This window comes from Tenacibaculum amylolyticum, assembly GCF_964511145.1.
Lineage (GTDB): Bacteria > Bacteroidota > Bacteroidia > Flavobacteriales > Flavobacteriaceae > Polaribacter > Polaribacter amylolyticum.
Window position 1 is genome coordinate 1 of record NZ_CAZEFZ010000038.1, and the last position, 86,738, is coordinate 86,738.

71 protein-coding genes and 3 tRNA genes are annotated in these 86,738 nt (G+C 31.4%); 44 read left to right on the forward strand and 30 right to left on the reverse strand.

Annotated features, from left to right (window positions below):
• The first annotated feature begins 71 nt into the window (after positions 1-71).
• The 21 genes from ACKTTC_RS12045 to ACKTTC_RS12145 all read left to right on the forward strand — a co-directional run bounded on the left by ACKTTC_RS12045 (position 72) and on the right by ACKTTC_RS12145 (position 20,140).
• Positions 72-144: transfer RNA gene (locus ACKTTC_RS12045), tRNA-Thr, on the forward strand.
• Between the two features lie 69 nt (positions 145-213).
• Entirely contained in the window at positions 214-1,401 is a 1,188-nt protein-coding gene (gene tuf / locus ACKTTC_RS12050) for an elongation factor Tu (RefSeq protein ID WP_408040085.1), read from the forward strand.
• A gap of 57 nt (positions 1,402-1,458) precedes the next feature.
• A tRNA-Trp gene (locus ACKTTC_RS12055) sits at positions 1,459-1,531 on the forward strand.
• Positions 1,532-1,546: 15 nt separating this feature from the next.
• Positions 1,547-1,738, forward strand: coding sequence for a preprotein translocase subunit SecE (secE, locus tag ACKTTC_RS12060; RefSeq protein ID WP_408040086.1), 192 nt, complete (start codon positions 1,547-1,549; stop codon positions 1,736-1,738).
• A gap of 2 nt (positions 1,739-1,740) precedes the next feature.
• Entirely contained in the window at positions 1,741-2,289 is a 549-nt protein-coding gene (gene nusG, locus ACKTTC_RS12065; RefSeq protein ID WP_408040087.1) for a transcription termination/antitermination protein NusG, read from the forward strand.
• A 70-nt stretch (positions 2,290-2,359) separates the two neighbouring features.
• Positions 2,360-2,797, forward strand: coding sequence for a 50S ribosomal protein L11 (rplK, locus tag ACKTTC_RS12070; protein ID WP_408040088.1), 438 nt, complete (start codon positions 2,360-2,362; stop codon positions 2,795-2,797).
• A 17-nt stretch (positions 2,798-2,814) separates the two neighbouring features.
• Complete coding sequence (gene rplA, locus ACKTTC_RS12075; protein WP_408040089.1) at positions 2,815-3,507, forward strand: 50S ribosomal protein L1; 693 nt, start codon at positions 2,815-2,817, stop codon at positions 3,505-3,507.
• A gap of 21 nt (positions 3,508-3,528) precedes the next feature.
• Complete coding sequence (gene rplJ / locus ACKTTC_RS12080; protein WP_408040090.1) at positions 3,529-4,047, forward strand: 50S ribosomal protein L10; 519 nt, start codon at positions 3,529-3,531, stop codon at positions 4,045-4,047.
• A gap of 47 nt (positions 4,048-4,094) precedes the next feature.
• Entirely contained in the window at positions 4,095-4,472 is a 378-nt protein-coding gene (rplL, locus tag ACKTTC_RS12085) for a 50S ribosomal protein L7/L12 (RefSeq protein WP_408040091.1), read from the forward strand.
• Positions 4,473-4,719: 247 nt separating this feature from the next.
• Entirely contained in the window at positions 4,720-8,529 is a 3,810-nt protein-coding gene (gene rpoB / locus ACKTTC_RS12090) for a DNA-directed RNA polymerase subunit beta (protein ID WP_408040092.1), read from the forward strand.
• A 101-nt stretch (positions 8,530-8,630) separates the two neighbouring features.
• Positions 8,631-12,902 carry a DNA-directed RNA polymerase subunit beta' gene (gene rpoC, locus ACKTTC_RS12095; RefSeq protein WP_408040093.1) on the forward strand — a complete coding sequence of 1,424 codons (4,272 nt, stop codon included), beginning with the start codon at positions 8,631-8,633 and terminating at the stop codon, positions 12,900-12,902.
• Positions 12,903-12,960: 58 nt separating this feature from the next.
• Complete coding sequence (locus ACKTTC_RS12100) at positions 12,961-13,269, forward strand: DUF3467 domain-containing protein (protein WP_408040094.1); 309 nt, start codon at positions 12,961-12,963, stop codon at positions 13,267-13,269.
• Between the two features lie 108 nt (positions 13,270-13,377).
• Positions 13,378-15,192, forward strand: coding sequence for a DUF885 domain-containing protein (locus tag ACKTTC_RS12105; protein ID WP_408040095.1), 1,815 nt, complete (start codon positions 13,378-13,380; stop codon positions 15,190-15,192).
• Positions 15,193-15,287: 95 nt separating this feature from the next.
• Entirely contained in the window at positions 15,288-15,767 is a 480-nt protein-coding gene (locus tag ACKTTC_RS12110; RefSeq protein WP_408040096.1) for a hypothetical protein, read from the forward strand.
• 117 nt (positions 15,768-15,884) lie between these two features.
• Positions 15,885-16,181: a DUF1493 family protein gene (locus tag ACKTTC_RS12115; protein ID WP_408040097.1), complete on the forward strand. Its 297-nt coding sequence runs from the start codon at positions 15,885-15,887 to the stop codon at positions 16,179-16,181.
• 117 nt (positions 16,182-16,298) lie between these two features.
• Positions 16,299-18,059: a helix-turn-helix domain-containing protein gene (locus ACKTTC_RS12120; protein WP_408040098.1), complete on the forward strand. Its 1,761-nt coding sequence runs from the start codon at positions 16,299-16,301 to the stop codon at positions 18,057-18,059.
• 105 nt (positions 18,060-18,164) lie between these two features.
• On the forward strand, positions 18,165-19,040 hold the full coding sequence (locus ACKTTC_RS12125; protein ID WP_408040099.1) for a T9SS type A sorting domain-containing protein: 876 nt from the start codon (positions 18,165-18,167) through the stop codon (positions 19,038-19,040).
• A 316-nt stretch (positions 19,041-19,356) separates the two neighbouring features.
• Entirely contained in the window at positions 19,357-19,497 is a 141-nt protein-coding gene (locus tag ACKTTC_RS12130) for a hypothetical protein (protein ID WP_408040100.1), read from the forward strand.
• Between the two features lie 35 nt (positions 19,498-19,532).
• A complete protein-coding gene (locus ACKTTC_RS12135) occupies positions 19,533-19,706 on the forward strand; it encodes a hypothetical protein (protein ID WP_408040101.1) in 174 nt (57 codons plus the stop codon).
• A gap of 40 nt (positions 19,707-19,746) precedes the next feature.
• The gene (locus tag ACKTTC_RS12140; RefSeq protein WP_408040102.1) at positions 19,747-19,905 is read left to right on the forward strand and encodes a hypothetical protein; all 159 of its coding nucleotides are present in this window, start codon (positions 19,747-19,749) and stop codon (positions 19,903-19,905) included.
• A gap of 79 nt (positions 19,906-19,984) precedes the next feature.
• Entirely contained in the window at positions 19,985-20,140 is a 156-nt protein-coding gene (locus ACKTTC_RS12145) for a hypothetical protein (protein ID WP_408040103.1), read from the forward strand.
• 68 nt (positions 20,141-20,208) lie between these two features.
• Here the strand turns inward: ACKTTC_RS12145 and ACKTTC_RS12150 are convergent, their stop codons facing one another.
• The 9 genes from ACKTTC_RS12150 to ACKTTC_RS12190 form a co-directional block, all read right to left on the reverse strand.
• Positions 20,209-20,919: a DUF4369 domain-containing protein gene (locus tag ACKTTC_RS12150; RefSeq protein WP_408040104.1), complete on the reverse strand. Its 711-nt coding sequence runs from the start codon at positions 20,917-20,919 to the stop codon at positions 20,209-20,211.
• 36 nt (positions 20,920-20,955) lie between these two features.
• Positions 20,956-22,224, reverse strand: a complete 1,269-nt coding sequence (locus tag ACKTTC_RS12155; RefSeq protein ID WP_408040105.1) for a DUF819 family protein — start codon at positions 22,222-22,224, stop codon at positions 20,956-20,958.
• A gap of 30 nt (positions 22,225-22,254) precedes the next feature.
• Positions 22,255-22,914: a DUF2490 domain-containing protein gene (locus ACKTTC_RS12160; protein ID WP_408040106.1), complete on the reverse strand. Its 660-nt coding sequence runs from the start codon at positions 22,912-22,914 to the stop codon at positions 22,255-22,257.
• A 173-nt stretch (positions 22,915-23,087) separates the two neighbouring features.
• On the reverse strand, positions 23,088-26,789 hold the full coding sequence (locus ACKTTC_RS12165; RefSeq protein ID WP_408040107.1) for a DUF7619 domain-containing protein: 3,702 nt from the start codon (positions 26,787-26,789) through the stop codon (positions 23,088-23,090).
• A gap of 99 nt (positions 26,790-26,888) precedes the next feature.
• Entirely contained in the window at positions 26,889-30,092 is a 3,204-nt protein-coding gene (locus ACKTTC_RS12170) for a WD40/YVTN/BNR-like repeat-containing protein (protein ID WP_408040108.1), read from the reverse strand.
• Positions 30,093-30,252: 160 nt separating this feature from the next.
• Positions 30,253-30,423 carry an Arc family DNA-binding protein gene (locus ACKTTC_RS12175; protein ID WP_408040109.1) on the reverse strand — a complete coding sequence of 57 codons (171 nt, stop codon included), beginning with the start codon at positions 30,421-30,423 and terminating at the stop codon, positions 30,253-30,255.
• Between the two features lie 5 nt (positions 30,424-30,428).
• Entirely contained in the window at positions 30,429-31,352 is a 924-nt protein-coding gene (locus ACKTTC_RS12180) for an alpha/beta hydrolase (RefSeq protein ID WP_408040110.1), read from the reverse strand.
• Complete coding sequence (locus tag ACKTTC_RS12185; RefSeq protein WP_408040111.1) at positions 31,345-31,845, reverse strand: hypothetical protein; 501 nt, start codon at positions 31,843-31,845, stop codon at positions 31,345-31,347. The genes ACKTTC_RS12180 and ACKTTC_RS12185 overlap by 8 nt, the downstream gene beginning before the upstream one ends.
• 109 nt (positions 31,846-31,954) lie before the next feature.
• A complete protein-coding gene (locus ACKTTC_RS12190; protein ID WP_408040112.1) occupies positions 31,955-32,815 on the reverse strand; it encodes an SPFH domain-containing protein in 861 nt (286 codons plus the stop codon).
• Positions 32,816-32,930: 115 nt separating this feature from the next.
• Between ACKTTC_RS12190 and ACKTTC_RS12195 the strand changes: the two genes are divergently transcribed.
• The 3 genes from ACKTTC_RS12195 to ACKTTC_RS12205 all read left to right on the forward strand — a co-directional run bounded on the left by ACKTTC_RS12195 (position 32,931) and on the right by ACKTTC_RS12205 (position 34,978).
• The gene (locus ACKTTC_RS12195; RefSeq protein WP_408040113.1) at positions 32,931-33,710 is read left to right on the forward strand and encodes a S1/P1 nuclease; all 780 of its coding nucleotides are present in this window, start codon (positions 32,931-32,933) and stop codon (positions 33,708-33,710) included.
• 101 nt (positions 33,711-33,811) lie between these two features.
• Positions 33,812-34,354 carry a TlpA family protein disulfide reductase gene (locus ACKTTC_RS12200; protein WP_408040114.1) on the forward strand — a complete coding sequence of 181 codons (543 nt, stop codon included), beginning with the start codon at positions 33,812-33,814 and terminating at the stop codon, positions 34,352-34,354.
• 6 nt (positions 34,355-34,360) lie between these two features.
• Positions 34,361-34,978, forward strand: coding sequence for a thioredoxin family protein (locus tag ACKTTC_RS12205; protein WP_408040115.1), 618 nt, complete (start codon positions 34,361-34,363; stop codon positions 34,976-34,978).
• A 61-nt stretch (positions 34,979-35,039) separates the two neighbouring features.
• Here ACKTTC_RS12205 and tsaD read toward each other — a convergent pair whose 3' ends face one another.
• Positions 35,040-36,068 carry a tRNA (adenosine(37)-N6)-threonylcarbamoyltransferase complex transferase subunit TsaD gene (tsaD, locus tag ACKTTC_RS12210; RefSeq protein ID WP_408040116.1) on the reverse strand — a complete coding sequence of 343 codons (1,029 nt, stop codon included), beginning with the start codon at positions 36,066-36,068 and terminating at the stop codon, positions 35,040-35,042.
• Between the two features lie 170 nt (positions 36,069-36,238).
• Here tsaD and ACKTTC_RS12215 point away from each other — a divergent pair, with 170 nt between their 5' ends.
• From ACKTTC_RS12215 to ACKTTC_RS12235, 5 genes are all read left to right on the forward strand, one after another.
• Entirely contained in the window at positions 36,239-40,672 is a 4,434-nt protein-coding gene (locus ACKTTC_RS12215; RefSeq protein WP_408040117.1) for a translocation/assembly module TamB domain-containing protein, read from the forward strand.
• Positions 40,656-41,576, forward strand: a complete 921-nt coding sequence (locus ACKTTC_RS12220) for a DUF368 domain-containing protein (protein WP_408040118.1) — start codon at positions 40,656-40,658, stop codon at positions 41,574-41,576. The genes ACKTTC_RS12215 and ACKTTC_RS12220 overlap by 17 nt, the downstream gene beginning before the upstream one ends.
• Positions 41,577-41,596: 20 nt before the next feature.
• Entirely contained in the window at positions 41,597-42,607 is a 1,011-nt protein-coding gene (locus ACKTTC_RS12225) for a DUF368 domain-containing protein (RefSeq protein WP_408040119.1), read from the forward strand.
• On the forward strand, positions 42,588-43,346 hold the full coding sequence (locus tag ACKTTC_RS12230; protein WP_408040120.1) for a shikimate dehydrogenase family protein: 759 nt from the start codon (positions 42,588-42,590) through the stop codon (positions 43,344-43,346). The genes ACKTTC_RS12225 and ACKTTC_RS12230 overlap by 20 nt, the downstream gene beginning before the upstream one ends.
• Positions 43,347-43,474: 128 nt before the next feature.
• Entirely contained in the window at positions 43,475-45,331 is a 1,857-nt protein-coding gene (locus ACKTTC_RS12235; RefSeq protein ID WP_408040121.1) for a DUF349 domain-containing protein, read from the forward strand.
• Between the two features lie 146 nt (positions 45,332-45,477).
• Here the strand turns inward: ACKTTC_RS12235 and ACKTTC_RS12240 are convergent, their stop codons facing one another.
• The 4 genes from ACKTTC_RS12240 to mtaB are packed head-to-tail and all read right to left on the reverse strand — an operon-like array spanning position 45,478 to position 49,228.
• Entirely contained in the window at positions 45,478-46,428 is a 951-nt protein-coding gene (locus ACKTTC_RS12240) for a lytic transglycosylase domain-containing protein (RefSeq protein ID WP_408040122.1), read from the reverse strand.
• A gap of 34 nt (positions 46,429-46,462) precedes the next feature.
• Positions 46,463-47,119 carry an alpha/beta hydrolase family protein gene (locus tag ACKTTC_RS12245; protein WP_408040123.1) on the reverse strand — a complete coding sequence of 219 codons (657 nt, stop codon included), beginning with the start codon at positions 47,117-47,119 and terminating at the stop codon, positions 46,463-46,465.
• A 7-nt stretch (positions 47,120-47,126) separates the two neighbouring features.
• Positions 47,127-47,849, reverse strand: coding sequence for a DUF6438 domain-containing protein (locus ACKTTC_RS12250; RefSeq protein ID WP_408040124.1), 723 nt, complete (start codon positions 47,847-47,849; stop codon positions 47,127-47,129).
• A 44-nt stretch (positions 47,850-47,893) separates the two neighbouring features.
• The gene (gene mtaB / locus ACKTTC_RS12255) at positions 47,894-49,228 is read right to left on the reverse strand and encodes a tRNA (N(6)-L-threonylcarbamoyladenosine(37)-C(2))-methylthiotransferase MtaB (RefSeq protein ID WP_408040125.1); all 1,335 of its coding nucleotides are present in this window, start codon (positions 49,226-49,228) and stop codon (positions 47,894-47,896) included.
• Between the two features lie 40 nt (positions 49,229-49,268).
• Here mtaB and ACKTTC_RS12260 point away from each other — a divergent pair, with 40 nt between their 5' ends.
• Positions 49,269-49,769 carry a GNAT family N-acetyltransferase gene (locus ACKTTC_RS12260; protein WP_408040126.1) on the forward strand — a complete coding sequence of 167 codons (501 nt, stop codon included), beginning with the start codon at positions 49,269-49,271 and terminating at the stop codon, positions 49,767-49,769.
• A gap of 112 nt (positions 49,770-49,881) precedes the next feature.
• Here ACKTTC_RS12260 and ACKTTC_RS12265 read toward each other — a convergent pair whose 3' ends face one another.
• Positions 49,882-51,150 (reverse strand): S8 family serine peptidase, encoded by a 1,269-nt coding sequence (locus ACKTTC_RS12265; RefSeq protein ID WP_408040127.1) that lies wholly within the window; start codon positions 51,148-51,150, stop codon positions 49,882-49,884.
• 578 nt (positions 51,151-51,728) lie between these two features.
• Here ACKTTC_RS12265 and ACKTTC_RS12270 point away from each other — a divergent pair.
• The 3 genes from ACKTTC_RS12270 (at position 51,729) to ACKTTC_RS12280 (ending at position 57,362) form a co-directional block, all read left to right on the forward strand.
• Entirely contained in the window at positions 51,729-53,372 is a 1,644-nt protein-coding gene (locus tag ACKTTC_RS12270; RefSeq protein WP_408040128.1) for an ABC transporter substrate-binding protein, read from the forward strand.
• A 172-nt stretch (positions 53,373-53,544) separates the two neighbouring features.
• Complete coding sequence (locus tag ACKTTC_RS12275) at positions 53,545-56,787, forward strand: M36 family metallopeptidase (RefSeq protein ID WP_408040129.1); 3,243 nt, start codon at positions 53,545-53,547, stop codon at positions 56,785-56,787.
• A gap of 206 nt (positions 56,788-56,993) precedes the next feature.
• Complete coding sequence (locus ACKTTC_RS12280; RefSeq protein ID WP_408040130.1) at positions 56,994-57,362, forward strand: hypothetical protein; 369 nt, start codon at positions 56,994-56,996, stop codon at positions 57,360-57,362.
• Between the two features lie 45 nt (positions 57,363-57,407).
• Here the strand turns inward: ACKTTC_RS12280 and ACKTTC_RS12285 are convergent, their stop codons facing one another.
• The 8 genes from ACKTTC_RS12285 to ACKTTC_RS12320 form a co-directional block, all read right to left on the reverse strand.
• Positions 57,408-58,547 carry a geranylgeranyl reductase family protein gene (locus ACKTTC_RS12285; protein WP_408040131.1) on the reverse strand — a complete coding sequence of 380 codons (1,140 nt, stop codon included), beginning with the start codon at positions 58,545-58,547 and terminating at the stop codon, positions 57,408-57,410.
• Positions 58,548-58,599: 52 nt separating this feature from the next.
• Complete coding sequence (locus ACKTTC_RS12290) at positions 58,600-59,625, reverse strand: endonuclease/exonuclease/phosphatase family protein (protein ID WP_408040132.1); 1,026 nt, start codon at positions 59,623-59,625, stop codon at positions 58,600-58,602.
• A 2-nt stretch (positions 59,626-59,627) separates the two neighbouring features.
• Entirely contained in the window at positions 59,628-60,491 is an 864-nt protein-coding gene (locus ACKTTC_RS12295) for a rhomboid family intramembrane serine protease (protein ID WP_408040133.1), read from the reverse strand.
• Entirely contained in the window at positions 60,492-61,199 is a 708-nt protein-coding gene (locus tag ACKTTC_RS12300; RefSeq protein WP_408040134.1) for a rhomboid family intramembrane serine protease, read from the reverse strand. It lies immediately after the preceding gene.
• Positions 61,200-61,202: 3 nt separating this feature from the next.
• A complete protein-coding gene (gene mutL / locus ACKTTC_RS12305; RefSeq protein WP_408040135.1) occupies positions 61,203-63,083 on the reverse strand; it encodes a DNA mismatch repair endonuclease MutL in 1,881 nt (626 codons plus the stop codon).
• Between the two features lie 8 nt (positions 63,084-63,091).
• Positions 63,092-63,367 (reverse strand): riboflavin synthase subunit beta, encoded by a 276-nt coding sequence (locus tag ACKTTC_RS12310; RefSeq protein WP_408040136.1) that lies wholly within the window; start codon positions 63,365-63,367, stop codon positions 63,092-63,094.
• Positions 63,368-63,532: 165 nt separating this feature from the next.
• Entirely contained in the window at positions 63,533-64,039 is a 507-nt protein-coding gene (gene ribH, locus ACKTTC_RS12315) for a 6,7-dimethyl-8-ribityllumazine synthase (RefSeq protein WP_408040137.1), read from the reverse strand.
• 40 nt (positions 64,040-64,079) lie between these two features.
• Positions 64,080-64,865, reverse strand: coding sequence for a tetratricopeptide repeat protein (locus tag ACKTTC_RS12320; RefSeq protein WP_408040138.1), 786 nt, complete (start codon positions 64,863-64,865; stop codon positions 64,080-64,082).
• Between the two features lie 101 nt (positions 64,866-64,966).
• Here ACKTTC_RS12320 and recF point away from each other — a divergent pair, with 101 nt between their 5' ends.
• Both recF and ACKTTC_RS12330 read left to right on the forward strand, forming a co-directional pair.
• The gene (recF, locus tag ACKTTC_RS12325) at positions 64,967-66,067 is read left to right on the forward strand and encodes a DNA replication/repair protein RecF (protein WP_408040139.1); all 1,101 of its coding nucleotides are present in this window, start codon (positions 64,967-64,969) and stop codon (positions 66,065-66,067) included.
• 14 nt (positions 66,068-66,081) lie between these two features.
• Entirely contained in the window at positions 66,082-66,378 is a 297-nt protein-coding gene (locus ACKTTC_RS12330; RefSeq protein ID WP_408040140.1) for a DUF721 domain-containing protein, read from the forward strand.
• Between the two features lie 83 nt (positions 66,379-66,461).
• On the opposite strand, the gene ACKTTC_RS12335 is transcribed toward ACKTTC_RS12330, so the two are convergent.
• Positions 66,462-66,881: a nucleoside-diphosphate kinase gene (locus ACKTTC_RS12335; protein ID WP_408040141.1), complete on the reverse strand. Its 420-nt coding sequence runs from the start codon at positions 66,879-66,881 to the stop codon at positions 66,462-66,464.
• 344 nt (positions 66,882-67,225) lie between these two features.
• Here ACKTTC_RS12335 and ACKTTC_RS12340 point away from each other — a divergent pair, with 344 nt between their 5' ends.
• From ACKTTC_RS12340 to ACKTTC_RS12360, 5 genes are read left to right on the forward strand one after another with little or no spacing between them, the layout of a single operon-like run.
• Positions 67,226-68,254 (forward strand): DHH family phosphoesterase, encoded by a 1,029-nt coding sequence (locus ACKTTC_RS12340; protein ID WP_408040142.1) that lies wholly within the window; start codon positions 67,226-67,228, stop codon positions 68,252-68,254.
• Complete coding sequence (gldI, locus tag ACKTTC_RS12345; protein WP_408040143.1) at positions 68,244-68,789, forward strand: gliding motility-associated peptidyl-prolyl isomerase GldI; 546 nt, start codon at positions 68,244-68,246, stop codon at positions 68,787-68,789. The genes ACKTTC_RS12340 and gldI overlap by 11 nt, the downstream gene beginning before the upstream one ends.
• A complete protein-coding gene (locus ACKTTC_RS12350) occupies positions 68,776-69,537 on the forward strand; it encodes an FKBP-type peptidyl-prolyl cis-trans isomerase (RefSeq protein ID WP_408040144.1) in 762 nt (253 codons plus the stop codon). The genes gldI and ACKTTC_RS12350 overlap by 14 nt, the downstream gene beginning before the upstream one ends.
• Positions 69,538-69,597: 60 nt before the next feature.
• On the forward strand, positions 69,598-70,647 hold the full coding sequence (locus ACKTTC_RS12355; protein WP_408040145.1) for a peptidylprolyl isomerase: 1,050 nt from the start codon (positions 69,598-69,600) through the stop codon (positions 70,645-70,647).
• Complete coding sequence (locus tag ACKTTC_RS12360) at positions 70,637-71,224, forward strand: phosphatase PAP2 family protein (RefSeq protein WP_408040146.1); 588 nt, start codon at positions 70,637-70,639, stop codon at positions 71,222-71,224. The genes ACKTTC_RS12355 and ACKTTC_RS12360 overlap by 11 nt, the downstream gene beginning before the upstream one ends.
• Here ACKTTC_RS12360 and ACKTTC_RS12365 read toward each other — a convergent pair.
• From ACKTTC_RS12365 to ACKTTC_RS12380, 4 genes are all read right to left on the reverse strand, one after another.
• Complete coding sequence (locus ACKTTC_RS12365; protein WP_408040147.1) at positions 71,216-72,859, reverse strand: ArnT family glycosyltransferase; 1,644 nt, start codon at positions 72,857-72,859, stop codon at positions 71,216-71,218. The two genes, ACKTTC_RS12360 and ACKTTC_RS12365, sit on opposite strands and share 9 nt — an antisense overlap.
• A complete protein-coding gene (locus ACKTTC_RS12370) occupies positions 72,852-74,507 on the reverse strand; it encodes an ArnT family glycosyltransferase (RefSeq protein WP_408040148.1) in 1,656 nt (551 codons plus the stop codon). Before ACKTTC_RS12370 ends, ACKTTC_RS12365 begins: the two co-directional genes overlap by 8 nt.
• Before the next feature lie 79 nt (positions 74,508-74,586).
• Entirely contained in the window at positions 74,587-75,537 is a 951-nt protein-coding gene (locus ACKTTC_RS12375; protein WP_408040149.1) for a septum formation inhibitor Maf, read from the reverse strand.
• Between the two features lie 90 nt (positions 75,538-75,627).
• Positions 75,628-78,192: an ATP-dependent Clp protease ATP-binding subunit gene (locus ACKTTC_RS12380; RefSeq protein ID WP_408040150.1), complete on the reverse strand. Its 2,565-nt coding sequence runs from the start codon at positions 78,190-78,192 to the stop codon at positions 75,628-75,630.
• 298 nt (positions 78,193-78,490) lie between these two features.
• Here ACKTTC_RS12380 and gyrA point away from each other — a divergent pair, with 298 nt between their 5' ends.
• On the forward strand, positions 78,491-80,980 hold the full coding sequence (gyrA, locus tag ACKTTC_RS12385) for a DNA gyrase subunit A (protein WP_408040151.1): 2,490 nt from the start codon (positions 78,491-78,493) through the stop codon (positions 80,978-80,980).
• 32 nt (positions 80,981-81,012) lie between these two features.
• Positions 81,013-82,257, forward strand: a complete 1,245-nt coding sequence (locus tag ACKTTC_RS12390) for a tetratricopeptide repeat protein (protein WP_408040152.1) — start codon at positions 81,013-81,015, stop codon at positions 82,255-82,257.
• A 74-nt stretch (positions 82,258-82,331) separates the two neighbouring features.
• Here the strand turns inward: ACKTTC_RS12390 and ACKTTC_RS12395 are convergent, their stop codons facing one another.
• A complete protein-coding gene (locus tag ACKTTC_RS12395) occupies positions 82,332-83,099 on the reverse strand; it encodes a C40 family peptidase (protein WP_408040153.1) in 768 nt (255 codons plus the stop codon).
• A gap of 21 nt (positions 83,100-83,120) precedes the next feature.
• Positions 83,121-84,296 carry an acetyl-CoA C-acyltransferase gene (locus tag ACKTTC_RS12400; protein WP_408040154.1) on the reverse strand — a complete coding sequence of 392 codons (1,176 nt, stop codon included), beginning with the start codon at positions 84,294-84,296 and terminating at the stop codon, positions 83,121-83,123.
• Positions 84,297-84,399: 103 nt separating this feature from the next.
• On the opposite strand from ACKTTC_RS12400, the gene ACKTTC_RS12405 reads away from it, so the two are divergent.
• Both ACKTTC_RS12405 and ACKTTC_RS12410 read left to right on the forward strand, forming a co-directional pair.
• Positions 84,400-86,460, forward strand: a complete 2,061-nt coding sequence (locus ACKTTC_RS12405) for an HD family phosphohydrolase (protein WP_408040155.1) — start codon at positions 84,400-84,402, stop codon at positions 86,458-86,460.
• A 106-nt stretch (positions 86,461-86,566) separates the two neighbouring features.
• Positions 86,567-86,648, forward strand: a tRNA-Ser gene (locus ACKTTC_RS12410).
• The last annotated feature ends 90 nt before the right edge of the window (positions 86,649-86,738 follow it).

Consider the following 86,738-nt stretch of genomic DNA (forward strand, 5'->3'; position numbering starts at 1 on the left):
TCAGTTGGTAGAGCGTCAGCCTTCCAAGCTGAATGTCGCCGGTTCGAACCCGGTCTCCCGCTCAAATCCACGCCGGTGTAGCTCAGTTGGTAGAGCGCATCCTTGGTAGGGATGAGGTCACGGGTTCAAATCCCGTCATTGGCTCTAGAAATTGAAAAAATAGAGTTTACGATAACACTAAATATATTTAACTAAGAATTAAAATTAATAATCATGGCAAAAGGAACTTACGATCGTTCGAAACCGCACTTAAACGTAGGTACTATCGGTCACGTAGATCACGGTAAGACTACATTAACTGCTGCAATTACTAAAGTATTAGCAGATGCAGGATATTCTGAGCAAAGAGCATTTGATCAAATCGATAACGCTCCAGAAGAAAAAGAAAGAGGTATTACAATTAACTCTTCTCACGTAGAGTATGCTACAGCAAACCGTCACTACGCACACGTTGACTGTCCAGGTCACGCCGATTATGTAAAGAACATGGTAACTGGTGCTGCACAAATGGATGGTGCTATCTTAGTAGTAGCTGCTACAGATGGTCCTATGCCACAAACTCGTGAGCACATCTTATTAGGTCGTCAGGTTGGTATTCCACGTATCGTTGTTTTCTTAAACAAAGTTGATATGGTTGATGATGAGGAGTTATTAGAGTTAGTTGAAATGGAAGTTAGAGAGTTATTATCTTTCTACGAGTACGATGGAGATAATAGTCCAGTAATCCAAGGATCTGCTTTAGGAGCTTTAAATGGAGAAGAGAAGTGGGTAAATACAGTTTTAGAATTAATGGAAGCTGTTGATACTTGGATTGAAGAGCCACCAAGAGATACTGAAAAAGATTTCTTAATGCCAATCGAGGATGTATTCTCAATTACTGGTCGTGGTACTGTTGCAACTGGTCGTATCGAAACTGGTATCATCAATTCTGGAGATCCTGTAGAGATCATCGGTATGGGGTCTGAGAAGTTAACTTCTACAGTAACTGGTATCGAAATGTTCCGTCAAATCTTAGATAGAGGAGAAGCTGGAGATAACGCTGGTATCTTATTAAGAGGTATTGATAAGAATGATATCAAGAGAGGAATGGTAATCGTTAAGCCTGGTTCTGTAACTCCACACGCTAAGTTCAAAGCTGAGGTATATATCTTAAAGAAAGAAGAAGGTGGTCGTCACACTCCTTTCCACAATAACTACCGTCCACAATTCTACGTACGTACAACTGACGTAACTGGTAACATTGGTTTACCTGATGGAGTTGAAATGGTAATGCCTGGTGATAACTTAACAATTACTGTTGAGTTAATCCAACCAATCGCATTAAGCGTAGGTTTACAGTTCGCAATCCGTGAAGGAGGTAGAACAGTAGGAGCTGGTCAGGTAACTGAAATTTTAGACTAATAGAATAGTTTATAGATAAAACAAGGAGTCTCTTTTAAAGAGAGACTCCTTTCAAATACGGGTTTAGCTCAGTTGGTAGAGCACTGGTCTCCAAAACCAGGTGTCGGGAGTTCGAGCCTCTCAACCCGTGCAAATTTTTATAAGAATGAACAACTTTATACAATACATTAAGGATTCTTTCGAAGAGTTAAATACTAATATGACATGGATTTCTCGTGAAGAAGCACAAAAGTCAACATTAGTAGTTGCAGTTTTTACTATCGTTTTTGCATTAGCTGTAGCTGTAATCGATAAAGTTTTTCAAACAGGTTTAGATAACTTCTTTAAATTATTCTAGTAATGGCTGATTCGGTGATGAAATGGTATGTAGTGAGAGCTATTGGTGGACAGGAGAATAAAGTAAAGACTTATATAGAAACAGAAATTGCAAGACATGGTCTTTCAGATTATGTAAGTCAAGTTATTGTGCCTACAGAAAAAGTTGTTCAAATACGTAACGGGAAAAAAATAAACAGAGAACGTGTTTATTTTCCAGGTTACATTATGGTAGAAGCAAATCTTGCAGGTGAAGTTCCTCACGTTATCAAAGCAGTTACTGGAGTTATTGGATTTTTAGGTGAAACCAAAGGTGGTGATCCTGTTCCAATGCGTAAATCAGAAGTAAATAGAATGCTTGGTAAGGTTGATGAACTTTCTGTGAATGAAGAAAGTGTTGCAATACCTTATACAGTTGGAGAAACTGTAAAAGTAGTAGATGGACCATTCAACGGATTCGATGGAATTGTTGAAAAGGTAAATGAAGAGAAACGTAAGCTTGAAGTAATGGTGAAGATTTTTGGAAGAAAAACGCCATTAGAATTAAGTTACATGCAAGTAGAGAAAATATAACTGTTACACAAATATATTTTAAGTGTATTTGAAGCTTCCAGACGATAATACACTATTAAACACTTAAACAATGGCAAAAGAAGTAAGTAAATTAGTTAAACTACAAGTTAGGGGAGGTGCTGCGAATCCATCGCCACCAGTTGGACCCGCTTTAGGTGCTGCCGGAGTTAATATCATGGAGTTCTGTAAGCAGTTTAATGCTCGTACACAGGACAAGCAAGGTAAAGTATTACCTGTTGTGATTACAGTTTATACAGACAAATCGTTCGAATTTGTTGTAAAAACTCCTCCAGCTGCAGTGCAATTACTAGAAGCGGCCAAAATTAAGAAAGGTTCGGGAGAGCCAAATAGAAACAAAGTAGCTAGCGTTACTTGGGATCAAGTAAGAACTATTGCAGAAGATAAGATGGCAGATTTAAATGCTTTCGAAATCGAATCAGCAATGAGAATGATCGCAGGAACTGCTCGCTCTATGGGATTAACAGTAACAGGTGATGCACCTGCTTAAACTAAAAGAGATTTAAAATGGCAAGATTGACAAGAAAGCAAAAAGAAGCTCGTGCTAAGATTGACAGCTCTAAGGTTTATGACTTAAATGAGGCATCAGCATTAGTTAAAGAAATTACAAATGTAAAATTTGATGCATCTGTAGATTTAGCAGTACGTTTAGGAGTAGATCCACGTAAAGCTAATCAAATGGTTCGTGGTGTTGTAACATTACCTCACGGAACTGGTAAAGATGTTAAAGTTTTAGCATTAGTTACTCCAGATAAAGAAGCTGAAGCTCAAGCAGCTGGTGCTGATTATGTTGGATTAGATGAATACCTTCAAAAAATTAAAGGAGGGTGGACAGACGTAGACGTTATTATTACTATGCCTAGTGTTATGGGTAAATTAGGTCCTTTAGGTCGTATTTTAGGACCAAGAGGTTTAATGCCTAACCCTAAGACAGGTACAGTTACTATGGATGTTGCTAAAGCAGTTAAAGAAGTTAAGGCTGGTAAAATCGACTTTAAAGTTGATAAAACTGGTATTGTACATGCTGCTATCGGTAAAGCATCATTTGATGCAACTAAAATTGCCGAAAACGCAAATGAATTAGTTCAAACACTTATAAAATTAAAGCCAACAGCAGCAAAAGGAACTTATATCAAGAGTATCTTTATGTCTTCGACAATGAGTCCTAGTGTTTCTGTAGATGTGAAATCTGTTTCATAAGGCAGTTAAAATCTATATATCATGACTAGAGAGGAAAAATCACAAGTAATACAAGATTTAACAGCACAATTAGCAGATACTAATACAATCTATTTAGCAGATATTTCTGGTTTAGATGCTATTACTACATCTAACTTACGTAGAGCTTGTTTTAAAGCTAACGTTAAATTGGCTGTTGTTAAGAACACATTGCTAGAGAAAGCAATGGAAGCTTCAGATAAAGACTTTGGAGAGTTACCAACTGTGTTAAGCGGTAATACTTCAATGTTAATTGCAGAAGCAGCAAATGCACCTGCAAAAGTAATTAAAGAGTTTAGAAAAAAATCAAAGGATAGACCTTTATTAAAAGGTGCTTTCGTTGAAGAGGCTGTTTATATTGGAGATGATCAATTAGATGCTCTTGTAAACATCAAATCTCGTGAAGAACTTATTGGAGATATCGTTATGTTATTACAATCACCAGCGAAGAATGTTATTTCTGGTTTAAAATCAGGAGGTGGTAAATTAGCAGGTATCTTAAAAACTTTATCTGAAAAATAATTAAGCGCACTAATACACTAATAATAAAAAATTAAAAACAATTTAAAATGGCAGATTTAAAAGATTTCGCAGAACAATTAGTTAACTTAACAGTAAAAGAAGTTAATGAATTAGCAGATATTTTAAAAGAAGAGTACGGAATTGAGCCTGCAGCAGCAGCTGTAGCAGTAGCAGGACCAGCTGGTGGAGCTGGAGGAGATGCAGCTGAGGAGAAAACTGAATTCGACGTAATCTTAAAAGCAGCAGGAGGTTCTAAATTAGCAGTAGTAAAATTAGTTAAGGAATTAACTGGTTTAGGATTAAAAGAAGCTAAAGGAATCGTAGATAGCGCTCCAGCACCAGTAAAAGAAGGAGTATCTAAAGATGAGGCAGAAGGTCTTAAGAAGTCTTTAGAAGAAGCAGGAGCTGAAGTAGAGTTAAAGTAATATAACTCCCCACACAAAAAGTGGGATAACAAAATAGAGGTTTAGGCGCTAAAACATAAGAAATGTTTTAGCCCTAAACCATTTTGTGTATATATTTGTTATTTTTTAAATTACACAAAACAATTTGTGTGTTTTTAAACACTTAAGTTGATTATCTAAATCGTTAATTTTTATTTAAGTAGTAAAAATTGCAAAAAACCGATAAGGTTTTTAATAAAATATTTTTAATTAAAAAATAAATACTCTTTTGGCAACGATAAACACTTCTAAAAGAATCAACTTCGCATCATCTAAAATTGGAGCAGATTATCCAGACTTCTTGGATATTCAAATTAAATCTTTCCAAGATTTTTTCCAATTACAAACTAAAGCAGAAGAGCGAGGTGAAGAAGGTTTGTATAAAACCTTCATGGATAATTTCCCAATCACTGATACTAGAAACCAATTCGTATTAGAATTTTTAGATTACTTTGTAGATCCTCCTAGATATAGCATTCAAGAATGTATCGAAAGAGGATTAACTTATAGTGTTCCATTAAAAGCTAGACTTAAGCTATACTGTACAGATCCTGAACATGAAGATTTCGAAACCATTGTTCAAGATGTGTATTTAGGTACAATACCTTATATGTCTGGTTCAGGAACATTTATTATTAATGGAGCAGAAAGAGTTGTAGTATCTCAGTTACATCGTTCACCAGGTGTATTCTTTGGACAATCTTTCCATGCAAATGGAACAAAATTATATTCTGCAAGAGTAATACCTTTTAAAGGTTCTTGGATTGAATTCGCTACGGATATCAATCAGGTAATGTATGCTTATATCGATAGAAAGAAAAAGTTACCTGTAACAACGTTATTCCGTGCTATCGGGTTTGAGAGAGATAAGGATATCTTAGAGATTTTTGATTTAGCTGAAGAAATTAAAGTTTCAAAAGCTGGATTGAAAAAAGTATTAGGAAGAAAATTAGCTGCGAGAGTATTAAAAACATGGCATGAAGATTTCGTAGATGAAGATACTGGAGAAGTAGTATCTATCGAGCGTAATGAAATCATTTTTGACCGTGATACCATTTTAGAAAAAGAACATGTAGATGAAATTATAGATTCAGGTGCCAAAACTATCTTACTTCATAAAGAAGATAATGATATGGCTGATTATGCTATAATTCATAATACATTACAAAAAGATCCGACAAACTCAGAGAAAGAAGCTGTTGAGCATATCTATCGTCAATTACGTAATGCTGAACCGCCAGATGAGGAAACTGCAAGAGGAATTATTGAAAAGTTATTCTTCTCTGAGCAACGATATAATTTAGGAGAAGTAGGGCGTTTTAGAATGAACACCAAACTTCAATTAAATGAAGACATTGATCAAAAAGTATTAACCAAGAACGATATTATTACAATTGTAAAATATTTAATTGAGTTAATCAATTCAAAAGCAGAAGTAGATGATATTGATCACTTATCTAACCGTCGTGTACGTACAGTAGGTGAGCAATTAGCAGGTCAGTTTGGTGTAGGTTTAGCGCGTATGGCTCGTACTATTCGTGAAAGAATGAATGTTCGTGATAACGAGGTGTTTACTCCAATTGACTTAATTAATGCAAAAACATTATCTTCTGTAATTAACTCATTCTTTGGAACGAACCAGTTATCTCAATTTATGGACCAAACAAATCCATTAGCAGAGATTACTCATAAGCGTCGTCTTTCGGCATTAGGGCCTGGTGGTTTATCTAGAGAAAGAGCAGGTTTCGAGGTTCGTGACGTTCACTATACACACTATGGTCGTTTATGTCCAATTGAAACACCTGAAGGACCAAACATTGGTCTGATATCTTCTTTAGCAGTATATGCCAAAGTAAATAATATGGGATTCATTGAAACTCCATATAAGAAAGTAGAAGAAGGACAAGTATTATCTGAAGAGCCAATCTATTTGAGTGCAGAGGAGGAAGAAGGAATGAAGTTTGCGCAGTCGAATATTGAGGTAAAAGAAGATGGTACAATCGATAGAGAGAAAGTAATTGCAAGAGAGGAAGGTGACTTCCCAGTAGTAACTCCAAATGTTGTAAACTACATGGACGTTGCTCCTAACCAAATTGCATCTATTTCTGCATCGTTAATTCCTTTCTTAGAGCATGATGATGCCAACCGTGCCTTAATGGGATCTAACATGATGCGTCAGGCAGTACCATTATTAAGACCTGAATCGCCGATTGTTGGAACTGGATTAGAACGTAGAGTAGCAAAAGATTCTCGTATCTTAATTAATGCAGAAGGAAGCGGTGTTGTTGAGTACGTAGATGCAAATACAATTACAATTAAGTATGATAGATCAGATGATGAAAGACTAGTAAGTTTTGATCCAGATGAAAAGTCATACAACTTAATTAAGTTTAGAAAAACAAACCAAGGTACGAATATCAACTTAAAACCTATCGTAAGAAAAGGTGATAGAGTAGAAGAAGGACAAGTACTTTGTGAAGGATATGCAACTCAGCAAGGAGAATTAGCTTTAGGTAGAAACATGAAAGTAGCCTTCATGCCTTGGAAAGGTTATAACTTCGAGGATGCGATTGTGATTTCTGAAAAAGTAGTTCGTGAAGATATCTTTACTTCTATTCATATCGATGAATATTCATTAGATGTTCGTGATACAAAATTAGGAGCAGAAGAATTAACAAACGATATTCCTAACGTTTCTGAAGAGGCTACTAAAGACCTTGACGAAAATGGAATGATTCGTATTGGAGCTGAAGTTAAGCCTGGAGATATTTTAATTGGTAAGATTACTCCAAAAGGAGAATCAGATCCAACTCCAGAAGAAAAATTATTAAGAGCGATCTTCGGAGATAAAGCTGGTGATGTAAAAGATGCTTCATTAAAAGCATCGCCATCTTTAAAAGGAGTGGTAATTGATAAGAAATTATTTAGAAGAGCTGTTAAAGATAAGAACAAAAGAGCTAGAGATAAAGAAGCAGTAGCTACTTTAGAAGCATCTTTTGTATCTAAATTCGAAGATTTAAAAGATCGTTTAATCGATAAGTTATTCGGGTTAATTAGCGGTAAAACATCTCAAGGAATCTATAATGATTTAGGAGAGGAAGTATTACCAAAAGGTAAGAAGTTCACTCAAAAGATGTTAAATTCTGTAGACGATTTTACACATTTAAGTGGAACATGGACTACAGATAAAGATTTAAACAAGTTAGTTGGAGAATTAATCCACAACTATAAAATTAAGGTTAACGATCTTCAAGGAGTTTTACGTCGTGAAAAATTCACGATTTCTGTAGGAGATGAATTACCAGCAGGTATTTTAAAGTTAGCTAAAATCTACATCGCTAAGAAGCGTAAGTTAAAAGTAGGAGATAAGATGGCAGGACGTCACGGAAACAAAGGTATTGTTGCTAGAATCGTACGTCAAGAAGATATGCCATTCTTAGAAGATGGAACACCAGTAGATATTGTATTAAATCCATTAGGGGTACCATCGCGTATGAACATTGGTCAGATTTATGAAACTGTTCTTGGATGGGCAGGTTTAAAATTAGGTCAGAAGTATGCTACACCTATTTTTGATGGAGCATCTTTAAATGAAATTAATGAATTAACAGACGAAGCTGCTATTCCAAGATTTGGTCATACTTACTTATATGATGGAGGTACAGGTCAACGTTTTGATCAACCTGCAACAGTTGGAGTAATTTATATGATTAAGTTAGGACACATGATTGAAGATAAGATGCACGCGCGTTCTATCGGTCCTTACTCATTAATTACACAACAACCATTAGGAGGTAAAGCACAATTTGGAGGTCAACGTTTCGGAGAAATGGAGGTTTGGGCACTTGAAGCTTATGGTGCATCTAGTATTTTACGTGAAATCTTAACGATAAAGTCTGATGATGTATTAGGTAGAGCTAAAGCGTACGAAAGTATCGTAAAAGGAGAGCCAATGCCAGAGCCTGGTTTACCAGAATCATTTAATGTACTAATGCACGAACTGAAAGGTTTAGGATTAGACGTTAAATTAGAAGAGTAAAAAAGATAATCAAGATTGCTTTTAAAGAGCAATCTTGATTTCAGTGTTTATACAATTTATATAATTTAAGCCTAGCAGCTTAAAGCATTTTGCAAAATATTATGGCAAGAAAGAACGAAAAATACACTGTTAAGAAGTTTAACAAAATTTCAATTGGTTTAGCATCTCCTGAATCTATTTTAGAAGCATCTAAAGGAGAGGTTTTAAAACCAGAAACAATAAACTACCGTACGCACAAACCAGAGAGAGATGGACTTTTCTGTGAAAGAATTTTTGGTCCTGTAAAAGATTACGAGTGTGCTTGTGGTAAATATAAAAGAATCCGATACAAAGGAATCGTTTGTGACCGATGTGGAGTTGAAGTTACTGAGAAAAAAGTACGTAGAGATAGAGTAGGTCATATTAATTTAGTAGTTCCTGTAGCACATATTTGGTATTTTAGATCGTTACCTAACAAGATGGGATATCTTTTAGGATTACCTTCTAAGAAATTAGATATGATTATCTATTATGAGCGTTATGTAGTAATCCAACCAGGTATTGCTAAAAACGCAGAAGGAGAACCATTACAAAAATTAGACTTCTTAACGGAAGAAGAATACTTAGATATTTTAGACACATTACCGCAAGAAAACTTATACTTAGAGGATACAGATCCAAATAAGTTTATTGCAAAAATGGGAGCTGAGTGTTTAATTGATTTATTAGGTCGTATCAATTTAGATGAATTATCTTATCAATTAAGACATAAAGCAAATACAGAAACATCTAAGCAACGTAAAAATGAAGCGCTTAAGAGATTAAATGTTGTTGAAGCATTTAGAGAGTCTCAAAAGAATAGAGAAAACAAACCAGAATGGATGATTATGAAAGTAGTTCCGGTAATTCCACCAGAATTACGTCCATTAGTTCCATTAGATGGTGGTCGTTTTGCAACTTCAGATTTAAATGATTTATATCGTCGTGTAATTATCCGTAACAATCGTTTAAAGAGATTAATGGAGATCAAAGCTCCTGAAGTAATCTTACGTAACGAGAAACGTATGTTACAAGAATCTGTAGATTCATTATTTGATAACACACGTAAAGCTTCAGCAGTAAAAACAGAATCAAACAGACCATTAAAGTCGTTATCTGATAGTTTAAAAGGTAAGCAAGGACGTTTCCGTCAAAACTTATTAGGTAAGCGTGTAGATTACTCTGCTCGTTCTGTAATTGTTGTAGGACCAGAATTAAAATTATACGAATGTGGATTGCCAAAAGATATGGCAGCTGAATTATACAAACCTTTTGTAATTCGTAAGTTAATCGAAAGAGGTATTGTAAAAACAGTAAAATCTGCAAAGAAAATAATAGACAGAAAAGAGCCTGTTGTTTGGGATATTTTAGAAAACGTAATTAAAGGACATCCAGTGTTATTAAACCGTGCTCCTACATTACACCGTTTAGGTATTCAAGCATTCCAACCAAAATTAATAGAAGGTAAAGCAATTCGCTTACACCCATTAGTATGTACGGCATTCAACGCCGATTTCGATGGGGATCAAATGGCGGTACACTTACCTTTAGGGCCAGAAGCTATTCTTGAAGCACAGTTATTAATGTTAGCTTCTCATAATATCTTAAACCCTGCAAATGGTGCTCCTATTACAGTACCTTCTCAGGATATGGTATTAGGTCTGTACTATATGACAAAAGAGCGTAAATCTACTCCTGAATTAGTTATTAAAGGAGAAGGATTAACATTCTATTCACCAGAAGAAGTTACTATTGCTTTTAATGAAGGAAGAGTAGACTTAAATGCTGGAATTAAAGTTCGTACGAAAGATGTAGAAGATGGAGAGGTAGTAACGAAAATTATTCAAACTACTGTAGGTAGAGTATTATTTAATGAAGTAGTACCAGAAGCAGCAGGATACATCAACGAAGTATTAACTAAGAAATCGTTAAGAGGAATTATTGGTGGAATTTTAAAAGTAACTGATATTCCTTCTGTAGGAGAATTCTTAGACCAGATTAAAAATATGGGATATAAATTTGCCTTCCAAGGTGGTTTATCATTCTCATTAGGAGATATCATTATCCCAGAAGAAAAGCACGCCATGATTGCTGAAGCTAACAAAGAAGTGGATGGAATTGTGATGAACTATAACATGGGTATGTTAACTCAAAAAGAACGTTATAATCAGGTAATTGATGTTTGGGGTTCTACAAACAACCGATTAACAGAATTATCGATGAAGCGTTTACGTGAAGATCAGCAAGGATTTAACTCGGTATTTATGATGTTAGATTCTGGAGCCCGTGGTTCTAAAGAGCAGATTCGTCAGTTAACAGGTATGCGTGGATTAATGGCGAAGCCGAAAAAATCTACAGCAGGTGGTGGAGAAATTATTGAAAACCCGATTCTTTCGAACTTTAAAGAAGGACTTTCAATTTTAGAATACTTTATCTCTACACACGGTGCTCGTAAAGGATTAGCCGATACCGCATTAAAAACTGCCGATGCAGGATATTTAACACGTCGTTTAGTCGATGTATCTCAGGATGTAATTGTAAATGAAGTTGATTGTGGTACATTACGTGGATTAGAAATAATGCCATTAAAGAAGAATGACGAGATTGTTGAGTCTTTAGCAGATAGAATTGAAGGACGTGTATCTTTACATGATGTATATCACCCAACTTCAGATGAAGTTTTATTAAAAGCAGGAGAATTAATTACATTCAAATCAGCTTCTGTAGTACAAGAGGCAGGTATAGATAGAGTTGAAGTACGTTCGCCATTAACTTGTGAATCTAAACGAGGAATTTGTGCACAATGTTACGGTAAGAGTTTATCTACTGCTAAGAAAGTTCAAAGAGGTGAAGCTGTTGGTGTAATTGCTGCACAATCTATTGGAGAGCCAGGTACACAGTTAACATTACGTACATTCCACGTTGGAGGGGTTGCAGGAAACATTTCAGAAGACAACAAGTTAATTGCTAAGTTTGATGGTAATGTTAGAATTGAAGATTTACGTACAGTTAGAGGTAAAGATACAAACGGAGAAGAAGTAGACATCGTAATTTCTCGTACAGCAGAGATTAAGATTGTAGATAAGAAAACTGGAATTACATTAAGTACAAACAATATTCCTTATGGTTCTATTATCTTTGAAAAAGATAGAAAATCGATCAAAAAAGGAGATGCAGTTTGTCAATGGGATCCATTTAATGGAGTTATCGTATCTGAATTTGGAGGTACTGTGAAGTTTGACAACTTAGAGCAAGGAATTAATTACTCTGTAGAAGTTGATGAACAAACAGGATTCCAAGAGAAAGTAATTACAGACTCTAAGAATAAAAAGATCATCCCATCTATTATTATAGAAGATGCAGACGGAAATGCATTACGTTCGTACAGTTTACCTGTAGGGGCACATTTAATGATAGAAAATGGAGATAAAGTAGAAGAAGGTAAAACATTAGTTAAGATTCCTCGTAAGTCTGGTAAAGCAGGAGATATTACAGGAGGTTTACCACGTGTAACAGAATTATTTGAAGCACGTAACCCTTCTAATCCAGCTGTAGTAGCTGAGATTGATGGTGTAGTTGCCTTTGGTAAGATTAAGCGTGGTAACCGTGAAATTATTGTAGAATCTAAGACAGGTGAGATTAAGAAATACTTAGTTAAGTTATCGAACCAAATCTTAGTACAGGAGAATGATTTCATTAAAGCAGGTATGCCATTATCTGATGGAGCTACAACGCCAGCTGATATCTTAAGAATTAAAGGACCTTCTGCAGTACAAGAGTACTTAGTAAATGAAATCCAAGAAGTATATCGTTTACAAGGGGTAAAAATTAACGATAAGCACTTTGAGGTAGTAGTACGTCAAATGATGCGTAAAGTTAAGATTATTGACTCTGGAGATACGTTATTCTTAGAGAACCAATTGATTCATAAAAATGACTTCATAGAACAAAATGATAGTATTTATGGAATGAAGGTTGTTGAAGATGCTGGAGACTCTGAGAATTTAAGACCAGGTCAGTTAGTTACTGCAAGAGAATTAAGAGATGAAAACTCAATTTTACGTAGAGCAGACAAGAATTTAGTAGTAGCAAGAGAAGCACAACCTGCAACAGCAGAACAAATACTGCAAGGTATTACAAGAGCTTCGTTACAAACAAAATCATTTATCTCTGCAGCTTCTTTCCAGGAAACTACGAAAGTATTAAATGAAGCAGCTGTAAACGGTAAGATTGATACACTTGAAGGATTAAAAGAAAATGTAATCGTTGGTAAACGTATACCTGCTGGTACAGGTATTAGAGCCTATGAGAACATTATTGTAGGTCCTAAAGACGAGATCGAGAAAAGTTTATAAATTATACTAATAAAAAGACCTCATTAAGAGGTCTTTTTATTTTAATAATATTTTAAAAATGGAAGACAAAAAAGAACCACAAATTAATATAGAGTTAGATCAGGAAATTGCAGAAGGAACCTATAGTAATTTAGCTATCATAAATCATTCAGTTTCAGAATTTATTGTAGATTTTATCAATATCATGCCAGGAGTTCCAAAGGCTAAAGTAAAATCTAGAATTATTTTAACGCCTCAGCATGCAAAAAGATTAACTAAAGCATTAGCAGATAATGTACGAAAGTTTGAACAAGCACATGGTGAAATTAAAGATTATGAGCAACCACCAATCCCAATGAATTTTGGAGGAACTACAGGTGAAGCATAAAAATAATTAGAAACCGAAACAAATTTGTTTCGGTTTTTTTTATACTATCTTAGGGCATTTATTACACAAAAACCATTATAAATGTACCTAAAAAACACTACAAAATATATGCTAGCAAGTTTTCTTTTTATAGGAATTGCTTGTAAAACAGCACCTCAAAAAGCTACAGAACCTACAGCAGAAGAAATAGAAAAAGAGTCTGCTAAAGTAAATGCTTTTTTTCAACAACAATTTGAAGAAAGTATGAATATGCATCCAATGTATCAAACATACTTAGGAATAAATAAAGATGCCGATAAATGGGATGATATTTCAGATGCATTTTTAGATAAAGAGTTAGCCTTAACTAAAAAAGTATTAGAATGGTTACATGATTCTGTAAACGTATCTGCCTTAGATGAAACTACCAAATTAAGCTATGATTTATTTAAAAAGTCATTAGAAAACACAATTGAAGATGATACTTACCGATTGTACACATATCCAGTAAATCAAATGCACGGAGCCCAAGCAGAAATTCCTGCATTTTTAATTAATATGCATCAAATTAAAACTGAAAAAGATGCAGAAAATTATATCAGCAGATTACAAGGTATTAAACCAATGTTTGCTCAATTAGCTGAAAATTTAAAGAAAAGACAAGAGGCTGGTATAATGATTCCAAAGTTTGTATTTGCAAAAGTATTAGACGACGCTAAAAACATTATCAAAGGAAAACCATTTGATGATAGCAGTAAAAATAGCACACTGTTACAAGACTTTGAAACGAAAGTAGCTAAACTACCTATAGACGAAGCAAAAAAGGAAACTTTAATAACTAAAGCTAAAAAAGCATTAATAGAAGGAGTTTTAGCTGGATACACTAACTTAATAACTACCCTTGAAGAACAAGAAAAAGTAGCTTCTACAGATGATGGAGCATGGAAATTTCCTAACGGAGAAGCATTTTATAATAATGCTTTAAAACGTACAACAACTACCGATTTAACTGCAGAGGAAATTCATGAGATTGGATTAAAAGAAGTAGCAAGGATTCATGATGAAATGAGAAAGATTATGAAGAAAGTTGGATTTAAAGGAAGCTTACAAGACTTCTTTAAATTTATGAAAACCGATGCACAATTTTATTATAGTGCAGATGCTAAAGGGAAAAAAGAATATATGGAGAAAGCGGAATTCATTATTGATAGCATGAAAACTCGTTTAAATGAACTATTCATAACAAAACCAAAAGCAGATTTACAAGTAAAAGCGGTAGAAGGTTTTAGAGAAAAGTCTGCTGGAAAGGCGTTTTATCAACAACCTGCATTAGACGGATCTCGCCCAGGAACTTATTACGCTAATATGTATGATATGGCAAGTATGCCATCGTACCAAATGGAAGCTTTAGCATATCATGAAGGAATTCCAGGACACCATATGCAAATAGCCATTGCGCAAGAGTTAAAAGATTTACCGATGTTTAGGAAGTTAGGGCGTTATACAGCATATGTAGAAGGTTGGGGACTGTATTCGGAATTTATCCCTAAAGAAATGGGCTTTTATTCTGACCCGTATTCAGATTTTGGACGCTTGGCGATGGAATTATGGAGAGCTTGTCGTTTAGTAGTAGATACAGGTATTCATGCTAAAAAATGGACTAGAGAAGAAGGAATAAAATATTATACTGATAATACTCCAAATGCTGAAGCAGATGCTGTAAAAATGGTAGAAAGACATATTGTAATGCCTAGTCAGGCAACTGCATATAAAATAGGAATGTTAAAAATTATTGAATTAAGAGAAAAAGCTAAAAAAGCTTTAGGAGATAAATTCGATATTCGTAAGTTCCATGATGTTGTATTAACTAACGGACCATTACCTTTGGATGTTTTGGAAAATTTAGTTGATAAATATATTACTTCAGGGAGTTCATCAATTTAACAATAAAGTATCAAGATTTTTATACGCAGTAAAGAATTTAGTACTCAAGTCATTCAAAAAAACGCAGTATAAGAACAATTTTAGTAAGCCTTTTATTGGTTTTTACCAGTTGTAATTTTATTGATAGTGAAAAGAAAGATAAAAATTCAGAAACTATTTCAGTAAATATAAAAGACAAATCAAAGGAAACTAAAAGTAAAAAAACTTTTTCTAGAAAATGCTCTAAGAACTTCAAGTCTTTTTTTAGTGATTTTGGTAGAGATAGCCTATTTCAAAAAGAAAGAATAAAGTTTCCATTAAAGTATTTAATAAGTGATTTTGATTATGAGTTAGATAAAGACACTTTTGGTATAGATTTGGTCAAAAAAGAAAATTATGAATACATTGATTTTTCTATTGATGAAAAGGCAATGGATAAAAAATATGGTAAGTATACTGTAGAGACCATAATAGTTAATGATACTTTAATATTATACAATCACATTGGTTATGATAATGGAATTAAGGTATCATATAAGTTTAATTTAATTAAAGACTGTTGGTACCTAATTGAAGTAATTGATGAGTCTAGTTAAAAAAAATCATTTATAAATTAAAATTTATTGTAATTTAGATAGAACCACATTATTTAACGTAATGTGGTTTTTTAATGAGTAAAATTTCTATATTAAAATTATATTTAATCATTAACAATGGAAACAATCACAAATATTGAGTTCATAAAATTTATAGAAAGCTTTTCTGGTAATTATAATTTTGTTTTTACTAGATCTACTTTATTAGAAAATGATTTAGGAATTACAGGAGATGATGGTTGTGACTTTATTAAAGAGTATGCCATAGTATTTTCTGTGGATATTTCTGAATTTTTACCTTCAAAATACTTTTACCCAGAACCAAGTTTATGGAGAAGTTTTAGAAACATAAAAATACAACCATTAACTTTAGGAGATCTTGAAAATGGAATTATTCAAGGTTATTTAAAATAAAAAATAGTACTAACCGTAACAATTAGTAAAAAATAGCAGTCTTTTTAATAGATACCCCTGAAAATGATAATTGTTTAATAGAGAACCAAATACTAATTAGATTCAATACGAACTACAATGCCCACTAACCTGTTTTTAATATATAAGTTACGTTTACAGCTCCTTTTATTTATTTTCTGTTTTTCTATTGCGTTGTCATCACAGGAAAAATTACAAGAAGATACTTTAGTTGTTTCAGACCACTTGAAAACTTTTGTAAGAACCTCTAAGAAAACTAAAAAAATTAAAAAACTAATTAGAAATGCACTTTTCAAAGAAAAGGATACAATGAAATCGCTAGCATTGGCAAAATTGTTTTTAGAGAGAGGAATTAAAGAAAGAGATGATACAATTCAATATTTTTCAGCATATCAAATAGGCTTTATTACATACAATACTTCCAACCATTTAGAAGTAATAAATCACTTACAACAAGCATTAACAGCAGCATATAATTTAAAGGATACAACTCGTATAATTCATAGCAATCTTTTAATAGGGAGCTCTTATTATCTTTTAGGAGCCTATTATGCTTCTACTCGGCATTATTTAGAAGCCAAGAATCTATCTAAACAAATAAAAAACAACCCACTTCAACTAGTGAGTTTAACAAACCTGGCCAATAATCGTTTAAAATTAAACCGTATTGTAGACGCATTACTTAGTTTTAATGAAACTATTGAACTTTTAGAAAGTAGTACAGATAAAGAATCTGTAGCGTATAAAAAAACCTTACTAAGTGCTATGTTGGGAAAAGGAAAATGTTTAGCTGAATTAGGAAACGAAGTTGAAGCGTTAGAAGTATTAAATAGATTGGTAAAAAGAGCAGAAGAGGAAGGTGATAACGTGATGAAAGGCTATGCTTATATTAATATTGGGGATCTATTTTATAAGAAAAAAGAATATCATAAAGCTTTAGGCTTTTTACATGAAGCAAAAGAAATTCTATTAAATAATACAGAAGCTCAAAAAACAAATCTCTACTTAGCAAACTACTACGTTGCTAAGTGTTATGCAAAGCAGCAACAATATGGAAAAGCATTAAGTCTTTTAAAGACCAATTTTTCTTTAATAGAAAATAAAACCGATATAGATAAAATAGAGGAAATGTATGAATTGGCAATTGCAATAGCTAGAGATATAGGAGATCAAACAAAACAAATTTATTATTACGATCAATTACAAGATATTGTAAAACTAAAAGCTGAAAAGCAATTAGCAGCTCGAGATCTGTTATTTGAAAATGATCTTAAAGATGTTGAAGAAGAGAATGAAATACTCAAAAAAGCAAAAGAAACTTCTGTACTTAGAAGGAATATTATACTAGTAGTATCTTTAGTAATTATACTTGTTCTGTTAGGAGTTTTCTTTAAGTACAGAAAACAAACAAAACATAATGAACAGCAATTTTTAACATTAATTAATGAGTTAGAAAATAAAAAGACAATAAAAAAACAGAAAGTTGTTTCTCTAAACCAACAGGAAATTAAAGATGAAAAAGCTGAAAAAATTCTTAGAGAATTACAAGAGTTAGAAAAAACAAACTTTTACTTATCTAAAGATTGCAATTTGTATGCAACAGCCAAACTATTACATACCAATACAACGTATCTTTCTAAAGCATTAAATAAACTTTCTAGGCAATCATTTAATCAATACTTAAACGAGTTAAGAATTAATTATGCTTTACTGCATCTTAAAGAAGATCCTTTATTCAGATCGTATACTATTAGGGCAGTAGCTTCTGAAGTTGGTTACAAGAGTCATACTACTTTTATTAAAGTATTTAAAGAAAAAACTGGCGTTACACCTTCTTATTATATCAAGAAACTAGGATAAAAAGCTTTATTTTGTCCAAATTTATAAAAATGGAATGACCATTTTAAGAGGAGAAGTAGATAATCGATACTTTGTTTTTAATTAAAATCTAAAAATTATTGAGATATGAAAACAACGTATTTTTTAAGACTGTTAATAGTATTAATTTGTTTTGTGTCAAATGCACAACGTTCTAATTTTCGAGCCACAGATATAACCATTTCAATAACAGAATCTACAACAGGAGATGGAGATAATGAGCTAATAGAATTGCTACACCGAAACGAATTGGTATTTTATAAGAATGATAAAATATTTCCCAAAATACACTTGAGAAGTCGATCAAAATTAAAGAAGACACGATATTATCGATTTGGTTTTGTAACCAAACCAACTACAGCATTTTTTCCACATACAGAATGTCCAGACTTTGAAGACAAATTTGGAGCTACAGCACCCGTAATAATTCCACCAATTGGAGGAGATGACGACGATGACGATGATGATGATAAAGAACAGCATGTTATTAAGGTTAAACCAGTTGATTTTTCAGCATTTAGTTATCCGTACCGTATCAAAAAAGAACTATGGTTACCATCATCACTTATTGAGTATAAATTTTATTTACGAGCATATGAAGACAAGGAAACTTATTTAACCGATGTAAGAGGAGAAAAAGGAGAAGTAATCGTTTGTAGTGCAATGCTTTTACGAATTTTAGATATAGATAGACCTGATGAAACATCAGGAGAAGTAGTGGTGTACCCTAATCCTTTTACAAATCAAGTTTTTATTAAAGTCAAAAAAGCACAAACTATTGCTCCAGAAGTAAAATTATACGATGCTAACGGAAGAGAAATTTTATTGAACTTACCTATTGTACCAAGTAGTACAGTAGATAATGCATTTATTATGGATACATCTGTTTTAGTAAAAGGAATGTATTATTATCATATCATATTTGAAAAAGATTTGTATATAAAGAAACTAATGAAACAATAAGTATAAAACAATTTTACGGTCACTTTTAGAAACCATCTTTTCAAATGAAAAGGTGGTTTTTTAGTTTGATTGAAATTCTGATAAAAACAGTTTCGAAAATGTACAATTTTATAAAAATGGATGTAGAAGGTTTGCATTCAGTAAAATAACTTTCCAACTTTGAAGAGTACGTACAAGCTAAATGAGGAAGAAAATTTAATTACTGAATAGTTCCTCATGATAAGGAGTAACCTGAAAATCCTATTAAAGAGTAAGGTAATCAAATCATATCTAAATTATGAAATCTAAAAAAGAAATCAACATCAAAGGAGTAAAGATGTTGAGCAAAACACAGCAACAAAGTATTACAGGAGGATTTAATAATCAGGAAGAGTGCGAAGCACTTAGTAGACCTGGAGTAGTAGAATGTACATGGACAGCTAATAGATGTAGATGTAGAATAGTTATTCAATTTTAATAATCATTTTTTCAAAATTTAAAAAACAAATAATCATGTTAAAAAGCATAAAAAAACTTAAGGATATTAAAGAATTAGACAGAAAAGCACAGAGCACAATTAATGGAGGAATGTTCATTTCATGTAGAGGAAGTGAATATTGCCCGCCAATGTTTCCTCATTGTGTAAATGGAACTTGTCAAAGAGAACCAGGAGGAGAAGATTGTTAAGATCTAGATTAAAATAATAACTTATAAAAAACGATTAGTGATGTTAAAAAACATTTTAAAATTAGAAGGTACGCATCAATTGCTTAAAAAAGAACAAACAACAATAAAAGGAGGTATACGAATCTTCTGTTCTAGAAATTCAGATTGTCCACCATTGTGGCCTGTTTGTAGTAATAATGGACATTGTATTCCAGGATAAAGCACTAATGTGAGTTTGAGATACTATTGAACTCACATTTTAGTACACTTTTTATTTGAAATTTAAAAATCATAGAATTATGAAAATATTAAAAAGCATAGCGAATTCTGAAATAATCATTTTAACGAAGAAAGAGCAAAAAACAGTTAAAGGAAGTGGTATGACAGAAAGATGGTTGTGTGAAGAAGATTATAGTGGCTGCCGATTTGTAGACCAAGAATGTGTTTGCGATTAAATAGTATATAAAGAAAAAAGCTCAATGAAATTTCATTGAGCTTTTACATAATTATAATTAATAAAAAATTATTCTTTTTTCTCTTCAGAAGCTTTAATACGATCAATAAACTTTTGTAAGCGCTTTCCATAATCAGAGCTTTTAACTCTATCAGTTAAGCTATTATTAATCGTATCTAATAAATAAATATTAGCATCGTATAATTCTGTAAGTGCTAAATAAGGCGCTACTTCAGAATCTTTATTCCCAATAGCGAAATTGGTTGTAAATAAGAAACGACGACGTACTAATTTATCGTATGCTTTTGCTAAACTATCTGTTTGAAGACTATCTTTTTTAGCTCTAGCTTCAAAATCTTTTTTAATATAGTCTAATCGTTTCATTTTAAATTGATGATCTATTTCATTAAATTTATTCAGTACTTCTTGGTTTTTAGATCCTACAATAGAAGGTTTAAAACCAAAATTTTCTACATCATCATTAATTGTAATTTCACCTTTTTCACCAAAAAACATTAATTTTTTAGGTTCTGTATTACCATTAAAAGTTAAGTAATACATTACAGGAGAATCTACATTGTCTGTAAGTATAAATTTATCATCTCCAAATAACTTTATAGAATCTACAGATACTAAAGTCGTATCTGCCATTTTCTGAAGATATAATATTCCTTTTTTTAATCCTTTAATTTGCCCTTTTACAACCATGTTCCCTTTTTTTTCTGAGGAACAAGAAAAAGCAACCAATCCAACTACAAGTACAGCAATAAATTTTCTCATATATTCTGATATTTTCGTCTGCAAATATGCAGAATTCTATGCAACTTTTGAGGCCATTTCCATTAAAATTGTACACAAAATAGCTCCGTAGGTTCCTACAACATATCCAAATACAGCTAATAGCACACCAACTGTAGCTAAAGAAGGGTGAAAAGCCGCAGCAACTACAGGAGCACTTGCAGCACCTCCAACATTTGCTTGGCTACCTACAGCAAGGAAGAAATAAGGAGCACGTATAAGCTTTGCAACTAAAATTAAAAGTCCAGCATGAATAGCCATCCAAACTAAACCAATAGCAATTAATCCAGGGTTATCTACAATTTTAGCTAAATCCATTTTCATACCAATAGTAGCTACTAATACGTAAATAAAAACACTTCCTATTTTACTAGCACCAGCACCTTCATAATTTTTAGCTTTGGTAAAAGATAAGATAATTCCAATTGCAGTTGCAATAGTAATCATCCAAAAGAATTTTGAAGAAAATGAAGATAAAGCAGATGTTTTATCAGCAATTGCACTCACATTTTCAGTAAGAAAAGCAGAAATCCCTTCAGCTCCAAAATGTGCAATTCCTACAGCTCCGAAAGCTAATGAAAGCATAATCATTAAATCAGTTAATGAAGGATTTCTTGAAATCTTATTAGTAAAAGAACTTACTTTTTCTTTCAATGCTTCAATAGCTGATGTATCTGCTTTTAACCAAGTATCAATTTTATCAGACTTTCCTATTCCAATTAATAATAAAGCCATCCAAATATTAGCTACAACAATATCCACCAATACCATTCCACCATATTTTTCTGGGTTGTATTGATAAATTTCTAACATAGCTGCTTGATTTGCACCACCACCAATCCAACTACCGGCAAGTGTAGATAAACCTCTCCAAACTGCATCGAATCCAACACCACCAACTGTTTCTGGAGAAACTAAAGAAATGAGTAAAATGGCTATTGGCCCACCAATAATAATTCCAAGAGTTCCTGTAAAGAACATAATTAACGCTTTTGGACCAAGATTAAAAATAGCTTTTAAATCAATACTTAACGTCATTAAAACTAATGAAGCAGGTAGTAAAAAACGACTGGCTATATAATATGTTTTAGAAACATCTGACGATATTATTCCGAGTGAGTTAAAAATGGCTGGAATTAAATAACACATTAATAAACCAGGCACGATTTTATAAAATTTAGGCCAGAAACCTTTTTTAATACTTTCGGTATAAAATACAAACCCAAGGGAAATCATTAAGATTCCAAAAACAATAGCATCGTTTGTAAATAGTGGTTGTTCTTGCATAGAATAGATTATTTGAATGCTCTAAAATAATTATTTCTTTTTAGTATGATCTGTGCTAATAGCAATACCAACCTGAATTCTATCTAAGTTGAGATTATTTATATTAATGCTCATATAGCCAAATTGTAATTTTACAATTTTAGAGAGTTGGTATTTAAAACCAAGTCCAAACCAATTTTGATTGTATGCATCTCCACCGTCAAAATCGAAAAAGACTTCATCGTAGATATATGTAGACCATTTTTTTGCAATCGGATAACTTAAACCTAATTGATATCTTAATAAATGACCAGTTTGAGAATTAAAAAAACGTTGTTCTGCTCTTAACCTATGAGCGAAACTTAGTTTAGAAATTTTATGGTTAGCAAGTAGATCTTCATAAATACGATGATCACCAAAGGTTCCGCCATCCAATCCAAATGTAGTATCTGTATCTAGAAATGCATATCCTAATGTAGCACTAAATGTGTTGTCAATTTTATAATTCACACCAAAACGTAAAATGTATTGCTGCAGATCTTCTCCAATTTCAAAAAATCTAAAATGTGCCATCGATTTTATACTAAATCTTTCAGATACTTTGTGTGAACCATTGTACATGTACCAAATTCCTAATTCTTTTTCAGGGTTACTTTGTGCAGATATTTTAACTAGTGTAAAAGCTAAAATGATAAAAAAGTATTTTTTCATTCGATTTTTATTGATTAATAATATTTTCAATTTTAGGAAAGTAAATGTACTAATTTCAATATTGGCAATTTAAATAAGTTTTTTTAGCATTTCTTAAATCAAAAAACACCCGTTTAGTAATTCTAAACGAGTGCAATTTAAAGATGTAGGTTAACATGTATTGTAAAGACTGCTTAGTTTGTCTTTACAAATTTTTTGGTTAAAATTCCTTGGTCGGTATGAACTTTAATAATATAAATGTTCGGGAAAAGGTAGCCTACATCAAATGTGGTGACATTTCCAAAATAGAATCCAACAATTCTATCGGCTAAATCATGAATAGCAATATATTGTACCTGAACAGTATTTATCTTTTTTGTAATATTTAATATACCAGATGTTGGATTAGGGTATACAGTAAAAAAGTCATCAAATCCTGTAGGTGTTGTTGTTTCTTTTTTAATTTCTACACGTTCAGTATTTGTAATAATTGGCGTATTGAAATCGAAATGAATTGTAGCATTATTTTCAATAATAGTATTTTCTGCTAGTGTATCTAATGTTTTAATTTTAAAAAGAATATAGCCTGAGTTATTGTCGCCTTCATTAAGAAGGTTAATATCTTCAAATAAAAATGTAACATTCTCGTCATTGGTAACTGTAGTTACATAAGAATGGCTAGCTTGTAATGGTTCTAATGTTTTTATATCAAATATGTTAGTGTCTATTAGAGTTTCTAAACGAACATCTATAGTCTTCTCAGTATATATGTTTTCAAATCTGATTAAGTAATGTAAGTAGTTTCCAACATCATCAGGATCTAACCTATTGCCTTCTAAACAAGTAATGTTATTAGTTTCAGTTGTACTAGAAGACGTTTTAGAAAATAGTTGACCATTTTTTGTTGCTACCATAGTTCTACCACTTGTAGTAGTTGGAGTAGCTACTACAGTTTGATTGAAAGTCATAGTATTATCTAGCGGCACATCGTCTGTTGCTCCAGCAATTGCAACAGTATAATTTAAAACATCATCTACATTAACAGCCGGAGTATCTGTTGTGTCATTAATACTCATAGAAATGGAAATCTCTCTAGATTCAAAAGGTTGTAAATTATTGAATGACCAAGAGAGTTCATTGGTAGCTGTAGAGGAAGTAGATGGAGATGCATTTGCTAAAGTAAGTATGTCTTCATCATACGAAAGTGTTATTGTTCCAGACTGTACGATAGTTCCATTATTTTTATAAGTTATGATATAAGACGTGTTTGCTCCAGGAGAAGCTGGCGATCCAATCGGAATAATAGTAGTTGCTAAATCGTTTAAATCTTGGTTTTTAGTAACACAATAATCTTGGACTTTTACAGGACCATTGCCAGGAAAATTAATGAACTGAGGAAACGAAGTAGTATTAGGCGTAATATTAAAAGCTTGAGAGTTTGGAGTGGTAAAACTAGTAAGTAAGAAGTAATTTCCATCGGCTACAGCAGCTTCATAATATCCGTTTTCGTCAGGAATAACAACAGTTGGTAAACCTCCAGAAGTTGGATCTTGAATAATGAACTGTATTTTAGTAAACCCGTTATTTGAATCATTACAATCGGTTCCATTACTACTATATTTTACAGTCCCTTTAATAAAGTTTTGCTTAGTACAATCAATTCCAACTTCGTAAGTACTATAACCAATTGTATTCCTTCTTTCTTTGGCTGCGTTAACAAGTTCAGGGTTTATACAGATATAAGATAGTTTTGGAGTGAATTCGAAATAAACATTATCAAAATTATTGTCAAAAGTTTGCCCTGTTAAAAGTGCAGTTGTAAGAAAAGGATTACCGGCAAATACCAAACTATTTAAATTATTGTTTCTAACATCTAACGTAGTAAGATTATTATTACCAAGACTTAAAACTTTTAAATTAGAGTTATGATCTAGGTTAATTGTAGATAATTGATTTTCTCCAAGTCTTAAAGTTTCTAAAAGTACATTATTACTTAAATCAATATTTGTAAGTTGATTTTTTGTGGCTGTTATGCTTTTTAGATTTGCATTATTATTTAGTTGTAAACTATTTAGTTGGTTTTCATGTAAATTTAAAGTCTCTAGTGCTGTATTATTAGTTAGATCAATAGAAGAAAGCTGACAGCTGTTTAAAACTAGAGATGTAAGATTTGTGTTATTACTTAGATCGATAGAAGATGTAAGAGGAGTTTGGTTAATAATTAGAGAGTTTAAAGCAGCATTATTATTGACATTGATAGTGGAGAGATTACTATTTGTTATTGTAAGTTTATTCAATTTTAAATTACCAGTTAAATCAATGGTATTAAGCTGCTCATTGTCTGACAATCTTATTTCCGTTAACTCATTATTATTGTTAAAACTTACATTAGTTAAAGAGGCACCTATTAGCTCAAAAGATTCTAAAAGAGTATTTGTATTTAAGTCAATATTTGTAAGTGGTAAACCTCCTAGTCGTATTTTTTTAAGATTCGAATTACTACTCAAATCAATTGAGTTGAGAGGTAAGTGAGTTAAGTCAATTCCTTCTAATGAGGTATTATTAGTAAGATTAATGTTTGTAATTGCTTTATTATATATTGTTAGCCTTTTTAAACTAGTTTGATTACTTAAATCTATTGCCGTAATATTTTGAAGTTCAATACTTAAATTTTCAATAAGAGTATTGTCTTCTAAATTGATAGTACTTAGAGTACTATTATCACTACCAGTTATATGAAGAGATGTTAGATTAGTAAAGAATTTTAATTCAGACAGATCTGTAAAATCAGCAGGGATGTTATTTTTATATCCATACGCTAAAAGTTTTGTAATTGCTTCAGCTTCAGAAAAGCTAATTTCCCCATCATTATTGGTGTCTACTTCATTAATAGGGTGTAATATTGCATCTTTAAATCTTGGATCTTTAAAATGAATAATATTTCCTATGCCACAATTAAGACTAATTTCATAGTTGGAATAATTTGTAGTCCCTTTTTTATTATCGATTTCTTGAAAAAGTTGAGGTGCAACACATATATGCTCTAAGTTCAAACAATTTTCAAAATGTAAACTATTGGTTGCAGCTGAAAATGTATGTGAACCAGCTATAAAAGCTTCTTTTAAATTGGGGTTATAACTAAAATCTAAAGAATTTAAAGAGTTTTGTTTAACATCAATACTAGTTAAACTGTTATTGTTAATATAAAGATGTTTTAATGCTGTATTTAGAGAAACATCAATTGCTGTTAGACTATTATTATTTAGCCTAGCATATGTTAGTAAAGTATTATTCGATAAATTAATTGATGTTAATTGATTATTAGAAGCGTATAAAGTTTTTAAAACGGTATTACTATTAATATCTAAAGTATTTAGTTCATTTTGGCTAATATTTAAAAATTCGAGTAAAGAATTATTACTAAGATTAATAGAAGCGATTTTATTACCACTAACATCAATATGTTTTAAAGAATTAATAAGCCCTAAATTAATGTTATTTAGTGTTGAGTTTCCAACTACATCAATTCTTTCCATTAAGGTATTTCCTGAAAGATTAAGAGAAGTTAATAAAGGATTAGATTGAATGCTTATTTGAATTAACGAAGTATTAGCACTTAAATCTAAACTTGTAATAGAAGTCTCAATAACATCTAAATATTTAATGTTTGTAAAGTATTGTAAATCGGAAAGGTCTGTAAAAACATTAGAAAAAAAGCTTAATTTTCCTTGTAAACTTTGTGCTTCTTGAAAGCTAATTTCTCCATCATTATTAGTATCAGTTTGCGTTGCTTGAACTATGAATTGCTTAAAAATAGGATTGGTGAAAGTAATGTTTTGTGCATAGAAGTTAAACACACAGCAAAAGATGCTGAGTAGCAAAATTTTTTGTTTCATATTTAGTATTTTTTGGGTGACATTGCAAAAATACTTTCTGTATAACAACAAAAAATCACCCGAAATGGGTGATTTTAAGTGTGAAATTATTTGAAACTCTTATTTAATAGAAAATGTTTTAGTTTCCTTAAAAGGAGAAATAGTAATATTTTCTACCTCTTTTTTATATGCTGGCCAATCTTTTTCGAAGAATACATTGGTCTTTTCTAAGGCAGTAGCTAAAGCGTTTTTAAACTGATCAACTAAACGTTTTTCTGTAGGAGTTTGTTTACCAAATCTACTATTAATATACCAAGAGGCTGTTCCTAATCGTTGGCTAACATTTACTTCAGGACTTCTGATAATTCCTTGTCTCTTATCAACTTTACCTAAATAGATATTTAATAAGGTATCGATTTTCTTAATAACTTCCTTAGAAGATTTAATCTGATCTTTGTATTTTTTCTTGTCTTTAGTTGAGAATTCTTTTTTATAACCCTCTGCGATTTTTTTACTTTGAGCTAATTGTTTTACAGCTTCAAACAATACTTTTTGCTGCTTTTCTAAAGCCTTTAAAGTATTGTACTTTTCATTAATAGCTTCCTTAGAGATTTGTAATCTAGGATCGTATTTAACAGTAATGTTTTGCTCAGAAACTTGGTCTCCAAAAGTAACTCTCATTTTATAAGTGCCAGGCTTCACAGAAACACCACTTGGTTCCCTTTTTAGTTTTCTAATAGTTCTTGAAGGTCTTGCAACTCCTTTTTCAGTCATTCCCCATGTACCACCATGAATTCCATTTTCTTTTGGAACTTTACGCTTTAATGTTCTAATAAGACGATCACCATCAAAAACTTCAAACTTTATAGAATCCCATTTAACTTTGTTTTTCTCTTCAGTTTTTTTCTCAGTTTGCTTCTTGTTTTTCTCTTCTTTATTAGTAGCATCTTTTTTAGGAGCATTTATATAGTAATGTAGTTTAGCACCCCATGAACGATTGGTACCATTAAAAATAGCATCTGCTCCAAATCTACTACCAGTAGGTTGTTGATAATTTGCTTGGTATGCCGTAGGAGGCTCAAATAATTGAATCCTTTTTTCCAAAACACTTTTGTTAGCCGCAATAGCTCTTAAAGGACGAATATCATCTAAAACCCAAGCTGCCCTACCAAAAGTACCAATAACCAAATCATGTTCTCTAGGGTGAATTACTAAATCTTTTACAGATACAGTCGGGAAGCCTTCAGTCCATTTCGTCCATTTTTCACCAGCATCAATAGAAATATATAAACCATCATCTGTTCCTAAGAATAATAAGTTAGACTCTACCGGATCTTCTACAATACTTAAAGTATAGCTTTTTACATCATTTTCATCAACAATACGTTGCCAAGTTTTTCCATAGTCTTTCGTTCTAAAAGCATAAGGAGTATAATTAAAACGACGGTAATCATTGGCAACCAATAAAGCTTCACCTTTATGTTTGTTAGAAGCTTTTATTTGCACAATCCAAGTACCAGCAGGTAATCCTTTAATATTTTTAGAAACATTAGTCCATGTAGCACCACCATTTTTGGTGTATTGTACTTGCCCGTCATCTGTACCAACCCAAAGCATGTCTTTTTCTAACGGAGAAGGCTCAATAACTAAAATTGTATTATAATTTTCAGCTCCAGTAGCATCTAAAGTTAATCCGCCACTTTCGTGTTGCTTTTGTTGTTCTTTATTGTTTGTAGTTAAATCAGGAGAAATAACTTCCCATGTTAGTCCTTTGTCTGTAGATTTATGAACAAACTGACTACCGAAATATAATGTTGAATTATCAAAAGGATCAATATTGATAGCAGAGTTCCAATTGAAACGTAATTTAACATCAGGATCTGGGTGGGTTGGTCTTACAGTATAATTGTTACCTGTTTTATAATCATATCTAGATACAAAACCTTGTTGGCTCATAGACCATCCGTATCTTGAATCATCTTTATCTGGGACTACATCGAAACCATCTCCAAAACTAATTTCTTGCCAATAAGAGTTTCTAATTCCTTGTGTTTTCCATACATAAGCAGGTCCTCTCCATGAACCATTATCTTGCATTCCTCCATATACATTATAAGGAAATTCATTATCTACATTAATATGATAGAATTGAGCTACAGGTAAATTTCCAATAAAGCGCCATGTTTTACCACCGTCTTTGGTAATATTTAATCCACCATCATTTCCATCAATCATAAATTTCCCGTTTTCAGGATGAATCCACCAAGCATGATGATCTGGATGTACACCATTAGACACGCCATAAGCAGGCATTAACTGACTAAAGTTTTTTCCACCGTCTTGGGAAACATTTACATATGTAAAAATAGAATATAAACGATTTTCATTTTGAGGATCCACAAAAATATCTGAATAATAGAAAGGTCTGTTGCCAATTCCAGCTTTATCGTTTACTTTTTTCCACTTGAACCCACCATCTTCACTCTTGTATAGAGCGTTCTTTTTAGATTCTACTAATGCGTATATAATATCTGGATTATTTTTAGCAATAGCTATACCAATACGTCCCAAATCTCCTTTTGGAAAGCCTTCTTTTTCAGTTATTTTTTTCCAGTTTTCACCACCGTCATATGTAATATAAAGTCCGCTTCCTTTTCCACCAGATTTAAAAAACCAAGGATCACGTTTATGTTCCCACATTGCGGCAATTAATTTATTAGGATTTGATGGATCCATTACTAAATCTGCAGCTCCAGTTTTGTTATTGTTAAATAAAATTTGTTTCCAAGTTTTACCTCCATCTATAGTTTTATAAACACCTCTTTCTTTATGTTCTCCCCAAGGAGATCCAATAGCAGCAACATATACAGTATTTGGATTGTCTGGATCTACAATAATACGATGGATATGACGTGTTTTTTCCAATCCCATCGATTTCCATGTTTTTCCACCATCTAAAGTTTTGTAAATACCATAACCACCATTTAAACTATTACGAGGATTTCCTTCTCCAGTTCCTACCCAAACCACGCTTGGATTAGATTGTTGGATAGCAACAGCTCCAATAGACGCAGTTACTTCATTGTCGAAAATTGGTTCCCATTTAATACCGCCAGAAGTAGATTTCCATAAACCACCTGAGGCAGTTCCTACATACATAACATCTGGATTTTCTTGTACAACATCAATAGAGGTTACTCTTCCGCTCATTCCACCTGGTCCAATATTTCTTGGTTTCATATTTTTTACCAAGTCCATAGAAAATTCTTGCGAGAATACAATTGAAGCTACTAGTAGTAATAGTAGCGTGATTGGTTTTTTCATGAAAAATGAATTAGTTGATTTTAAGTAACTAAAAATACAGCTAATTCATTTGACTATTTCTTAAAAAAGTGTTAATGCAACTTGTGGCATTTGATTTAGGGGGCTACAGGTGAAAAGAAAAGCGAGGAAAGAAGAAAAAAGGAAGAAGAGTTTTTTTATTTTATTCCTCTTCTTCTTTCTTTTTAGGATCTCTTTTAGCTTGTTTTAAGGTTTGCATAAGCATCCATTCGATTTGTCCGTTGGTAGAACGAAATTCGTCAGATGCCCATTTTTCTATAGCTTTGAGCATATCTTCATTGATTCGTAATGCAAATGCCTTTTTTTTCGCCATAATATTTATTGCTTCTTAATGAAGGTAACAATTGTTGAAATTAATTCTTTTGAAATAGGAAATTCGCTGCTAAAATAAGACTTCCTATTGTCTTCATCTTTAATAATGTCCTTTAAAACATGATTCATATTTTCTATAATTACTAATTGTGATGTAGGTAAACTATTATGGAGTTTTTTTGCATCTGCAATTGTTACTTGAGAATCTTTTGTTCCATTAATAATTAATGTTGGTTTCTGAATAGTTTTAAAAACTTCTATAGGATTATATTTCATCCAGGAAATAAGAAAAGCTTGATTTTGTGGTTTAAATAACGACAAAAGCATTGGGTTTACTTCTTTAATAGTCCCAGTTTTATTTAGTTCTTGTAAGTGGAGTTCTGTTATTAGTTTTAGGTGTGGAGCACTTTGTGAAACTTGCCTTACAATAGCTTTGTCTACAGACTCTCCCGGCCCCGCAAGTGATATATACATGTCTACATCATTTGCTAATAAAGCACCAATTAATGAACCTTGACTGTGGCCTACCAATACAATTTTAGAAAAATGATAATTTTTCTTTAAATACTGAATACTGATTTTTACATCTTCTACTAGATCTTCAAAAGATATATCTTTCAGATACTTAAAATTCTTTTTATTAGAAGTTCTTTTATCATAGCTGAAAAAAGCAATATTATTAGCATTCATTGCATTTCTAAACTGCTTAATATAGTTTGCTTTAATAACGTTTCCTTGGTTTCCATTTCTATCTACATTACCAGAACCATGAATCCAAACAACCAAAGGTTCATTTTTCTTAGTAAAACTTAGCGTTCCTGGAAGTTCAATACTATCGTTTTTAACAAGTATATCTTCCGTTGTTACTTGTGCAAAAGAGCAAATGAAAGTAACTAGATATAGTACGGTAAATAACAAAAATCTAATCATGATTGTTGGAATTAAAATAGTGATTAATACAGCTATCAGCTTCGTTTTGTTTATGTGTACCTAATAAAATTTTTTTCCCGTTTTTTAATACTAACTGGATACCAATATTTCCACTAATATTATAAGCGATACCACTTTTCATCTTAAAAAGATTACGACTTTTAATTCCCCAACCTCCATATTCAGTTAATGGATCGTATTTACGGGTATAAATTTGCTGAATTTCATTCCATTTTTTTACTCTATAAGTCCAATGGAAAGGGAAGAATTGATAGTGTACACCAACTTCGTCTATTCTAGTATTAAGCTTGAATAGAAAAATAAAGCCGCCTAATAAGATAAACAATCCCAAAGCAAATATAAATTCAGATAAAGGTATTTTATGATGTAAATATTGCTTTACAGTAATAATTGTATGAATAACAATTGTTAAGATTATTAAAATAATAATCCAAGGTTGATTGAAACGTTGTGACTCTTTAAAAACTCTCATAGTATTATTTGTTTTTATTACTATTCGTAAAATCTATTTTCAAATTAATTGTTTTATTCTCTTTCATTTGCTTGTTTTTTGAATAATTAATAGTTGCTGAATTACCATTTTAATGATTTAAAGTCCCTGTATTTACTACAGGTGAAGCATCTTTATCGCCACATAATACAATCATTAAATTACTTACCATTGCAGCTTTACGTTCTTCATCCAAATCAACAATCTCTTTTTTATTCAACTCTTCTAAAGCCATTTCAACCATACTAACTGCACCTTGAACAATTTTATGTCTGGCGGCAACGATAGCTGTAGCTTGTTGTCTTTTTAACATGGCATTCGCAATTTCCTGTGCATAGGCTAAATAACCAATTCTTGCTTCTAAAACTTCAATTCCTGCAATGGCTAAACGTTCTTCCAACTCTTTTTCTAAGGTTTCACTTACTTCATTTACGCTAGAACGCAGTGTAATATCTTCTTCATGCCCTTCATCAGCAAAGTTATCATACGGATACATACTCGCTAACTTTCTAACGGCAGCATCAGTTTGTACTCTAACAAAATTCTCATAGTTGTCTACATCAAAAGCAGCTTTATAAGTGTCAGTAACTCTCCAAACTAAAATGGTGCTAATCATTACTGGGTTACCTAATTTATCATTTACTTTCAAACGTTCGCTATCAAAGTTACTAGCACGTAACGATATTTTCTTTTTTGTGTAAAAAGGATTCGCCCAATACAAACCATTTTGTTTAATAGTGCCAATGTATTTACCAAAAAGTAGAATAACCTTTGAGGTATTTGGGTTTACGAGTATAAATCCGAAGGATAATACTATGGCAATAAACGTAATAATTAAAAATACAGGTTGACTTAGTTTAATAGCTGCTACAATACTTCCAAAAAATAAAATAAAGAATATAGATAACATTAAATATCCATTAGCTGGTTTGATGATTTTTTCTGATTCCATAAGTTTTAATTTAATAATGATATTATTTTGATATCATAAATATATGAAAATTTTTTATTTATTCGCAAAATTTTAAATTGAATATTTGTTACTTTCGCATAAAAGAGATAAAATAATGAAGTTAAATTTCATAGCGATATTAATATTTGTAATGGTTTCACAATCAGTTTTTTCGATTTCAGACTGGGGGCCAACAGGACATAGAGCAACAGGAGAAATTGCAGAAAGAAATCTTACGAGAAGAGCAAAACGAAAAATTGAAAAATTATTACAAGGAGAAGGTTTAGCATTTGTTTCAACCTATGCAGATGAAATAAAATCAGACAGAAACTATAGAGAGTTTTTTCCATGGCATTATGTAAATATGCCTTTAGATGGTAATTATGAAACTACGGAAAAAAATCCGAAAGGAGATTTAGTAACAGGAATTAATCACTGTATTAAAGTGTTGAAAGATGAAAATACTAGTGATAAAGACAAACGTTTTTATTTAAAAATGTTAGTGCATTTAATAGGTGATTTACATCAACCGCTTCATATTGGGAGAAAAGAAGATAAAGGTGGTAATACAATCCAAGTTCAATGGCATGGAAGAGGTTCTAATTTGCATAGAGTATGGGATGGAGATATGCTAAATGAATGGGATATGAGTTATATGGAGTTGGCAAATAATGCAAAAGATTTAACAAAAGAAGAAAAGAAAGCAATTCAAAAAGGTAATGTACTAGATTGGGTAAAAGAAACACATAACTTAGCAAAAGAAGTATATGGATCTGTTAAATCTGGAGATAAATTACGCTACAGATATTCGTATAAATATTTTCCTGTAGTACGCGAACAATTACAAAAAGGTGGACTGCGATTGGCAAAAGTACTTAATGAAATCTTTGGCTAAGATTTGTAAAAAATTATTAACGAAAGCCTTCGTAAAAGAAGGCTTTTTTTAGTTAAAAAAAGTTAATATTTAGAGAGGACATTAGTACTTTAATTAAATTTATGATGATGAAAGCAAAATATATCCTGATAGCTGTATTAAGCATTTTTGTTATTTCTTGTAAACAAGAAGTTAAGAAAGAAAAAACAGCTAAAGAAGAACCAGCGGCATTACCAAAACAAGAAGGAACTATTAAGGTTTTTAATTTTGATCAATTGGAACCATTATTACATAAAAAAGACGATAAAACTTATGTGGTAAATTTTTGGGCTACTTGGTGTAAACCTTGTGTTGAAGAATTACCAGCATTTGAGAAATTACATAAAGAGATAGATTCAGAAAAAGTTGAGGTTTTATTGGTAAGTTTAGATTTTCCTAATCAAATAGAAAGTGAATTAATTCCTTTTATAAAGAATAGGGAATTGGCCCCTGAAGTAGTGGTGCTAGACGATCCAAATCAGAACAAATGGATTAATGGAGTAGATAAAAGCTGGACAGGTGCTATTCCTGCAACATTAATCTATAATAAAAACAAAAGAACATTTTTCGAGCAGTCATTCGATTATGCTACACTTACAAACGAACTACAAAAATTTATTAATTAATAATTTATGAAAGCTTTAAAATCACTATTCATTTTAGCAATACTTGTTGGAAGTGTTGCATTTACAGCCAAAAAAGATAAAAAAGGATATCAAATAGGAGATAAGGTTGAAAACTTTACGCTGAAAAATATCGATGGCAAAATGGTTTCATTAACTGATTATGCTAAAGACAAAGGAGTAATTGTAGTGTTTACTTGTAACCACTGTCCTTATTCTAAAATGTATGAAGATAGAATTATTGCATTAGATAAGAAGTATAAAGGAAAAGGGTACCCTGTAGTAGCAATCAACCCAAATGATCCAGGGGTTTCTAAAGGAGATGATTATGCATCAATGCAAGAAAGAGCAAAAAATAAAGGATTTACATTTCCATATTTGTATGATGATGGACAAAAAGTATATCCAAAATTTGGAGCAACAAGAACACCACATGTATTTATTTTAAAGAAAGATAATAACGATTTTGTATTATCATACATTGGTGCAATTGATAATAATGCTAGAGATGCTAAGAATGCAGATGTTGCGTATGTAGAAAATGCAGTAGATGCTTTACTAGCAGGAAAAGCACCAGAAAAAACAGAAACAAAAGCTATTGGATGTTCAATTAAAGTAGCTAAGTAAAACAAGATAGTTCAGTTTAGAAACAAAAAACGTCGTTGTAATAATATACAACGACGTTTTTTTATTCTGTAACTTTTAAACGAGCTTTGGCAGCTACCGAAATATCAGAATAATCGTTGTCTAAATATTTTAAATAACCAGCAATAGCAATCATAGCAGCATTATCAGTTGTGTATTCAAACTTCGGAATATAAGTAGTCCAACCCCAATGTTTCTCTGCAGTAATAAGACGTTTTCTAATTTCTGAATTAGCGGAAACACCTCCAGCAATAGCAATATGTTTTATTCCGGTTTGTTTCACTGTGTTTTTTAACTTCTTTACTAAAATTTCAACAATTGTATGTTGAATAGAAGCACAAATATCGTTCAAGTTTTCTGTAATGAAATTCGGATTTTCTTTTACATTCTTTTGAATGAAATATAAAATTTGTGTTTTTAATCCACTAAAACTAAATTCTAAATCACCTACTTTAGGTTGTGTAAAAGGATAAGCTTTAGGATTTCCTTGCTGTGCATATTTATCAATTAAAGGTCCTCCAGGATAAGGTAAACCTAATATTTTTGCAGACTTATCAAAAGCTTCACCTACAGCATCATCAATAGTTTCTCCTAATACTTCCATGTCAAAATAATTTTCAATTTTCACAATTTGAGTATGTCCTCCACTAATGGTTAAACAAATAAAAGGAAAAGGAGGAATTTTAGCATTTTCTTCTTTAATAAAGTGAGCCAAAATATGGGCTTGCATATGATTTACATCTATCAAAGGAATATTTAACCCTACAGCTAAAGACTTTGCAAAAGAAGTACCTACTAATAAAGATCCCATTAAACCAGGTCCACGAGTAAAAGCAATGGCACTTAATTGTTCTTTAGTAATTCCTGCACGTTCTATAGCCTGCTGAACAACAGGAACAATGTTTTGTTGATGTGCTCTAGAAGCAAGTTCAGGAACAACACCGCCATATTTGGCATGTACTTCTTGATTGGCAATAATATTACTCAAAACTTTTCCGTTATGAATAATAGCAGCACTAGTATCGTCGCACGAACTTTCTATACCTAATATATATATGTCTTTCTGTTTCAAAGAAATTGATGTTTTAGAAAGGCAAAAATATCTATAATACGTTAGATATTCGTTAAAATTGACGTTTCTTTGCAGTAAGGCAAAATTTTTGTAGATTTTTATAACCTAATACTTTAATAAAAATCATTAAAAAAGCAGGTAAAATACTATTTCGATTTATAAGAGTCTTATTGATTCTTATACTACTTTTAGTCCTAGTACTATCTATTCCTTATGTACAGAGTGAGTTGGCAAAAATTGCCACAAAAAGAATTAATGAAGATTTTAATACGAATATAGTAGTAAAGAAATTAGATCTTTCTTTTCTGGGAAATGTAGAGTTAAAAGAAATAGAAATACGAGATCACCATAATGATACTTTAATCTTTGTAAAGAGTTTAAGAACCTCACTTAAAAATGCTAAAAAAGTTGTAGATAATAAAGTAGACTTAGGCGATGCTACTTTAAGAGGAGTTCATTTTTATATGAAAAAATATAAAGGTGAAAAAGATGATAATCTTTCTGTTTTTATTGAAAGTTTTGATAATGATAGCATTCAAAAAAGTGGTACACCTTTTATTCTAAAAACAAAGAATATTTATATTGATAATCTAACCTTTAAGCTATTAGATTACGATAGAAAAGAACCACTACAATATGCAGCTTATAACGGAGGAGGAAACCTGCAGGATTTTGCTCTAGTTGGACCTAATGTTTCTTCAAAAATTCGAGGGTTATATCTAAAAGATAATAGAGGTGTTTACATAACTAGTTTAACAACAGATTTTGCTTATAGCAAAAAACAAATGTTATTTAATAATACCAATATATTAACTGATAATGGGACCGATTTAAAAGGAGACATAGAATTTAATTACAAGCGTAAGGATTTTGTAAACTTTACAGATAAAGTCAAATTAAAAGCAAAGTTCAAAAAGAGTAAATTATCTGTAAAAGATGTACATAAGTTTTACGGAGAATTAAGAGGAAATGATCAGGTTTTCTTTACAGGTGATTTTGTAGGAACATTAAATAACTTTAGTGCAAATAACATGAATATGTACTCTAAAAACGGATTAGTTATTAGAGGAGATATGGGATTTGTGAATGTATTTAATAGTGAAAGAGGGTTTGTTTTTGATGCAGACATGCAACGAGTTTCTTCTAACTATAATCAATTGAAAAGTTTATTGCCAAATGTATTAGGAAAAACATTACCTACGAGTTTTAAAAAGATAGGAAACTTTTCATTATCTGGAATTTTAAGACTTACGCCAGAACAAATGGATGCAACTTTGTCATTGGATTCAAGTGTTGGAAGTACAGTGTCTGATTTACAGTTAACTAATGTCGATACGATTGATGATGCAACTTACACAGGTGAAATAGAGTTTATCGATTTAGACTTAGGAGTAATAGCAGATGATGAAGAGCTAGGAAAGGTGTCTTTAAAAGCAGATATACAGGGAAGAGGGTTTAACGTAGATAACATAAATTCGGTTATTATTGGAAGTATTTCAAGTTTAGACTACAAGGAATACACTTATAAAGATGTGAATGTTAATGGGCAATTCCAAAATAAAAAATTCGATGGGTATTTACAATCTGCAGACGAAAATTTTAAATTAGAGTTTAAAGGTTTAGCAGACTTTTCTACTGCAGTTCATAAGTTTGATTTTACGGCAGATATAGATAAGTTAGATCTTAAAAAAACGAATTTATTTAAACGCGATAGTGTTTCAGAAATAAAAGGGAAAATTAGACTAGATATTGTAGGAAATACATTAGATAATATTGTTGGAAAAGCGATTTTTAAAGAGCTAGAATATAAAAATGATAAGAAGAAATTTTCTTTTAAAGACTTTCAGGTAAATTCATCTATAAAAGATAGTATTAAAACAATAGAAGTAAATTCTAGAGATATTGTAAAAGGAAAATTAGAAGGGAAGTTTATTTTCAAAGAACTATTACCTGTTTTTCAGAATGCATTAGGAAGCGTATACGCTAACTACCAACCTTTAGAAGTAAGTCCGAATCAATTTGTAAGCTTCGATTTTGATATTTACAATCAAATTATAGATGTTTTTTTACCAGATATTTCTATTGGAAAAAATACTAAAATTAAAGGAAAAGTAGATTCTAATACGAATGCAGCAAGACTAATGTTTAGTTCTCCTAGTTTAAATGTTTATGAGAATTTAATTGATGGTATTGTGTTACGAGTCGATAATAAGAATAAACTCTATAATACACACTTAACTGCAGAAAACATAAAAACGAAATATTACGATATTGGAAAGTTAAATCTGCTGAATAGAACAACAAATGATACGTTGTTTTTTAAATCAACTTTTAAAGGAGGAAAGAAACTTTCTGAAAGCTTCAATTTAGATTTCTTTTATACCATTGACACAAACCAAGAATCAGTTGTAGGATTTCAGAAATCAACATTCAATCACAATAATTTTGATTGGATTATCAATCCAAAAAATGATAAAAACAATAAAATAACGTATGATTTTACTAAAAAGCACTTTGAAATTAGTCCTTTTGAATTGGTTTCAAATGAACAAAAGATAGAATTTCAAGGGGATTTATTAGGAGATATACAAAAAGATGTAAAAGCGAAGTTCACAGATGTTCAATTAGTAAGTATTTTACCAGAATCTGATAGTTATTCTTTAACAGGTTTACTTAATGGAAATGTTTCTTTAAAGCAAGATGAAAATTTTATAGAGCCCATTGCAGATATAACCGTTAACGATGTTATTGTAAATGATTTCTCACAAGGTACATTGAAAGTAAAAGTTACTGGAGAAAATTCGTTCAATAAATATAATGTAGATGTTTCTTTACGAGACTATAAGTTTGATAACGTTAAAATTGTTGGTGGATTAGATTTTTCTAAAGAGGAAGCAGAGGTTGATTTAGATGTAAAATTTAGAGAATACGAATTAAATGGTTTCAATGATTTTGGAGATGAAATTATTGATAATTTACGTGGAAGATTATCAGGAGATTTTACTGCCAAAGGAAAAGCTATCAACCCAGATTTTAAAGGAGATTTGCAGTTAATAGAAGCCGGAGTTACATTCCCATATTTAAATATTGATTTTGATTTAATTGATGAAGCGAAAATTAAATTACTAAATCAATCATTTTTAATAGACAACATCGTGTTGCAAGACACAAAATACGATACTAGAGGTAATTTATCTGGAAGTGTAACGCATCAAAACTTTGAAAAATGGTACATGAAGTTGGATATAAATACTGATAACTTATTGGTGTTAGATACTAAAGAAGCAGAAGAAGTACCATACTATGGAAAAGGATTGATCAAAGGAAATGCACAAATAAGAGGTTTAACTAGTAATCTAAGTATTAATGTAAATGGAAGTACTCAAAAAGGAACATTATTTGTAATTCCATTAAGTGATGTAACTACTGTTAATAATTATAAGTTAATCCGTTTTAAAACAGGAGAAAAAGAGGAAGACTTAGAAAAACTAAGTATAGAAAAAGTAAAAGGATTAAACTTAAACTTTAATTTAGAAGTAACTAAAGATGCAGTAGCACAAGTAGTTATAGATAAAGTTTCTGGAAGTGATTTAAAAGGAAGTGGAACAGGGAATTTAAATATAGAAATAGATACCAGAGGTAAGTTTATAATGGATGGTGGAATTACCATTGATAATGGGGTTTATAATTTTAAATATGGAGGTATTATTAGTAAACCTTTTGTAGTACAAAAAGGAGGAACTATTTCTTGGAATGGAGACCCTTTAAAAGCACAGTTGGATCTAACTGCTATATATCAAACCAAAGCAAACCCAGCGCAATTATTAGATAATGTTAATTCCTCAAGAAAAATACCAATAGACTTATATACTAAAATAACAGGAGGTTTATTCGATTCAAAACAAGATTTTGATATTAAAATTCCGAATGCGAACTCTACAGTAGCGTCTGAGTTAGAGTTCAAATTAAATGAAAACGATGTAAATACCAAGATGCAACATTTTACATTTTTGTTAGCTTTCGGAACTTTTTATAATGAAGAAGCTATAGGAAGTAGTGCATCTGCAGGTTTAACAGGAACAGCTGCTCAAGTTGCTTCAGGTATCCTATCAAGTGTAATTAATAAAGAAGGAGGAAAATTTCAGGTTGATTTAGGATATGTTCAAGGAGATCGCTCGAACATAGAACAATCTCAAAACGCTATTGACGATCAGGTAGATGTATCTGTTTCCACTCAAATATCAGATCGCGTATTGGTAAATGGTAGAGTAGGAGTTCCAGTAGGTGCAAATACGCAAACTAATGTTGTAGGAGAAGTAAAAGTAGAGGTATTATTAAATGAAGAAGGAACATTAAGAGGAACATTCTTTAATAAACCCAATGATGTACAGTTCGATATTGATAATGAAGGGTATACTCAAGGTTTAGGATTGTCGTATCAGGTTAATTTCAATACACTATCAGAATTAGGAGAAAAGCTAGGTTTTAAAAAGAAAAAGAAGAAAGTAGAGAAAAAAGATAGTATTATTGTAAAAAAAAGAAAGTTAATCAACTTTAAAACTAAACCAGATACTACTAAAATCAAGAATGGCCAGAAAAATTAAAGACTACCTCATTATAGCATTAAAAGGAATGGGGATGGGAGCAGCAGATGTTGTGCCTGGAGTTTCCGGAGGAACCATAGCTTTTATCTCGGGAATCTATGAAGAATTACTACAATCTATAAGTAATATTAATCTAGATCTTTTTAAAACTTTAAAAAATAAAGGATTAAAAGAATCGTGGCAACAATTGAATGGTAACTTCCTGCTATCACTATTTATAGGGATTTTTGTGAGTTTTATTTCATTGGCCAAAATTATTTCTTGGCTATTAGATGAACACCCAATTTTATTATGGTCATTTTTCTTTGGTTTGGTATTAGCTAGTATTATTTATGTAGCTAGACAAATAGAAAAATGGAATGCAGTTTCTATATTATTATTAATTGCTACAACTATACTGGCTTATACAATTACTACTTTACCACCTTTGGTTTCAGAAGATTCATCGTTACCATTTATCTTATTGGCAGGAGCCATTGCTATTTGTGCTATGATCTTACCTGGTATTTCTGGTTCTTTTATTTTAGTATTGCTAGGAGCGTACAAACCTATATTAACTGCATTAACAAATAAAGACATTCCTGTAATAGTAGTATTTATGATAGGAGCAGTAACAGGATTATTATCTTTTTCTAGAGTGTTAAAATGGTTATTTGCACATTATAAGTTTTATACATTAGCAGGATTAACAGGATTTATCATAGGATCGTTAAATAAAATATGGCCTTGGAAAAAAGTATTAACATATAGAACAAATTCTCATGGAGAACAGGTTCCTTTTAACGAAGCTTCTATATTACCTTCAGCGTACGATGGAGATCCTCAACTTTTATATGCAATTCTATTGGCTTTACTAGGATTTGGTGTAATTATAATGTTAGAAAAGTTAGCCGTTAAAAAATAATACCCGTATAGAGCGAATTCATGTATCAAGAAAGAACATACCGTGAAAAACTAGTGCTGTTTTTAAAAGGACTTGCCATGGGAGGTGCGAATAAAGTACCTGGTGTTTCTGGAGGAATGGTAGCTTTTGTAATGGGGTTTTATGAAGAATTAATTTTTACATTTCGTAGAATTAATTTAAAAGCTTTTAAATTACTATTCAACGGAAGGTTTAGAAGTTTTGCTAAATACACAAACTTTCAATTTTTAGTTTGGGTTATGTTAGGAAGCATGTTTAGCTATTTTAGTATTTCGTTAGTGCTAGATTTTTTCCTGAAAAATTACGAGTTACATGTTTGGGCATGGTTTTTCGGAATGATTATCGGGTCAATTTATTATATCTCAAAAGACTTTGGAGATTGGCGTTTAAAAAATATAGTCTCATTATTAATTGGAGCATCTATAGGATTAGCTATTAGTTTTATGACACCAGCTAAAGAAAACGATAATCTTTGGTTTGTCTTTGTGTGTGGAATTATTGGTGTTTCAGGAATGACTTTACCTGGACTTTCAGGTTCTTTTATTCTTATTCTATTAGGAAACTATGTGCTATTATTAGTAGATAGTGTAAATGTTTTAGGAGGTGTTATTACCTCTATGTTATCAGGAGATTTTTCAGTATTGAAAGATGCTGTAAAAATGAGATATCTCAAAATAATAGCTGTATTTACAGCAGGTTCTGCTTTCGGTTTGGTTTCTATCTCTCATGTATTAGGCTATGTGTTTAAAAGATGGAAGCAACAAGTAACAGCAATTATTATTGGGTTTATTACAGGCTCTTTAGGAATTGTTTGGCCTTGGAAAAAGACAATACATAAAGTAGATGGAGAAGGTGTTTTCTTACTAGATAGCAAAGGAAATAGAATTATAGAAAACTACGAAAGATATATTCCAGACATAACAGATTCAAATACTTGGATCTCTATTGGATTTATAGCTATAGGTATTGTATTAATTTTAGTTATTGATTATTATGGACGTAAAAGAAAATAAGCAATTATTCGGCTTGGTAGGGAAAAATATATCCTATTCTTTTTCGAGAAGTTATTTCTCTGATAAATTCAATTTGTTGAACTTAGAAGGTTATAAATATGTAAACTTCGACATCGAGAATATCAATAATTTTGAAAATGTTATAATAGAAAACGCATCTGTATTAAAAGGATTAAACGTAACAATTCCTTACAAGGAAGAAGTGCTACAATTTTTGGATAAAGTAGATAAAAAAGCAGCAGAAATTGGAGCTGTTAATACTATAAAAATTACTAAAAAAGGAAAATTAAAAGGATACAATACAGATTATTATGGATTTAAAAAATCTATAGAACCACTACTGAAAAAATACCATAAAAAAGCTTTAATATTAGGAACAGGAGGTGCTTCAAAAGCAGTTGCATTTGCTCTTAAAAAACTAGATATTGAAGTTACTTATGTTTCAAGAAAAGGAAAAGGAATACACACCATTTCTTATGAAGAAATAACAAAAGAAATTATAGAAGATAATTTACTAATTATTAATAGTACCCCTTTAGGTACTCACCCTAACGTAAATGTTTGCCCCCAAATCCCTTATGAATTTATTGGAAAAAAGCACATATTGTATGATTTAATATATAATCCTTCAAAAACCTTATTTTTAGAAAAAGGAGAAACGAAAGGAGCGGTTATTAAAAACGGTTTAGAAATGCTAGAATTTCAAGCAGAAAAAGCTTGGGAAATTTGGCAAAAATAGCATGCCTTTTAACTGATGGAAATACAATATACACAGCATTTTAAATCAGAATTAAATTAAATTCCGAGATAATACAATATTCATTATCTTTATCTGGGAATAATAAAGGAACTTTAAACATTATTAATATGTTAGAAAACAAAGATATGAGTACAGAGGAGAACTCAGAAAAAACATTACAAGAACAAACTTCAGAAGAAACAAACTCAGCAGTAAATGAAGTAGAGAATGTAATTGCAGAGAACTCAGAGAACTCGGAAAAAGTTAAAGAAGAGCAAGAAATACCAATGCTCGATTATAGTACAATGGAACTAGAACAATTAGTTTCAGAGTTAAAAAATCTAATAAAAAATAACCCTGTACAACTTATCAAAAAGAATGCAGATGCTATTAAAAACGCATTTAATTTAAAATTTGGTAAGTTATTATCTCAGAAGAAAGAAGAGTTTTTAGCAGAAGGAGGGAACTCTATTGACTTTCAGTTTTCTAGTCCTTTAAAAATAGAATACAATAAGTTATTAAAGGAATACAAAGTAAAGCGAGATGCTTATTACAAACAATTAGATGATCAGTTAAAAGATAATTTAGACAAACGTACTAATATTATTGAAGAGCTTAAGAATTTAATTGCAAATGCAGATCCAAAAACAATGTATAATGAATTTCAAAAAATTCAGGAGCGTTGGAAAATGATTGGTCCTGTACCTAGAACACGTTATAACGATACTTGGAAAACTTATCATCATCATGTAGAGCGTTTCTACGACTTATTACATTTGAATCAAGATTTCAGAGAGTTAGATTTCAAACATAACTTAGAAGAAAAACAAAAATTAATTGTAAGAGCAGAAGCTTTATATGAATTAGAAGATGTAAATGGGGCTTTTAAAGAGTTACAAGAATTACATCGTTTATGGAAAGAAGAAATTGGTCCAGTAGGTAGAGAACATAGAGAAGATGTTTGGAACCGTTTTAGCGAGGCTACTAAGAAACTACATGATAAACGTCATGATTATTACAGAGATTTAAAATCGAAGCACCAAGAAATTATTACGGCTAAATTAGCGGTAGTTGAAGAAATCAATGCTTACGATTTTACAAATAATAAAACACATAAAGACTGGCAAAGAAGTATTAAAGATGTAGAAGCATTACGTCAGAAATATTTTGATGTTGGTAAATTACCTTATAACAAAAGTGAAGCTGTTTGGCAAAAGTTAAAAGAAGCTACAAAAAAGTTCAATACAGCTAAAAATGCATTCTACAAACACGAGAAATCTGCTCAAACAGATAACTTAAAGAAGAAGATGGAGTTGGTAGAATTGGCAGAAAGTTTGAAAGAGAGCACAGATTGGGATGCTACAACAAATACGATGAAGAGAATTCAGTCTGATTGGAAAAGAATAGGACATGTACCACGTAAGTTTTCTGATGAAATTTGGAATCGCTTTAAAACAGCTTGTAATCATTATTTCGATCGATTAAATGCCCATAGAGATGGAGTATCACAAGAACAAGAAGCAGTTGTTGTGACTAAAAAAGCATTTATAGAAGAGTTTAAAAATAATGAAGCTCCAACTATAGAAAATATTAAAGAAGCGATACAGAAATGGAGAGCTTTAGGAAGTTTACCAAGAAATGCACGTCATTTAGATGGTAAATTTAATAAAGAGGTAGATGCGCAATTAGCAAGCTTAAACTTAGGAAGAGAAGAGATTGAAATGATGAAGTTTAGGAATGTAGTAGATAACTATCTAGCGCAAGAAGACTATAAACGTTTAGATAATGAGATGTTCTTTATCCGTAAAAAGATTAGTGAAACGGTAAGAGAAATGCAACAATTAGAAAATAATCTAAGCTTCATTTCTAATGCTACAGAAGATAATCCTTTAGTACAAAACGTAAGAAGAGGTATTGATGAGTTTAAAACTGAATTAGATATCTGGCAACTAAAATTAGATTATTTAAAGAAGCTAGACTATTAAAATAAAATAATTCAATCATTTACACACTTATAAAGGTTGTTTAAAATTTAATTTTAGACAGCCTTTTTTATGAACTATACTAAATAAAAAATCACCTCTAAAAAAGGTGATTTAATATTATAAGCATTATAGTTTTTATCATGCTTTTAATTCGTCATAGGAATCTTAATAGTGTACTCCTTACCGCTTTTATTGTTCAATTTCGTTTCGCGCAACCAAGGGTTTACTAATTTCAATTCTTTATAAGTAACATTGTATTGTTTTGCAAAATCTGCTAAATCTGTAATAGCAGTATCAACAACAATCTCTTTTACTTCAGGAAAAGTGTATAGATCTTCTTTATCGTAAATGAATCCGTATTTCTTTGGGTTAGACATAATTTCTTTTAAAGCTAAAATTCTGAAAACATAACGCCCAGTTTCTGGGTTTAATAACAAATCATAATAGTTAGAAGCTTTTTGTTCTTTTAAACGTTTAGAAATTCTTCCGTTTCCACCATTATAAGCAGCAGCAGCTAGTGTCCAGCTTCCGAACTTTTTCTTAGATCTTTTTAAATATTCAGCAGCAACGCGAGTAGATAACTCTAAATTATAGCGTTCATCAACATTCTTATTTACCTCTAAACCATATTCTCTACCAGTTGCAGGTAAAAAATGCCAATAACCAGCAGCTCCTTTATGTGAGGGCATTTGTATTAAAGCACTTTCAGCAACGCATAAATATTTGAAATCATCAGGAAGATTATATTTTTTTAAAAGAGGTTCTATTAAAGGGAAAAACTTGTTGGCTCTTTTAATTAATAACAAACCATTAGATTGCCAATAGGTATTGACTAATAACTCTCTATCTAAACGCTCTCTAATATCTGCTTTTTCTAAAGGAACTCTTTCTCCAGCGAATTCAATATTATTTGGTAGTTTAACAGCTTTTACTTCGTAAAAATTACTTACATTTTTATCGGTAATGCTTGTGTCTTTTTTAATAGAATAATCATTAGTAACAGCTTTAGCTGGTTTGGCTTGAGTAAGATTTAATAGTAAAAATCCAATTGCAAAAAATCCAAGAAAATAAAATATGCGTAAAAAATAACCCTTCATTAGTATTGTTTTAGTATTGAAATCGAAATGAGTACTAACATTGTTCCTCTATAATTCTAGAAATAGTTTTTGCTTTATTTAGAATCATAATATGTGTCCCATTTTCAATTTCAATAGCGTTTTTGATATTTTTTATAGGAAACACTTCATCTTTTGTGCCATGAATATGTATAACATCATTTAGTTCAACATCTTGTTTCCAATTTAAAACATTATGAAGTGCCCATTCCAAATATGTTGAATTTCTGATAGATAAGTACGTTTTGTACAATTCTGCACGTCTTTTCAAGAAATCTCCCAAGAAAAGATACTCATAATCTTCAATATTTTCAACTACTTTCGTCGGAAATAATTTATAAGCTTTCGTTTTTTGAGCAAGTTTTAAACGGTTTGGAAGTTCTTTATTACTTTTAATACTAGATATAATGATTGTTTTTTTGGAATTAATATGCTTGCTCATTTCTTGAACCATAATCCCTCCAAAAGAAACTCCAACTAAAATAACATTTTCATCAGTGATTTTTTCACACATTCTAGCAGCATAATTTTCTATAGACTCTGAAGTAGCAGTTGGAATATTCCAATCTAATAAGTGTGTTTCAAAAAGCGCTTCGTTTAATTTAATGTGCTCAAATATCTTAGTGTTGGCAGCTAAACCAGGTACAAAGTATACATGAGTTTTTTTATTCATAACTAATTTATTCAAAGAATTTTTTTTCTAATAATATACCTTCTATATATTCGTTAATATCCATTAACTCCTCAGGTACATCATCACTCCATAACCTAATTTTTATTTGTTTACCATCATGAGTAATATAAGTACTTGGTAAATCCATAATTCTAGGATTATCATATACTTCTTTAAATGACGTAAAACTTTTTTTACCTAATTTTTCTTTAAGAATAGCGAATTCTTTATCAGATAATTTAAATTTTTTAATACCTTTTTCAATAACATATGCATTGCCTGTATACGTAAGATTTCCTAGGTTGTCAATATAAACTTCATAAGCTGGACAGTCTCCTAAACATTGTGTTTTACGAATTGAAATTAAGGTGTTTTTCTCTCTATTTACGAGCTCATCAGCTAATTCTTTGCTATTAACGCCTACTGTTCTAAACTCATCTGTATTCTGTAAACGATCAATCCAAAAATCATATTTACCATCTGGAATCTCAATAACACCAATTTTTGAAGTAGGACTGTCTAATATCATATCTTTCCATGTTAATCCACTATTTTTTACCAGTGATTTTACATTTTGTATGCTATTAGGATTATTTAGAACAACAATAAGTTGGTTTTCAATTTTAGTTTCTGAGTTTTGAGAGGAACCAGCTTCACTTTTAGAAGTATTACTTTTAGGAGCTCCACAGCTCATAGCTAATAGAAAAATAGATAAATAAAGAAATTTCATACGTGTTTTTTAATGGGAGTGAATTATTAATTATTTGTGTCAATTTAAACAATTACTTTGTTATCAACAAAGTTGAAACGCACCAAACCATCTTCATCTATTTTGGTAAGTGTAACTTCATGTAGAGTATTCACTAATTCAGGATTCCAAGGTGTTTTTACTTTTACGTAGTTTTCTGTAAAACCATGAATATATCCTTCTTTATTTTCACTTTCGAATAAAACAGTTAATGTATTACCTAGTTGACTTTCATAAAAGGCTCTTCTTTTCTTTACAGAAAGTCCTCTTAACATTTTACTTCGTTTCGCTCTTACATTTTTAGGTACAACATCATCCATTTCTGCAGCTTCTGTATTAGCTCTTTCAGAATAAGTGAAAACATGCAAGTATGAAATATCAAGCTCTGAAAGATAATTGTATGTTTCTAAGAACAACTCATCTGTTTCTCCTGGGAATCCAACAATTACATCTACGCCAATACAAGCGTGTGGCATTACTTCTCTAATTTTAGCAACTCTATTAGTATATACTTTACGTAAGTAACGGCGTTTCATTTTTTTCAATAAAGTATCGCTACCAGATTGTAAAGGAATATGAAAATGAGGAACAAAAGTATCTGAATTTGCTACAAAATCAATAGTTTCATCTTTAAGTAAATTAGGCTCAATAGATGAAATTCGTAATCTGTGAATACCATGTACTTTATCTAAAGCTTGAACTAATTCTAAAAAAGTATGCTCATGCTTTTTATTACCAAATTCACCTTTACCATAATCACCAATATTAACTCCAGTAAGTACAATTTCTTTAATACCTTTTTCAGATATCTCTTTTGCATTTTTTAATACATTCTCTAAAGTATCACTTCTAGAAATTCCTCTAGCTAAAGGAATAGTACAATAGGTACATTTATAATCGCAGCCATCTTGAACTTTTAAGAAAGCACGAGTTCTATCTCCAATAGAATAAGAGCCCACATAAAAGTCAGCATCTTCTATTTCGCAAGAATGCACCTCGCCAATATTATTTTTTGTCAAGTCATTAATATAACTTGTAACATTAAATTTTTCGGTAGCTCCTAAAACTAAATCTACACCATCTACAGCTGCTAATTCTTCTGGTTTTAATTGCGCATAACACCCTACAGCAATTAAAAATGCTTCTGAATTTTTCTTTAATGCCGATTTTACAATTGTTTTAAAACGTTTATCAGCATTATCTGTAACAGAACAGGTATTAATTACGTAGATATCTGCCTTTTCTTCGAACTCAACTCTATTAAAACCTTCGTTAACAAAGTTACGAGCAATGGTAGAAGTTTCTGAAAAATTTAATTTACATCCTAGTGTATAAAAAGCTACTTTTTTTTCCGCATTCATTCTTGTACATTTAACCAACTGCAAAAGTACAATATTGTAAATGATTTTTGAAACAGAAAGATTAACAATTAGAGAGCTACAACTAAAAGACTTAGAACCGTTTTTTGAGTTAGAAAGCAACCCGTTAGTATTGCAATATGCTACAGGTGAAGTGAAAACATTAATAGAATGTAATACAGAACTTAAAGAATTAATAGATAAATATACAGACCCAGGAAATGATTTTTGGATTTACGCTATAGAACGAAAATCCGATAAAGAGTTTGTTGGAACAGTAGCTTTAATAAAAGATGAAGATAAGAATGATGAAATTGGTTATCGTTTTATTCAGCGTTTTTGGGGAAATGGTTATGCTACAGAAACATGTGAAGGACTAATTGCATATTGTAAATCTATTGGAATGAAAAAAATAATAGGCTATGTAGTAAATGAAAATGTAGCCTCAGCAAAAATTCTTATAAGATTTAATTTTCAAAAAGTGAAAGAATTTGTAAGTGAAGATATTGGTTTACCAGAAACGAAATACGAACTCATTTTATAATAGTAACACTATTTGGAAAGGCGACTTGTATGTTATGAGATAATATAAAACCACTTGCTGCATGCAACAAGTGGTATAATCTCTAAGTAGAATTCAAAATAACTTTTACTTTCTATCTTACAGCAATAGGATAAGATTCTCCTCTATTAGATACAGAACCAGAAGTTCTTGGTCCACTTCCTCTCGCATGCATAATTCCAGCAACGTGAGGAGAAGCCATAGAAGTACCACTTAATGTAGCATATCCACCATTTAAGTATGTACTATAAACACTGCTTCCAGTTGCAATTACATCAATTGGATTCATGTTGTAGTTAGAGAATGAAGAGAATGAACGATTACAAGTCATAGAAGCAACAGTGTAAATGTTAGTTCCGTTAATACATGCTGGGTCATAAAATGCAGCATTAGCACTACTGTTACCAGCAGCAATTGCTACTAAAGTTCCAGAGTTACCTAAAGATGTTAAAGCACTACGATAAGATGAACTGTTAGAACAACCAGAACCAAAGTAACCACCTAAACTTAAGTTAGCCACATCACCAGGAATATCATATGTTCCTACATGGTTAATACCTGCAAGTATTGTTGAAGTTGCAGATCCTCCACTACAACCAAATACTCTTACAGGAACTACACTAGCACCAGCAGATACACCAACTACACCAATACCATTGTCAATTGCAGCAGCAGTACCAGCAACGTGAGTTCCGTGTCCGTTACAATCGTTTGCACTTCCACCTACAAAAGATCTAGCATAAGTAGAGTTAGTAACTACATTAAGGTCTGGGTGATCTAAATCAATTCCACTGTCAATAACCCAAATCCATTGATTTTTACCAGCTCCGTTAGTAGCACCACCAGCTCTAGAAATACCACAAGGTGTTTGTTGTGCCATTCTTTGTGCTTCGCTACTCTTAACAGTTCCTTCAATGTCAAACTTTGGAAGCTCAATAATCCTATCATGCTCGATAATTGCAACATTTGGATCTTTAGCTAATGCTTGGAATTGACTATCAGTTAACTTAATTGCCATTCCTGAGATCTTTGTAGTGTAATAAGTTAAAACATTATTTGGGTCTAAATTATTATTACTTAACACTCTATTCATTTTCTGAATAGAAACCTGAGATAAATCTCTAACAGATTTAGCTTTAGCATCTCTGCTAGTAAATGCTGTCTTAGATAAGGTGATTGAGGTTGGAGCAACTTTACTCTCTTTGAAAACAACAATATATTGCCCTGGTATAATATTACCATCATTGGCTGTTGCTTCAATGTTAGGTTGAACATTGTTCCCATCATTACTCTCATTTTGACAAGAGGTAATGAACAGTGCCACAGTTAAGGCACTCAAAGTTAATTTGATTAAATTTTTCATGGTTGATTAATTTTAATTTGCTCAAATTTAGAAATTTAGAAATGAAAAAAAACTTGGCGAACTTTGATTAATTGTTTGTAAAACAGGTAAATATAAGGCTCTTTTTAGACCAGTTATTTATTGTAAAGCAACTATGTAGCAATAGTAAAATAAAGGAAAAGAAGCATTTTTGTAAATTGAAAAATTGAGTGTTTTGCAGTCTAAAACGAAGCTATTTATCTTAACATTAATTAACTTAAATTAACATAACTTTAACTTAATTGGATTGATTTTGAAGAGGGGTTTTAGTGGTGTGAATAGTTTTTTATTGTGTTATTTTTTATTTGAGGTGTGTTTTTGTGTTTAAAATTTATTTTTTTAACAAATAATAGTGTTTTTGTTTTAAATATTTAACTTTTTATGTTTTTGTTGATGAAATGTTAATTTTAGCTATTTTTCTTTACCCAATTTTGTTTTTTAGTGTTCAGTTTTGTATGAACCAATACTTTAGATAAACTTGTATTCTAGCGAAGGAAAGAAGACCTAGATAGTTATTTACCATTATATTTACACTTCATTAGTTTTTAAGATAGATAAACATGAATAAAAGAACTTACCATGGTCAAATTAAAGTTAGAAGAGCCTTATATTTTAAAGTGACGATGTTTTGTTTTGGTTTTATAATCATGTCTTGTACTAGAAACAAATCAAAATTTAAGGAAAATCAAGTTTTTAAATATAATGAACACGCTAATATAACTTCTCTAGATCCAGCTTTTGCAAGAGACCAAAGAAACATTTGGGCTACCAATCAATTATATAATGGTTTGGTACAATTAGATGATAGCCTGCGTATACAACCAGATGTAGCTAAAAGATGGGAAATTTCAGAAGACGGAACATTATATACATTTTACCTGAGAGATGATGTATTTTTTCATTCAAATAAAGTGTTTGGAACACAAAAAACAAGAAAAGTAAATGCGAAAGATTTTGAGTATTCATTGAACAGATTGCAAGACAAAAAAGTAGCGTCACCAGGAGGTTGGGTATTGCAAAATGTTGAATATTTAAAAGCAAAGAATGATTCTGTTTTTTCTATTAAATTAAAACAACCATTTCCACCCTTTTTAGGATTATTGACAATGAAGTATTGTTCAGTAATACCAAAAGAAGGAATAACACATTTTGGAAAGGAATTTAGAGCAAATCCAATAGGAACTGGCCCTTTTGAATTTAAATTATGGGTTGAGAATACAAAATTGGTATTTAGGAAAAATCCATTGTATTTTGAGAAAGATACTGCTGGAGTACAATTACCATATTTAGAAGCCGTAGCCATTACATTTTTACCCGATAAACAAAGTGAGTTTTTACAATTTATCCAAGGGAATTTAGATTTTATGAAAAGTTTAGATGCTTCTTATAAAGATGAAATCTTATCTACTGAAGGTACATTGCAACCTAAGTATGAAGGAAAAATACATATGGAAACTGGACCTTATTTAAATACAGAATACTTAGGTATTTATTTAGATGTTGCTAAAGACTATCCAACAAAATCAAAATTAATTCGTCAGGCAATCAATTATGGATTCGATCGTGTAAAAATGGTACAATTCTTAAGAAATAATATAGGAACACCAGCGGTTAATGGTTTTATTCCTATTGGTTTGCCATCTTTTACAAATCAACAAGGATACTCTTACCAACCTGAAAAAGCAAGGAAGTTGATAGAGCGTTTTAAAGAAGATACAAAGATGTCTGAAGTAGCTATTACAATAACTACAAATGGAAATTATTTGGATTTATGTGAGTTCATACAAAGAGAATTACAAAATATAGGGCTGCAAGTAACAATAGATGTAGTTCCACCTTCTACACTTCGCCAAGGTAAAGCAAATGGTAAACTGCCTATTTTTAGAGCTAGCTGGATAGCAGATTATCCAGATGCTGAAAACTATTTATCGCTTTTTTACAGTAAGAATTTTACGCCAAACGGACCTAACTACACACATTTTAAAAATGAACTATTTGACAGTTTATACGAACAGTCTATTAAGGAAGTTGTAACTGAAAAAAGGCACGAACTATATCGTAGAATGGATAGTATTTTAATTGCTGAAGCGCCTGTTGTGCCTTTGTATTATGATAAAGTAATAAGGTTTACTCAAAAGAATGTGGAAGGTTTAAAAATGAACCCAATTAGCATGTTGAGTTTGAAAAAGGTATTTAAGAAATAATAGTTAATTTTTTGAAATAAATGTTTTGTTTTTCTTAAAATTTGTTTAAAAAAATAAAATAAAACTCAAAATAAAACAATATTTACTTATTTGTTGATTTTTTTAGTTAATTATTTGTTGATTTTATAATTCTTTAACTTTAAAACAAGAAACCCATTAAAATCAATCAATTATGAAAAAAATCTATGTGCTCATAGCAGTATTTCTGCTATGCCAGACGAGTTTTTCTCAAACAAAATCAACCAAAGATTTATCAGTAATTCAAGAACACTTTAAGAATTTAAAACAAAAAAGTGAAAAATCTTCAAACGACTTTTCTGAATGGAAAGTGATAAGTGAGGCCTCCTCGCTTAAAAAAGGTTTAACGCACTATTACATTACACAATATTATAAAGGAATTCCTATTGTAAATGGAACTTATAATATGTCGGTGTTAAATAATAAAGTGAATTTTGAGTTAAATCAATTCGTATCTGATGTAGAATCTAAAGTAGCTGCAGCTAGAGCAGGAAGCGCTCCTGTGACATCAGCAATTAATGCAGTAATTAAAAAACACAACTTAACAGGAGTTCCGCGTTTAAACAGTACCGCTAAAAAATCTGAAAGTGGAGACGACGTGTTAGAATTCCACAACTCTGGAATTACAGAAGACAATGAACCAATTAAGGCTCAAAAAGTATACTTATTACATGAAGATAAGTTAAAACTTTGCTGGAATATTACGTTATACGAGCAAGGTGGTGCTAACTGGTGGAATAGCTTTGTAGATATGAATACAAATACAGTTATTGCTGAAGATAACTGGGTTATTTCATGTAATTTCGGAGAAATTACACATACACATGTAAAAGGAGAATCACATCACGAGGAGGAAGCAAGAATTCCTCATGCGAATGCTTCATTTGCTCCAGATTCATATAATGTGTATGCAATGCCTTTAATAAATCCAGACGATGGAGGAAGATCTATTGTAACAAACCCATCAAATGCAACAGCTTCTCCTTATGGATGGCATGACACAAATGGTGCAAATGGTGCAGAATTTACTATTACAAGAGGTAATAATGTATGGGCGCAAGAAGATACAAACGGAAATAATGGAACAGGAGCTTCACCAGATGGAGGAGCTAGTTTAGATTTTAATTTCCCTGTAAATTTAAGCCAAGCACCAAGTGCCTATCAAGATGCTTCTACTACAAATTTATTTTACTGGAATAATATCATGCATGATGTATGGTACCAATATGGTTTTGACGAAGCAAGTGGAAATTTTCAAGAAAATAACTACGGAAAAGGTGGTACAGGCAGCGATTCTGTAAATGCAGATTCTCAAGATGGAAGTAGAACAAATAATGCTACTTTTGGTACACCACCAGATGGTAGTAATCCAAGAATGTCAATGTTTTTATGGACATTAACAAACCCAGGAAGAGATGGTTCTTTTGATAATGTTATCATTGCTCATGAATACGGACATGGAATTTCTACACGTCTAGTGGGAGGTAGAAATAGAAATGCTTTAGGAGGTTCAGAACAAATGGGAGAAGGTTGGTCTGACTGGTTTGGACTAATGTTAACCATGAAAGCTGGAGACAAAGGAACTGATGGTAGAGGTGTAGGAACTTATGTTTTAGGTCAAGGTTTAGATGGAAAAGGAATTAGACCTACAGTATATTCTACAAATAAATCTGTGAATGGTACAGACTATGCAGATATTAATAATTTAGCTGTTCCTCATGGTGTTGGATATGCATTTGCAACTATTTTATGGGATTTAACTTGGTTATTAATAGACCAAGAAGGTTTTGATCCTGATTTTTATAATGGAACTGGAGGTAACAATATTGCGATGGCATTAGTTATTGAAGGATTAAAAAACACAGCAGACAATCCAGGTTTTGTTTCTGGACGTGATGGAATTTTACAGGCAGACCAAGATTTATATGGAGGACAATACAAATGTTTAATTTGGAAAGCATTTGCAGAAAGAGGAGTAGGAGAAGGAGCAGATGAAAATAATAATGGAGGATCGAATGGTAAAACAGATCAAACAGTTTCATTTACAAATCCTTGTGATGGAGGAAATCCTGGAGGAGAAAATTGTACTGGAGATGTGGCGTCATTCCCTTATAGTGAAAGTTTTGAGACAAACTTAGGAGATTGGAAAAATACAACTTCTGGAGATAATATAGACTTTACTAGAAATTCTGGAGGAACACCTTCTAATAATACAGGACCAAGTGCAGCAGCAGATGGTAGCACTTATGTGTATGTTGAAGCTTCTGGAGGAAATCATCCAAATAAACGTGCATTATTAAACTCTCCATGTTTCAACTTTACGAATTTAACGAGCCCTACATTGACATTTAAATATCATATGTTTGGACAATATATTAATACATTAACAGTAGAAGCGAGAACTAATAATGATGGAGCTTGGACTTCTGTATTTACACAATCTGGAGATAAAGGAGATCAGTGGAATGATGCAAATGTAGATTTATCTGCTTATGCAGGTGAAGGAAGCGTACAGTTACGATTTAACGTAGTAACAGGTTTAGGAAATAGTGGATGGCAAAGTGATATTGCTATAGATGCAGTTGGTGTTTCAAATGGAGGAGGTACTGACCCAGATCCAGATCCGGACCCAGACCCATGTACAGCTTTAAACTTTAACGATTTTACAATTAATGCATTCTCTAATCAAGATGCGTCAGGAGATTTCTCTATAGGGAATTCAGGAGCTTCTTTAACGTTAACAAATAATACTTGGAAGTATATTGCAATGAACTATACTGTAACAGCTAATACAGTAATAGAATTTGAATTTAGCAGTACTTCAGAAGGAGAAATTCACGGAATCGGATTTGAAGATGATAATACATTAACGTCGAGTAGATATTTCAAAGTACATGGTACTCAAAATTACGGAGTAACAAACTTTGATAATTATACAAGTGGAACCACTACTTATGTAATTCCAGTTGGAAGTTCGTATACAGGTAATATGGATCGATTGGTATTTATTAATGATAATGATTCAGGATCTGGTAATAATTCAACATTCTCAAATGTTAAGATTTATGAAGGATCTTGTGGTACTTCTTCTGTACAATTAGCAGATTTCGGAACACGTTTAGATGTATTAGGGGATGAAGATGAAGATATATTAAAAGCGATTACATTGGCTCCAAATCCAGTTAAAAAAGGAGCTACGTTAAGGTTATTAGGCCCAGGTAAGAGTTTGTCTAATACTTCATATAGTGTCTTAAACATGCTAGGTCAAGTTTTAGAGCAAGGAAAACTTTCAGATAATAAACGAGTAATTAATGTAAATCGTTTTGATTCAGGAGTATATATTTTAAGACTAGAAAACGAGTATACAAAAACAACAAAACGCTTTATTATAGAGTAGGGAAGAGTTGTTTTCGTTACATAAAAAGAAGAGAAATTTAAAAACCTCTTAAGGCTTGAAAGAGTCTTAAGGGGTTTTTTACTATTATTCTTATGCTGAAATACTGTGCTTTAAAGGTTGATTTTTAGTGTTTAAAGGATTTTTTTAACTGTGCTAAAGAATAGTTGTGCATCTTTAAAGTAATTAACCTATTAAAACAAGTAATCATGGGATTTTACGGTAAACAACCAGTAACAAAAGAAAAGTGTTCAGCTGTATATGTATGGACAGGATTAAGAACTCCAGGTTTTTTCAGCGTGTATGTTGAAGGAGATGCTCAAAACTATTCGTATGGATTTGATTTAGTAAGAGACAGTCATTTTGTAGGTGGTTTAAAAATTAATGCAATGGGTTGGACAGGGCCTATTGGCGAAGGAAAAACACCTTATAAAGTACATGGAACTTTTGAAGGACAATATAGAAGCGAAATAGTAATTTCAGGTTCTAATGGTAATTTTACAATTCCAGTCAAAGAAATTCCTCACGATGAAGTGGAGGACTATGTGAAGTCTAAAAATGCAGCTTTACAAAGCTAATTTAAAAAACAAAACCGTTTGACATCTCAAACGGTTTTTTAGTTTTTAAAAAACTAATTCTTTTATTTTTTGAGTAATGGCTTGTTTTATATCTGTAGGATAAGAACGGTCTCCATGAAAAATATCTGCCATGGCATCGCTAAAGCGTTGGCCATATTTTTTTAACATGATATTGCGTATTGTTTTTTGCTCATAAAACCATTTAGCTAACCATAAACCAGTCTTTATTTCAGGAAGCATTCGTTCATTTAGTTTGTCTAAATAAAGTGTTTTAGCTTTTTCTAACTGTAATTCACTTTCGCTAATAGCTTCTGCAACTAAAACACCACTATAAATTGCATTTGAAATTCCTTCAGCAGTAATAGGATCCGCAAAACCAGCTGCATCACCGATTAAAAAAACATTGTTTTTTACAAAACCATCTGTTCTAGGGGCAATTGGAATTTGAAATCCGTGTTGAGATTCTTTTAAAATAGTCGTAATACCAATAGTTTTAAGGTATTCTTGATAGTATTTTTTTAAGTTGATTCTCGTCTTTTTAGTTGAAGCTACACCAACTGATAAATGATTTTTTTTAGGGAAGTTCCAAGCGTAGCCATATGGTATTGCATCAATATCAAAACGTACTTGATCTTTCAATCTGTTAAAATCTTCTTCAGGTACTTCAATTTCATATTCTAGTGCAGGAATTAACTTTCTAGTTTCTTTATTCCATCCAGCCATTTTAGCTGTTGGGCTTAAAGCACCATCTGCAGCAACTACAAAATTTGCAGAGATTTGAGTTTTGTCAGTAGTTAGTATTGCTTGTTCTTTGTCAAAAGAAATATCAATAAGCTTATTGCCTTCTAATAATGTAATACCTTGTTTTTTTGCTTCCTCTACAATTAAATGATCAAACGAATCACGCATAATCATTGTAATAGTAGGTTCTTCTCTGGTTGTTTGAAAATGAAGTGTATTTCCTAGATAAACATCTACTGTGTGAAATTCACGTTCTACAACATTACTAATATCAAAAGGAAGGTTTTTACGTCCTCTGTAAACAAAACCACCGCCGCAAGTTTTATATCTGGGAAGTGTTTCTTTTTCAATTATAACTGTAGATACTCCTTTTTTTGCTAAATGAAAAGCAGTTGAAGCTCCTGAGGGACCACTACCAATTACAGCTACATCAAAATGTGTCATGAAAATTCGAAGTTATATGGTTAATAATTAATCTAATCCATTGCTAATATAACTATTCGAAATTGATTCTAGACATGATAGGATAATGGTCTGAAAGTTTTTCTGAGTAGGTTTTAAAATTGTGTATTTTAGTTTTTGTGTCAGTAAGAATAAAGTCGATTCGTACAGGGAAAAAATAGTTATATGATTTCCCAAAATTAATACCAGCAACATTAAAAGCATCTTTTTTGTTTTTTGCAAGTTGCCTGTAAACCCAAGAGAAAGCAGTGTTATTAAAATCGCCGCAAATTACTTTTTTTCCTTTCCAGGTTGTTTCATGTTTTAAAAATTGTTCTACCTGATTTGCTTGTTGTATAAAACCTCTTTTTAGTCTACCAATTAGTTTTTCAGAATTAGCTTCTCCAAAATTTTCTTTTTGCGGATTTAATTTTAAAGATTGTAGATGTAGATTATAAATACGTATAGTATCTTTTCCTTTTACAATATCAATAAAAATAGCATTGTTAGCACTGTTTTTAAAGTTTAAAGAACCTTTATTTATAATCTTATACTTCGAGAATAAAGCTAAGCCAAAATTGTTTTTTTTAGATTTAGGCGCGAAATAATGATACGGATATTTCAGTTGTGTATCTTTCGAGTGGTAGTACTCTTGAATAGCTAGGATATCTGGATCTTTATCTTTTATAAATTGAATAATTTTTTCTCCAATACCCTCTTCCTCTGTCCATTTGTACACGTTAAACATACGTACATTATAACTCATAATTTTTACATCAGAGTTTAATGCAATATTTTTCTTTGTAAACTTTAAAAGTGGAGGGAAAAATAACCAACCAATAAGCAATACAATTCCAGAAAGGATAAAGTATTTCTTTAGTTTAATTACCCAATACAATAAAAAAGCAAAATTCACAAAAATTAGAAAAGGGACGGCCAAACTAGCAACAGAAAAAACAGGAACTGTTTTTGGCGAAACAAAAGATAAAAAATAAGACAGCAGTAATGTTGCTGCAAATATGGAATTTACAAAATAAAGTAACTTATTTAAAAAACTATTTTTCTTCTGATGTCGAGACATTCTTATTGCTTCCCCTGTTTAAATAAAAATTCTTTTTCCTCTTTTGTAAGAGCATCGTAGCCAGACTTTCCAATTTTATCTAAAATACTGTCTACTTTTTGTTGATCGTACGATTTATGTTTGTATGGACCTTTTTTAGGGGAAGGGTTATTAGACTTGTATACTGTTTTTAGTTTTTTCTCTTTTTTGCTAAATAGATTTTGAAATGGTTTAAATAAATCTAGTTCTTTATTGCTAGCATTTTGTACATATAGAAAACCAAATAAAGCACCACCAAGATGTGCCAACAATCCACCCGCATTTCCAGAAGTAGGAATTCTAATAAGATCGAAAAGCACCCAAAAAGCAGCTAAATGCCACAATTTTACAAAACCAATTAATGGAATTTTAATTTGATAATTAGGAATGTAAGTTGCAATTCCAATAAATATTGCAGAAATTCCTGCTGAAGCTCCTAATAAAATGCTAAAGTTCTTTTGAGGAACAAACGAAGGGATAAAATTATAACTTAATAAAAAGATTACACCTCCAAAAAAAGTACCGAACAAATAAAAATTAAGTAGTTGTTTGGCAGTAAAATATTGTTTGAATAAATAACCAATATAGTATAAGGCTATTAAATTCATTAGTATATGAATGAAATCTGTATGCAGAAAACCATAGGTAAAAATAGTCCATGGTTTATAAACAAACTCAGAAAAACTAGCAGGTAATGCCAGCCATTTTACCAAAATATTAGAATTGGTAAGGAATTTGAAAATACTAGCTAAAAAAACAAGTATAAAAACCCCAACATTAATATAGATGAGTTTTTCTACTATTCCAGCATTTCTAAACCGTTGTTTTAAGTTATGTATAGATTCCATTTAATTAATTCTAAACTGATTTTTTTTCCAATACCACGCAATAATAAAGCCAATTAAAGCACCACCTATATGAGCGAAATGAGCAATATTTCCAATTGAATATTTCGTTACTCCAAAGAATAAGTCTCCAAAAATAATTAACGGGATAAAATATTTTGCAGCAACAGGTACTGGGAAGAATATAAGTGCAAGTTTAGCATTAGGAAATGCCATTCCAAATGCAACTAAAACTCCATAAACAGCACCAGATGCACCAACAGCAGGAGTGTTGTATAATGCGTTTACTGTTTGTAGGTTAACGTCTTTATATACTTTAGTCGGATCTAATAACTCAAATACTTCATTTTTTGTAATACCAGATTCAAGTAAAATATTTAAAGCTGAATTGAATTGGTAATAGTTTACCAATGTATAAATAAGACCAGCTCCAATACCAGCCGAGAAGTAAAAGAATATAAATTTATTTCGTCCCCACATTTGTTCTAAAGGAGTACCAAAAGCCCATAAAGCATACATATTAAAAAGTAAATGATACGGACCACCGTGCATAAACATGTGAGTAACATATTGCCATATGCCAAAATGCTCGTTTTTAGGGAAATGTAATGCAAATATATTTGTTAAATCCATTCCCATTAATTGAGGAACGAAATACATGATTACATTAATAATAATAAGATGTTTTATTGCGGCTGTTAATCGTTGCATAACTTACTTGCTAAAAATGGTGTCTATTTCTTGTAAAGTTAAGGTTTTAAAGGTTGCTTTTCCTAGAGGAGAAACACTTGGTTCTTTACAAGAAAATAAATTATTTACGAGTGTTTCTTGTTCTTTTTCAGATAAAACAGTTCCTGTTTTTATAGCCAATGATTTCGCAAAAGATTTAGCCATTACGTCAAAATGACTAAAACTTGTATCAGGAACTTCTAGTTTCATATCGTCTAGTAATTGCTCTAAAATCAATGTGATTTGGCTCTCAGAAATAGCAATTGGAATTCCACCAATAGTTATACTATCTTTTGTGAATTCATTAAAAACAAACCCTGTACTTTCTAAGTCAGATTTCATTCCATAAATCATTTCAATATCTGTAGAAGAGAAAGAAATATTTATAGGGAATAGTAATTGCTGACTATTAGCTTCTTTAACGGTAATGTTTTCTAAATATTCTTCATATAAAACACGTTGATGTGCTAAAGTTTGATGAATAAGTACTACTCCTGATTTTATAGAGCTTAAAATATATTTTTTTTGAATCTGAAATGTTTTTCCAGTTTCAGTTTCTTGAGTACTTTCAAAAAGTTGTCCTTGAGAAACAGATGTATCTTCTATTGGTTCTATATTTGAATACAAAGACTCCCAACTTCCAGCATCTTTTTTATAATCGTGTTTATAAGATGATTTGCTTGGAGTAGAGAAAGAAGTAGAGGTGCTAGCTGTACTTTTTTTCTCATAGGTATGTTGTGATTCTGTCGGTTCCGTTTTAAAAGGATTAAAAGTTGGGTCTACTGTAATTGTAGGAGAAGACATAGACGATTTATCCTTAAATTCATAAGGTGTGTCTAAAGTTGCGTCTCTATTAAAATCTAATACAGGAGCTACATTGTATTGACCTAAACTATGTTTTACAGTGGCTCTTATAATTGCATATAAAGCCTTTTCGTTATCAAATTTAACTTCCGTTTTTGTAGGATGAATATTAATATCGATACTATTAGGTGGCACTTCAAAATAAATGAAATACGTAGGGTGCGCTCCTTGTTCTAGTAAACCTTCAAAAGCACTATTTACAGCATGATTTAGATACGAACTTTTAATAAATCGATCGTTTACAAAGAAAAATTGTTCTCCTCTTTTCTTTTTTGCATATTCAGGTTTAGCTATAAAACCGCGTATAGTAATAATGTCGGTTTGTTCTTCTATTGGAACCAATTTTTCATTCGTTCTATTTCCAAAAATAGCAACAATTCGTTTACGTAAATTGCTGTTTTTTAAATGATATACTTCATTTCCATTATGGTGTAATGAAAAAGAAATATTTGGATGTGCTAAAGCAACTCTTTGAAATTCATCAATAATATGACGTGTTTCGACAGTGTCGGATTTTAAAAAGTTTCTTCTAGCGGGAATATTATAGAATAAGTTTTTTACAGCAATACTAGTTCCTTTTGCTGTAGATACAATATCTTGAGATACAACAGTACTACCTTCTATTTTTATTGCAGTGCCCAATTCTTCATTGTCTTGTCTTGTTTTAAGTTCTACATGAGCAATGGCAGCAATAGAAGCTAAGGCTTCTCCGCGAAAACCTTTGGTGCTTAAATTGAATAAATCTTCAGCATCTTTAATTTTTGAAGTAGCATGTCTTTCGAAACACAAACGAGCGTCTGTTGCGCTCATTCCTTTTCCGTTATCGATTACTTGTATTAATGTTTTTCCTGCGTCTTTAAGTAATAAAGTAATTACAGAAGCACCTGCATCAATTGCATTTTCTAATAATTCTTTAACTACCGAAGCAGGACGTTGTACAACTTCACCTGCTGCTATTTGATTAGCAACATGATCGGGAAGTAATTGAATAATATCTGACATTAATTATTTTATTGTAAAAATATTGATAGGTCAAAATCGATCAAATACAGGAAAATTAGCGTTAAAATAATGGTAATAATTACAATAGTTTTGTTAAATCCACCATATTCAGAAGACTTAAATTCATTAAGTGCATTTTTGAATTTTTGCTTCATGGATGTTCGTTTCCCTACTGTAGTTCTGAATTCATCAAATTTATGCTTTAACTCGTAAGGATTCCCTTCTCCTTTGTAATAACGAGGCTTGTATTCGAACTTTTTATTTTCTCTTTTTAAAATACCCATAACTGTTCTTTGTCATTTTTTATATGAGGTCAAAAATCAGACCAAAAAACCACCATCAAAATTACGGAATAAATGATAAGCTATCAAGTAAGTTGTTTGTAAATTAAAAAAGTCAAGAATATTACATCTTGACTTTTACGATTATATATGTAACTAAGTGTATAATTAAAAACCTACACTATTGGTATTGCGTCCAATATTTTTTAAAGCGGCCATTTTTACAGCAGCTACAGCACATTCTATACCTTTGTTTCCATGTTTTCCACCAGAACGATCTATAGATTGTTGTTTTGTATTATCTGTTAATACACAAAAAATAACAGGAACATCATGTTTAATGTTTAAGTCTACAATTCCTTGTGTAACACCTTCACATACAAAATCAAAATGTTTAGTTTCTCCTTGTATTACATTTCCAATTGCAATAATTGCATCTAGTTTTTCAGTAGCAATCATTTTTTTGCATCCGTATATTAGTTCAAAACTACCAGGAACATCCCAAGAAATAATATTTTCTTTTAGAGCTCCACAGTCTAAAAGTGTTTCGATAGCACCTTTATGAAGATTTTGCGTAATATCTGGATTCCATTCAGAAACAACAATCCCAAATCGAAAGTCCTTCGCATTTGGGATTGTGTTTTTATCGTAATATGATAAATTTGTTGTTGCCATTATTGTTTAGCTTTCAGTTGTTTGAATAACTGTTAACTTACTATTGTGCATATTTTGCACTGTTGATATACTTATCAATATTTCTACCAATTTGAGTGGTAGCGTAGTTATCTTTAATTTGTGTAAATAAGCTTTCTGCTTTACTAAACTCATTTAATTGCATTGCAGTTTGACCCGCTTTAAATAAGAATAAAGGAGTTGTAAAATCATTAGCTTGTTTATTAGCAGCCTTTTCGTAGTAGTCAAGAGCATCTTTTGGTTGATTAATATCAGCAAAAGCATCTCCAATAGCTCCTAAAGCAGTAGGTCCTAATAATTCATCATCTGAGCTAAATTTACTTAGGTATTCGATAGCTTCTTTGTAATTCTTCATTTTTAAATATGAAATACCTGCGTAGTAATTTGCAATATTTCCAGCTTTAGTTCCACTAAACGTAGAAGCAATATCTAAAAATCCGTATTTACCATCACCACCTTCAAGACCTAAAGTATATAAGCTGTCTGCTTTTACACCTGCAGCAGTTTCTGCTTGGTCAAAAAATGTTCTTGGGTAAGCTAATTCATTTGAAGCTTCGATTTCAGTTGGCTCTGCAATGAATTTAGTGTATAGTAAATATGCTAGAATTAAACCAGCTATAGCAACTAAACCATAAAATAAAGGTCTGCTATTTTTCTCGATCCATTGCTCAGATTTGTTAGCTGCTTCGTCTAATCCGTCAAAGGCTTTTGCTACATCACTTTGAGACTCATCAAATGTTTCTTCGATAGCTTCTTCTACAACCTTTTCTTTCTTAGGTTTATATCCTCTCTTTTTATATGTTGCCATAGTTCTTATAAAATTAGTGGCGCAAAAATAGTTTTTTTAATTGGATTTTAAAAGCCGATTTTCGTTATTTTGCACTTAGCGTCCTGAAACAAATATAACTAGTGTACTTACAGAAACTATCTTTAGTGAATTTTAAAAATATTGAGATTCAAACATTTAATTTTAAAGAAAAGATTAATTGTTTTGTAGGAAATAATGGTGTTGGGAAGACAAATGTTCTAGATGCAATCTATTATTTATCCTTTGCAAAAAGCTATTTTAACCCAGTAGCTACGCAAAATATCAGGCATCATGAAGGTTTTTTTATGATAGAAGGAGACTATTTGATTGATAGTAGATTAGAGAAAATTATTTGCTCATTAAAGCGCGGGCAAAAAAAAGTATTGAAACGCAATGGAAAAGTTTACGATCGTTTTTCAGATCATATAGGAGAATTACCATTGGTAATTATTTCTCCAGCCGATAGAGATTTAATTATTGAAGGAAGCGATACGAGACGAAAGTTTATAGATGGTGTAATTTCTCAGCAAGATAAGCAGTATTTAACCACATTAATTTCGTATAATAAAGTGCTAAGTCAGCGTAATGCTTTATTAAAGTTTTTTGCAGCGAACAGAACTTTTGACGCATTGAACTTAAAAGTTTACGATGAACAATTGATGCAATATGGAGGTGAAATTTTTGAAAAGAGAAAGCTGTTCTTAGCAGAATTTACACCTATTTTTAATGAGAAGTATCAGGTGATATCAAATGATAGAGAGCAAGTAAATTTGAATTATAAAAGTCAGTTAAACGATACACCCTTTGAAACATTATTGTTTAATAATTTAGAAAAAGACAAGGTGTTACAATATACTTCTGTTGGGATTCATAAAGATGATTTGAGTTTTCAAATAGGAGCGTATCCTGTTAAAAAATTTGGATCTCAAGGACAACAAAAATCCTATTTAATCGCTTTAAAATTAGCACAGTTTGAGTTTATTAAGAGACAATCGAAAATAACACCAATACTTTTGCTAGATGATATTTTTGATAAGCTAGATGCAAATAGAGTTGGTCAAATTGTAGATTTAGTAAATAACGATGAATTTGGACAAATATTCATTACAGATACTCATTTTGAAAGAACAGAAGAGGTTGTAAAGCAAAGTAACAAACCATATGAGATTTTTAAATTAGGGGAGGAACAAAATAACGAATAAGGGAGAATAAGATAATGGCAAAACGAGAAAACGATAGTTTTTCGATTAAAGATTTGATGGGAGCTTTTATAAAGCAAAATAAACTAGAAAAAGGTTTCCGAAAAATACATATTGAAGAAGCATGGAAAAAATTAATGGGGGCAGGTGTAGCTTCTTATACAAATGAAGTTAAATTACAAAACGGGACACTAATTATCCGTTTGAATTCTTCAGTGTTAAGAGAAGAATTGAGTTATGGGAAAGAAAAAATAATTAGAATGCTTAATGAAGAAATGAAGGAAGAAGTAGTAAAGAAGATTATGTTAGTATAATATACATAGAAGTATTATAATAAAAATAAAAAACTCGTTACTGAAAAGTAACGAGTTTTTAAGTATATTTTCTATGCTGAAAATTAGAATAACTCTCTTCCTGAGAAATGGAAACTTCCTTCGATTTCTGCATTCTCATCAGAATCAGAACCATGAACAGCATTCTCTCCAATAGAAGTAGCATATAGTTTTCTAATAGTACCTTCAGCAGCTTCAGCAGGGTTAGTTGCTCCAATTAATGTTCTAAAGTCTTCTACTGCATTATCTTTTTCTAAGATTGCAGCAATAATTGGCCCGCGAGTCATGAACTCTACTAATTCACCAAAGAATGGACGCTCTTTATGAATTCCGTAGAAAGTTTCAGCATCACGCTTACTCATTTGCGTTTTCTTCATCGCTACAATTCTAAATCCAGCAGCATTAATTTTTTCTAAAATAGCACCAGTATGACCATTCTCTACAGCATCTGGTTTAATCATTGTAAAAGTTCTATTCGTTGCCATTATGTATGTTTATCTTATTAATAATTTCGCGCAAAAATACATTTTTTAATGTTACTAGCAAGTTAAGTGTATAATAGTACATAGTTTTGCAGGTTGTTATGCTTCTTGTGTACTTGTGTTTGTGGCGAGTTTATGAATGAATTAAGGAAATAGAATATGTTCTTAAGTTATTTTTTACAAGGGCGAAAACAATAGAGAATTGTGCTTATGTGTTTACTGAGATGTTATATGAAAATAAAATACATTTTACCTCGTTCAATTGATGAAAAACTTTTAAAAATTGAATTAATAAAACCTGTATTATTAAATAATTAAAAGAATATTAAATTGTATATTCGCCATTTATGATTTTAAAGAACTTTAACGAACTTAAGACTTACCTAGATACCCCTAAAGATATAGTGATTATAGGTCATAAAAACCCAGATGGAGATGCTGTTGGCGCTACATTAGGTTTGAAACATTATCTGGATAAAAAAGGACATGAAACGCAGGTGTTATTACCTAATGAATTTCCTGAATTTTTACGTTGGATTCCTGGTACTGAAACTGTATATCGTTTTGATCGTCAGAATAAACAAAGCGTGAGGTCATTAAAGAAATCAGAGATTATATTTTTATTAGACTTTAATGCTTTGCATAGAGTAGGAGACGACATGCAAAATACATTAGAAAAATACGAACATGATTTTGCATTAATAGACCATCATCAACAACCAGATGATTTTACATATATGTACTCAGATACTTCTATGTCTTCTACATGTCAAATGGTGTATAACTTTATCGAAATGATGGGAGATACAGCTATTATTGATGCAGATATAGCTACTTGTTTGTATACAGGAATTATGACTGATACAGGTTCTTTTCGTTTTAGGTCTACGACAAGTGCAACTCATAGAATCATTGCAGATTTAATAGATAAAGGCGCAAAGAATGATAAAATACATAGTAATGTGTACGATGCAAATACGTATAGTAGATTATTACTGTTAGGACAAGCGTTAACTAATTTGCAAATTTATCCTGAATATAAAACAGCATTCATAACATTATCGCAAAAAGAAAAAGATAAATTTAATTACCAGAAAGGAGATACAGAAGGGATTGTGAATTACGCTTTATCGTTACAAGGAATTATTTTTGCTGCGATTTTTATTGAAGATAAAGAACAAGGTATCATTAAAATTTCGTTCAGATCTAAAGGAACGTTCTCTGTAAATAAATTTGCAAGAAACTATTTTAATGGAGGAGGACATGATAATGCTGCAGGAGGAAGATCGAATGTGTCTTTAGGAGAAACAATTGAGAAGTTTAAATCGCTATTACCTAATTATCAAAAAGAGTTGATGAATTCTTATGAAGAATAGTATTTACATATGTATGTTAGCTTCATTATATATTGCTAGCTGTAAAACTCCTGAGCCTAGAAGACCTAAAAAGCATTCTGTAAATAATTTTTACAAGGAAGTAATTGCAGAGAATAAAAAGCTAAATGCATTAGAGAAGAATGCAATTGAAGCGCGTTTAAAAAAAGATACTTTACATAGGTATGAGTCTTCGGCAAGAGGCTTTTGGTATACTTATGTGAATAAAGATACAGTAGCTACCCAATTACCAGTAAAAGGTGATCAAGTAACAATAGACTATGTGATTACAGATATAGATGGGAATACAATTTATGAACGTCAAACCAGAGATTATGTAGTCGATAAAGAAGATTTTGTTCCAGGGTTACAAGAAGGAATTAAGTTGATGAAAAAGGGAGAAACTGTTACATTTGTCATTCCATCATACAGAGCCTACGGAGTTACTGGAGATGGAAATAGAATAGGAATCAATCAAACAATAAAAAGTACACTAACATTAATCGAAATAAAAAAACTAAACAATGAAGTTAAGTAAGTATGTTGCAATTGCAGCCCTAGGGGTATCAGTTGTATCTTGTGGAAAACAATTAGAAAGAAAAACGAGTCTAGAAACTGAGTTAGATTCTGTAAGTTATGCATTAGGTTTAAATACGGCAAGTCGTATGCAAGCAGATCCAAATGCTAAAGAATTGAATGAAGACTTATATGTACAAGGATTCTACGACGGGGTTGATTCTACAAACATGTTAATTGATGTAAATGAATCTACAAACATCATCAGACAATATTTCCAAAAGATGCAAATGGAGCAAATGAAGAAGCGTGAAGAAGAAATGAAGGCTAAAACTGAAGCTGAATACAAGGATTACAAGAAAGAAAACGAAGCGTACTTAGAAGAAAATAAAGGAAAGCCAAATGTTGTAACTACAGATAGCGGATTACAATATATCGTTGAAAAAGAAGGAACAGGAGAAGCTCCAAAATTAACAGACAAAGTTAAAGTGCATTACCACGGTACATTACCTGATGGAACTGTATTTGATAGCTCTGTAGATAGAGGTGAACCATCTGAGTTTGGAGTTAATCAAGTAATCAAAGGATGGACTGAAGGATTACAGTTAATGAAGCCAGGAGCTAAATATAAATTCTTTATTCCTCAAGAATTAGCTTATGGATTCCAAGGAAGATTACCTAAAATTAAGCCTTACTCAGCATTAGTATTTGATGTAGAGTTATTAGACGTTGTGCCAGCTGCTCAACCAGCTGCACCAGCTAACAAATAATAAAAAAACTAGTAAAGACATCAACTAATGTTGGTGTCTTTTAATTTTAAAATAAATACAATGAAGTCATTTAAAATAATCGTTTTACTTGCTGTATTTATAGTTTCTTGTAAAACTGTAAAATACCCAGATTTGGCAGAAGGTTTATATGCCGATATTCAAACCAATAAAGGGGATATTTTAGTTAAATTACATGCAGACGAAGTACCAATGACAGTAGCAAACTTTGTTTCATTGGCAGAAGGGAATAATCCTAAAGTAACAGATTCTTTAAAAGGAAAGCCATATTATGATGGTATCAAATTCCATAGAGTAATTAAAGATTTTATGATTCAAGGAGGAGACCCTACTGGTACTGGAGGAGGAAGTGCAGGATATCGTTTTGATGATGAATTTCCTTTAAATGAAAAAGGAGAGTTAATTCATAAGCACGATGGGCCAGGAGTGCTTTCTATGGCAAATGGAGGACCAAGTACAAATTCTTCTCAATTTTTTATTACGCATAAAGAAACACCTTGGTTAGATGGAAAACATTCTGTTTTTGGAAAGGTAGCTCGTGGTCAGAATATTGTAGATACAATAGTTCAAAACGATTACATTAATAAAGTAGATATCATTAGAGTAGGAAAAAATGCTAAGAACTTTAATGCTCCTGAGGTATTCTTGAGTGAATTAGATAATGCTGAGGAAAGAGAGAAGGAGCGTAAGAGAAAAATAGCTATAGCAAAAGAAGAAGTAAAAAAGAACTTTGATTATTATAGTTCTAAAGTTACTAGCTCTGGTTTACGTTTTGTAAAGCTTAAAGAAGGTAAAGGTAACAAGGTAAATCCAGATCAACCTACAACGGTGCATTATACACTTTATGACGATTTAGGAAATAAAATAGCTTCTAGTTTAGATCAAAAAGAGGCTTTTACATTTACAATTAATGATCCTAAATATCCATTAATTGCAGGCTGGAAAGAAGGTGCAAAAATGTTACGTGAAGGAGATAAAGCACGTTTATTTATTCCAAGTTATTTAGGATATGGGGAGGTAGGACGTTTACCTGTCATAAAGCCAAATACAGATCTTATTTTTGAAATTGAAGTATTAAAAGTTGGGAAATAGTTTTTTAGATAGCATACTCTCTAAAGACAGAGAGCTTTTAATTTATTTAAATAATTTAGGAAACGAAAAGTGGGATGCTTTTTGGTTGGCAATAACCGATCAATTTAATTGGATTCCACTGTTCGTTTTCATTTTAGTTTTACTTTTTGTAAAGTTTGGCGCAAAGAAAACGTTATTCACACTTTTTTTTATAGCGTTATTAGTTGCTTTTTCAGATCAATTTACAAATCTGATGAAAAATTCTGTAGGTAGAGTACGTCCATGTAACGTGCCAGAACTGCAAGAATATTTAAGACAATTCTCTTACAAGCCTAGAGGAGGAAGTTTTTGGTCTGGTCATGCTGCATTATCAGCAACTTTTACCACATTTATTATTTTGCTGTTACGAAGCAAATTCAAATTTATTTATATACTAATTTTATTTCCACTAATTTTCGGGTATAGTAGAATTTATTTAGGAGTACACTATCCAATAGATATTACTATCGGATATATAGAAGGTATAATAATGGGACCTATACTTTTTAAGTTGTATAAGTTCTTGTATCAAAAAACATTTAAAGAAAGCTTATTGTAAAACAATTAAGTATTTCTTGTTAAGTTTTTCTGCTCTTGAATTATGGTTTAAAAAACTACCTTTAAGTTTTGTAATTCTATAAGAATCAAATGCTTTAAGTATTGAATATTTGTAATTATTTTCTTTTAAATATTGTAACTCTTGTTGATCAGCATAAAAGGTTTTGCCTTTTAATAAGTTAACGTCTTCTTTGGGAACTCTTATGACTGGATTGTTTAAATAAAACTCAAAACCGAACTTATGAGTTTTGTTATCAATTAAATAGACTGTTTCAATATTATTGTTGTTTGAAAATTTAGCAGCATGTACACCTCCTTGATAGTTAAATAGTGTAGGATAAAAATGTGTTAGCATAAAACCATACAAAAAGCAAAAAGTGATAGCAGAATAGTAAAATAAGCGTTTTATTTTTTCTTGTTCTTTCTTTTTAACAAAGAGTATAGTTGCTATAGAAATTGCTAAAATGATTAAGAAACTAAAATTAAATTCTGGAAGCATTAAGAAACTCAATAAAGGAATTGCTACTGTAACTATACCAATTAAAAACCATTGTGTTATCACAAAAGTTTTTTGAAGTTTGAAATATTGATCTTTTAATTTGATAATAAAATCCGCAGTAATAATTGCCATAAAAGGAAATACAATATTTGTATAGTGAGCTAATTGAAATTTGCTTAAAGAAAATACGAGTATAGTTGCTAACGTTCCAAAAATGGTGTAGAATTCCTCTTTGTGATTTACTATTTTAAAATTTCGCTTTATTTTTAAAACAGTAGCTATGTAAAACAAAATAGACCAAGGTAAAAAAGCCCAGAGGATTGTATGAAGAAAGAAGAAAACGTCACCTTTTCCTTTAATAGGTCCTGTGTTAAAAAAGCGTCCAAATTGACTATCCCATAAGAAGAATTTAATTCCGGAAACATTTGTTTTTCCAAATACAACTTTATCAGGTTGTGCATCAAATTGAATATATAATGCATATAGTTCTGGGATAATAAAAACAGCAATAAAAACGAAAGCAAAAATCCACATAGGATTTAAAATTTCTTTCCATTGTTTTTTAACTAATAAATTTCCAGCAATAGCAGCTACTATTGGGATTAAAGCAAAAATTCCTTTAGTCATTATTGCAAAAGCACAAAATAAACTTCCTAATAGTAAGTGTTTCCAAGTTTTTTGCTGAATATATTTATAAAACCAATACAAACTAGCCATAATAAACCCTGTAAGAAATGGTTCAGCTTTTACATCAAAATTTGATATAACAATATGTAAAGAGGTAAGTAAGATTATAACAGCTGTTAAAGCGGTTTGTTTATTGTAATTCTCTTTAGCGAATAAGTACATTGTGTATGCGCCATAGAAAAAAATAAGCACACCGGGTAATTTATAAGCAAAATTAGAAAAGCCGAATAACTTGAATGATAAGGCTGTGAGCCAAAATGGTAAATGAGGTTTGTCTAACCAGTCTGTTCCTAATGAATATAAATTTATATAATCATTGTTTAAAACCATTGTCTTAGATATAGAAGCATATAAGGCAGCATCTGGTGGCATTAAATCTAAAGGGAAGCCAATGAATGTAATTAAAATTACTAAGGCTAGAATAGCATAAAATATACTGTTTTTACTCATTTGATTGCTGTATTTTATCAATAGTACTTAATCTGATAGGAGGAACTTGGATGTTAGTAGTACCAATTATCTGTATCTCTATAGGTGAACATTCTGGTGTGAATTTAGGTAAGGAAAAAGAAATACGATCTTCTTGTAGTGTAGCATCGTAATAACTCTTGTCCTCTTTAGATTTTAAACCAACAAATGGCTGAAAAATTTTACTCAGATTAAGAGGTACATATGGAGGTTTTATATTAACTGAATTTGTACTGTTTTGTTCAATATAAATTGGATTGATAAGATCAAATTGTAGTTTATCGGGTTTTGTATACTCGCCTGATATGTCTTTAAAATAGATTTCAATATTATTTTTTTTGAGGATAGAATCTTTAGGAGATTCTTGTGCACCAATATTGATTAAAATAGGATTGTTAAGAGAAAAATTTTGATTGTATGAATACAAATCATATTGATTTTTTCTACTATTCCAAGTGTTAATTTGATAAGGTCTTTTACCGGAATAAAACCAATAAGTAGAAGTGTTTTGGTAGGAGTTTAAAAAAAGAGGTGTTTTGTCTCCGATCTTTTTTTCGATTCGTTCAACCCATTTTTTGTTTCCGTGCATGTCAAATTGTTTAGGTAACAAACCGTCATTAACCATAGCAAATCGCAAAAATGTACCAGCAATTATACTTATAAAAGCTAATATTTTAAATAACCTTATTTGTTTAGGGTTTTCAATTAAATAATTAAAAGGTATAATGATTAAAGGGATTGAAATAGGAACAATCCATTGTGCTTGTGCATGACCTTTAAACGTACTGATAAAAAAGAAAATCACAAAACCAGCTACAGTGAAATTTAATGCGCGCTGAAATAAATCTTTATTTTTTAGATTTTTAAATAAGGCTTTGTAAACAATAGGAAATGTAAAACCAATTATAGCAATCATGTTAATAAGATGCATATAAGTATCTCTAAATCTATAAACGGTATTTTCTTTTCGTTCGAATAGGTGATATTTAAATGAAGGGAAGTCATTTTCAAATTGCCACAGTAAATGTGGAGCGAATAGTACTAATGCAAGTAAAGCAGTTAACCATATTTTACCATCTTTTAAAACCTTTAAATTAGAAAGTAAAACAAAGAATATAATTAATATTCCTTGGTATTTACTGTATAGCATGCCTGCCATAGTGATAGCTATTACTAAATAACTTACTAAAGACTTCTCGTTTAAATATTTTTGATATCCCCAAAAGAAAATTGCTGCAAAAAATAGCAAAGGAGTATCAGGTACAGTTATAAAACCATAAACATTGAATAAAGATGTAGAAAAAGCTATCAAGACAAATAGCCATTGAAATTCGTTCTTCTTTGGATGTTTAATTAATAACCAAACAATGTAAAAAGTAATAGATAAGGTTATTGAGGAGAAAAACCGAACACTAAGTTCGCTAGATGAGAAAAACAACTTGGAAATACTTATCCAAATAGCAACCATAGGAGGATGATCAAAATAACCCCAACTTAACTCATTACTGTAGGTCCAATAATATGCTTCGTCTGCAAGTAGATCTGTAGAATATCCTTGTATTAAATTGACAACAAATAAAAGTGTCAAAAATGATACTAATAAATAATTAGAGTTTATAATCGACTTCATTGCTGCAAAGCTAAAAAATAACCTTAATTGAAACTTGTTTTATTGTCGAAGTATTTTGATGTTTTTGTGTTTTTAACAATTACAAGCCTAAGGTGTTTCTTAAGTAGCTGTCTTTATTTTGGTTTTTGTTCCAATAATCAACTTTAATAGAGTTGATTAATGTTGCTTCTGTAGTTAGTGTTTTTTTGTTAGTACCATAACCACTGATATAAGTTTCTTTCCAACTTAGAATGTTATGAGGGAACTCTGTTTTATATTGAATAGAAAGAGTTCTGTTTAACTCAGGGTAAGTTATATTATAAATTGTATTGTCTTCGTTTATTGTTGAAGTAATAACAGTTTCATAAGATTTAAAATCTTTATGCATTAAGTTTAAATAAAACATACCAGGTATAATACGTTGTTTTCCTGCAGGAAGTAATTCAGGGTTTAAGCGAATTAAAGACCATAAATCATCTTCTAAAATAGCTTTGGTTATTTTTTTATCTTTAAAAGAATTGCCTTCAAAGTATGAATTAAAGCTAAATAAAAAATCTCCTTTATTTTTCATTTCTATAAAAGTCATACCACACCATTCTTGCATAGAAGAAGCAATTTTAATAGATGAACTTTCACTTTCAAAAGGAAAAAAAGTACTATTCATCATTGAATACGGATAGATACCTGTATTAAATTTTTTAGTAGTATTTAACTTTAGTACAGGTATGTTTTTATCGTTATCATAATCTGCTTTTGTATTTGATTCTTTAGAGAAAGGTTCAGTAACAAAAATAAGAGCGGCGGTGCCTTTATGAATTTCGCCATAACGAATTTGATTCAGTTGATAACTTGAAATTTCAGCTTTACCATCAAACCAGTACTTTTTTGCGGCTTCAGATACAGTTCTCTTTTGTGTAGAATTTATATGATTAGGAACGATACTTCTATTGCTTTCTGTAGCATTGCTATTTTTACAAGAATTAATTCCTGTAAAAGTAAATACAGCTATCAAGAAAAATAGATAAGAATATATAGGTTTAGTTGATTTCATTTTGAAAGTTTTATAAAGAAGACGAATAAAAATAATATTAAGTTAAAAGCATAAAAAAATCCTGAGCTTTAACTCAGGATTTTTCGTTATTTATTCTTCATCAATTTCTGTTCTTGTTTCAGTAGGTTTTTCACCTTTTTCAATTTTTATGGATAACTTATTTGTTTTGTCATCTAAATCCATAAAAATAGCATCGCCTTCATCTAATTTAGAGCTTACAATTTCTTCAGCTAATGCATCTTCAATATATTTCTGAATAGCTCTCTTTAAAGGTCTAGCTCCATATTGTTTGTCAAAACCTTTATCAGCGATATAATCTTTGGCTTTCTCTGTTAGGTTTAAGTGGTATCCTAAATCAGAGATACGATCTAATAACTTCTTAAGCTCAATATCAATGATTTTGTGAATATCTTCACGCTCTAAAGAGTTGAAGATAATTACGTCATCGATACGATTTAAGAACTCAGGAGCAAAAGATTTCTTTAAAGCACCTTCAATAATACTTCTTGCATGGGCTTCTTCTTGTTCTTTTTTTGCTTGTGTTCCAAAACCAACTCCGCCACCAAAATCTTTTACTTTTCTAGCCCCAATATTAGAGGTCATAATAATGATAGTATTTCTAAAATCAATTTTTCTACCTAAGCTATCTGTAACGTATCCATCATCTAATATCTGTAAAAGCATATTAAATACGTCTGGATGTGCTTTTTCAATCTCATCTAATAATACTACAGAATATGGTTTACGACGAACTTTTTCAGTTAATTGTCCACCTTCCTCATACCCAACATATCCTGGAGGTGCACCAATTAATCTAGAAATAGCAAACTTCTCCATGTATTCACTCATATCTATTCGAATTAAAGACTCGTCAGAATCAAATAATTCTCTAGCTAATACTTTTGCTAATTGTGTTTTACCAACTCCAGTAGAACCTAAGAAAATAAATGAACCAATAGGTTTATTAGGGTCTTTTAAACCAACTCTATTTCTTTGGATTGCTTTTACAACTTTAGAAACAGCATCGTCCTGACCAATTACTTTTCCTTGGATTAATTGAGGTAATTCAGCTAAACGATTGCTTTCTGCCTCAGCTACTCTGTTCACTGGGATTCCTGTCATCATAGAAACTACTTCAGCAACATTATCTTCAGTAACAGTTTCTCTGTGTAGTTTAGAATCTTCTTCCCATTGATTTTGAGCAGAATCTAATGCAGCTTCTATGTTTTTCTCGTCATCACGAAGTTTTGCCGCTTCTTCATACTTCTGACCGCTAACTGCTTTTGTTTTACGTTCTCTAATATCTTCTAGCTTAGATTCTAATTCTAAAATTTGTTGTGGTACAACAATATTTGTAATATGAATACGAGAACCAGCTTCGTCTAAAGCATCAATAGCTTTGTCAGGTAAGAAGCGATCAGTCATATAACGGTTCGTTAATTTTACACAAGCATCAATAGCTTCATCAGTAAATTCTACATTATGATGAGCTTCATATTTACCTTTAATGTTATGTAAAATTTGTACAGTTTCTTCTACAGTAGTAGGATCTACCATTACTTTTTGGAAACGACGCTCTAAAGCTCCATCTTTTTCGATATTAGTTCGGTATTCGTCTAAAGTTGTAGCACCAATACATTGAATTTCTCCACGAGCCAATGCAGGTTTTAACATATTAGAAGCATCTAAAGAACCAGTTGCTCCACCAGCACCTACAATTGTGTGAATTTCATCTATAAAAAGGATAATATCATCATTCTTTTCTAATTCATTCATCAGAGCTTTCATTCGCTCTTCAAACTGACCTCTGTATTTTGTTCCAGCAACTAAACTTGCTAAATCTAAAGAAATGATACGTTTGTCAAACAGAATTCTAGATACCTTTCTGTTTACAATTCTTAAAGCCAAACCTTCAGCAATAGCAGATTTACCTACACCAGGTTCTCCAATTAGCATCGGATTATTTTTCTTCCTACGACTTAAAATTTGCGAAACACGCTCAATTTCTTTTAATCTACCTACAACAGGGTCTAGTTTGCCATTTTCAGCTAAAGCAGTTAAATCTCTACCAAAATTATCTAAAACAGGAGTCTTAGATTTTTTACTAGCTTTACTTCTTTGCGAAGGTTGTTGTTGCCCATATGGACCCGATTTTTCTTCAGCAAACTCATCATCTGGAGTTTCTGCAACTGGGCTTATAGGCAAATTGTCGTCGTCGATATTTAAATCTTTGTATAAAGCTTTCGCTTGATCGTAATCAATATCGTATTTCTGTAACAACTTAGTTGTTGGGTCATTTTCGTTTCTCAAAATACATAGTAATAAATGTGCAGTGTCTATAGCGTCACTTTGATATAATTTAGCCTCTAAAAAAGTAGTTTTAATGGCTTTCTCTGCTTGTCTTGTTAAATGTAAATTTTTCTTTTGATTCGTTTCTAAAACAGGAGAAGTAGGGTTTAACCTCTCTAATTTATTACGAACCAAATCTAAATCTATGTCAAAAGTCGTTAAAATCTCTATCGCTTTTCCATCTCCTTTTCTTATTAAGCCAAGCAAAAGATGTTCGGTACCAATAAAATCATGGCCCAAGCGTAAGGCTTCTTCCTTACTAAAAGTGATCACATCTCTTACACCAGGTGAAAAATTTTCGTCCATAAATAATTTCTTTGTTGTAAAGTTAATAAGAATTTTAAAGAAAAATACAAAAACAATGCCAGTAAAATAACAAGACAAAAAGACAGTTATTAACATTAGTGTGTGGATATTAATAAACCTTACAGATTGTTAATAAATAACGTAAAAATGAATGGTTAAAAGTTGGGAAATTCTAGTTAAAATCATATCTTGCACTGTTTGTATTTGTAAATAAATGCAAGTGTCTAGAAAAGTGAATTTTAACTAATAAAATTCACTTTTTTAACAAAATGAATATTAATGATTTAAATTGAGTTATATGGCAGACGGGGAAAAGTTAATTCCAATTAATATCGAAGAACAAATGAAATCCGCTTACATTGATTATTCAATGTCGGTAATTGTTTCAAGAGCTTTACCAGATGTACGAGATGGTTTAAAGCCTGTACATAGAAGGGTTTTATACGGGATGCATGAGTTAGGAATAAAATCTACGGGAGCATATAAAAAATCAGCAAGAGTTGTAGGAGAAGTATTAGGTAAGTATCACCCGCACGGAGATACATCGGTGTATGATTCTATGGTGCGTATGGCGCAAAATTGGAGTATGCGTTATATGATGGTAGATGGACAAGGAAACTTTGGATCTGTAGATGGAGATAGTCCTGCAGCAATGCGTTATACGGAGGTAAGAATGCAAAAAATATCAGAAGAAATGCTTTCTGATATCGAAAAAGATACTGTTGATCATAAACTAAACTTCGATGATACATTACAGGAGCCTACAGTTTTGCCTACAAGAATACCAAGCTTATTAGTAAACGGAGCTTCAGGTATTGCTGTTGGTATGGCTACAAACATGGCGCCACATAATTTAACTGAAGTTATCAATGGAACAGTTGCATATATCGATAATAGAGATATTGAGATCGATGAATTAATGCAACACGTAAAAGCACCAGATTTTCCTACAGGAGGAATTATTTATGGATACGATGGTGTAAGAGATGCTTTTCATACTGGTAGAGGCCGTATAGTAATGCGTGCAAAAGCTACTATTGAAGAAGTTAAAGGCCGTGAATGTATTATTGTTACCGAAATTCCTTTCCAAGTTAACAAAGCTGAAATGATTAAAAAAACAGCGGATTTAGTTAACGATAAAAAACTAGAAGGAATTGCTAGTATTAGAGATGAGTCTGACCGTAAAGGAATGCGCATTGTGTACGTTTTAAAGCGTGATGCAATTCCTAATATTGTATTGAATAAATTATTCAAGTATACACAGTTACAAACATCGTTTAGTGTTAACAATATTGCATTAGTAAACGGAAGACCTGAGCAGTTAAACCTTAAAGAGTTAATTCACTATTTCGTTGAGCATCGTCATGAAGTAATTGTTCGTAGAACACAATTTGAGCTTAGAAAAGCTGAAGCAAGAGCGCATATCTTAGAAGGGCTGATTATTGCTTCAGATAATATTGATGAAGTAATTCAAATTATTAGAGGTTCTGCAAATGCAGATGAGGCAAGAGCTAGTTTGATAGAGCGTTTTGAATTGACTGAAATACAGGCAAGAGCGATTGTAGAAATGCGTCTTCGTCAGCTTACAGGACTAGAACAAGACAAGTTAAGAGCTGAGTATGATGAAATTATTAAAACAATAGCTGACTTAAAAGATATACTAGCTAACGAGCCTAGGCGTTATCAAATTATAAAAGACGAGTTAATACAGGTTCGCGATAAGTATGGAGATGAGCGTCGTTCTGTAATTGAATATGCAGGTGGAGATATGCGTATTGAGGATATGATCCCTAATTCAAAAGTGGTGGTTACTATTTCTCATGCAGGATATGTAAAGAGAACGAATTTAGATGAATATAAAGTTCAGAATAGAGGAGGAAGAGGACAAAAAGGTGTAACTACAAGAAATGAAGACTTCTTAGAGCATTTATTTGTAGGTACAAATCACCAACACATGTTGTTCTTTACTCAAAAAGGAAAAGTATTCTGGATGCGCGTATTTGAAATACCAGAAGGAGGAAAGAATACTAAAGGAAGAGCGATTCAAAACCTTATAAATATCGAGCAAGATGATAAGGTAAAAGCATTCTTAGTTACAGATGATTTAAAAGATGAAGATTACATCAATAGTCATTATGTAATTATGGCTACTAAGAAAGGTAAAGTTAAAAAGACTCCTTTAGAGCAATACTCTAGACCAAGAGCAAATGGTATTAATGCTATTACAATTAAAGAAGATGATGAATTACTAGAAGCTAAGTTAACAACAGGAGATAGCCAGGTAATGTTAGCTTTAAAATCTGGAAAAGCAATTCGTTTCGAAGAAGAGAAAACCAGACCAATGGGTAGAACAGCTTCTGGAGTTCGAGGAATTAGTTTACAGCACGATGAAGATGAAGTAATAGGAATGGTTTCTGTAAATGATATGGAGAGTAATATTTTAGTAGTTTCTGAAAAAGGATACGGAAAACGTTCTAAACTGGAAGACTATAGAATTACCAATAGAGGAGGAAAAGGTGTGAAAACATTGAATATTTCAGAAAAAACAGGTAATTTGGTCGCAATAAAAAATGTAGATGATTCTAATGATTTAATGATTATCAATAAATCAGGAATTACAATAAGACTAGCTGTTGAGAACCTGAGAGTGATGGGAAGGGCAACACAAGGTGTGAAACTGATCAATATTAAGAATAATGATAGTATCGCAGCAGTTGCAAAAGTGATGCATGAGGAAGAGGAAAATGAAAATGGCACGGAAATTGAAAATGAGACTAGTGTAAATTAAGAATACATTATAAATAACTAATAATAACTAAAATGAGAAAACAAATTTTAGCCATTTCTTTAGGATTACTAACCTTAGGTTCTTTTGCGCAAAAGAAAGAGCTGAGATCTATAGAAAAGGCACTTAAAAATAATGATTTCGCAGGAGCATTAACGCTCGTTAACTCTTTAGACGAGTCGATTAAAGAAGCTGATGATAAATATAAAGCTAAATACTACTTCCTAAAAGGACAAACATTTGCAGGTAAGAAAGATTATGAAAATGCAGCAGATGCATTTAATGAATTATTTGCTTTTGAAAAACAAGTAGGTAAAGAGCGTTATTCAGGAGATGCTAGACCGATGTTAGATAAGTTAATCCAAACGGTATCAGAAAGAGCAATTAACTTATATAATAATGATAAAAATTTCGATGAAGCATCTAAGTATTTTTATTTAACATATAAGTTAAGTCCTAGAGATACGGCATTTGCATATAATGCTGCTGTTAGTGCAACACAAGCTAAAGATTATGATGCTGCTATCGATTATTATAAGGAGTTAATGAAGATAGGTTATACAGGTAAAGAAGTACAGTATTTTGCTACAAATAAGTCTACTGGTAAAGAGGAAAACTTAGGAAGTAAGACTCAAAGAGATTTAATGGTAAAATCTGGAAAGTATAACAATCCGAAAGAAAAAACTACTGATGGTAAAACAGCTTCAATCATGAAAAATTTTGCTTTAATCTTAAAAGAGCAAGGAAAAACAGACGAAGCTATTGCTGCTATTTCTGAAGCTAGAAAAGCGAATAAGAATGACTTAAATTTAATTTTAAACGAAGCACAATTATACATTGAATTAGGTAAAATGGATAAGTTTGGTGAATTGATGAGTGAAGCAGTTGCTTTAGACCCAAACAACCCAACATTATATTACAACTTAGGTGTAGTAAACTTTAACCAAGGTAGAGCAGAAGATGCTACAAAGTATTATAAAAAAGCGATTGAGTTAAAGCCAGATTATGCAGACGCTTATATGAACTTATCTGTAGTAATTTTAGATAAAGAAAAAGCGATTGTTGAAGAAATGAACAAGAATTTATCAAACTTTAAGAAGTATGATCAATTAGCATTACAACAAAAGAAAGTTTACGAAGAAGCTTTACCATATTTAGAAAAAGCAGATAGCTTAAATAGAAGTGTGGATACAGTAAAGTCGTTAATGAGTATTTACGAGGTTTTAGAAAATGAAGCGAAAGCAAAAGAATTTAGAGCTTTATATAAATCAATGAGATAATCTTGAAAGCTTATTTAAAGCGTAATAAGTATAAAAAAAAGAGAAGTTGAAAAACTTCTCTTTTTTATTTTATATTAAATCATTTTCTTAATGACTCGTAAGCGATGTGTGTGTTGTTGACTATCTATATTATAGATACCGCTATGGTCTAGTTTGTCTATTCGTACTTTTCCATGTGCATGAATAATATTATAATCATTCATAATAATGCCCACATGTGTAATTATACCTTCTTCGTTATCAAAAAAGGCTAAATCACCAGGCTCACACTCTTCTATAAAGCTTAAGACTTCTCCTTGTGTTGCTTGTTCTTTCGCGTCACGTAATAAAGGATATCCGCATAGTTTGTACACCGTTTGTGTAAAACCAGAACAATCAATACCAAAAGGAGTTTTTCCTCCCCATAAATAAGGAGTATTTAAAAAAAGATAAGCCGTTTCTACAATGGCTATTTTATCTCTTTTTTTATGAGTAACTTTTCCTTCGTATTTATAAACTTTGTTGTTAATTGTAAAGGAATTATTGTTGTAAAAAGGCAATCGAGCTCCTATAGGAATAGTAGTAAGATTATTTTCTGAATCTGTAATGAAATCAATTAATTCAGCTGCATAATAGCTGTCTTCTTTTTCCAAAGACTGAAAATCATTTTCAGAAATTTTTTCAAATTGTTTATTATCTACATATCCCTCATAACCATCAAAAGCTAATTTGATTTTACTCCACTTCTTAGTACTTTCAATAATTTGAAAAGCATCACCAAAAATTAATTGGCTTACCATTTCAGAAGTGTCATCTGGTTCTATACGTAAAGGAACGATACTTAAATTACAAATTCCGTACAAGCAATAAAATTTTAAATACTATTAAATTCTTTCAATAACCATTGCGCTAGCACCACCACCACCATTACAAATACCAGCAGCTCCAATTTTTGCGTCGTTTTGCTTTAAAATAGAAGTCAATGCAATAACTATTCTTGCTCCAGAAACACCTAATGGATGTCCAAGAGATACAGCCCCACCATTTACATTTACTTTATCAGAAGAGATTCCTAAAATTTTAGTATTAGCTAAACCAACTACAGAAAAAGCTTCATTTAATTCGAAGAAATCTACATCTTCTATTCTAATATTTGCTTTTGCTAATGCTTTAGGTAATGCTTTTGCAGGAGCAGTAGTAAACCATTTTGGTTCATGAGCAGCATCTGCATATCCTCTTATTTTAGCAATAGGTTGAATTCCTAATTCTTCAGCTTTTTCAGCAGACATTAATACTAAAGCAGCACCTCCGTCATTAATTGTAGAAGCATTTGCAGCGGTTACTGTACCTTCTTTCGTGAAAGCTGGACGCAAAGCAGGAATTTTTTCCATTTTTACATTCTTATATTCTTCATCTTCACTAAAAATTAAAGGCTCTCCACGTCTTTGAGGCACTTCTACAGGAACAACTTCATCAGCAAATTTACCTTCACTCCAAGCTTTAGCAGAACGGTTATAAGACTCTACAGCAAATGCATCTTGATCTTCTCTTGAAAAATTATATTCAACAGCACAATCATCTGCACAAACTCCCATAGCCACTTGTTCGTAAGCATCTACTAAACCGTCTTTTTGCATTCCATCTTCTACCTTTACAGGACCAAATTTAGTTGCAGATCTAGCATGTTGGTAATGTGGAATCATACTCATATTTTCCATTCCTCCAGCAACTACAATATCAGCATCTCCTAATGCAATTGCTTGCGCTCCTAACATGATAGATTTCATACCAGAAGAACATACTTTATTTACAGTAGTACAAGGTACAGTATCTGGAATTCCTGCCATAATAGCTGCTTGACGAGCTGGAGCTTGTCCTAAACCAGCAGATACAACATTCCCCATGTATACTTCATTCACCATTTCTGGCTTTAAATTTATTTTATCTAAAGCACCTTTAATAGCTACAGAACCTAATTTTGGAGCAGGAATATTAGATAACGTTCCTAAAAAACTTCCAATTGGAGTTCTTGCTACAGATGCAATTACTACTTCTTTCATATTGCGTTTGTTTGTTAAAAAATGTTATGCGAAAATAACCATTTTATAGCAAGTTCTCAAATAATCGTAAAAGGTTATATTTACCACTCAGAAAGTAACGAATATGAAGAAAATCATAAATTATTTATATAGAAATAATTCGATTGTATATAAAGTATTATTATTTATAAGTACAGCTTTTGCTATTGTTTATTTCTTTCCTAAAGAAGGGAAATTTAGGTATGATTTTTCTCAAGGTAAACCATGGCAATACGATAATTTATATGCTCCTTTTGACTTTGCTATTCAAAAAACAGATGAAGAGATAGCAGAAGAGATTAATAGATTAAAAACATCTTCAAAACAATATTTTCTTTACAACACAGAAGTGCCAGAAAAGATAGTAATGACATTCAAAGATAGAATGGACTTATTAAAACCTTCTGATAGTTTATCTGCTAAACAAATAGCAAAACTTACTAAAAAAGGAGTTGCATTAATAAATTCAATTTACGCTTATGGTTTTGTAGATGATGCTTCTGAGAAAAAAATTAATAAGAATTCAATTATTGTATTGAGAAAAGGAGATATAATAGAAGATATATCTTTTGATCGACTTATAGAGTCAAAAGATATTTTGACTAAAATTAATGATGAGTTTAGTGATATTGAACGTTCAACAGGTAAAGATTATGTATTTGAAGAGCTTTCTAATTTATTACAATCTAACGTGCAATTTGATGCCGAATTTACACAAAAGGAATTAGATGAATTCTTAAATGATATTTCTTACACTAAAGGGAAAATTTCTAAAGATGAATTAATCATTTTAAAAGGAGATATTGTTGAAGGAGAACGATTTAATATTTTAAACTCATTAAAGGAAGCTTCAAAATCTAAAATTTGGACTAAATCTAATTATAACTGGTTAGTGTTAGGGTATACGTTGTTAGTTGCGCTGGCTTTATTAATGTTATTGCTCTTTTTGCAACGTTATCGTAGAGAGATTTTTGTTGATAACACCAAAGTAACATTTATATTCTCGAATATATTGTTAATGATCTTTGCGCAAACACTAATGGTAAAGTATAATCCTGATTTCCTTTATGTAATTCCGCTAAGCATTTTACCAATAGTACTAAAAGCCTTTTTTGATGCAAGGTTAGGATTATTTACACATGTATTAACTGTTTTATTGTTAGGCTTTATTGTTCCTAACAGTTTTGAATTTATTTATTTACAAATTATAGCAGGAATAGTCACTATTTTATCTGTAAGCGAATTATATAAAAGAGCCAGTTTATTTATATCGATTGCTCAAATTACGTTGATTTATATGGTTACCTATTTTGCCTTTTCAATTATTAAAGAAGGGAATGTAAGTAATATTAAAGGGATTTATTTTGGGTTATTTGCAGTGAACGGATTATTGTCTTTTTTAGCAGTGTTTTTTATCTATTTCTATGAAAAGGTATTTGGTTTAGTTTCTGATGTAACCTTATTAGAATTATCGAATACAAACTCTAAACTGCTTAGAGAGTTAAATGAAAAAGCACCAGGAACATTTCAACATTCAATGCAGGTGGCAAATTTAGCAGAAGCAGCAGCAAATGAAATAGGAGCAAATTCAATGTTAGTAAGAACAGGAGCACTGTATCATGACATAGGAAAAATGGTAAACCCAAAGTATTTTACAGAAAATCAAATTACAGGTGTAAATCCTCATAATGATTTGTCTCCAAAAGATAGCGCGCAAATTATCTTAAACCATGTCATTAACGGAATAGAAATAGCTAAGAAGAATAAAATTCCAGATAGAATTATTGATTTTATAAGAACGCATCATGGTACAAGTTTGGTGTATTACTTTTATAAGAAAGAAAAAGATAATAATCCAGATGAAGAAGTAGAGGTGAAGAAGTTCCGTTATCAAGGGCCAATTCCATTTTCTAAAGAAACAGCAATTTTAATGATCTGTGATGCAGCAGAAGCAGCTTCAAAGAGTTTACAGCAACCTTCTGCACAATCTATAGATGAATTAATAGATAAGATTGTAGAAGGGCAAAAAAACAACAATCAGTTTATAAACTCAGATATTACTTTTAGAGAAATAGAAAAAATAAAAAAAGTTATTAAGAGTAAGTTAATGAATATCTATCACTTACGAGTAGAGTATCCAGAGTAGTTTTTTTTTTGTGTAAAAAAGTTTGTGGGAACTTTAAAAAGATTATATATTTGCACTCGCAATTTTAAAGCACAACATTTTAATTGAAACATTAAAATTAGCTTTGGGAGAGGTGGCAGAGTGGTAATGCAGCAGCCTGCTAAGCTGTCATCCTTCGGGATGCCCGGGTTCGAATCCCGGTCTCTCCGCAAAAAAAATTGTAGATGATCAAATCGGGGTGTAGCGTAGCCCGGTCATCGCGCCTGCTTTGGGAGCAGGAGGTCGCAGGTTCGAATCCT

Excerpts from the sequence above, each read along its gene's own strand:
- tuf (WP_408040085.1), top strand. The coding sequence starts at position 214 with ATGGCAAAAGGAACTTACGATCGTTCGAAACCGCACTTAAACGTAGGT.
- secE (WP_408040086.1), top strand. The coding sequence starts at position 1,547 with ATGAACAACTTTATACAATACATTAAGGATTCTTTCGAAGAGTTAAAT.
- nusG (WP_408040087.1), top strand. The coding sequence starts at position 1,741 with ATGGCTGATTCGGTGATGAAATGGTATGTAGTGAGAGCTATTGGTGGA.
- rplK (WP_408040088.1), top strand. The coding sequence starts at position 2,360 with ATGGCAAAAGAAGTAAGTAAATTAGTTAAACTACAAGTTAGGGGAGGT.
- rplA (WP_408040089.1), top strand. The coding sequence starts at position 2,815 with ATGGCAAGATTGACAAGAAAGCAAAAAGAAGCTCGTGCTAAGATTGAC.
- rplJ (WP_408040090.1), top strand. The coding sequence starts at position 3,529 with ATGACTAGAGAGGAAAAATCACAAGTAATACAAGATTTAACAGCACAA.
- rplL (WP_408040091.1), top strand. The coding sequence starts at position 4,095 with ATGGCAGATTTAAAAGATTTCGCAGAACAATTAGTTAACTTAACAGTA.
- rpoC (WP_408040093.1), top strand. The coding sequence starts at position 8,631 with ATGGCAAGAAAGAACGAAAAATACACTGTTAAGAAGTTTAACAAAATT.
- ACKTTC_RS12100 (WP_408040094.1), top strand. The coding sequence starts at position 12,961 with ATGGAAGACAAAAAAGAACCACAAATTAATATAGAGTTAGATCAGGAA.
- ACKTTC_RS12105 (WP_408040095.1), top strand. The coding sequence starts at position 13,378 with ATGCTAGCAAGTTTTCTTTTTATAGGAATTGCTTGTAAAACAGCACCT.
- ACKTTC_RS12115 (WP_408040097.1), top strand. The coding sequence starts at position 15,885 with ATGGAAACAATCACAAATATTGAGTTCATAAAATTTATAGAAAGCTTT.
- ACKTTC_RS12120 (WP_408040098.1), top strand. The coding sequence starts at position 16,299 with ATGCCCACTAACCTGTTTTTAATATATAAGTTACGTTTACAGCTCCTT.
- ACKTTC_RS12125 (WP_408040099.1), top strand. The coding sequence starts at position 18,165 with ATGAAAACAACGTATTTTTTAAGACTGTTAATAGTATTAATTTGTTTT.
- ACKTTC_RS12130 (WP_408040100.1), top strand. The coding sequence starts at position 19,357 with ATGTTGAGCAAAACACAGCAACAAAGTATTACAGGAGGATTTAATAAT.
- ACKTTC_RS12135 (WP_408040101.1), top strand. The coding sequence starts at position 19,533 with ATGTTAAAAAGCATAAAAAAACTTAAGGATATTAAAGAATTAGACAGA.
- ACKTTC_RS12140 (WP_408040102.1), top strand. The coding sequence starts at position 19,747 with ATGTTAAAAAACATTTTAAAATTAGAAGGTACGCATCAATTGCTTAAA.
- ACKTTC_RS12145 (WP_408040103.1), top strand. The coding sequence starts at position 19,985 with ATGAAAATATTAAAAAGCATAGCGAATTCTGAAATAATCATTTTAACG.
- ACKTTC_RS12150 (WP_408040104.1), bottom strand. The coding sequence starts at position 20,919 with ATGAGAAAATTTATTGCTGTACTTGTAGTTGGATTGGTTGCTTTTTCT.
- ACKTTC_RS12155 (WP_408040105.1), bottom strand. The coding sequence starts at position 22,224 with ATGCAAGAACAACCACTATTTACAAACGATGCTATTGTTTTTGGAATC.
- ACKTTC_RS12160 (WP_408040106.1), bottom strand. The coding sequence starts at position 22,914 with ATGAAAAAATACTTTTTTATCATTTTAGCTTTTACACTAGTTAAAATA.
- ACKTTC_RS12165 (WP_408040107.1), bottom strand. The coding sequence starts at position 26,789 with ATGAAACAAAAAATTTTGCTACTCAGCATCTTTTGCTGTGTGTTTAAC.
- ACKTTC_RS12170 (WP_408040108.1), bottom strand. The coding sequence starts at position 30,092 with ATGAAAAAACCAATCACGCTACTATTACTACTAGTAGCTTCAATTGTA.
- ACKTTC_RS12175 (WP_408040109.1), bottom strand. The coding sequence starts at position 30,423 with ATGGCGAAAAAAAAGGCATTTGCATTACGAATCAATGAAGATATGCTC.
- ACKTTC_RS12180 (WP_408040110.1), bottom strand. The coding sequence starts at position 31,352 with ATGATTAGATTTTTGTTATTTACCGTACTATATCTAGTTACTTTCATT.
- ACKTTC_RS12185 (WP_408040111.1), bottom strand. The coding sequence starts at position 31,845 with ATGAGAGTTTTTAAAGAGTCACAACGTTTCAATCAACCTTGGATTATT.
- ACKTTC_RS12190 (WP_408040112.1), bottom strand. The coding sequence starts at position 32,815 with ATGGAATCAGAAAAAATCATCAAACCAGCTAATGGATATTTAATGTTA.
- ACKTTC_RS12195 (WP_408040113.1), top strand. The coding sequence starts at position 32,931 with ATGAAGTTAAATTTCATAGCGATATTAATATTTGTAATGGTTTCACAA.
- ACKTTC_RS12200 (WP_408040114.1), top strand. The coding sequence starts at position 33,812 with ATGATGATGAAAGCAAAATATATCCTGATAGCTGTATTAAGCATTTTT.
- ACKTTC_RS12205 (WP_408040115.1), top strand. The coding sequence starts at position 34,361 with ATGAAAGCTTTAAAATCACTATTCATTTTAGCAATACTTGTTGGAAGT.
- ACKTTC_RS12220 (WP_408040118.1), top strand. The coding sequence starts at position 40,656 with ATGGCCAGAAAAATTAAAGACTACCTCATTATAGCATTAAAAGGAATG.
- ACKTTC_RS12225 (WP_408040119.1), top strand. The coding sequence starts at position 41,597 with ATGTATCAAGAAAGAACATACCGTGAAAAACTAGTGCTGTTTTTAAAA.
- ACKTTC_RS12230 (WP_408040120.1), top strand. The coding sequence starts at position 42,588 with ATGGACGTAAAAGAAAATAAGCAATTATTCGGCTTGGTAGGGAAAAAT.
- ACKTTC_RS12235 (WP_408040121.1), top strand. The coding sequence starts at position 43,475 with ATGTTAGAAAACAAAGATATGAGTACAGAGGAGAACTCAGAAAAAACA.
- ACKTTC_RS12240 (WP_408040122.1), bottom strand. The coding sequence starts at position 46,428 with ATGAAGGGTTATTTTTTACGCATATTTTATTTTCTTGGATTTTTTGCA.
- ACKTTC_RS12245 (WP_408040123.1), bottom strand. The coding sequence starts at position 47,119 with ATGAATAAAAAAACTCATGTATACTTTGTACCTGGTTTAGCTGCCAAC.
- ACKTTC_RS12250 (WP_408040124.1), bottom strand. The coding sequence starts at position 47,849 with ATGAAATTTCTTTATTTATCTATTTTTCTATTAGCTATGAGCTGTGGA.
- mtaB (WP_408040125.1), bottom strand. The coding sequence starts at position 49,228 with ATGAATGCGGAAAAAAAAGTAGCTTTTTATACACTAGGATGTAAATTA.
- ACKTTC_RS12260 (WP_408040126.1), top strand. The coding sequence starts at position 49,269 with ATGATTTTTGAAACAGAAAGATTAACAATTAGAGAGCTACAACTAAAA.
- ACKTTC_RS12265 (WP_408040127.1), bottom strand. The coding sequence starts at position 51,150 with ATGAAAAATTTAATCAAATTAACTTTGAGTGCCTTAACTGTGGCACTG.
- ACKTTC_RS12270 (WP_408040128.1), top strand. The coding sequence starts at position 51,729 with ATGAATAAAAGAACTTACCATGGTCAAATTAAAGTTAGAAGAGCCTTA.
- ACKTTC_RS12275 (WP_408040129.1), top strand. The coding sequence starts at position 53,545 with ATGAAAAAAATCTATGTGCTCATAGCAGTATTTCTGCTATGCCAGACG.
- ACKTTC_RS12280 (WP_408040130.1), top strand. The coding sequence starts at position 56,994 with ATGGGATTTTACGGTAAACAACCAGTAACAAAAGAAAAGTGTTCAGCT.
- ACKTTC_RS12285 (WP_408040131.1), bottom strand. The coding sequence starts at position 58,547 with ATGACACATTTTGATGTAGCTGTAATTGGTAGTGGTCCCTCAGGAGCT.
- ACKTTC_RS12290 (WP_408040132.1), bottom strand. The coding sequence starts at position 59,625 with ATGTCTCGACATCAGAAGAAAAATAGTTTTTTAAATAAGTTACTTTAT.
- ACKTTC_RS12295 (WP_408040133.1), bottom strand. The coding sequence starts at position 60,491 with ATGGAATCTATACATAACTTAAAACAACGGTTTAGAAATGCTGGAATA.
- ACKTTC_RS12300 (WP_408040134.1), bottom strand. The coding sequence starts at position 61,199 with ATGCAACGATTAACAGCCGCAATAAAACATCTTATTATTATTAATGTA.
- mutL (WP_408040135.1), bottom strand. The coding sequence starts at position 63,083 with ATGTCAGATATTATTCAATTACTTCCCGATCATGTTGCTAATCAAATA.
- ACKTTC_RS12310 (WP_408040136.1), bottom strand. The coding sequence starts at position 63,367 with ATGGGTATTTTAAAAAGAGAAAATAAAAAGTTCGAATACAAGCCTCGT.
- ribH (WP_408040137.1), bottom strand. The coding sequence starts at position 64,039 with ATGGCAACAACAAATTTATCATATTACGATAAAAACACAATCCCAAAT.
- ACKTTC_RS12320 (WP_408040138.1), bottom strand. The coding sequence starts at position 64,865 with ATGGCAACATATAAAAAGAGAGGATATAAACCTAAGAAAGAAAAGGTT.
- ACKTTC_RS12330 (WP_408040140.1), top strand. The coding sequence starts at position 66,082 with ATGGCAAAACGAGAAAACGATAGTTTTTCGATTAAAGATTTGATGGGA.
- ACKTTC_RS12335 (WP_408040141.1), bottom strand. The coding sequence starts at position 66,881 with ATGGCAACGAATAGAACTTTTACAATGATTAAACCAGATGCTGTAGAG.
- ACKTTC_RS12340 (WP_408040142.1), top strand. The coding sequence starts at position 67,226 with ATGATTTTAAAGAACTTTAACGAACTTAAGACTTACCTAGATACCCCT.
- gldI (WP_408040143.1), top strand. The coding sequence starts at position 68,244 with ATGAAGAATAGTATTTACATATGTATGTTAGCTTCATTATATATTGCT.
- ACKTTC_RS12350 (WP_408040144.1), top strand. The coding sequence starts at position 68,776 with ATGAAGTTAAGTAAGTATGTTGCAATTGCAGCCCTAGGGGTATCAGTT.
- ACKTTC_RS12355 (WP_408040145.1), top strand. The coding sequence starts at position 69,598 with ATGAAGTCATTTAAAATAATCGTTTTACTTGCTGTATTTATAGTTTCT.
- ACKTTC_RS12365 (WP_408040147.1), bottom strand. The coding sequence starts at position 72,859 with ATGAGTAAAAACAGTATATTTTATGCTATTCTAGCCTTAGTAATTTTA.
- ACKTTC_RS12370 (WP_408040148.1), bottom strand. The coding sequence starts at position 74,507 with ATGAAGTCGATTATAAACTCTAATTATTTATTAGTATCATTTTTGACA.
- ACKTTC_RS12375 (WP_408040149.1), bottom strand. The coding sequence starts at position 75,537 with ATGAAATCAACTAAACCTATATATTCTTATCTATTTTTCTTGATAGCT.
- ACKTTC_RS12380 (WP_408040150.1), bottom strand. The coding sequence starts at position 78,192 with ATGGACGAAAATTTTTCACCTGGTGTAAGAGATGTGATCACTTTTAGT.
- gyrA (WP_408040151.1), top strand. The coding sequence starts at position 78,491 with ATGGCAGACGGGGAAAAGTTAATTCCAATTAATATCGAAGAACAAATG.
- ACKTTC_RS12390 (WP_408040152.1), top strand. The coding sequence starts at position 81,013 with ATGAGAAAACAAATTTTAGCCATTTCTTTAGGATTACTAACCTTAGGT.
- ACKTTC_RS12400 (WP_408040154.1), bottom strand. The coding sequence starts at position 84,296 with ATGAAAGAAGTAGTAATTGCATCTGTAGCAAGAACTCCAATTGGAAGT.
- ACKTTC_RS12405 (WP_408040155.1), top strand. The coding sequence starts at position 84,400 with ATGAAGAAAATCATAAATTATTTATATAGAAATAATTCGATTGTATAT.